Below are 90070 nucleotides of genomic sequence, written 5' to 3'. Positions count from 1 at the left end.
TGGCGGTGGTTGACGATGGAAAAGAGGTTGCTGATGCTGCTGACGTCAGTGAAATGAGTCTGGATGCTGGGGATGAAGCTGGGAATGAAAGCGCAAGCTTTAGTCCAATGTCGTTCATGATGATGCGCGCGAGCTTGAATGCCAGTGCGGCCAGTGTTGAGGATCAATTAGGAGCATTGCAGGTGCAATACGATACCGTGATAGGAGACTTGTCGTGGTCGCTCAATGAACAGTTCCGTTTGCAATCACTGCACACGGCAGAAGGCGATGCACAGGCAGTGACATTGCAGACCCGTATCAATGATCTACGAGCCCAGTTATCTGCAATATGGCAGAAAATGGAAAATCTGCGTAACCAGGGAACTGATCCAGGCGGCTCCAGCAATCCAGGCGGCAGCACTGTTCCAGGCTTGCCACCCACATTGCCCGATCCCGTTGTTTCAACGGTAATGGGCACGTTGCAAGATGCATTGGCGTTCCGTTCTGGTACGCTTATGGGGGCAACAGTGCAGATACAGCAAATTACAGCAGCTAATCCACCCAATGCAAATGCATTGTTGAATGCTTGGCACACTTATGTTAATGGCTTACAAGCACAAATCGCTAGCATACAAGCGCAGATACAGGTCTTGTTGGGGAATACACCGCCGGTCACCCCCACAGATCCGGGTAATCCATCGAATCCGACAACACCCACGACACCAACCACACCAACGACGCCGACCACGCCTACCTTACCGCAGCCACCGGCTTTGCCTCCGGCAGTCGATTCTAACGATCTGGGCATGCTGCAGGCAGAGTTGAATTACCGTGTTGATTTGTTGGCCAAAGCGACTACCAAGTTGCAGGAGCTGACGGCATCCAATCCAACGGCGACTTCGACGCTGACTGCGTGGCAGACTTATATCACGAGCTTGCAAGCGCAGATCAGTAGTACCAATGCGAAGATTGCGGCTTTGCAGCCTACCACACCATCAGGACCGACTTCGCCTACATCAGTCGAAGTTCAGCAAAATAATGATTTTAAGACAGCGACTGCTGCGATCAACGCAACGAACACGCAGACAACTGGAAGTTATATCAGTAATTTGAATTTGGGGAGTGTGAATACGGCGCAGGCTAGGACGGGAGCGCTTAATTATCCTGCGCCAGCTCCTCAGGCTGCGCCTTCTCAGCATGGATCAAGTTTTAGCATGGAAGAGCCGACCCCTGAGGAAACTTTGATATTTCTTAGAGAAACTAAGAAATATATCCTTGATACTGAGGCTGCGGATGACACATCTTCTGACGGGAATGAAGTTAAGGATGCACTCATTGATGCAGGATACCAATATTCAGGTAACCTGACTAATATTGTAGCAGGTGGCCGTGATGCAAGTAAGGTGGATCAAGAAACGAAAGACCTAATACCAGGCGGTGCTGTCTACACCGGATACATTGATGGCGTCAAAACGGAAGCTTGGGGAATTCCTGGCACGGGATTTATTTCTCTTTCTGGAAGCGGTAATGGAAATGGCTCAGGTAGCTCTGGCTCGCAATCAAATAACGTAGATGGTGGTAATAAAGGTGGAAACATTGATGGTAGTAAGGGCGGAAATACGGGAGGGGATATTGATGGTGGTAGTAAGGGCGGAAACACAGGCGGAAACACAGGTGGAAACACAGGCGGAAACACAGGTGGAAACACAGGCGGAAACACAGGTGGAAACACAGGTGGAAACACAGGTGGAAACACAGGTGGAAACACAGGTGGAAACACAGGTGGAAACACAGGTGGAAACACAGGCGGAAACACAGGCGGAAACACAGGTGGAAACACAGGTGTTGGTAGTAAGAGCGGAAGTACGGGGGGAAATACAGGATCAAACACAGGAGGGACGCATCCTACGATGGGGGGCGTTCTCGGTGATATCGCCACGAATGCACCTATTGGCGTTCTCAAAGGAGTCGTTAATGTTGTTCCTGAAACCGCAGTGGACGTACTCAAAGGGATTACCTTCTTAACAGCGGGTGTAGTAGCCCATTTTGATCAGGCACGATCGGATGAAATGTTTGCAGCAGTTGATAACATGGATGGTCGGGTATGGCAATATAACGGTGTCGCACAAGAGATAGGGGGAGCCTTCGGTAGTTTTATTGGGCCTGGAATAATTACTGCAGCTGCTAATTCAATACTGACCATCCTCGGCAAAGTTTTGAGAACAGGTCAAGAAGTTAGAACAGTAGAAACAGTAAGCGGCCGTCAAACAACAGAAACTGGCGGCGGTTGTTTTATAAAAGGAACTTTGGTTCATACACAGGACGGACTGAGGCCAATTGAAGACATTCGCATTGGTGACTGGGTATTATCTCAACCAGAAGATACTGGAGAACTCAGCTATAGATTTGTTGCAAACACATTTGTGTTTCAGGACAAAGAAATTTACAGAGTTGACTATATCAATGGACTCGGTATTGCTGAAACACTCTTTACCACGCCAAATCATCCTTTCTGGGTAAGAAATGTAGGTTGGGTTCGTGCTGACCATTTGCATGTCAATCAAATTCTAGAATTAAATGACAAATCACATGCTGTAGTAACCCGGGTGGAGGATACTGGTGCAATACAGGAAGTGTTTAACTTTGAGGTTGATGGATTCCATACTTACTATGTTGGTGATATGGGGATATGGGTGCATAATTCTCAGGTTTGTACAGTCTCTGGAGATGGCTTGTCCTTTCGCAAGGATCTATCTCAACACTTGACTGGACCAGATGGATTTTCTGGCGGAAAATTAAGCGGTACGCACAATGTTGATAATGCTATCGCAGAGTTACAAACAAAAAATGCTACGACCAATTTGACGCCGACAAACACGAATGGGATTTCTATTCTTGACTATAGTTACGTTAAGCCGAATGGTAATCTTGTTACAGGTACTAAAACTGTTTATGATCCCAAAATTTTTAGCGATGCAGTAATGGTCGAATATGCTCAAACTGCGGGGCAGCAAGCTTGGACCAAATATTTGGTGGATACATCAAAGACTTCGTTTGAAGAAATAGTTGGGGGTGTGAATTTTAAAGTTTATGTAAATTACGACAGTGCCGGTACCGCTTATATCGGCAACGTTCACCCTATACAGTAAGAGGTTCAAATATGGATTATTATCAATCTGCTTTTGGCAAATTTAACCCACAAGGCGATCCACATGTTGCAGTTAAATTTATTCTAAACATTCTTGTTAGTGAAGAACGTTTTTCGGATCTGTTATGTTTGCTAACAGATGGAAATCAAATTGGGGCGTTGGAAGGTGTCCCTGGCTGGATAATAGAGAGGCGGAGAATAAATGCTTCTGGCGCTATTGATTATTTTTCTGAATGGCCAAAAGATGCAAAGTTTCATGCTTATGTAGATCCAAGTGAATTTGAGTTGGCTAGTCCTAGCATGTTCATGAACGAAGATACTTTTCATGGATTTGTTAGGCTTGCAATAAATGCGTATTCTGAAAAAAACACTTCAAAATCAGATTATGTCGAAAAAGTGAGCAATTTGTTACATTAGGGCAAAAATCGAGGTTACGAGAGCCGGGGCCACGGTTTTTTTCCATACATTTCTAGTGGAACGCAAGCAACAGCGAGTTTATGTATGACTATTTTTGATTTTTTTAATACATCTTAGATTCGACTTCGCCATACTATGATTTGTAGCAATGTATTATTAAATAATTAACGATCCAGAATGCGGTAAGCTCTACGGCAAAATAGAATGCCGCGAAAGCCGGGGTCAGGTCTTACATTCATACATTTTCTAAGAATAGAATTGTCGCAATATAAGACCTGATAATCATCTAGCCGCCTCCCTCCTTTGGCTCACGCCAGCGGAGGGAGGCGGCTAGATGATTATCAGGTCTTTCGTTCATACATTTTTGAAGTAAACATCTTGCATGGAGGCGACGGTAGGGGGCATGGTACCCATCACTTATCGCGCCTCCAACGTCACACGCCGAGGCTACGACGCCCGTGGCCAACTGCTACAAGAAACCCATACTGATGGCGGCATCGTCAAACATGCCTACGACTACTTCGGCAACCAGGTACAGGGTAAGCGTACAGCCGCTCTGGGGAAGCCTGAAAAATGAACTGATACATCATCAGCGCTATGCAACACGTGCTGATGCACAAGCGGCTATCCAAGAATACATTGAAAGCTTTTATAACCGCCAGCGACGTCACTCGCGTCTTGGCAATATATCGCCAGCCTTATTTGCTGAAAATTTTAATCGGCAGTCACAGGCAGCTTAGAACATGAGTGTCCGCTATTGACAGTACACATCAGTATGGTTCAACTAATTATTTTTTTCGAATGCATAAAATTCATATTGAATCTTCTATTTATATAAACTTCTTAACGCTAACTTCATAATTGCCCGTAAAGTTATAAATAATGTTAGATATTTTGGAAATTATATAAATGTTGCCAAAAGGCCTCTTTTATTTAACAAATCAATTTATTTTTATTTCGTTCTAAATTCAGAAAAAAAGAAAGGCATGCAAGTAATTCTCATCAAAAACAAATGCTATTTAACGCATTTCGAAAGAAAAAAAATATTAAAAAATACGATTGAAATATTTGTCTAAGTATTTGTTTTTGTTAAGTATTTACATCTTGCAAGAAAGCCTGCAATTGTATAAAGTGGCAAGCCTATTTGCAGATTAGAGAATGGAATGCAAGAGACTCCACTTGGAAATTTTCTACGGCAACATCGAGTAAAAATGAACTATTCGCAAAAGGCTTTTGCAAGTCTTGTCGGCGTTAGTGAGTCTTATCTTTCGCGTATTGAAAATGGCACTTCGAGCCCGCGCAGTGGAGCACTACTAAAGAAATTATCTGAGGCCCTTAAAATTTACGCCGGATGTCACTGCGTCGCTATTTTTCGCAGCTCAAACTTCACAGCGCATTCTTCAGTTGCCAGATGGACTATGCTCAGTAGGGTATTCGACTGCCCATTTATTTGTACAATCAATTTTAGCTTTGCAAGAAGAAGATTTTTTACAAATTGAGCCCATCTGCAACAAATATCAAAACAAGGAAATGAAATGAATATGAAACGATAATAAAAAGGGAAAAAGCAAACGGCTCACCGAAGTGAGCCGCGAAGTACTAATTCATCAACTGGGGAGCTGATGATCGTACTCTACGACTACAATCGCCGCTTGTCAAGCAGCGATTGTAGTCGCTCGCTTTCTTCCCATAAAAATCAAATAAAAAGATTCTTTTAGGATCGTTGTTTATGCTCGCCCAGAATAAAGTAGAGGCAAGAAATGCGACAAAAAAGAGAGATGCTGCGGCTGAATTTAGTGCAATGTATGTCGAACCGGACGATCGGAAAAATCTTTGGGGTTTCACACAACACTGTGGGGAACCTTGTTCGGGCAGCAAAACGAGCAGAGTTAGATTGGGCACAAATAGAAACGCTTGACGACACTCAATTGGAACAGAAGCTCTTCTCAGAGCGGCGTATTAAAAATCGGAACACTGCTCGTCCGTTACCAGACATGTTAGCGATTCATACAGAAATGCAGCGCGATAATATGACCTTATATCTTCTGTGGGAGGAATATAGGTTGCGTGAAAATAATGGGTATAGATATAGTCAATTTTGCCATCATTATCGTCAATTCCGAAACACTCTTCGGATTTCGATGCGCCAAGTTCACAAAGCGGGCGAAAAAATGTTTGTCGATTTTTCTGGGAAACGACCCAAAATAGTAAATCCCGACACAGGAGAAACTACGTACGTCGAACTTTTCGTTGCAGTTCTTGGCGCATCAAATTTTACTTACTGCGAAGCTATTCCTAGCCAGACAATTCCATATTGGATCAAGGCAAATGTGAACGCTTTAAAATATTTTGCAGGTGTGCCTAAGATAATCGTGCCCGACAATCTGAAATCAGCGGTAAGCAAACCAGACCTTTATGAACCGAAGATTCAAATCAACTATCAGCAATTTGCTCAGCATTTTGGAGTGGCAATAGTCCCCGCCCGGGTTCGTCGGCCAAAAGACAAACCAAAAGTGGAAGGAGCAGTACTCCTTGTACAGCGTTGGATTTTACTGCGATTGAGAAATCAAACTTTTTTCTCAATCGCAGACTTGAATATTGAAATTAGAAAATTGCTGGAAGATCTAAATAATCGACCATTTAAAAAAATTCCTGGATGTCGCCGGACTAGATATGACGAAATCGACAGACCTGCTTTAAGTCCTCTGCCGGCCCAAGAATTCGAGTATTCACAAATACGTAGAGTTCTTGTTGGCCCTGATTATCATGTCGAGCATCTTGGGCATTACTACAGTGTTCCCTATACTCTTATAAGAGAGAAAATTGAGTTACGAATTCTCTCCGATGTAATTGAAATTTTATTCAGTGGGAAGCGTGTAGCGATTCAAAAAATATGTAATATCGTCGGAGAAAAAACTACGCTTACTGAACATATGCCAGCGCAGCATGTGCATTTCCAAATGTGGACGCCGGACACGATCAGGGAGTGGGGAAAAAAGGTCGGGCCATTTTCCACCCAATTTATACATTACCATCTTGTCGAACGTGGCGAACCATATGCTGGGCAAAAAACTTGCGTTGGATTAATTAATCTGAAAAATAAATTTGAATTGAACAGGATCGAAATGGCCTGTCGAAGGGCTTGTGCAATAAAAGTTTTAACTCTCAAATCTGTAAAGTCGATTTTACAAAGTGGCACTGAATCGCTGCCATTGCCACACGTGGAATCTTCAGAAGAAAAAATTGTACAGCAACCACACAAAAACATCCGCGGCGCTAACTATTACCAATAATAATTTTAGGCAAAGGAATAACTATGATGATGCAACACACGCTTGAGCGATTGAATTCATTACGTCTCCATGGAATGGCTGCGGCACTTGAACAGCAAATGACGTCAATGCATGCGAATGACTTATCCTTCGAAGAACGCATTTCTTTTATAGTTGATAATGAATTTACGTCAAGGGAAAGTAAAAAAATTACACGCTTACTTCAAAGTGCAAAGTTAAAAGAAAACGCAATGCTGGAAGATGTGATCTATAAGAATAGATCAGGTCTGGATAAGCAATATGTGGCTTCTCTTTCATTATGTGCTTGGATAAAAAACCACCACAATTTGATAATCACAGGCGCAACTGGAAATGGAAAAACCTGGCTTGCATGTGCGTTTGCCCAGCAAGCTTGTCGTAATCTTTTGTCGGCCAGCTATAACTGGACCCCCACACTGCTTAAGGAATTAGAAGTTGCTCACCTTGATGGCAGCTTCAGGAAGCGAATGAATCAATTGGCAAAAATGGAATTGGTCATCATTGATGATTTTGGAATAAAACCAATTCCTGCTTCTGCTGCGCACGACCTTCTTGAAATTATTGATGCGCGAGTAAACAAAAAATCGTTAATAATTACAAGTCAGTATCCAATAGAAAATTGGCATAGTTTAATAGGTGACGATACTATCGCTGATGCAATTCTAGACCGGGTAGTCCATAACTCACACCGTATCAAATTGGTAGGTGAATCTTTAAGGAAACGGAAAAAGCCTTTGGAGATATAACCTAGAAGACTAACTCGAAAATAAAGCCAAACAAATCTTAAGTAAAGGGACAGCAATGTTCCTTTTTTTATTTAAAATTTTCAAACATGTAAAACGGCTATATCAACACTATGTGGTCAAAGCATATCATATTAGGTGGTTGCCCTTTACCGGAATAGATGGTCAAACTAAATGGAATATGCAATAGCATATCGCAGCTCTGTGCGTGGTCTTATGGATATGCAGGTCAATCTCGATTATGGTGGAAAGATGATTTACTGGAATGAGTCTGATGGAAGCCTATAGGAGATGCTGATGGTAAGTTATGCGCGACAGACGAATTAAGGTTTTTGAATAAAAGAGAAGCGGTAATTTTCAAAGAAACGGAAGGCGATGTCGCTAACTTCGGAAAGATTGACCTCTATGTCATCAATCTGTGCTGCTTCCCCGTGTCCGTGCGCCCAGGCGTCAACACAATCTACGCTTGCACCTTGTTGTATCAATGCGCGGATGCAGGCTGCAATTTGACGACTTGCTTCGATCGCATTATTTTCTTCATGAAACCATGCTTCAGGTTCACCAAAGCCGAGTTCTATGCTGCCGCCTGACAAATGTCTGAAGTGGCAGCTGCACCCGACATCAGAGGCAAGAAACCATTTATTCTTGAACTGCAAATATTTTTCTTCGGGGATGTCTGGATTTCTGATGAACTGAACAAGATCACTATTTGTGAGTGACAAATCATCATCTGATGAGGTGCTTAGTATGGTCATGAAACACATAGCGTGGTCGCTTTTATCGCTGATCAAGGTATATTGTGTCACGGCCCCGTGCTTTATTGTTAATTGAGTTGCAATTAATGCTTACACGGTAGGTGTTTTTAAGTGGGGTTGCTCAGATTTTCTCGTGCAGACTTTCTTAATGCGTGTTAATCTCGCGCTATTGCAGTTGCATGCAAAAAAGTGCTATTAGAAAGCTTGTGGTTGGCTTTTTGGATTGAGTGTAGAAGTAGTGTGAAGGCAAATATTGCCCTCTACTTGTTCTGCGCAGACAGAATTGATGGAAAAAGCCACGTCTTAGCGTGGCTTTTTTATTGTTTGTTGACGATATTTTTGATTGTCTGCGAATTTCTGGACTACAATCCAGTGTCTACTAATTTTAGGGATTGTGCGCTGCTAAGTTCTTTGCGCGCTCCATGCAGTCCCAGCCGCCCGCATAAAGGGCGTTGCTGCCAGGTTGGTGGCAACAAATTTAATACAAAACTGGTGTGAGTAATGGCAACTGATGGCGTAAGGTATCAGCTGCCGTGCTGCATGACATCAACTAAATAAACCCGTGTACTTAAGATTTGCATGAATACTGCTGAGGCAAAACGAGTCCTCGAAACAGCCTTGTTATGCGCACCCGAGCCGCTGACCGTCAATACGATGAAAAAGCTGTTTCAGGATGCGGATGATCAAGGTGATGTAGTTGGCGCTGATACCATCAAATTGATGCTGGAAGGCTTGCGTACTGACTGGTCTGACAAGGGTATAGAACTGGTAGCCTTATCAACAGGCTGGCGCTTCCAGAGTAAGCCAGAAATGCGCGCCTACATAGACAGGTTGAATCCTGAGAAGCCACCAAAATATTCCAGGGCCACCCTGGAAACCCTGGCGATTATCGCCTATCGGCAGCCCGTGACACGTGGGGATATAGAAGAAATTCGCGGCGTGACTGTGGCATCGCAGATGATCAAGACCCTGGAAGATCGTGGCTGGATAGAAAGTATAGGCCACAGGGATGTGCCAGGACGGCCGTCGCTATTCGCCACGACCAAGCAGTTTTTGGATGATCTGGGCTTGTCCTCGCTGGACCAGTTGCCTCCTTTGCAGCAGGTGAAGAGGGATGTCGAGGATGAGGTCGTGCCAGAGTTGGCAGCCCTGGATGGTGGCATGTTTGCTGCTGTCGAGGCGGATGCTCTGGTAGTGGAGTCTGTAACTGGTGCTGATTCTGTTCCCGAGCAAACAAGGGATATGGATTTGTCTGAGCTTGGCACATCTGGTGTGAAATCGGCAATTCAAGATGCACAACAGCAAGCGAATATCTCGCAAGATGCCGAAGTTGAATCTGGGCAAGAGTCGGTAGAGCAAGCTGATGTTGAGTCTCAATTTGATATGTCTGGCGGTGTTGTAATCGACGGCGGACTAGGGGTGCAGGCAGTTGATGGAATGATTGAGGCTGCAAGTGAAGTAAAAACTGAAGAAGCACCAGGGCAGGTAGTAAAAGAAATTACAGAAGAAATAAGTGAGGTTGGGGGAGATTCTCAACATATCACGCAATTGAGTGATCAGGCGGCTGATAGCGCAGCGCCGGATAGTGTACCGGGCGCTGCAGCGAGTCAGTTGCCTCCAATAGAACTGAAGAATGAATCCAATGAATCCTGAAGATGTGAATGCTGACCAAGCAGATGGTGGTGCGGGCGCAAATGATAATGGCCCTGCTGGTGGTGATGCGAAGCCGGCAAAGCGTGCTGTGCGTAGCCCGCGCAGTAGCGTAAGCCGATCCAAGTCCAAGCAAGAGAATGCGGAGCAGTCAGCAGGGGCTGCAGAGGTGGCGGTGATAGCATCAACGACTGATGCGGTAGACGCGCCGGTAAAAAAAGCACGCGCGCCGCGCGCTCCTAAAGAACCAGGAGCGGCACCACGCGCCAGTCGCAGTAAGGCCAAGGCTGCAGATGTTGCCGTGGATCAAGTGGTTGTTGTGCAAGAGATGGTTGTAGTAGCTGAGCCAGTTGTACAGATGGAAAAAATTGAGCGTACCGATCGTAGCGAACGCCCACCCCGCACAGAGCGTGCGCCTAGGGCTGATCGCGCAGAACGTGGCGAAAAATCTGAACGTCCGGTCCGTGCTGATCGTGGTGAGCGTACCGATAGGGTGGAGCGTTCAGATCGTGGTGAACGCGGCGAGCGTAGTGACCGCAATGATCGTGGTCCGCGCCAAAACGCTGGTCAGGCAGGCGCCAATAAATCCAAGCGACCACAGCAACAAACTCGCGGTGGTCGCCCTGGTGCTGCCAGCAATGCGGATGATGTGTTCTCCTTCGTTACTTCCGAGGCATTTGATTCGGGTGCTGCTGATGATGTCAAGGGTAAAGGTCGCGGCAAGCCTGTGCGTCGCGATCTGACTGCGGATGATGATGCGCCTAAATTGCATAAGGTATTGGCTGAAGCTGGCCTGGGTTCACGCCGTGACATGGAGGAGCTGATCGTCGCTGGCCGTGTATCTGTCAATGGTGAGCCGGCCCATATAGGTCAAAGAATTCTGCCGACTGACCAGGTGCGCATCAATGGCAAGCCCATCATGCGTAAAGTCAGTAAAAAACCACCGCGCGTGCTGATTTATCATAAGCCTGCTGGTGAAATCGTCAGTACCAATGATCCTGAAGGTCGCGCATCTGTATTTGAAAGCCTGCCAACGATGAAAGTTGGTAAATGGCTGGCGGTGGGGCGTCTCGATTACAACACTGAAGGTTTGTTACTGTTTACTACCTCTGGTGACTTGGCAAACCGTCTGATGCATCCGCGTTATGGTATTGAACGTGAATACGCCGTTCGTACCCTGGGTGAGCTGGAAGAGGGTATGCGTCAGCGTCTGCTGGCAGGTGTTGAGTTGGAAGATGGTTTGGCTCAATTTTCTAAAATTACTGACGGTGGTGGCGAAGGTGTCAATAAATGGTATCGCGTCATCATTGGCGAGGGTCGTAACCGTGAGGTGCGCCGTATGTTCGAGGCTGTCGGTTTGACAGTTTCACGCCTGATACGTACCCGTTATGGTGCCATGACCTTGCCTGCCAATCTTAAGCGTGGTCGCTGGGAAGAGTTGGAAGAAGATGCGGTTCGCGCTTTGCTGAAATTGAGTGGACTGGAAAAAGCTGGTGGCGATAAACCCACTGCGCCAACCAAGGGTGGCAAGCCATTTGGCAATAAGGCACCTGGTTTTGGTACTGGTCCATTTAGCCAGAAGCAAGTTGGTTTTCCTATGTCCAGTGGACGTAGTGAGCGCGCCGAATATGGTGCGGGTCGTAGTGGTAATGCCAATGGTAATAGTGCATACGGCAACAAAACAGGTGGCAATGCAGGTAATCCGCGTAATGGAGCAGGCAGTGGTGCTGGTAATAATGCCAATAACGCTAATGGCAAAAAACGCAGCCGCCAGCCCGATCCGCTGCAAACTGCATTAGGTTTCCCGGATGCCGGGCAACAACGTCGCGGCCCTACATCACGTGGCAGTGGTCAGGCCATAGGCCAGGGAATTGCTGCGCGCAGACGCTCTCGCGGTGCCTGATGTTTTTTGCTTGTTTTAAGCGTTTTGCAGTAGCGGGACGTGTTGAAATTGCCTCGTTTTCCATTGCGACGAGGTAATTTATCGTTTATAATCTTGTAGTTAGCAGATTTAGCCTTTATTTGAAATTAAATCAGGGCGCTACAAAAAAGATGGGCAGTTGCCCATTTTTTTTTGGTTTTAGCGATTGGTATCGTATTGGGATAGCTGCGGCGCAGTGCTCAATAGTCAGAATCCTAAGGCATGTGGCGGGTTTTGCCCAGTTTGCAAATTGTCAGTGTGTTTTTCGGAGAATAAGTTTGGCTTTGTTGGATTTGATAGAAAAGACCGTCAACGGTACCGGATATGATCTGGTGGACTTCGAGCAAGCCGAACGCGGCTTGTTCAGGGTTTATATTGATTATTTGCCTGAAGATCTGGAGCGCGGCAATATTACGGTGGAAGACTGCGAAAAAGTCAGTCACCAGTTATCGCATGTGCTGACGGTTGAGAACGTCAATTACAGTCGCCTTGAAACTTCTTCCCCTGGTCTCGACAGGCCGCTCAAAAAAATCGCTGACTATGTGCGTTTCGCTGGTGAGAAAGCCAATGTGAAATTGCGTATGCCCATGCCGGGCACGCCAAATCGCAAAACTTTCGAAGGCGTCTTGCATGAGCCTGAAGGTGAAAATCTGAAGCTGGAATTTGAAGTAAAAGATGGGTCGGCCATGCTGGAGTTTACGCTGGCCGATGTGGATAAGGCACGCCTCGTGCCGCAAGTGGATTTTAGGAGTCGCAAAGCATGAGTCGTGATTTGTTGTTATTGGTGGATGTGCTGGCGCGTGAAAAGAACGTCGATGAAGAGGTTGTTTTCGGATCGCTGGAACATGCTTTGGCGCAAGCGACAAAAAAACGTTTTCCCGGTGAAGTTGATATTCGCGTAGAAATCGACCGTGATACTGGTGAATTCAGGTCTTTCCGCCGCTGGCACGTGGTGCCGGATGAGGCGGGTCTGCAATTGCCAGATCAGGAAATCCTGCATTTTGAAGCTGTGGAAGACGATCCTGAAATTCAGGTCAATGATTACATAGAAGAAGAAATCGAATCAGTAGACTTTGGTCGTCGTTTTGCTCAGGATACCAAGCAGGTTGTCTTGCAGCGTATCCGTGATGCGGAGCGTGAACAAATTCTGGCAGATTTCCTGGAGCGTGGCGATTCTCTGGTAACAGGCACCATCAAGCGCATGGAGCGTGGCGAAGCCGTGGTTGAGTCCGGCAAGATAGAAGCCCGTTTGCCACGTGACCAGATGATCCCTAAAGAAAATCTGCGTGTTGGTGATCGTGTCCGTGCCTACATCCTGCGCATAGACCGCAATGCCCGTGGCCCGCAAGTTATCTTGTCACGTACTGCACCAGAATTCATCATGAAACTGTTCGAGCTGGAAGTGCCAGAAATCGAGCAAGGTTCATTGGTTATCAAGTCCGCTGCGCGTGACCCTGGCGTACGTGCAAAAATCGCTGTGTTTACTGCCGATAAACGTATTGATCCTATCGGCACTTGCGTCGGTATGCGTGGTTCACGCGTACAGGCTGTAACTGGCGAGCTGGGTGGTGAGCGTGTCGATATCGTGCTGTGGTCTGAAGATCCAGCGCAATTCGTCATTGGCGCACTGGCACCGGCCAATGTTTCATCCATCATGGTGGATGAAGAAAAACACGGCATGGACGTGGTTGTTGATGAGGAAAATCTGGCAATTGCTATCGGCCGCAGTGGACAAAACGTTCGCCTGGCAGCTGAATTGACAGGCTGGCAAATCAATATCATGACTGCGGAAGAGTCTGCGAATAAAGCCGAGCAAGAAACTGCTGGCATCCGCAGCCTGTTCATGGAAAAACTCGACGTTGACCAGGAAGTCGCTGACATTCTGGTGGATGAAGGTTTCTCCAGTCTGGAAGAAATCGCTTATGTACCTATCAGCGAAATGCTGGAAATCGAAGCTTTCGATGAAGATACCGTCAATGAGTTGCGTAACCGCGCTCGTGATGCTTTGTTGACAGAGGCAATTGCTTCTGAAGAAGGCCTCGAAGGTATGGAAGATGAATTAGTCAATCTCGAAGGTATGACCCGCGTTACGGCAGGCAAGCTGGGTTTGGCTGGTATCAAGACCCTGGCGACTTTCGCTGGATTGGCTTATGACGAGTTTGGCGCGATTTTGGCATTGTCTGCCGACCGCGCACGTCAATTAATTAAAGATGCATTTGAAGATGTGACCGATGATGAGATGAAACTCATCGACGCTAAATATGATGATCAGGCCAAGGCGCTGTTAGCCAAAGCCTGGAAACTCGTAGAAGCTAAGTAATTCACGGGTTTCAATCTCATAACGCGCACATAGAAAAAGAGGACTGAATGGCGAGTAACAATGTAGCCCAATTTGCCACCGAGCTAACGATGTCAGCAGATTTGCTGCTCACGCAATTGCGTGCGGCGGGCGTCAGTAAGAGCTCAACGTCAGATTTGCTGACGAAGGAAGACAAAGATAAGTTGTTGGAACATCTGCGTCGTTCCCACGGCGTTTCTGCGGACACCGAAAAGAAGAAAATTACCTTGACTCGTAAGGAAACGACCGAGATCAAGCAAGCCGATGCGACTGGGAAGTCTCGTACCATTCAGGTAGAAGTTCGTAAAAAACGCACTTTCGTCAAACGTGATGATGCTCCTGCAGATGAAGCGCAGGCAGCAGTGCCAGTAGTGGATGCTGCTGAGCAGGCACGTCTTGATGAAGAAGCGCATCGCGAAGCTGAGTTGATCGCTCGTCAGGAAGCTGAATTGCTTGAGAAGCAAGAGCGCTTGGCCAAGTTGGAAGCTGAAAAAGAAGCGCAGGCGCAAGCCATGCGTGAAGCTGAATTGGCAGAAGCTGCCAAGGCAGAAGCTGAGCGCGTCAAGGCTGAGCAAGCTGCAGCCGCCGCCAAAGTGGCAAGCGCTGCCAACGCCAAATCTCCTGATGTAAAACCTGCAGAGGTCAAACCTGTGCAAGTTGCTGCTGACGAAGATAAAAAGCGTATCGATGCAGAAGATGCAAAGAAAAAAGCTGCAACGGATGCAAAAGAAGCTGCTGACCGTGCTGCTGCTACTGAAAAAGCCAGAAAAGCCGTGGCTGATGAAGTTGCGCAAATCAAAGAAATGATGAACGCGGCACGTCGCCCGGCCAAAGCACCTGAACCTGCTCCTGTAGTAGCGCCTAAGGTTGCTGAAGGTACTTTGCACAAGCCTGCTGATAAAAAAGCGGCCGAGAAAAAACCTGGTGCAGCGGTAGAGAAAAAAGACGAGAAAAAACCAGCTGTTGGCGACAAGAAGGCGATCAAATCTGCTAATGTGTCCTCAACATGGCAAGAAGACGCAGCCAAGAAACGTGGCGGCGGTCTGAAAACCCGTGGCGATACTTCTGGCGGTCGCGATGGCTGGAAGGGCGGTCCTAAAGGTCGTCGCAATAGTCACCATGATGACCGCGAAAGCAATTTCCAGGCACCGGTTGAAGCCATCGTCAAAGATGTATTCGTACCAGAGACCCTGACTGTTGCTGAGCTGGCGCATAAAATGTCCGTCAAGGCATCCGAAGTCATCAAGCATTTGATGAAACTGGGCCAGATGTGCACGATCAATCAGGTACTTGATCAGGAAACAGCAATGATCCTGGTTGAAGAGATGGGTCATAAAGCCTTTGCTGCAAAACTGGACGATCCTGAAGCCATGCTGACGGATACCACAGAGCACGGTGAATATGAATCCTTCCCACGCGCACCTGTGGTCACTGTCATGGGTCACGTTGACCATGGTAAAACATCTCTGCTGGATTACATCCGTCGCGCCAAAGTCGCGTCTGGTGAAGCTGGTGGCATTACGCAGCATATCGGTGCTTATCACGTAGAAACACCGCGTGGCATGATCACCTTCCTTGATACGCCAGGCCATGAAGCGTTTACCGCGATGCGTGCCCGTGGTGCCAAGGCGACCGATATTGTTATTCTGGTCGTGGCTGCGGATGACGGTGTCATGCCGCAAACCAAAGAAGCGATTGCCCATGCGAAAGCAGCTGGCGTGCCTTTGGTAGTTGCTATCAATAAAATTGATAAACCAGGTGCCAATGCAGATCGCGTGACACAAGAGTTGATCGCTGAAAGTGTCGTGCCTGAAGAATACGGTGGTGATTCACCATTCGTACAGGTATCTGCAAAAACTGGTCTGGGTATAGATTCCCTGCTGGAAAACGTGCTGTTGCAAGCCGAAGTGCTGGAATTGAAGGCACCAATAGAAGCGCCTGCTAAGGGTCTGGTCGTGGAAGCGCGTCTGGATAAAGGCCGCGGTACTGTTGCTACTATCCTGGTGCAGTCTGGCACCTTGAAACGTGGTGACGTGGTATTGGCTGGCTCAGCCTATGGTCGTGTTCGTGCGATGCTGGATGAAAATGGCGTGAATATCTCCGAGGCTGGCCCGTCCATCCCGGTAGAGATTCAAGGTCTGACAGAAGTGCCGTCCGCTGGTGAAGAAGTCATGGTCATGGCTGATGAACGCAAAGCGCGTGAAATCGCCCTGTTCCGTCAAGGTAAGTTCCGTGACGTCAAATTGGCGAAGCAGCAAGCGGCCAAGCTGGAAAACATGTTCGAAAACATGGGCGAAGGCGAAGTCAAGAACCTGCCTATCATCGTCAAGACCGACGTACAAGGTTCGCAAGAAGCGCTGGTGCAATCCCTGGTCAAATTGTCGACCAGCGAAGTGCGTGTGCAAGTTGTACATGCAGCAGTGGGTGGCATTTCCGAATCCGACGTCAATCTGGCGGTCGCTTCCAAAGCCGTCATCATCGGCTTTAACACCCGTGCTGATGCATCTGCCCGTAAATTGGCAGAATCTAACGGCGTTGACATCCGCTACTACAACATCATTTACGATGCGGTAGATGAAGTCAAAGCAGCTTTGTCTGGCATGTTGGCGCCAGAGAAGCGCGAACAGATTATTGGTATGGTTGAGATTCGCCAGGTCTTCGTGGTCAGCAAAGTTGGCGCAATTGCCGGCTGCCTGGTTACCGACGGTGTGGTCAAGCGTACTTCTTCTGTCCGTTTGCTGCGCAACAATGTGGTGACCTGGACAGGCGAGCTGGATTCGCTCAAGCGTTACAAAGACGATGCCAAAGAAGTCAAAGCCGGTTTGGAATGCGGTCTTTCACTGAAAGGCTACAACGAGATTCAGGTTGGCGATCAGCTTGAAATATTTGAAGTACAAGAGATAGCACGTACTCTGTAACTCAAGATAACCCCGGACTAGTTCCGGGGTTGTGGTTTATGGAGATGTAAGAAAATTATGGCAAAACATAGCAAAAATATCCCCGGTCGTGGCCTGCGTGTAGCAGACCAGATTCAAAAAGACCTGGCAGAAATCATCTGGTCTGAATTAAAAGACCCGCGCGTCGGCATGATCACCTTGACTGAAGTACAGTTGACCCCTGATTATGCCCATGCAAAAGTGTATTTCACTACTTTGGTGGATGACCCGGTCGGCGTCAAAAATACCATAGAAGCTTTAGTCAAAGCGTCTGGCTTCCTGCGCAATCAACTGGGTTTGCGTCTGCATATCCATACTCTGCCGCAATTGCATTTCGTGCATGACACATCTACCATCCGTGGAATCGCCATGTCGAAACTGATAGACGAAGCCAATGCCACCCGCGCCAAAGACGACGGCGAAGAGTAATTCCCGAACGATACATTGCGCAGCCTGGCAACAGGCTGCTGACAACATGACGACTCCGCAGATAAAAAGAAAGCGCGTGCCTGTGCACGGTGTATTGCTATTGGATAAGCCAGTTGGTTTTTCCAGTAATGACGCCCTTATCAAGGCCAAGCGCTTTTTGAATGCCGCCAAGGCCGGGCATACTGGCACGCTGGATCCATTTGCGACTGGCTTGCTGCCGCTGTGCTTTGGCGAAGCCACCAAGTTTTCTCAGGATTTGCTGGAAGCTGATAAAACCTACACCACGGTGGTGCACCTTGGCGTTACCACGACAACAGGAGACACCGAAGGTGATGTGCTGGAAGAAAAGCCGGTAGCGGTCAGTATTGAGCAAATCCAGCATGCTTTACAGCAATTTACTGGCCCCATACAGCAAGTGCCACCCATGTATTCGGCACTCAAGCGCGATGGCAAGCCTCTGTATGAATATGCACGTGCCGGTATCACGCTGGAGCGCGAGGCGCGTAGCGTCATTATTCATGAGCTGGAATTGCTGGCTTATGAAGCACCTTTTTTGAGTCTGAGAGTCAAATGCAGTAAAGGCACCTACGTGCGTGTACTGGGTGAAGATATAGGTGCAATGCTGGGCTGTGGTGCGCATTTGAAAGAATTGCGCCGTATCGGTGTGGGGCATCTTGTGCTGGAGAAATCCATTACCCTGGAGTATCTCGAAAGCTTGCCAGAGGCAGAGCGTCTGACATTGCTGGATCCGGTTGATGCCTTATTGTCCAGCTTTGACCCGGTTTACCTCACAGATGAGCTGTCGCGCCGCTTCCTGCATGGTCAGCGTCTGCCATTAAATAAAGAAGAAGTCGTTTTACCCATTGAAACTGGCCGCGTTCGCGTCTATCGTGAATCGGACGGACAGTTGCTGGGTTCGGCCCAGTTACAGGAATACGGCATACTCGCGCCTGAGCGCCTGATTGCCACTGAACATTAATTGTGTCATCGCGCCGTAGCAACTCCTTGAAATAATAGGAGTTTTTCTACTTTTGCGCTGCAACATGTTATAATCGCTGGTTATCCGATTTACCTCATAGATTTACCCAATAAGAACGCTATCATGTCTACTTCAAAACGCGCTATTCGTAACATCGCCATTATCGCTCACGTCGATCACGGCAAAACCACTCTGGTTGACCAGTTATTGCGTCAGTCCGGTACTTTCCGCGATAACCAGCAGGTTGATGCCCGTGTTATGGATTCGAATGATATCGAAAAAGAGCGCGGTATTACCATTTTGTCCAAGAACTGTGCTGTTGAGTACAAGGGCACACACATCAACATCGTTGATACCCCAGGCCATGCTGACTTTGGCGGTGAAGTAGAACGTGTTTTGTCCATGGTGGACAGTGTTTTGTTGCTGGTTGATGCACAAGAAGGCCCAATGCCACAAACGCGTTTTGTAACGCGTAAAGCACTGGCGCTGGGTTTGAAGCCTATCGTTGTCGTCAACAAGATTGACCGTGAAAACGCCGATCCACAAAAAGCCGTTAACGCGACTTTTGAATTGTTCGACAAACTCGGCGCAACTGATGAGCAACTCGATTTCCCTATCGTCTACGCATCCGGTTTCAAAGGCTATGCAGGTCTGGAAGACTCTGTGCGCGATGGCAATATGGAGCCATTGTTTGACGCTATTCTGGAACACGTTCCTGCGCGTGAAGATGATCCAGATGGTCCTTTGCAATTGCAAATCACATCCCTGGAATACTCTTCCTACGTTGGTAAAATCGGTGTTGGCCGTATCCTGCGTGGTCGCGTCAAGGCATTGCAAGATGTAGTCTGGATGAATGGCCCTGAAGACAAGCCAACCAAGGCACGTATTAATCAAGTATTGACTTTCAAAGGCCTGGACCGCGTTCTGGTTGATGAAGCACTAGCTGGTGACATCGTCCTGATCAACGGTATTGAAGAAATCGGTATTGGCTCTACTATCTGCGCACCGGATACGCCTGAAGGCTTGCCGATGTTGAAGATTGATGAACCAACTTTGACCATGAACTTCATGGTTAACAGCTCTCCACTGGCTGGCCGCGAAGGTAAATTCGTCACAACACGTCAAATCCGTGACCGTCTGGAGCGTGAATTGAAATCCAACATGGCTTTGCGCGTAGTGCAAGCTGAGGGTGATGATTCTACATATGAAGTTTCTGGCCGTGGTGAGTTGCATCTGACTATCCTGATCGAAAACATGCGTCGTGAAGGCTTTGAGCTGGCAGTATCCCGTCCACGTGTTGTTTTCAAAATGGTAGGCGACGTACGTCACGAACCATATGAAAACCTGACAGTTGACGTAGAAGAAGCCAACCAGGGTGGTGTCATGGAAGAGTTGGGTCGTCGTCGTGGTGACCTGCAAAACATGGAACCGGACGGCAAAGGTCGTGTACGTCTGGAATATCGTATTCCAGCACGTGGTCTGATCGGCTTCCAGGGCGAATTCATGACATTGACACGCGGTACAGGCTTGATGAGCCACGTGTTTGATGAATACGCACCAGTCGACAATTCCAAAGGCGAACTCGGTGGTCGTCGCAATGGCGTGCTGATCTCGCAAGATGATGGCGCAGCAGTTGCCTACGCTATCTGGAAATTGCAAGACCGTGGCCGTATGTTCGTCAGCCACAATGACCCAGTCTATGAAGGCATGATCATCGGTATCCACTCCCGTGACAATGACCTGGTTGTGAACCCGATCAAGGGCAAGCAATTGACCAACGTGCGTTCTTCCGGTACAGATGAAGCGGTACGCCTGGTACCACCTATCCAGTTGAACCTGGAATACGCGGTTGAGTTTATTGATGATGATGAACTTGTTGAAGTTACTCCTAAGAGTATCCGTTTGCGCAAGCGTTTCTTGAAAGAACACGAGCGTAAAAAGGCATCACGCGAATAAACTGAATGCTTCTGTCTAATGCGGCTGCCAGTCATGCCGCATGAAGATCAACCCGTTTTGCTCTCGCACTATAGTGAGGGTCAAACGGGTTTTTTATTTGGATGAATATGCAACATAAAATGACTCGCCGTATGGCGGTAATGCTGATGATATGTGCGGCGATCTTGTGGAGTATCGCTGGCGTATTTACCCGTCATCTTGAAGTGGCCCGTAATTTTGAAGTCACTTTCTGGCGCAGTTTTTTTGCTGCGGTATTTATTGCAGGTGTCATGCTCAGGCAATATAAATGGGCTTTTATTCCACGCTTGAAATTGTTGGGCAAGATTGGTTTCATGTCCGGCTGCATGTGGGCCACCATGTATAGCTGTTTCATGATCGCCCTGACCATGACTACGGTCGCTAATACCTCCATTATGGAAAGCCTGACGCCTTTGTTCACGGCTTTTCTAGCTTGGATGGTATTGCGCCAGCACATTCCTGCGCGTACCTGGTGGGCAATTGCTGCGGCTGGCGTGGGCATGTGCTGGATGTTTGCTGGTAGCTTGACGGAAGTGGATAGTCGCGGCCTGGCAGGCATGTTGATTGCGCTGGGTATACCATTTGCATCATCAGCGAACGTTATCATCCTCAAAAAAGGCGGGCATGCCGTTGATCTGGTGCCTGCGGTGTTTGTTGGTGGTAGTCTATCTGCATTGATTATGCTGCCATTGGCATGGCCATTTCAAACTTCATTGCATGATATTGCCATTCTGGCGATTTTGGGATTTTTTCAGTTGGGCTTGCCTTGCATGCTGATGGTCAGGGCATCCAATAGCCTGTCTGCGCCTGAGATAGCCTTGTTGTCACTACTTGAAGTTTTATTGGCGCCGATCTGGGCATGGTTGGGCGCGGGTGAGGTGCCTGCGCAGTCCAGCATGGTGGGTGGGGTGATTGTACTGACAGCATTGGTCTACAATGAATTGACCGATATGCGGCGTGATTGATCCGCATCAAATCTTGTAAAGGTAAATTTTGAAATGGCAGGGCAGGGATTTATGATCGCGAACATTTTTCTTTTCGGACTATCCTGCCATGACTGTCTCCTCAGCAAAAAACGCAATAAAATCCCCGGAACTTCTCTTGCCTGCCGGTTCGCTGGAAAAAATGCATGCCGCTTTCGACTTTGGTGCCGATGCAGTGTATGCAGGCCAGCCACGCTATAGCCTGCGTGCCCGCAATAATGAATTCTCTACTCTTGATGTATTGCAGCAGGGCATAGACGGTGCTCATGCGCGCGGCAAATTGTTTTTCGTCGCCAGCAATATCTTCCCGCACAATAGCAAACTCAAAACCTATCTGCGCGATATGGAACCGGTCATCAATATGAAGCCGGATGCACTCATCATGGCCGACCCCGGCCTCATCATGATGGTGCGTGAAAAGTGGCCAGAAGTGCCCGTGCATTTGTCCGTGCAAGCCAATGCCGTCAATTGGGCGGATGTCAGATTTTGGAAGAAAATGGGCCTGACACGCGTTATCCTGTCGCGTGAATTATCGCTCGATGAAATAGAAGAAATCCGCCAGCAATGCCCGGATATGGAGCTGGAAGTATTCGTGCACGGTGCCCTGTGTATCGCCTATTCTGGCCGTTGCCTGCTGTCTGGTTATTTCAATCATCGCGATCCCAATCAAGGCACATGCACCAATTCCTGTCGCTGGGATTACAAGGTTGAAAACGCCACCGAGAATGAAACCGGTGACCTGGCACGCATCCCGGTCGAGCGTATCCAGTTCAATTATCAGCAGGCTCTGGAAGAGGCCAATCAATCTTTTTCTGCCATGGGCGACATGCCGCGTCATCCCCTGGCTGATCGCCCCTATCTGATAGAGGAAGGTAGCAAGCCCGGTCAGTTCATGCCCATACTCGAAGATGAGCACGGTACCTACATCATGAATTCCAAGGACTTGCGCGCTGTTGAGCATGTAGAGCGCCTGGCAAAAATTGGCATCGATTCATTGAAGGTCGAAGGGCGCACCAAGTCCTTGTACTATGTCGCTCGTACCGCGCAAACCTACAGGCGTGCGATAGATGATGCAGTGGCAGGTCGTCCATTTGATACCAACTTGCTGGGGCAGTTGAATGGCCTCGCCAATCGCGGCTATACCGATGGTTTTTATCAGCGCCACCATACGCAAGAACATCAAAATTACATGGAAGGTGTATCAAAGGCGCACCGCAGCCAGTATGTGGGGCAAGTCTTGCAAGTGACAGATGGCTGGGCAGAGGTCGAAGTCAAAAACCGTTTTGCTGTTGGCGATGAGATAGAAATCATTTCACCGAATGGCAATGAAATGATCAGACTGGCCGAGATGCGCAATGCCGATAATCAACCTCTGAACATCATAGGTGGGGCAGGGCATAAGGTGCGCATTCCGCTGGATGCCAGGCATGAAAAAGCCCTGATAGCCAGGATGTTGTAATCAGGGAGTTGACGCTTTCTTCATGGCGTGTATTTTTGATTCAAAGGGATATCAAATTTGGCGCTGGAGCATGGCTATGAAAAGACAGCTACAGAGTTTCTTATTGACCTGCTCCCTGGTCATGATGTCTGCTATTGCATCAGCAGCAGAACCTTTGCCCATATCCGATGCCCACATGCATTACAACATCGAAACGCGCAGCACTTGGTCGCCGCAGCGTGTTATTGCCTTGTGGCGTTAGCTCGGCATACGCGCGTCGCATGCTGAGTAATTTACCAATGGATGTGGCAGAGTGCATTGCCTATAAGAATGGACTGGCGATGTTTGGTCTGTAATAATCCGGCTTCTTCCAATCAAATCAGCCTGGTATGGATTTTTTTTATCAAATTGTGGGGATTTTTCCCATGGTGCGCGCCGATTTGACGCTGCAATTGATAGTCATTGCTGTCGTTTATGTTGCCATGAGCATCATTACACTAACTATGTATGGCCTGGATAAGGCGGCGGCACGCAAGCGTGAATCCAGAATTTCCGAGCGTAGTCTGTTATTGTGTGGCTTGGCTTGCGGGTGGCCGGGTGCCATGTTGGCACAGAAATTATTTCGCCATAAGACTATCAAATCCTCTTTTCAACGGGTATTTGCGTGCACAGTTAGCCTTAATTGTCTGGCACTCTGTTTGTTTTTCTTTTTATAATTAATTTCAATAAACTTATTGATAAGGCATTATTCAATTGGTAAGATGATTTCTCTTGCTATAGAGAAGATCATGGTTACTGTTGCAGAAGAATCGCATTCTTAAGGAGCTTACGCATGAAAATAGAGCCCCAAAAAACCTATGTTGCGCTGGCTGCTGATGGTAGGGCGACTGTCATGGCCGGTGGGCCTGCATTCTGGCGCTTGCCTGAGTCGGATATTGAGGCTTTTGGCAAACACTGGCTGATTAGTGAGTTCAGTTGTGAAGCAGACTGGCCTAGCTGGGAAATGCATCCCCATGCAGATGAATTCGTCTATTTGCTGGCCGGGCTGGCTGATTTTCTCATTGAGCTTGATGACGCAGTTCAGCATATACATATGAAGGCCGGGGAGGCGGTGCTAGTGCCCAGAGGGCGTTGGCATACGGCAAAAATCTTTGCACCCAGCCGTATGCTGTTCATGACGCGCGGCGAAGGGACGCAGCACAAACCTGTATTCACGGCTTAATTCCTGAATGAGGCAGGGTATTCGCAGAGTCCAGGATTGTGATTCCTGTTGTCGTGGATTTGTCTTTGCATGTGCCACTCAATGGCGATTTCCCAATGACAAGGTACAATACGGTATTGTAAATTGCCGTCTTGTTTTATTGTGAATACAAAAGCACTACCCCCACGCCGCGTTTCTGTAGCCCCTATGCTCGATTGGACTGACAGGCATTGCCGCCAGTTCCACCGTTATATCACCCGCAACACCTGGTTGTACACCGAGATGGTGACAACTGGTTCACTCTTGCATGGTGATGTGCAACGTCATCTTGAGTTTAATCCTGGTGAACATCCGGTTGCTCTGCAACTGGGTGGCAGCGAGCTGGCTGATCTGGCGCATGCTGCCAGGCTGGGTGAGCAATGGGGTTATGATGAAATCAACCTGAATTGCGGCTGTCCGTCTGAACGCGTACAAAAAGGTGCATTTGGTGCCTGCCTGATGGCGGAGCCAAAACTGGTTGCCGATAGTGTCAAGGCGATGAAAGATGTGGTGTCTATTGACGTCACAGTCAAGCATCGCATAGGCATCAATGATGTGGATTCTTATGAATTCATGCGCGATTTTGTAGGTACTGTTGCTGATGCAGGTTGCAAAACCTTTATCGTCCATGCCCGTAATGCGATACTCAAGGGCTTGTCGCCAAGAGAAAACCGTGAAATCCCACCGCTTAAATATGGCTATGCCTATCGCCTGAAAAAAGAATTTCCTGATCTGGAAATCATACTCAACGGTGGCATCAAAACCCTGGAAGACATGGACTTGCACCTGCAACATGTCGACGGCGTCATGATAGGGCGTGAGGCTTATCATAACCCCTATTTCATGGCCAGCTTTGACGAGCGCTATTATGGCGACTCTACCCCGGTCAAGAGCAGGGAAGAGATTCTGCAGCACATGATCCCTTATATTCATCAGCAGTTGGCCTTGTATGGTAATGGTGGCAAGGGCTTGCGCCTCAATACTGTTGTGCGTCATATGTTGGGTCTCATGATGGGCCTGGTTGGTGCGCGGGTTTTTCGCCAGATATTGTCAGACAGTAAAAAACTTGCCTCTGGCAATCCAGAGTTATTGCTGGAAGCGGCGCAAGCCATGCAGAGTGTGATGGCATACGATAGAAGTCAGGAATCCCAGATGGATGCTGCAGCGTAGTCATAAGGGGTTTGCTCATGCGGGCAAAATTCAAGTCTGATACATGAGGAAATTTGTAAATGAAATCCGAGTATTCGTAAGAATTTGTAATACATGATGGAGTTGTATCTGTGCAGGAATATATTGCTTATGTTTCATTGCACGCTCCTTCAACTCACTACCTCAGTGAGATTTCGCCTACGCCTTTAAAGCGTAGGCTTTTTTATGTCCGCTCAATCGGCAGGAGTTTTTATGTGTACTTCCACCTTATGCAAAATCATCTTTTCCAGTTGCTTCGCCCTGCTATCTTCTGTAGCACAGGCCACGCCTGTCATGGAACTGCCCCTTGATACCATCCTGGCAAAAGCAGGGGAGTTGAAAAAAGACTTGAATTTAAATGCTAATCAGCAATTGCTATGGCAGCAGACTGAAAATAAATTAATCGCTATCCAGCACCAGCGCGAAAAACGCAGAGAGCGTCTGCAGGCCGAACTGGAGTTGCGTCTGAAGCAAAACAATATTGAATTGCGTGATCTGAGTCCGCAGATCGAGCAGGAAGAGCAAAGCACAGTGCAAGAAAACAAGCAAATGCGAGAGTTTGTGCTCATTCTCAATGATGCGCTGGATGACAAACAGCGCCAGTCCATGCAAATGTTGATTGCAAGTTACTTGCGCGCCACGGCAGAGGTGGGTAAGGCCAGGCACCAGGACAATACCGATGCGCCGCAGCGTAAAGCTGGCTTGGGGCGGCAGCGGGGTGGTATGGGGAATGGCGAAAATAAATTCTAATGAACCGTGCAATGAGTTTGGTGGTAATACCTTGTGCAATTGCAGCCAGTGTTCCAGTAGGAAACCCAGTGAATGCCTTGCCTTTGCAGAAGCCTATTGCCAGCAAGCCAAATTCCTCGTATAATGCGTAGCTCTCTTGCACTGCAATATCCGTGAGAGAAAAGCAGTGGTGGCCGTAGCTCAGTTGGTAGAGTCCAGGATTGTGATTCCTGTTGTCGTGGGTTCGAACCCCATCGGTCACCCCAGAAATTCAAACAAAAAGCCCGCTTCTAGCGGGCTTTTTGTTTTTTTGTGATTTCGTCTTTGCCTGTGACTTAGCGTCGCTGTGATATGAGGTTGTCCGCTGTCCTGGAGAATGGCGGCTGTCCAAGGGGTCTGTTTGAATTGCTCATCCGTCCTATATTGGTGCTCTATTCTGTGGTCGGCCCAATGGGCAATGCCGAGCCGGAATTTATTTCTTGAAAACACCTATGTGGCAGCTCTTGTGTGCGCAAGAGCGCATAGAATTTTTAGTTGACGTGATAGGCTATGCTCCGCTCCCCAATTTTGTTTATGTAATGCAAAGTTGGAAGTGAAATTTTAAGGCCAAAAACGTTAATGTACACTTCCCCCAGTCCCATGCAAAATCATCTGCTTGCCGCTTTGCCAGCTGCTGAATTTGTATCCCTGTCCAGCGGGCTAGAACTCATCACGATGACAGTTGGCGATGTGCTGTATGAGTCGGGGGTGCGTCAGCAATATGTGTATTTTCCTACCTCGGCTATCGTTTCTTTGCTGTATGTGCTGGAGGATGGTGTTTCGGCTGAAATTGCGGCTGTCGGGCATGAAGGTGTGGTTGGTATTTCGTTATTTATGGGCGGGGATACCACACCTAACCGTGCTGTCGTGCAAAGTGCTGGTTTTGCTTATCGCCTTAAAGGGCAATTGCTGAAAATAGAGTTTGACCGCGCTGGCCCGTTATTGCGTGTGTTATTGCGCTACACCCAGGCACTGATCACACAAATGACGCAAACGGCCATTTGTAATCTGCATCATACGGTAGAGCAGCAGTTGTGTCGCTGGTTGCTGCTGAGCCTGGATAGATTGTCTTCTGGTGCAGTGAATATTACTCAGCAGCGAATAGCCAACGCACTAGGGGTGCGCCGTGAACGAGTCACTGAGGCTGCAGGTAATTTGCAGCGTGCTGGTTTGATTTGCTATAGCCGTGGAGCGATTATCGTGCTGGACCGACCAGGCCTGGAAAAACTGGTCTGTGAGTGTTATTTCGTCATACAAAAAGAATTCACCAGACTGCTATCCTCCGTTCCCTTCCAGTGAAGTTTGTTGAAGTAGGTTAATACTGCAAGCCGCAACGCATTATTCATGTTTGATAAATAACTTGAGCTAAATCAGCTTTATATGAGCGATGGCGCACATACGCCAGTCTTATACCTGCTACTCTGTGGATAGATAATCCGGTCTATACAATCCAAGTCGCTCCAGGTGGAGTCGGCAGTTCAGAGCCCTACCTATGACCATTTCGCATAACCCCCTGCAAAATCATTTGCTCGCTGCTTTGCCGCAAGCTGAGTTTGCTCGCTTGGCCCTGCATCTTGAATTAGTCGAGCTACCTTTGGGGCTGGCATTGTATGAGGCTGGTGGCACCTTGAATTATGTTTACTTCCCGACTACCTCCATCGTTTCCTTGCTGTATGTGCTAGAAAACGGTGCTTCTGCTGAAATAGCCATCGTCGGCAATGAAGGCATACTCGGTATTTCTTTGTTCATGGGCGGTGAAACGACACCTAGCCGTGCGGTAGTACAGTGTGCTGGCTATGGCTATCGCCTCCAGGCACAATTTCTGAAAGATGAATTTAATCGCGCTGGTCCATTTTTACGATTGTTATTGCGTTATACCCAAGCGCTGATTACGCAAATGACGCAAACCGCTGTTTGCAATAGGCATCACTCCATAGAGCAGCAACTTTGTCGCTGGTTATTATTGAGTCTTGATCGCCTGCCTTCTGATTCTGTATCCATGACTCAGGAGTTGATCGCCAATATGTTAGGTGTCAGACGCGAAGGAGTGACAGCGGCAGCCGGTAATATACAAAGACTGGGTTTGATACGCTACAGCCGTGGGCGCATTGATGTAGTAGATCGTCCCGGCCTGGAGAAGGTTGTATGCGAATGCTATGCCGTGGTTAAGCTGGAATTCGATCGTCTGTTAGCAGACATCCCTCAGGGAGACCCTCAGCATGTATTGGGGCAATCAGATCGCCGTGCAGTTGCGATTCGCGCTCTGCCTTTGCAAATTGATATAGGTCTAAAAGACACTTAAATTCAATTGTGGAATGAGTTATGGCTTGGTGTTTTCTTTTTGAAGCTGTTGCAGAATTAAAATGGATAGACGCCCCCGTAGGCCGTATTTCCATCTGACAAGGGGGCAACAACGCCAAGTTAATTTGGCAACAGCCTTTTATCAAGTATTTATAGAGCTATTGCCAAAACTAAGACCAGATTCTTGATTGTATGTACGCTAGCGTACCTAATTATTTTTATGCAGCTGTCATAGTGCAGTGTGCAGTGTGCAATGCGGAGTGGGGACAATTGCAGATGTTGGTTACCTAAACTGAGCAGTTAAAGAACTGCTGAGTTTTCTTTGTATTATTTTCTCCATATGTGTGATATCGAACAGACACTATATTCATCAGTGTAATAGAGTCGGGGCGCAAGGCGCGCTGAATTTTACTTTTGTACATTTCCTGCCTTGTCTTTCACCCTAAATTACGCAGGAATTCGATATGGACAGTCTGATAGACCCGAATCAAAATCATCTGCTTGCTGCCTTGCTGGATACAGAATTTGATCGCCTGGCCCCGTATCTGGAGCTGGTCCCCATGCTGCTTGGTGATGTTTTGTATGAGTCTGGTGGCAAGTTGCAATACGTGTATTTTCCGGTGACGGCGATAGTTTCGCTGCACTATTTACTTGAAAACGGCGGTTCTTCAGAAATTGCCGGTGTCGGCAATGAAGGCCTGGTGGGTATTTCCCTGTTCATGGGCGGTGATACCACGCCAAGCAGGGCGATAGTACAAACTGGCGGCTATGGTTATCGTCTGAAGGCGCATATTTTGCTGGAAGAATTTAATCGCGCCGGCCCGGTGTTGCGCTTATTGCTGCGTTATACCCAGGCATTGATTACCCAAATGTCGCAAACAGCAGTCTGTAACAGGCATCACTCTGTAGAGCAGCAACTGTGTCGCTGGCTCTTATTAACCATGGACAGAATGGCAGGCAACGATTTGACCATCACACAAGAACTGATTGCCAATATGTTGGGTGTGCGGCGTGAAGGTGTGACGGAGGCTGCGGGTAAATTGCAAAATTATGGCTTTATCAGTTATCGCCGTGGTCATATTACCGTGACTAACAGGGCTGGACTTGAGGAGCACGTCTGTGAGTGTTATGACGTGGTAAAAAAAGAATTTGCCCGCTTGCTGTCTGATGTCTTGCAACGCCAGGGTAAGGGCAATCCCGTGCTGCCTGTCACCATTGTTCGTAAAACAGGGTTTGCGCAAGGCCATATAGGTATATGAGCGCGTCTTGCGATTTCAATATTTTTTGAAGGTTTGCTGTGAATGAAAATATATGAAGGCAGTATCGGTAGAGCGTTTGACCTTAATTGGTTTTGGCATCACCTTGCTTGCCTTGTTGATGATAGGCGGCATTGCCTGGAATATTGCCGTACCTTTTGATGCGGTTAAATCGATAGAGCATACGCGTAAAATAATAGATGATCTCAGCGAACTGAGTGTCAAATTGTCTGAGGCGGAGAATGCACAAAAAGCCTATTTCCTGACAAAGGAAGAAAATTTCATCAAGCAGCGCAATAGTCGATTCGACGACGTGACTATTGTTATTCAGCACTTGCATGATTTGACCTTGGACAATGTGCCGCAGCAAGCACGTATGCAGCAATTGCAAATGGCCATTGATGAGCGAGTGGCCATCATGCATGCGAGCCAAAAGCAATTTGATGCTTTGGGTTTCAATGCAGCCCGGGCCTTGTTCAATGCGGGCTTGCTGGCTTCGGCCAAGGTGCAAAGTATTTTGACTGAAGCCATCGTCGATGAGCAAGTCTTGCTCGATGAACGTAAGCTAAAAGCGGCATTTCGCATCAAACTCGTCGTCGGCAGCGTGGGTTTTTTGTTGGTATTTTTATCGCTGTGGGCTTTGCAGATACGCCGTGCCACGCTGGGTCGCATGGCGGGTGAGCAAACCTCGCTCAAAGTGCGTGAAGTTTTGCTCAAGATGGGCGCCTTGCAGGACGCTATTTTTAATAGCCCGAATTTTTCCATTATTGCCACAGATGCCCAGGGTCTGATACAGATTTTCAATGTAGGAGCAGAACATATGCTGGGCTATGATGCTGTTGATGTCGTCAACCGGATCAGCCCTGCCGATATTTCTGATGCTGACGAACTTGCTGCCAGGGCAGTTGCGCTCAGTGCAGAATTTAATACTCCGGTTGCCCTGGGTTTTGATGCCTTGATCTTTAAGGCCATGCGCAGTCTGGAAGATATACACGAGCTCACTTATATTTGTCGTGATGGTAGCCGTCTACAGGCCATTGTTTCGGTTACTGCTTTACGGGATGCTCAGGGGGCGGTTATCGGTAGCCTTTTGATAGGCACAGATAATACTGCGCGCAAGCAGGTTGAAGCAGAGCAAGCCTTGCTGGACCAGCGTTTGCGAGACCAGCAATTTTATACGCGCTCTTTAATTGAAGCCAATATTGATGCACTGATTACCACTGACTTGAATGGTGTTATCAGCGATGTCAATCATCAGATGGAAGCGATAACCGGGTGTACGCGTGAAGAATTGATCGGTGCACCATTCAAAAAATATTTTACCGAACCCGCAGCGGCAGAACTGGCAATGAAGCGCGCGTTGCAAACTGGCAAGGTCAGCAATTGTGAACTGACAGCGATAGCAAAAGACGGTAAGGAAACTGAAATTTCCTACAATGCCAGCACTATTTATGACCGTGAGCGCAGATTGCAGGGTGTATTTGCATCTGCCCGTGACGTCACTGAATATAAACTCTTTGAACAAAAACTTCAGAATAGCAATATAGAGCTGGAATTGGCAAAAGCTGTCGCCGAAAAAGCGAATCTGGCCAAGTCAGAATTTTTATCCAGTATGAGCCATGAACTGCGTACGCCATTGAATGCGGTCCTGGGTTTTGCTCAATTGATGGCATCTGACCATCCTCCACCCTCGGAAAACCAGAAATTGTCGATAGACCAGATCTTGCAAGCTGGTTGGTATTTACTGCGCTTGATCAATGAAATCCTCGATCTGGCGATGATAGAGTCGGGCAAGGTCAGTATTTCGAAAGAATCCATCTTGCTTGCCGATGTTTTGCTGGATTGTCAATCCATGATAGAGCCACAGGCACAGACCCGTGGCATTGATATGATCTTCCCAGTCATAGACGTGCCCTTGTATGTGTTCGCTGACCGTACCAGACTCAAGCAAGTCATGGTGAATTTGTTGTCAAACGCGATTAAATACAATCAGGATGAAGGGTCTGTGACGGTTGAATATGTCATCCGTGGCGATTGCCGCATACGTATCAGTGTCAAGGACGCTGGCAAGGGCTTGTCACCTGAACAGGTGGGACAATTGTTTCAGCCTTTCAATCGACTGGGGCAAGATGCCGGTAATGAAGAGGGTACTGGCATAGGCCTGGTGGTTACCAAGCAATTGGTTGAGCTCATGGGTGGCGTGATTGGTGTCGAAAGTCATGTGGGTGTTGGCAGCGTGTTTTGGATAGAGCTTGCCTTGGCCTCTGCGCCAGCTTTACATGCTGAGACGGGCGATGAGTTTGAGGGTGAGTCATCTGCTGGGGAGCAAGCAGTTCACGGATCATCGCAACGCAGCTTGTTATATGTTGAAGATAACCCTGCCAACCTGGCTCTGGTCGAGCAATTGATTGCCCGCCGTAGTGACCTCAAGCTCCTGACTGCTGTAGATGCGCATCTGGGTATTGCCACAGCGCAGGTGTGCAAGCCGGATGTGATTTTGATGGATATTAACTTGCCGGGCCTCAGCGGTTTTGGGGCGCTCAAGATTTTGGCGAACGACCCGTTGACGGCGCATATCCCCGTCATGGCTTTGTCTGCAAATGCCATGCCGCGCGATATAGCAAAAGGTTTGGATGCAGGCTTTTTCCGTTATCTCACCAAACCCATCAAGGTCAATGAATTTATGGATGCACTGGACCTGGCTTTGCATCACGCCAAAGAACATGGCCTGGGTGGCAGGAAGGGCGACATGGACCGTCATCGTCAAAAAAACGAAGTTGAGTTGAGCTGAAGTGTTGTGTTGAGGTTGGATCAATTTTGAAAGAACGAAATGCTTGAAGCAGTCGAAATTCTCAAGGCCAGCATCCTGATCGTTGACGATCAAAAAGCGAATGTAATGTTGTTGGCGCAAATGCTGCGTAATATTGGCTATACCTCCATCACTACGACCATGGATGCGCGTGCAGTTTGTGCCTTGCACATGGAGCATAACTACGACCTGATATTGCTGGATCTGCAAATGCCAGGCATGGATGGTTTTGAAGTGATGGAGGAGTTGAAGAACATCACGGCAGATGCTTATTTGCCGGTACTGGTGATTACTGCCCAGCCAGGGCACAAGCTGCGTGCCTTGCAAGCGGGAGCCAAGGATTTTGTCAGTAAGCCATTTGATTTGCAGGAGGTGCAGACGCGCATACATAATATGCTCGAAGTGCGCTTGCTATATCAGCAACTGGATGCTTACAATAAACGCCTGGAGCAGACCGTACAGGAACGTACTGCAGAGTTGCTGATTAGTGAAGCGCGCTTTAAAAGCTTTACCCAACTCTCGTCTGACTGGTATTGGGAACAAGATCAGTTTGGTAATTTCACCAGCATATCCGGGCCTGTATTTGAAATGCTGGGTATACAGGCGGAAGACATGTTGGGTAATGCACCCAAGGGCGGCATGGACGGTTGGGATGTCGATGAGCGCGAACAGCTAGACGACAATATTGCGAATCGCCGGCCATTTTTGGATTTCATTTACCGGCGTGTCAAACAAGATGGCGCGATACAATATCTGCAAGTCAGTGGTGAACCTTTCTTTGACTCTGCCAGCCGGTTTGCCGGATACCGCGGAGTGGGCATGGATATCACCCATAGGCGGCCATGAAATCAAGAGTCATCAACTGTACTTGAAATTATCAATATTGAGATATGAATAAACCGATTTCAGACGAGCAAGCCGTATTCGAAGAACCTGGTCTGTTGCAAAAGCTGGGGCCGGGCCTGATTACCGGGGCAGCCGACGATGATCCCAGTGGCATTGCCACCTATTCACAAGCGGGTGCGCAATTTGGTTTTAACATGTTGTGGACGGTATTGTTTACCTATCCCTTAATGGTGGGCATACAAATTGTCAGTGCCCGCATAGGCCGGGTCAGTGGTCACGGGCTCGCCACCAACATCCGCCGTCATTATCCCGTCTGGTTGTTATATGCGGTGGTCGGCCTTTTGTTGGTCGCCAATACCATTAATATTGCTGCCGATATTTCAGCCATGGGTGAGGCATTGAAGTTGCTGATAGGCGGCAAGGCGCATCTGTATGCCATAGGTTTTGGAGTATTGTCTCTGCTATTGCAGGTCTTCATTCCTTACCAGCGTTATGTGCGGTTTTTAAAGTGGTTGACGCTGGCATTGCTGGCCTATGTTGCCACCGTTTTTGTGGTGCATACACCCTGGTCTGAAGTCTTGATGAGCGCAGTCATGCCGCAATTGTCCTGGAAAAAAGAATATATCACTACCGTGGTGGCAGTGTTTGGTACCACCATCAGCCCTTACCTGTTCTTCTGGCAAGCTTCGCAAGAGGTTGAGGAGATGCGTGGTGACCCACAGGCGCGACCACTGATCCATGCACCAGAGCAGGCTCCAGCTAACTTAAAACGCATAAAACTTGATACTTATATAGGAATGGCATTTTCCAATCTGGTGGCTTTTTTCATTATCCTGACAACAGCCGTCACCTTGAATTTGCATGGCCTTACTGATATCCAGACTTCAGCGCAGGCGGCACTAGCCTTGCGCCCGATTGCTGGTGATTTTGCTTTCATGCTGTTTAGTGCCGGCATCATAGGTACTGGTTTGCTGGCGATTCCTGTGCTGGCCGGTTCGTCGGCATATGCAATGTCAGGCGCTTTCAAATGGAAAAATAGCCTGGAAAATACGCCCATGCAAGCCAGGCAGTTCTACGCCATCATCGCACTGTCGACTCTCATAGGGATAGGTCTGGGATTTACCTCCATTGATCCCATCAAGGCACTGTATTGGAGTGCCGTCATCAATGGCGTGATTTCTGTACCTATCATGGTGGTTATGATGTTGATGGCCAGTCGTGCAGATGTCATGGGGAAATTTGTGGTCACTGCGAGGTTGAAAGTGCTGGGCTGGCTGGCTACCTGCATGATGGCACTGGCGGTAGCGGCGATGCTGGTAACGACGTTTTAAACTGGTATGTTCAGGCACTCGATTTGTCAGGATAAACTAAAGTTACCGCGGTGATTTGTATATTTCACTCGTGTTGCAGTACTAGTAAGCAGGCAAAACTTGTTAGCAATTAAGTAGAGGCAATGCTAAGATCGCGGCATTTCTTCCTACTTGCAGATGGTGTACTGTAATCATGTTGCCAATGTTGATTTATCTGCTGTTGCAACTAGCCTTAAATTGCTGGGTACACTATTTAATCATCAAAAAACTGCCCGCCAGTTTTCACCGCATGCTCACTTGCATCAGCATCTGGGTGTTTCCCCTATTTGGTGCGCCGTTTGCATTACTGGAGTTGCCACGCCGTCCGCGCACGCCCTTGTGGCAAACGCCGGAAAAACTGCCGTCAGGTTTTATTAGTGAAAAGCGCTTGTCAGCAGACGCCTATACGCAAATCGTGCTTGCTGATATCAAGCCGTATTCGATCATAGATAATTTCAAATACTGTAATGGCTTACCCATTTTAGACTGGTGGCATTTCCAGCTCTGGCTGGGAGGTATTCATGATACGCAGGCCAGGCAAGAGGCTATTTTGTTTGCGCAACGTGCCTGGTTGTTTGCGCTCAAGCAAACAATCGGCCCGCATTGTTATTTGTATGAAAGCGAGCAAGCATTTGTGCTTGCCACGCTGGAGCCGAATGTGATTGTCGCCAGCGCGCAATTTATTGTCAAAACACGCAAAAATATTGCGCGCATCTTGCCTGATGTGGCCTGCTTTCCCGACAAATTTAAAAGTATTTTGTTGATCTTTGACGATGAGGCAAGCTATCAACGCTATTCCAGCATTTTTTACCAGGCCAAAGAGGGGCGAGCGCAAAGTGGCGGTATGTTCATTGCCCAAGACTGCTGCCCGCACTTCATCACCAAACAGGATGATTTGTTACTGGTAGAACCCATCATCACCCACGAATTAACCCATAGCGCCTTAGCATGGCTGGATATTCCCTTGTGGCTCAACGAAGGTTTGGCGGTCACGTTGGAGCGGCGCTTGCACAGCCGATATCTGACCCGCAAACTCAATGCTGAAGAATTGCTCGACGATTTGCGCAATTTTTGGGATGAATGGCGGATACAGGAATTTTGGAGTGGCACGTCCTTTCATCGCAGCGATGAAGGTACAAAATTATCGTATGAACTGGCGCATATTCTGGTGGAAAATCTGGCACATCAACCGAAAGAATTTCTACGTTTCATCCAGGCAGCAAACAAGCAAGATGCAGGTGTAAAAGCGGCCAGGGAAATTATGTTGCTCGATCTTGGTGCAATGATTTGCCAATTAATTGATGTGAACGTAACAAGTGAATGGTCGCCCCAGGTCGCCGTGTTCAATTAGCATGCTGACATTTTTTATGTAAATCCGGCTATTGATACCGGTTCCAGCGCATCAAACGTTCATCTGATGCTTCCTTGATCAAATGCCTGGCCTTTTGTGGATCTTTTTCTACATGCTTGCTGCCGCTTTCCAGCTCCATGGCTAGCGCCTGTATGGCAACCGGGTATTCCAGTTCGGCAGATTCTTCCAGCCACTTTCTGGCCAGCGCCTGATCTTGTTGTACACCTTCGCCTGCGGCATAGGCATTCGATAGCAGGAACATCGCCTGCGGATTACCTTGCTGACTGGATTTTTCCAGCCATTTGATAGAGATGCTCAGGTTTTGCGGTGTGCCCTGGCCGTATTTGGCCATGCGTGCCAGCATGAAGCTGGCTTTGGCATGGTTATTAATGGCAGCAGCTTCATACCACTTCCAGGCGAGTTGTTCATTCTTTGCTAACCCCAGGCGCGCCTTGTAATGGGCTTCCGCCAGTTGAAACTGGGCCTCAGCGTCACCGCCTTGATTGCTGGCGGCTTTTTCCAGCCAGTGCAGGGCCAGGCTTGCCTGTTCAGGTTTGATGGCATAGGCTAAGCCCAATTCGCGCTGGGCTATGGCGTTACCTGCATCTGCCCATTTTTGTAATGTGGCGATGGCGGATGGCAATTGTGCATGCAAAGCCTGTATGCCTGCAGACTCAATCTCTGCAGTGGTTGGAGCAGGGGCGCAAGCGCTGATACTGCATGCAAATAAAATACCTGTACTGATTTTGAATTTGTTCAACATGTCGTCATCAAGAAAGATGCCGTGCGTTGCAGCTCGCAACGCACGGGCTATCATTACTACTTATTGCCAGCGATATTATTTACTCAAATCTATCGCATATTTGGCAAAGCCACTGGCGTCGAGTGCACCTTCGGCTTTGACGCGGCTCAGTCCCAGTGCTTGTGCGACGGCTATTTTGCCAGGGGCAGAGCGCAAAATGACTGGTCCTTTAGTCGCCACTTTGACAAAGCTCCAGCTTTGGCCTGCGCCGTTGGCTGCGCTGGTGATTTTGCCTTGTTTTTTGACGAAATTGCTGACGACAGCCTGGTTTGCATCTGGTGATTTGATGATGGTTTTGCTGCCATCAATGCCTGGGAAGTTACCGCCACCACCTGCACGATAGTCATTGGTAGCAACGATAAAATCATCATTATCACCGACTGCCTTGCCAGCAAAAGTCAGGTTGCTGATGCGTTTGCCTGCTGGCTGGGTAACATCGATCTGATATTGCAGCGCATTATTCTCTGCATAAAACACATCATAGTTATAAATGGTTGAATAGGATGGCACCAGGTCTTGTTCTGTCGTCAGAGTCGGATCTATCTGGCCAAACTGCTTGGCGGCAGTTTCCAGCCAGTTCTTCAAATCAGAGCCTTTGATCTTGACCGCTTGCAGATTGTTATTACCATACAAGTAAAGGTCGCCGGGATTGCGGACTTGCAAACCAAATGGAGAGCTTGGGCTGGCACCAGGCGCAACATCGGTGAAGTCAGTAGGACCATTGCGGCCAGCCTTGAAGGGCGCACTGCAAGAAATTACAGGAATGGATTTGTAGCTGGCTATCGTTGTATCGTTGGAATTGGCGATAAAGCTTTTTACATAATCGATTTGCGCTTGATTGACGATTTGTATGGCCGAGACATCACCCGCCAAAGCGAAGTAAGCTGACATTTCAAAGTCTGTTGTCGTGCCCAAAGCCTGGGTTGCATAGCTAACAGTGGCTTTGTGCTCAGTATCCACCAGAGGAGCAATGGAAGCGTCTGCATCAACGATGGTGGTGCCATCTTTGTATTTGAAGCCGCGTGCTTCTACATTGGTCAGGTCTTTTTGGACTGCCCATTTGCCACTTTGGTATTTCAAGGTCATCTGTATGATGCCCAGGCGACGGCCCCAGCTTTGCGCCATGACGGCAGGCACGCCATTCACCAGACCTTTTTTGGTATCGACAATTGCTGCGGGCAGGGCGGCCAAGGATGCGTCAATGGGAGGTGCGCCAGTTTCTTTAGGTGCAGGGAAAATCAAGTGAGCATGACCCAGCATCAGCGCGTCTATGCCAGTCGTGCTCAGGTGCAAACTGCCGTTTTCCATTTTTGGGCTATAGGGCGATGCATCCAGACCGCCATGAGATAGGGCAACGACCAGGTCAGCACCTTTGGAGCGCAGCTCAGGTACATATTTATTCGCTGACTCTTGTACGCCATTGACTACTACTTTGCCTGCCAGGGATTTTTGATCCCAGTCCATGATTTGTGGCGGCACAAAACCCATGACACCTACATTCAGTTTGACATTCATACTCGTGCCATCTGGTTTGGTGGCCGTGAATTGCTTGCTGATGAGGGAAGTAGGATTGAAAATCGGTTTTTGGCTGCTGGCACCGACTACATTTGACAAGACCAGAGGGAAGTTGGGGGCACCACAAGTGCCAGACTTGCTGACATCAGGCAGGCCAAAATCGGTATTGGTGATTTGGCTCAGGAAACCCAGGCCATAGTTGAATTCATGGTTGCCCAGGCCAGCCGCGTCGTATTTCAAGGCGTTCATGACTTTATAGACGGCCAATGTACCGCTACAGGTGACTGGGGCGGCCAGTGCCTGGTAATCGCCGAGCAGCGTACCCTGGATGACGTCGCCATCATCAAGCAGGATATTGTTAGGGTTTTCTGCTCGGGCGTCTTTGATCAGAGTGGCTGTTCTTTCCAGGCCCAGGCTGGTATCGGCTTTCAATCCATAGTAGTCATAGCTGAGTATGTTTTGATGTATGTCTGTAGTTTCAAGCAGGGCAATTTTCAAAGTTGTACCCTCTGGAACTGCATTAACGTCAACCGCCGGCGTGACAATCGCAGGTGTGCTAATCACCGGGTCGCTAGTGCCGCAACCAGCTAGCGCAATTGCTGCAACGGATGGCAACCAAAAAATCTTTTTCATAAACTCTCTCTAAGGAATCATCAATGACAAATTGTAGATTTGCTGAGCGTTAGCTCTACGCATTTAGGCAAAATCCTGTCGGTAACAGATCGACAAGTGCGCGATTATCAGTATGAATTATTTCCTTGGCATGACATATGTGTATTGAAATGTCGAACATCATCAATTGATGATGTTCCTTGTTTGCTTTGCTAATGTTGCTTAGTCAATAAATTTAGCCTTGAGAATCAACATCGAAAATTTGTCAGAAATTAATTTCCTGGTATGTTTTCAGCGCTCTACAGGCTTTTGGAAATATAATCTCGCACCTGATGCGCAATGTGGCTCTTCTTTTTGCCCTTGCTTTGCAACACTGCTTAAACTCACTCATAAAACATATGCCGCAACCCCATTTTCCTGTTTCCAGTTTTATCAATAAACCCAGGCGCGGCGCGCTTCGATTGTTGGCCTCAGCATGCTTGCTGGTTGCCGTCGGAGGATGTAATACCGCACCTCAGCAAGTTGCTACGACTGCAACGACGGCCATGCCAGTGGCTAAAACTTTGAAGCCAATTCGTATTGGCCTGGCATTAGGTGGCGGCGCAGCGCGTGGTTTTGCCCATATAGGTGTGATCAAGGCGCTTGAGTCGCAAGGGATATCGCCGGATATCGTGGTCGGTACCAGCGCGGGCAGTGTGGTCGGTGCCATGTATGCCGCTGGTAATAATGGTTTTGCCTTGCAAAAAATGGCTCTGGATATGGATGAAGCGACAATTTCAGATTGGTCCCTGCCTTTGTTTTCCAAATCCAGTGGGGTATTGAAGGGAGATGCCTTGCAAGCATATGTGAACCGTCTGGTGGCGCAGGCCCCTATAGAAAAGCTGCGTAAGCCTTTCGGTGCCGTTGCAACTGACCTGGCTACGGGGCATGCTGTCTTGTTCCAGCGCGGTAATACTGGTGCTGCAGTGCGAGCCTCATCTGCTGTACCTGGAGTATTCCAGCCAGTGAAAATCAATGAGCGCCTGTATGTCGATGGTGGTCTGGTGTCGCCAGTGCCGGTTCGCTTTGCTCGAGAAATGGGAGCGGATGTGGTGATTGCCGTCAATATTTCTTCGCCACCAGAGCCGATGGTTTCAAATGCAACCCTGGATATTTTGCTGCAAACCGTAGCCATCATGGGGCAAAGCATTAATCAGTTTGAATTGAAACAGGCGGAAATTGTCATTCGCCCAGAATTGCCGGGTATGAAGGGTAATGATTTTGCGGGGAGGAATCTGGCTATTTTGGCGGGTGAAAAGGCGGCAATGGCGATGATGCCAGAAATCAAGCAAAAGATTAAGGCCATGCAAGAGCGTTAATCTTTGATTAAGGCTGAAGTGAATTGAAGGCAGAGCGAATTGCTCTGCCTTTATTTTTTCGTGGTTTACTGAAGTTTTTTTGATATCAGGGCTAAATAATTTAGTTTTTTTTGCGAGCGCTTGGAATTTTTTTATTTCACTTCATCATCATTGATGCGGCGTGCGCCATTGAAGCGTTTTTTCCAGTAAGAAATGTCCATGCTCTCTACGCGAACCTGACCGCCTGCAGAAGGGGAGTGTATGAATTTATTGTCGCCCAGATAAATGCCGACATGGGAAAAACCGCGTTTGAGGGTGTTATAAAACACCAGATCACCGGGTTGTAAGTCTTTTTGTTCTACGTGTTCGCCAACTTTGCTGATTTCTGCTGAGGTGCGCGGCAAATTGGCACCGACCACATCCTTGAATACATAACGTACAAAACCACTGCAATCAAGACCATTCTCCGGGGTATTGCCGCCGCGTTTATATCGTATGCCCATTAAATCCATGGCTTTGACGGTGAGATCAGATGCGCGCTGCTTGATTTCCTGCAGTTTGGTATAGGCGGTCGATGATTCAGGGAAGGGGTTGTCTGCGCTCCAGGCTGGGTTGGCAGCTGCGGCGAGCAGCATAGTCGAAATAAGCACTAACTTGGCTTTCCTTGATAGTCTGGAAACGGTTATTAGCATCTTTGCACCTGGTTGGAAAAACCGGTCCACTGTAAGCGAACTCTGAAAAAATGTAAACCATTCGGGAATATTTCTAAGTAACAATAAGTTTCAGCGAGAGCTTGAGAGAGTTATTGTTATTGTAAGTGCAGTTTTGTATAAATCATAATTTCTACATGCTGCTTAAATACTTAAATTGGTTAAAACTGTTTGTATACCTAAGCGCAATTGCTTGGCGTACAATCCGCTGACTTTTATAGAGAGGCATTTATGCAAACAAAACCTGTATTGACATTGGATGATGTCAAAAAAATCGCTGCTGCCGCCGAGGTAGAAGCCAAATCCAATAACTGGCCTGTTGTGATTGCTGTCGTCGATGATGGCGGTCATTTGCTGTGGTTGCAACGCCTTGATGGTGTTGCACCTATTTCTGCACATATCGCGCCAGCCAAGGCAACTACTGCGGCTCTGGGCAAGCGCGAATCCAAGATCTATGAAGATATTATTAATAATGGTCGTTATTCCTTCCTGAGCGCACCTTTCATCGAAGGTATGCTTGAAGGTGGCGTGCCGATCATGGTTGATGGTCACTGTGTTGGTGCTGTAGGTGTCTCTGGCGTGAAGTCGGCAGAAGATGCGCAAATCGCAAAAGCGGGTATAGCAGCATTGGGCCTGTAATTGCTGGTAGGGGAGTATTAAGACGTGTGTTTTTGAAGATGGAATTGAAAACATGATTGGCGAACGCTCGTACTACTTTTGAATTTGCTGGAAATGACGGCCCATCAGGCATTTCGTATTTGCCTGATGGGCCGTTTCGCGCTATAATTCGAGGGTTTAACTAATCCGAAATCTCGCCGTAGCGCCTACCCAAATTCACATCGCTCCATCATCTTTCCAGGCCACGCGGCAATTCTTGCGCGGTCAGGGAAACGACAGCTTGGTGCGTCGCAGCGGCGGTAACAATACAGGAGTTGCCCTTGCTGCCCATTCCGCAGTCCCTTCTTCGTTCCGGCCAGGACACCGCTATACTTGCTCTCGCCGATGGAAGCATTTTCACTGGATATTCGATCGGCGCTGCCGGTCAGACCATAGGTGAAGTTGTCTTCAATACCTCAATGACCGGTTATCAGGAAATTTTGACTGACCCCAGTTATAGTTCCCAAATCGTTACCCTGACGTATCCGCATATTGGTAATACGGGCGTCAATGCCGAAGACGTAGAGTCTGATAAAATCCATGCAGCCGGTTTGATCATTAAAGACCTGCCTTTGCTGGTATCGAATTTCCGCTCTGAACAAACCCTCTCTGATTACCTCAAATCCCAAAACATCGTTGCTATTGCCGGTATTGATACCCGCAAGCTGACACGTATCTTGCGTGAAAAAGGTGCGCAGGGCGGTGCTATCCTGGTGGGTGCTGATGCTGAAAAAGCCATTGCACTGGCCAAGTCTTTCCCTGGCCTGTCTGGCATGGATCTGGCAAAGGTCGTGTCCGTCAAACAGGCATACAACTGGACTGAGGCTGAATGGGTATTGGGGCAGGGTTATGGTCAGTTGCAAAATCCAAAATTCCACGTTGTCGCTTTCGACTTCGGCGTCAAACGCAATATCCTGCGTATGCTGGCAGAGCGCGGCTGCAAGGTCACGGTATTGCCTGCGCAATCCAGTGCGGCCGATGTGCTGGCGCTGAATCCTGATGGCGTGTTTTTGTCGAATGGTCCTGGCGACCCTGAGCCTTGCGATTACGCAATTGCCGCTGCCAAAGAATTGATAGAGAAGGGCATTCCTACCTTTGGTATCTGCCTGGGTCATCAAATCATGGCGCTGGCATCCGGTGCAAAAACCCTCAAGATGAAATTTGGTCACCACGGTGCCAACCATCCTGTGCAGGATCTGGACACCAAGCAGGTATTGATCACTTCCCAAAACCACGGTTTTGCAGTGGATGCGGCAACTTTGCCAGCCAACTGCCGCGTCACGCATGTATCTTTGTTTGATGGCTCGCTGCAAGGTTTTGCCCGTACTGATAAACCAGCTTTCTGCTTCCAGGGTCACCCTGAAGCCTCACCAGGTCCGCATGATATTGCCTACCTGTTTGACCGCTTCACCGCGATGATGGTCAAGGCAAAGACAGGAGAATAAGAGAATGCCAAAACGTAACGACATAAAAAGTATTTTGATTATCGGCGCTGGCCCCATCATTATTGGTCAGGCTTGCGAATTCGATTATTCCGGCGCACAGGCTTGCAAGGCTTTGCGTGAAGAAGGTTATCGCGTGATTCTGGTCAACAGCAATCCGGCAACCATCATGACAGACCCGGAAATGGCCGATGTGACTTACATCGAACCTATCACCTGGCAAGTCGTTGAACGCATCATCGATAAAGAAAAACCGGATGCGATCCTGCCTACCATGGGTGGTCAGACTGCATTGAACTGCGCACTGGATTTGCATCGCCACGGTGTATTGACCAAATACAATTGCGAACTGATCGGTGCTTCACCAGAAGCAATCGACAAGGCGGAAGACCGTTTGAAATTCAAGAACGCCATGACCAAGATCGGCCTGGGTTCTGCACGTTCCGGCGTTGCCCATTCCATGGACGAAGCCTGGGTAGTGCAAAAGGATGTCGGCTTCCCTGTCATCATCCGCCCATCGTTCACCATGGGTGGTACAGGTGGTGGTATCGCCTACAACCCGGAAGAATTCGAAACAATTTGCAAGCGCGGCCTGGAAGCATCGCCTACCAATGAATTGCTGATCGAAGAATCGCTGATAGGCTGGAAAGAGTACGAGATGGAAGTCGTGCGCGACAAGGCCGACAACTGCATCATCGTCTGCTCCATCGAAAACCTGGACCCTATGGGCGTGCATACCGGTGACTCCATTACTGTGGCGCCGGCACAGACCTTGACCGATAAAGAATACCAGATCATGCGTAACGCCTCTTTGGCCGTGCTGCGTGAAATTGGTGTGGATACCGGTGGTTCCAACGTACAGTTTTCCATCAACCCTGCTGATGGCCGCATGATCGTCATCGAGATGAATCCGCGCGTGTCGCGTTCATCTGCGCTGGCATCTAAGGCAACTGGTTTCCCTATCGCCAAGATAGCTGCCAAGCTGGCAGTTGGTTTCACGCTCGATGAATTGCGCAATGAAATTACTGGTGGTGCTACGCCAGCTTCTTTCGAGCCTTCGATTGATTACGTCGTCACCAAAATACCGCGTTTTGCATTTGAAAAATTCCCGCAGGCAGATAACCGCCTGACGACGCAGATGAAATCTGTTGGTGAAGTGATGGCTATTGGCCGCACCTTCCAGGAGTCTTTTCAGAAAGCCCTGCGTGGCCTGGAAGTTGGTGTCGATGGCATGAATGAAAAAACCCAGGATAGAGAGACCCTGGAAAAAGAGCTCGGTGAACCTGGCCCTGACCGTATCTGGTATGTCGGCGATGCTTTCGCTCAAGGCTTCACGCTGGAAGAAGTGCATCAACTGACGCATATCGACCCATGGTTTCTGGTGCAAATCAAGGATATCGTCGATATCGAATTGTGGCTCGATGAACAGTCACTCGACAGCGTCGATAAAGCCCTGATGCTGCAACTGAAGCAAAAAGGTTTCTCTGACCGTCGCCTGGCAAAATTGTTGAAGACTACCGACACAGCTATCCGCGAAAAGCGTAAAGCTTTGAACGTGCGCCCAGTCTACAAGCGCGTCGATACTTGCGCCGGCGAATTCGCCACGAATACAGCTTACATGTATTCGACCTATGAAGAAGAGTGCGAATCGAACCCGACCGACAAGAAAAAAATCATGGTATTGGGCGGTGGCCCTAACCGTATCGGCCAGGGTATTGAGTTTGATTATTGCTGCGTGCACGCGGCATTTGCGATGCGCGAAGATGGTTATGAAACCATCATGGTCAACTGCAATCCTGAAACCGTTTCTACCGACTACGATACCTCCGACCGTCTGTACTTTGAACCACTGACGCTGGAAGATGTGCTGGAAATCGTCGATAAAGAAAAACCAGTTGGCGTGATCGTGCAATACGGTGGACAGACACCTTTGAAACTAGCGCTGGATCTGGAAGCCAATGGCGTGCCTATCGTCGGTACTTCACCAGACATGATCGATGCTGCAGAAGATCGCGAGCGCTTCCAGAAAATGCTGCAAGACCTGGGCTTGCGTCAGCCGCCTAATCGCACTGCACGTACTGAAACTGATGCTTTGGCATTGGCACAAGAGATCGGTTATCCGCTGGTAGTGCGTCCGTCCTATGTACTTGGTGGTCGTGCGATGGAAATCGTGCATGAGCAGCGTGATCTGGAGCGTTATATGCGTGAAGCCGTCAAGGTCTCGCATGATTCTCCAGTCTTGCTTGATCGCTTCCTCAATGATGCGATTGAAGTCGACGTCGATTGCCTGTCTGACGGCGAGCGCACTTTCATCGGTGGCGTCATGGAACATATCGAGCAGGCTGGTGTTCACTCCGGTGACTCTGCATGTTCCCTGCCACCATATTCCCTGTCGCAAGAAACCATTGCTGAACTCAAGCGCCAGACTGCGTTGATGGCCAAGGGTTTGAATGTCGTCGGCCTGATGAACGTGCAGTTTGCGATTCAGCAGCAAGAGGGCAAAGACGTCGTGTTCGTGCTGGAAGTGAATCCGCGTGCATCACGTACCGTACCTTATGTGTCTAAGGCCACTGGTTTGCAACTGGCCAAGATTGCTGCTCGTTGCATGGTTGGTCAGTCTCTCGATTCACAAGGCATAGGTGCAGAAGTTGTTCCACCTTACTTCAGCGTTAAGGAAGCCGTATTCCCATTCGTGAAGTTCCCAGGCGTCGATACCATCCTCGGCCCAGAGATGAAATCGACCGGTGAAGTCATGGGTGTAGGTAAAACCTTTGGTGAAGCTTTCGTGAAATCCCAATTGGGTGCTGGCGTGAAATTGCCTACGTCTGGCAAGGTATTCCTGAGCATCAAAAACAGCGATAAACCACGTGGTGTCAAAGTGGCGAAAGACCTGGTTGCTTTGGGCTTTTCGGTTGTGGCGACACGCGGCACGGCAGCGGCGATTGCGGCTGAAGGCATCCCGGTTTCTGTCGTCAATAAAGTGGTTGAAGGTAGGCCACACGTTGTCGATATGATCAAAAACAATGAAATTGCCATGGTCATCAATACCGTTGAAGAAAAGCGCAATGCCATTACCGATTCGCGCGCCATTCGTACCTCGGCTTTGATTGCCCGTGCAACAACGTTCACTACCATCGCCGGTGCGGAAGCAGCGGTTGAAGGTATGCATCATTTGAATGAATTGCATGTTTATGATTTACAAGGGCTGCATAAGACCTTAAACTGAGAGAAATAACAGTGCCTTTGGCTGCAAAGTCAGGGGTACTTGAACTTCGATACAGAGTTCACAAATGGCATCGGTAATGCTGGTGTCTGTTGTGGCCTCTGTATTTTTACTTTTATGAGTGTGAATGATATGAGTACAGTACCTGTCACCAAATTTGGCGCAGAATTGCTTAAAAAAGAATTGCATCTTTTAAAGACCAAAGAACGCCCGGACGTCATCAATGCAATCGCAGAAGCGCGTGCGCAAGGCGACTTGTCTGAAAATGCCGAGTATGATGCTGCCAAAGAGCGTCAGGCATTTATCGAGGGTCGCATTGCTGATCTGGAAGGCAAGCTGGGTTCTGCGCAAATCATTGACCCTAGTGAACTGGATGCAGAGGGTCGTGTCGTGTTTGGTTCTACCGTGCATCTGGAAGACCTGGAAACTTCACAAAAAGTCAGCTATCAGATCGTTGGCGAAGATGAGGCGGACTTGAAATTAAGTAAAGTCTCCATCACTTCTCCTATCGCACGCGCCTTGATCGGCAAGTATGCTGGCGACGTGGTGGGTGTGCAGGCACCGGCAGGTGTGCGTGAGTATGAAGTGCTGGATGTATTGTACGTTTGATCAGGTATACCCAGTCAATGGATATAAATAGATCACTGATGAGAAGTAACTCGATGTAGAGTGAAGTGACTGAGAAGATGTATTCTCAGATAGAAATAATTACCCGGCCTGGTTTGGCCGGGTTGAGTACTGATCAGATATCAGAGGTATTCAGGCTTAGCTATTGGCAAGTGATGATTTTTTTGCACTGCTTTGACGTGGTTTGGCGCGTTTGATGTTGCCGCCTTGGGTAACACGTTCATTACCTTTAACCATGACTTTGGATACAGTCGGTTTTTTCGTGCCACTAGGGCTAGGCTTGACGATAGTGACTTCGCGCATGCCTTTACCTTTTTTAACCAGTTTGGTTTCTTTCGTGCCTTCCAGTTTTGGACGGTAGACCACCAAAAGTTTTCCAATATGTTGCACTGGGGCGGCATTTAGCTCGGCGCAGATGGTATCGTACATGCCTATACGTGCTTCTCTATCATCGCCAAATACGCGTACCTTGATCAAGCCATGGGCATTCAGGCCAGCATCAATTTCTTTGATAACGGCTGGAGTCAAGCCAGCTTCACCGATTAATACGATAGGTTTCAGTGCATGTGCTTCGGAGCGGAGTTCGCTTCTTTCAGCGGGCGTAAGTTTTAACATAGTAATTCCTTTAAAAGCAGTATTTTACGCGAATGGCAAAGAATAAATTCAATCAAAATTGGGTTCACGACCATATTAATGATCCTTATGTGAAACTTGCACAAAAGGAAGGCTATCGTGCGCGCGCCGTTTACAAGCTAAAAGAAATAGATGAATCAGAAAAATTGATACGCCCAGGGCAAATTATTGTTGATTTGGGTGCAACGCCAGGCAGTTGGTCGCAGTATGTAAGGAATAAGCTGGCAGGTAAAGAGGGTGGGGGCATCATGGGCGAGATTTTCGCTCTTGATCTTTTGCCTATGGAGCCTATCGCCGATGTGCAATTCATACAGGGTGATTTCCGTGAAGATGAAGTGCTGGATCAACTGGAATCTAAATTGTTGGGGCGCAAAGTTGACTTGGTTTTATCTGATATGGCCCCAAATCTGTCAGGTAACTCGACCGTTGACTCTGCCCGTGTCGAATATATTATCGAATTGGCAGTCACTTTTTCCAAGGCACATCTCAAGCCAGGTGGCGCTTTATTGGTGAAATGCTTCCACGGCCCCAGTTATAACAACATCTTTACACTATTTAAAGATGAGTTTAAAACTGTGCTCAACAAGAAGCCAAAAGCCAGTAAAGACAAGTCCTCTGAGATATTTTTGCTTGGCAGAGGCTTGAAAAACCTCGAATAATTGCATTTACCTCTTGATAATCATCAATATCGCCAACATATGCTGGCTAGCAAGCTCTACCCAATGGGGGTAGAATGAACGTTTACAGTATCAAATGGCGCATCCTGCGTTCAAGGAGTTCTCGTGAATAATATGTTTTCAAAAGCTGCTATATGGGTGGTGGTTGCCCTGGTGCTTTTTACACTTTTTAAGCAGTTTGATGGAAAAAGCGTGGGCGCTGGTGTCAAGTCCATCCCTTATTCCGAATTCTTGGATGAGGTTAAATCCAAGCACATCAAGGATGCTACCATTGATGAGGCTAACCGCACCATCTTGGCGACTAATTCTGAAGGTATCAAAGTCAAATCCCAAATTACAGTGCTCGACAAGGGCCTGATTCGCGATCTGGTGGACAGTGGCGTCAAGTTTGATGTCAAACAACCTGAAGAACAATCCTTCCTGTCGCAAGTTTTCATTTCCTGGTTCCCTATGTTGTTGCTGATAGGTGTCTGGGTATTCTTCATGCGCCAGATGCAGGGCGGGGGCAAGGGTGGGGCATTCTCTTTTGGTAAATCCAAAGCCAGGATGCTGGATGACACCAATAACAATGTCAGCTTTGCTGATGTCGCCGGTTGTGATGAGGCCAAAGAAGAAGTCAGTGAAATCGTTGATTTCCTGCGTGACCCTACCAAATTCCAGAAACTTGGTGGTCGTATTCCGCGCGGCGTCTTGATGGTTGGTCCTCCAGGTACTGGCAAAACTTTGCTGGCACGCGCTATTGCTGGTGAGGCAAAAGTACCATTCTTCACGATTTCGGGTTCTGATTTCGTTGAAATGTTCGTCGGCGTCGGTGCTTCCCGTGTCCGCGACATGTTTGAGAATGCTAAAAAACACTCTCCCTGCATTATCTTTATCGATGAGATTGATGCTGTTGGCCGTCATCGCGGTGCTGGTATGGGCGGAGGTAATGATGAGCGCGAACAGACCCTGAACCAGATGTTGGTTGAAATGGATGGTTTTGAAGCCAATTCCGGTGTCATCGTCATTGCTGCGACTAACCGTGCAGACGTACTCGATAAAGCCTTGTTGCGCCCAGGTCGTTTTGATCGCCAAGTTTCCGTGAGTTTGCCGGATGTTCGTGGCCGTGAGCAAATTCTTAACGTCCATATGCGCAAGGTACCTATTTCTGCTGACGTAAAAGCTGACATTCTGGCACGTGGTACACCAGGCTTCTCTGGTGCTGATCTGGCCAATCTGGTTAATGAGTCAGCCTTGTTTGCAGCCAGACGCAATAAGCGTTTGGTGGAAATGATAGATTTTGAAGATGCTAAAGACAAAATCTACATGGGCCCTGAACGTCGCTCCATGGTCATGCGTGAAGAAGAGCGCAGAGCTACGGCTTACCATGAGTCTGGTCATGCTGTAGTGGCAAAATTGTTGCCTACGTCTGACCCAGTTCATAAAGTTACGATCATGCCACGCGGTTCTGCTTTGGGTGTTACCCTGTCGTTGCCTGAGCATGATGCTGTGAGCCTATACAAAGATAAAATGCTCGATAAGATTTCGATGTTGTTTGGTGGTCGGATTGCTGAAGAGATTTTTGTTGGCCAGATGTCATCAGGTGCAGAAAGTGACTTTTCTCATGCAACCAAGCTCGCCAGAGCAATGGTCACTCGTTGGGGTATGTCTGACAGCATGGGTGTGATGGTGTACGAAGATAATCAGAATGACGGTTATTTTGGCGGCTCTTCCAAAACCATTTCAGAAGTGACGCAACAAAAAGTGGATGCTGAAATTCGCAACATCCTGGATACACAATATGCTTTAGCACGCAAACTTCTGGAAGAAAATCGTGACAAGGTTGAAGTCATGACCAAGGCATTGCTGGATTGGGAAACCATCGATGCAGACCAGGTCAATGACATCATGAATGGTGTAGACCCACGTCCACCAAAGCAAAGTCAGGCAACGATTCGTCCTTCGTCTGATAATTCTTCTGGCGGTGTCTCACCTAGTGCGACTGCACCAGCCTGATTCGCTGTACAAAAAACACACAATTAATTCTTGAATTTCTTGTACAAGGGTGAGGGTCATTCCTCACCCTTCGTCTTTTTAAAAAATGAAATATTTCCAATGTGGCCGCTATCGCTTTCCTTTAAGCGGAGCGCAATCCAGAACCCTGGTCATGGGTGTCTTGAACATCACACCTGATTCTTTTTCTGATGGTGGCAAATACCTGCATCTTGAAAGTGCCATTGCCCGCGCTGAACAGATGATAGAAGATGGTGCCGACATCATCGATATTGGTGGTGAATCCAGTCGCCCTGGCTCTGCACCTTTGCCGCTGGACGAAGAGTTGGGTCGCGTCATGCCCGTCATCTATGCATTACGTGATTGCGGCATACCTTTATCCATCGATACCTACAAGCCGCAAGTCATGCGTGAAGCCTTGCTGGCAGGCGTCGACATGATCAATGATATTCAGGGATTTCGCTCTCCAGAGGCGATCGCTGCAGTACAAAATGCCGACGCTGCCCTATGCGCTATGCATATGCAAAATACGCCAGTGGACATGCAAGTCAGCCCGGAGTATGCCGACGTCAATCAAGAGGTAACAGCATTTTTACGTGAACGTCTTGTCGCCTTTGCACAGGCAGGTATAGAAGCTGAGCGTATTTGTCTGGACCCAGGTTTTGGTTTTGGTAAAACTCAGGCGCATAATGTCGCCATGTTCAGGCATTTACCAGAATTGCAGCAAGAGCTGGGCTTGCCCGTGCTGGTAGGTGTCTCACGCAAATCCATGATAGGCGCCATCACTGGCAAAGCCGCGCCACAACGTATGGCAGGCAGCATCGCGGCAGCCCTGCTGGCCAAGCAAATGGGCGCAAATATAATTCGTGTGCACGACGTTGCAGAAACTGTCGATGCATACAAAGTCTGGGATACATTGTCCCGTTGATACGCAGGAAGAATATGAGCAGAAAATATTTTGGTACAGATGGTATACGTGGCAAAGTTGGTGTCGCACCGATCACGCCTGATTTTGTCATGCGCCTGGGCTTTGCCGCTGGCAAAGTGCTGGCACAAGCCAATGTCGTTGGCGACGCACGACCTACCGTGTTGATAGGTAAAGACACTCGCATTTCCGGCTATATGCTGGAAGCTTCACTGGAGGCAGGTTTTGCTGCCGCCGGTGTTGATGTCATGTTGTCCGGCCCAGCACCAACACCAGCCGTGGCTTACCTGACACGCGCTTTGCGCCTGTCCGCTGGTGTCGTGATCTCTGCCTCGCATAATCCCTATGATGACAATGGCATCAAATTTTTCTCAGCAAATGGCAATAAGCTGCCTGATGAAGTCGAGCTGGCCATAGAGGCAGAACTTGAGCGCCCCATGCAATGCGTCAGCTCAGAGCGCTTGGGCAAAGCACGACGCCTCAGTGACGCCAATGGCCGCTATATAGAATTTTGCAAAAGCACCTTCCCGGCAGAGCTGGATTTGCGTGGCCTCAAAATCGTCGTCGATTGCGCCCATGGTGCCGCTTACGATATCGCCCCTCATGTCTTCCATGAACTTGGTGCAGATGTCATCTCCATAGGCAATCAGCCCAATGGTTTGAATATCAATGACAAGGTTGGTGCCACAGCGCCAGACGCACTGGCCCTGGCAGTACGTGCCAATCATGCTGACCTGGGCATAGCCCTGGATGGCGATGCAGACCGCCTGCTCATGGTAGACAAACATGGCAAGGTCTATAACGGCGATCAACTGCTATACCTGATGGTGCTTGACCGCATGGCCATAGGCAAGGTCGACGGCGTGGTAGGCACACTCATGACCAATATGGCAGTCGAGCTGGCATTCAAAAAACTCGGCGTAGGCTTTGCCCGTGCCAAAGTGGGTGACCGTTACGTGCTGGAACAAATGTATGAGCGCGGCTGGCTGCTCGGTGGCGAAGGCTCAGGCCACCTGCTGTGCCTGGACAAGCATACAACAGGCGATGGCATAGTCTCAGCCCTGCAAGTCTTGTCTGCCTTGAGGCGCAACGGCAAGAGCCTGGATGCCTGCTTCGACCAATTGCATTTGTTCCCGCAAACTTTGCTGAACGTCAAAGTGCCTGCAGGTTTTGACTGGCAAAAAAATGAAAAACTGGTCGCCGAAAAACAAAAGGTAGAAGCAGAACTCATCGACAAGGGCAGGGTACTGATACGTGCCTCCGGCACCGAGCCACTGGTACGTGTCATGGTCGAAGCAGAAGACGCAGAACTCGCCTCCACCAGCGCACGCCGCCTGGCAGATTGCATTCCGGTGGCAATCTAAGTAAATTCGCTGCCAGATGCTTTTCATTCTTGAATCTGGCGGCGATACCATGTACTATTCAGCCTTCAGTTTTTGGGCTGCCAAACATCAGTTTTGCCAGCCATGAACAAGACTGTCCATAGCTCAGTTGGATAGAGCACGAGCCTTCTAAGCTCGGGGTCGCACGTTCGATTCGTGCTGGACAGGCCAATAGATACCAAGACTTAGCCCAGATTAAAAATCTGGGCTTTTTCTTTTTTGACGTCATGTGACCACTGGTAACCCGATTTGTCCTATCCGTAGATAGTATTTGCTTGGATGGCAATATCTAGAATTTCCTTGATGCTGCCTTACTGCACGCCCTTGCGCTAAAACAAGTTTCACGGCTTCTTCCTGCAATTCCGATGCGTATGTCTTTTTTTTGTGTTTCGTCATTTCTCCTGATCGTTTATTTTAACCAACAAGAGTGTCCGAAAAAGTCTGGATGCCTCAAAAATACGGTAACTGGATTGTTACTCCAGTGCTTGAAGAACCGAATTGATAATTGTATCGACGTCAGCATTTGGATTGGATGCAACGTTACGTAACCATCTCTGGCCTCCGATGGTCGTTTGAGACGTGGAACCTACAGGCAATCGATCGTAGAGCCGGTTAATCGATTCTATGTCGTACGGACGCCAAACTACGATGCCAGTTTGCGGTGGGCAGAGAAGCTCAATTCGAGAGTCGTTAGCCACAAAATCCGCGAATCGATTAGCCAGCTCCATGCAGTGTTCGATGCGTGAGGCGAGACCATCTCGTCCCCACGCAAGGAGAGTCGCAAGCAGTGGGATGGCTGTTGCCCCGTGCGAACCGAGAACGCCAACATTTGGTGTCGCTAGATACGCGCCACCAAAGCTGACAGCAGCATGAGCTTTCGCAGCATCGCGGAACAGCACCAGCGCCGATTCCTTTGGTTGGAACAGCAATTTATGTGCCGAAATTGAGATCGAATCTGCTCGTTCAATGCCAGCAAGCCGGCTGCAATAGTGTTCACTGAACATCAGGGGGGCAGCCCATGCGGCGTCCACGTGGGTCCACGCAGCACGACCTACATGGTCCAGGGAATCGAGTGCACCAGTACTGGTTGTGCCTGCGGTCAGCACCAGAGCGGACTGACTCAGGTCTGCGGGTAGCGCTTCGAATTGAATGGCACCAACCGAGTCAACGGGTATCTCGTGATAACGCATCCCAAGCAAATGAGCAGATTTCGCTATCGACAAATGAGAGGACTGTGATGCCACGACCTCCTTCACGCCCGTGCACTCGCGAGCTGCCCAAAGGGCGGTAAGATTTGACACGGTCGAACCAGGTGTCATATGCCCACCATTCATGCCAAAACACGCCGACAGCCACGCCACGACACGCGCCTCAACCTCCCGCGCTATTGGTGCAGTTGCGGGATGGAGCAAGTTTTGATTGAGCGAGGCGTTCCACAAAGTCACGGCCCAAGTGATCCAGGGGGTTGGGGGATCCATATGAGCAAACGCCGTAGGGGCACCCAAGTGCGAAGCACCGTTGAGTACTACGGAGGCAAGTAATTCGAGCGTAGCTTCTGAACCGAGTCCTGTTTGTGGCCAAGCGTCAGGCCAATTAGCCTGATTGGGAGCCAACCGTTCACTTTCAATTAACAGCTTGAGTGCTCTTTGAAGTCCAGCATGATCTGCGTTGAAGTCCTTGTCCATACAGGCATAAATCCTTTTAATGATTATATTCAATTTGTTAGCAGTAGCTAATTGCCAGTCTGCGCTACATCCTATCCTAATGTCCGATTCCCTGTTTAAATTGCATCAGGATAGAGTGCGCCAGTCTTCTTTGCGTACTTTGCATACCCGTAGTTGCAAAATTAAAGACCCATGTATTCAACACTCCGCTTGATATCGTTGCCCAAAGGGCTGTCTCAAGATAAAGCCGCTTTTTTTTTACTATTTTGTGTATTTTTTGATTTTCTTCGTTTTTATTATGCAGTGTGCTGCTTTGCTCCATTTCCCAAAAAAATACCAGCCAGTCGCTCAGCGATTTGATTTCGACCGTGAGCCGATTACTACGCTTACATTCATACATTTTCTAGGAGTAGAATTGTCGTAGTGCAAAACCTGGCCCCTTCTTTGACCTCTTCTTTTGGGGGGATTGATGCACTTTGGCAGTAATACTGTAACGGCTTGCGCTGGATCCTCGCTAAAAACCGCTGGAATGACGGTTGTGAGGGTATCGCCGTGAGTATTGACATGCGTTTTTGACCCTCGCCATTAAGCTCGCTATCGTCTGCAATGTGCAAAGATAGTCGCAGACCCACCCAGGTCTCCCCCGACAATACCGCAAGTTCAACAAAGCTATACCTCCCATCCATCCATGGTTTATTTGAAAAGAAATAGGGATACTGCGTGCGCCGCAGGCTGCTTATTAATTGAGCGGTGGTGGAATACAACAACCGGCTTGCTGCGCAGAGTTGCCGAGCGTGGCATTAACTATATGCAAACATGGATGAAAAAATGACTATGCATTTTAAGACCCTGATCACCCTGGCCAGCGCTGCGATGTTGCTGGCTGCTTGCGGTGGTGGCAGTAGTAATAATTCCAGTAGTGCTACTACTACCACGCCTGCGGTAGTGGTGCAGACACCGCTGATATTGACCGGGGCGGCCCTGCAGGCAGAAGTCGATAGATTTCGTAAAGACAGTGGTTACCCTGGCCTGTCGGTGACGATAGTCAATCAGGACAAAATAGAAACCGTCGTCAGTGGCGTGCGTGAAATCAATACCAGCAAGACTGTGCTGGCCACTGATTATTTCCAGATGGGTTCGCTGACCAAGGCAGCCACATCGACCATGATCGCCCGTCTGGTCGAGCAAAAAAAGATACGCTGGGATAGTACCGTAGCAGAAATTTTTCCAGAATGGCGCACACAGATGCGACCTGAATTTTTAACTGTCACCCTGGAACAGATACTGCACCACCGCTCAGGCTTGCCGCGTGAAATCAATGACGCCACCGCTGCCAAGGCGATACCTTTATTGACTGGTAATTCAGTGGCCGACCGGCGCGCACTAGTGGGACTGATGCTACAGGATGCGCCCGAATTTACGCCCAACAGCAAGATGCAATATTCCAATATCGGCTATACCCTGGCGGGCCTGATGGCAGAAACGGTGGGTGGCGACAGCTATGAAAGCCTGATGCAAAAAGAATTGTTCGGGCCGCTCGCCATGAAGGCTTATTTGGGCTTCCCTGAAGATAAGGGCCCCAATAATAATGTCGGCCATACCCTGGTGTCAGGCAGCTGGAAAGTTACCGCACCGGTATACGACCCACGTTATGCCTATTTCATCAATGCCGCAGGCGGCATGACCCTGACCCTGGCCGATTATGGTATTTTCTTGCGTGAAAATCTGCGCGGCCTGCAAGGACAAAGCAGCTATCTCAGCAAAGCCAGCTTCATTGCGCTGCACACGCCGATTGATGAATACGGCCTGGGCTGGGGCGTGGTCAATTTACCGCAACTCGGTAACATCAGTACTCACAATGGCACCGAGCTAACCTATTACTCCGCTACCTACCTCATTCCGAGCAAAAATGTGGCGATTGCGGTGACCTGCAATTGCTATGATACGAGCATCATCCCGACTGTAGACAGCTTTATTGCCTCTTTGATGAGTCCTCTCAATACCAAATAATTTTTCAGACCCAGGGATACGCAGATATCCCTGGGCTGCCCTGGCAAGATCATCTCGCCCAGTCCGGCACCAGATCCTTGCCACTGATTTTCTTGTACAGTCCACTGGCGGCATCGTAGCGGTATTCCTGTTTGCCATGAAGCTGCTGGGCGGACAGTTCAAAGCTGGTGAAGGTGTCACCATCGTTATCGCTATTGGGGTCGCCATCCTTGCCAATTTCTTTATGGCTATAGATTTTTGCGCTGCCGTCGATGAGCAAATTGCCTGGCCCATTCTTGCCCTTGGCGATGCTCCATTTGCTTTTGAGTTCAAAGCATTGTCGTGGCGGATTCTCTGTATCCATGTCATTGAGGCGTACGCGCTGTTTTTTCCCTATGGGCTGGCGCATGCGTTCTTCGCAGCCATTGCTGTTGGCGGTGCTCATGTCAAGCAACACGTCATTGTCTTTGAGCATGGGGCTGATACCTTGCGCGTCGAGCTTGAACAAGGCCATGGCCAGCATCTCTTGCCCCATGCCGGAATTGCTCCAGTCCACTGCCAGCACTTGCTGTCCTGGTGATACTTCTTGCAGGTGATGCGCGCCAAAATGACCAAACGCGCCTAGCCAGGCAACTTGATCATCGCGTTTTTCCAACTGCCATACGTCAGCTTTGCGTTTGAACCAGTAGGCACCGAGTATGCCTGGCGTTGGGTGGCCAGCTTCTATCGGTTCGGCGGCGACCAGCAACACGGCACTGTCATCAGACAGGCGCACGACCTGCATGGGCCGCAGTGAGACTGGCATAGGCTGATCTGCTTTGTCCTTCTTATCTATCTTGATCTGCGGATGGTCTATGCTGCCCTGCTCAGTCCAAAGCGGGAAGACAAATTTGGTCATGGCATTGGCGTCCAGGCTCGCGACGCCTTGCGGTTTGCTGCAAGCGACCAGACAGGCAGCCAGGACAGCTACTGCCATCCTTCGTTGATAGGGTCTGTTAAGTATTTTCATAAACAAGATATTAATTGAAATGATTGGCTGCGATTTCGTTAAAAGCGTTTGGCGGGTCGTTAGATATAGTATCGTACGACGGTGTGGCATTCATATAAGTCTTCAAAAAATTTGCTTGCCATCAGCGTATCGACGGCAAACATAAATAATGAGGTTTTAAAATATTTGTCTCCTCTTCATAATCAAGGTAAATTAATTTACGAATCGGTAACTCGTGACGTTTTGAGTTTGCATTAGTACTTCCTCGTTTATCAGGGAAGGATCACCTGGAAGTTGCAGCGTGATATCGTCAGTAAGGCCGTCGTATATTTTACGCAGGGGTTGCAGCCAATACCGGTAAGCAAAAATTCAAGCTAGATTTGCGATTACTTACCTATTCTGAAATTGATGAAAATTCTTGAAAACTTCCCTTGGCATGAATGAAAAATTTTTTATGAAAAAAATTGACTTAAAGCTTTTGGATGAAATTTTTCATCGTGCTGAAGTAGCGTCTGAAATTTCTGGACATGAAGCTCATGTTGTGGAATTGCTGGAAATATATCTCGCGTGTAAAGCAGAGCATGCCAGAGCCTGGGGGCTTTATGGCGTTGCCTTACGAGAGCTTGGCAGGCATAAGGATGGTCTGGCCGCCTTGACGCGGGCTTACGAGCTTGCACCAGAAAATTATAAAGGCTACATTGCCATGCAAATTGCGGTGCTGATCAAAGAGTATCGATCTCCTGGAGAGGCGTTGGCTTGGTTTGAAATGGGCTGTACATATTTAGGTGCTGAATCTGGTTGGCCCTGGGTCTTGAGAGGTGAAAATTTAGTTTGCCTGGGTGAATTTGATGAGGCAATCACCTGCTTTGAAACTGCGCAGCTTGGTGAACATAATCATAAAGATGAGGCGCTATACAATCTAGGTCTGGCTTATCGGGCTAAGGGGGATTATAGAAAAGCGAGTATTTGCTTTGAAGAGGCGATACAAATTACGCCCAACTATGAATTGGCTATAAATGCTTTGAATGGTATGAAAAAATTAGATGAAGCGCTGAAGTTGGCATTAGCAATGCGAAAAATCATTCACAAGGTTCATTAATAAAAAAAGCTGCGAGAGTTTTAAATGACTGTTTCAAAGATCCATCTGTTGATACCTGACAAGAATAGTCAGGACTTTCAATCTCTATCTACTGACCTTTATTTAATCAATCAAGATAGTTGGACTCTTACCAGGAATGTGGAGCTTGGCGGCGTTTTTGTTGACTATATTCGGGATGCATGCGGCGTCATTTTGGGAGTGCGCTATTGGTTGATGGATGAAGTGAGTTTTGATCGTCATCGGGTGTTTACATTTTTCTTGCATGATTCCCGGTTTTTTTTTAATCAAACAGATTTTTTTGTGGATATACTTTTTGATGAAAAAAGTATTGCTGATTTTAAGAAAAATTTATTGTTTGTGGATAGTGCGCAAGATTTTGGTCGTGATAGTGTCATTACAAATGGCAAGAAATATGGCATTGCCTTTGAAATTGATGCGAGGGCTGCTTCGGGTTGATAAAGGTAGTTTTCGACGGAATTGGCAATTTTGCGTAAAAAATTTTTAGCAGCCTGCTATAGGCCAGAATGCCGTGATGAATGGTGTTTGTCCAAGAAAATAGGCCATGCTATAGAGGTGACGCTTAGTGTCATGCATTTTTAGTTGGTAGATATCCTGGGGCCAGTACAGCATTTTTTACCTTGTCTAGCACGCTGATGTTCGCCAGTTTTAATCTGTAGCTGGCTTTATCCAATTGAGCTTCTGGCGAGCAATCGACTTGCCATTGACGCAGCACATAGCCAGCCACTGCCGCCCGCAGTTTAACTTCCAGTTTACCGTTTTTCATGCCGTAGTCGCGCATGATGGAGCTGGGGTGAGGGTGGGCAGGGTGGGGGTGCAGTTCTATGTTCACCATGAGCTGCCATTGTTCGTCGGCTATCAGTTGTTCATGTTCTTGCACGGCGTGGCGTGCATCTTCATTTTTGATGGGGCTGATATTTTCCATGCGTGTCAGAACCAGGTCGCGGAATTCTTGTTTGTTTCTGTCGTAGGCGCGCACATGCCAGCGCAGGCCGGAATCTACCAGGGCCAGGGGGACGATTTCCCTTGGTGACAGGCCGGTCTTCATGGAGTGGTAGCTCAGGGTCAGTGTATATTGCCCGTGGATGGCGCGGGTCACTGTTGCCAGGTCTGCCAGCTTGGGCTGGTTTAACCGGGCTGGCACATCGTGAGCCAGCAAATTCTGACCTATGCTGGCTTCACCATCGCCAAAGCCTGAGCACAGTGCTGACATGACTCTCTCAGCCTGGTGCTGGAACAAGGGCAGGAAACTGTCGCGATAGTGATACATCTTGCCTTCATAGGTGGCATTGTTTGGTGCCAGTTCTTTGTAGAGCACCAGGTCGCGGGTACCAGCGGCCGAGGCGATGCCAAATCGTTCCATCACATCCTTGCGCGTCACTTTACCTAAAAACCAAAGGCGAAATTCGATGAAGGCCAGGCGTTCGCGCTGGGCGGCGGGTAATTCAGTGAGTTGGCTGTTTTGCATGGTTTTGAGAAAATGCTTTAATAAAAAACATTTTATCATCGAATCATTTTGATGCTATCATTTATATGAGATCAAATTGATTCGATTGTGTTTGATGCGCAAATTGTTGGGCATCTAGAGAAAGCAAAGGATAGTCATGAGTCTGATACAGCAACTGCCGTCGGGGCCGCTCGACATTATTGGTGATGTGCATGGTGAATATGAAGCGCTTGGCCATCTCTTGAAACATCTGGGCTATGAGGATGATGGTAGCCACAGGGAGGGGCGCAAGCTGGTCTTCGTTGGGGATTTTTGTGACAGGGGGCCCGATAGCCCGGCTGTGCTGGCCCTGGTTGAGCGTTTGGTCAAGGGCGGCAAGGCGATGGCGGTATTGGGCAACCATGAAATGAATCTCTTGCGTGGCAGCGCCAAGGATGGTTCGGGCTGGTTTTTTAATGAGCGGCAAGCCAAGGATGAACCCAAGTATGCGCCATTCCAGCGCCTGGCTGAGGAGAAGAAGGCCGCTACCATTGCATTTTTACTGTCCTTGCCCATTGCTCTGGAGCGCGAAGACGTTCGTGTCGTACATGCAGCCTGGCAAGATGAGCATATACAAGCAATACGTGATTTACCTTTAGGCAGCGTAATTGAGCATGATGAACGCTGGAATGCTGAAACAGATTTGCTGGCTGGAGAATTGAATGCAGCAATGCAGAAGGAGTTGGCGAGTTATCCCCCGGGCTTGGAAGATCCCAGGCAGGAACCGCCCTTCATGCCTGCTCATGCGCAGCATGATGTGATGATACAGATGCGTAATTCTCTGCGGGTGCTGACTTCAGGTGTCGAGCGCGAATGGCATTCCACTTTTTATTCTGGTGGTAAATGGCGCTTTGTCGGTCGCGTGCCATGGTGGAATGAATATGAGTCGCAAGTGCCTGTCATCGTCGGGCATTACTGGCGCCGGTTTTCCTCATTTGACCGTGCGCAAGTCGGCAAAGGAGATGCCGATTTGTTTGAGGATACCAAACCCAGTTCATGGCATGGCAAGTATGGCAATGTATTTTGCGTGGATTTCTCTGTGGGTGGACGATGGTCGGCGAGAAAGAAGAATCCGCTCTCAGTCTCAACACACTACAAGTTGGCAGCCTTGCGCTGGCCTGAGCGTAGTTTGCAATTTGATGATGGTCATGTGCAGTCTACAGATTCGTTTCAGCTTGCCGGGAGCACGGTTGAGTGAATTGATTCACTGATTCACAGCGCTGTGCCGGGTTTCAAGCTTGATGGAATGCCCCCCTTGAATCGGGCCATGATGTCAAGTTGCTGTTGCTTTTCGTCATCAAGGCTTCATTTGCGCTACCCCTGTTTCAGGCTATACTTTGGACAAGCATTACCTCTTATTGCGCTGGGAATTTCATCATAATTCCTGATAAGCAAAACCGGGGTGCCATTATTCATGGCATTTTGCAGCAGGGTCTTTCTGAGGTTTCTCATATTAAAAACATAAAAATCAGTATGCATAGAGTTATGAGGATGAGGCCTTATCTTCTTCATCCTCCTGCCTTGAACTGATTCCAACTTTTGTCTTTTTCGGATACCCAGGAAAATGTATGAATCAATTATCACGTTTGAAGATTAGCAGTCGCCTGGCTGTGGGCTTTGGTTTGGTGATTTTGTTTTCTTGCGGCTTGCTCATCCTGGGTTTGTTCAGGTTAAGCCAGCTACAGGCATCGACTGACTATATCTTCAATACCAAGGTCGCCAGCCTGGATGCCGCTACCGATATGCGTGAGCAAGGGCGTGCGCTGGCTCTGGTATTGCGCAAAATGACTGCGCCCAGCGACATGGCTGAGGCTGAGCGCGAAACCAAAAAACTGGCAAAAATCCTTGAAGGATATGATGCTTCTGAGGCATCTGCCAAAAAACTGATTGATGATAAAGAGGGAAAAGATACCCTGCAAAACTCGGTAGACCAAAAGCGCCAGGTCCTTGCTATTGCCAACAAGATCAAGGGGCTGGTTGCTGAAGGCAATTATTTTGATGCGGCCTCAGTATTGCAGACAGAATTTAATGCCCCCAATGAGAAATGGATGTTGTCCCTGGGTGAACTGGCACAGCAACAGCATAAAGCCATGAAAGCCGCCTATGATGAATCGCTGACTAATTATAAAAGCGCAAGATTGGGTATGCTGCTGATAGGTGTTTTGACGATAGTCATAGGCTCACTTGCCGCCTGGCTGATTGCCAGGACCATCGCCGGGCCGATCAAGCGCTCGGCCATCATTGCAGACCAGATTGCCAATGGCGATTTGAGCAAACCAGTTGAAGCTAGCGGCACAGATGAAATTGGTGACTTGCTGCATTCACTGAAGATGATGCAGGAAAATCTTTTGAACACGATTTCCCAGATCAAGACAGGCACAGAAACCATCACCGTCGCCTCGCAAGAAATCGCCAGCGGCAATGCAGACTTGTCGAGCCGGACAGAATCGCAAGCCAGTTCACTGGAAGAAACTGCCAGCTCCATGGAAGAGTTGACCAGCACAGTCAGGCAAAATGCCGACAATGCCAGGCAAGCCAATCAACTGGTGGTTTCTGCTTCTGGTGTAGCGGTCAAGGGTGGGGCAGTGGTTGGCCAGGTAGTCAGTACCATGGGTTCGATCAAGGAAAGTTCACGCAAAATTGTCGACATTATAGGCGTCATTGATGGCATCGCCTTCCAGACCAATATCCTGGCCTTGAATGCGGCGGTGGAAGCGGCCAGGGCAGGTGAGCAGGGGCGTGGTTTTGCTGTCGTGGCAGCAGAAGTGCGCAACCTGGCACAGCGCAGTGCCAGTGCAGCCAAAGAAATCAAATCCCTCATCAGTGACTCGGTAGATAAGGTTGACCAGGGGAGCAAGCTCGTCGATGAAGCAGGCAAGACCATGGATGAGATTGTCACCAGTGTCCAGCATGTAGCCGACATCATGAGCGAGATCACGGCCGCCAGCCAGGAACAAAGTTCAGGCATAGAACAAGTGAACCTGGCGATTACACAAATGGATGAAATGACGCAGCAGAATGCGGCCTTGGTAGAGCAGGCAGCCGCAGCGGCAGAAAGCATGGAAGAGCAAGCGGTGGCGCTGGCAAAGGCGGTCAGCGTATTTCAGTTGCCATCGACCATGCAGGCTGCAGATGCTGGCCCGCAAGCGCGTCGTTTCACGCCCAGGCAGTTGGGTAATAGAGGGTCATAAGACCTTGCCAGGGTTCATCAGGTTTTGCGGGTCCAGTGCAGTCTTGATGGCTCGCATCATCGCCATTTCCAATTCGGATTTATAGAGTTTGATTTCATCCCGCTTCAACATGCCTAAACCGTGTTCAGCAGAAATCGATCCTTTGAACTGGTGCACCTGGTCATGGACGATGCGGTTGATGGCAGGCTGTTGCAAGATGAAATCAGCATCGCTGCTACCCGCTGGGGCTGAGACGTTGTAATGCAAATTGCCATCCCCCATGTGACCAAAGCAGACGATCTGGCAGCCCGGAAATGCGGCTGCTAATTCTGCATCAGTGACGTGGATGAATTGGGGGATTTTCGACACCGGGATGGAGATATCATGCTTGATATTCTTGCCTTCCCTGGCCTGTGCTTCGGAAATAGATTCGCGCAGCTTCCATAAAGACTGGGATTGACTGATGGATGTGGCGCAGACAGCATTTGCTGCTTGGCCATCATTGATCGCCTGTTCCAGTACTTGCTCCATCAATGCGATGGCATGGGTTTCTGATTCATGATCCGACATTTCCAGCAAGGCATAATACGGAGGGGAGGGATGAGAGGGATGATTGCCTTCAAACGGGTGTTGCAATTGCGGAAAATGTTTTAACACCAGTTGCAGGCTGAAGTCAGAGATCAATTCAAATGCTGTCAACGTCGGTCCCAGCGCGTGCTGGCATAGCCTGAGTAAGTCCAGGGCAGCATCGGCATTATCGAGTGCTGCGAATGCGGTAATTTGTGCGCGCGGCTGTGGAAATAATTTCAGCACGGCTGCAGTGATGATGCCCAGCGTGCCTTCTGCGCCTATGAACAGGTCACGTAAATCATAGCCAGTATTATCCTTGCGCAAACTACGCAAGCCATTCCAGACTTCGCCCTGGGCAGTGACGACTTCCAGCCCCAGGCATAATTCCCTGGTATTGCCATAACGTAGTACTGCCGTGCCGCCAGCATTGGTCGACAGGTTGCCACCTATGGTGCAACTGCCTTCAGAGGCCAGCGACAAGGGAAATAATCTATCCTGTGCAGCGGCTGCCGTCTGTACGTCGGCCAGCAGGCAACCTGCTTCTACTGTCATGGTGTTATTGCTGACATCCACGGCCAGCACACGATTCATGCGCTTGAGAGAAATGACGACGGCGGTGCCAGACTGGTCAGGTATGCTGCCCAACACCAGGCCAGTATTGCCTCCCTGGGGCACGCCGGCGATTTGATGCAAGGCGCAGAGTTGTACCAGTCGTGCCACTTCTTCTGTCGATTGTGGTAACAGCACCGCAATCGCCTTTCCCAGATAACGCTGACGCCAGTCCGTCAGATAGGGATATTGCTCTGATTCTTTGGTCAGGACAAAGTCACTGCCTACGACAGCGCTACAGGCAGCAAGAAAATCGGATGTCATGATGTCGCCTACAATCTCATTCCGCGGCCGCTTTTGCTTTTGCCAATGCCTTCGCAGCTTTTTTCAAGGGACGCAGATACAGTATAATGCTCAAAAAGAAAAGCATGGACAACGCAACTTCTACATATGCCAGGGCCATGGACAAAGCTGTGCGGTCACTATAAGCCCTGACTATGCCTTCTGTAAAATATAGCCAGATCAGCATGGACGACCATTGCATGGTGTAGTTGTCACGCTTGAGTACACCGCGCAAGGGGATCAGCAAGGGCAGGGCCTTGAGTACCATCCAGGAGCCGCCCAGGCGCAGCGGTGCCAGCAACCATTCCCAGGCTATGCACAGCACAAGCAAGGCGATCAAGCTGGCAGAGGCCAGCAGATAGTATTTTTTTTCTGGTGTCGCGCTACTCATGCCATAGCCTGCAATTTTTTGCTGGTTTCTGCCAGGCGTTTGCCCAGGGCGATTGCCAGTTTGCGGCTGTCTTCAGAGATAGCTTGCGCCCCATCCTGGCCTGCCCAATGGGTTGCGCCATAAGGGCTGCCACCGGTTTTGGTGGTCATCAGTTCAGGCTGGCTATAGGGCAAGCCCAGCATCAACATGCCGTGATGCATGAGGGGCAGCATCATGCTCAGTAGAGTCGATTCCTGGCCACCATGCATGCTGCCGGTGGAGGTGAAGACACAGGCTGGTTTGCCCGTCAGGGTGCCGGATAGCCAGTCGGCTGCCGTACCATCCAGAAAATACTTCAGGGCAGCAGCCATATTGCCAAAACGGGTAGGGGAGCCCATCGCCAGTCCGGCACAGTCCTTGAGGTCAGACAGTTCCACATAGGGCGCACCTTCGGACGGGACCTCAGATGCGGTTGCTTCTGCCACGGTGGAAACGGCAGGCACGGTGCGCAGGCGGGCATTGCAACCAGGTACGCTTTCTATACCCTGGGCAATAAATTCTGCCATTTTTCTGGTATTGCCATGTCGTGAGTAAAATAAAACTAAAATCGTGAGTTCTTGTGTAGTCATGCTTGTATTATAGAAGTCTTTTTTCCTGGTCTCTGGTTAAAATCGAGGCATTTATCTCTCTAGCTGCAAAAACTATGCGTGGTCTGTCGTGGAAACAAATACTCAATCTCTTCAAATTTGCCCTGCAGCGCTTGCAGGAAGGCCGCCTGCCACAGGTTGCAGGTAGCCTGACTTTTACCACGGTACTGGCCCTGGTACCGATTTTGACCGTGGCTTTTGCCATTTTTACGGCTTTTCCGCTATTTAATACCTTTCGTACTTCGCTGGAGGCGTATTTTATTCAAAGTCTGATGCCTAAGGGGATTTCCAATACCATTTTGGGTTATTTGACGCAATTTGCCACCAAGGCAACCCGTGTTTCGGCCATCAGCGGCGTGGCCTTGATGGTAACTGCCATTACCACCATGGCAATGATAGACAAATCATTCAACCAGATCTGGCAAGTGAAACGCTCGCGCCCGGCCTTGCAAAGGTTGCTGGTGTATTGGGCCATCGTCACCCTTGGGCCTTTACTGGTGGGTGTTTCCATATCGAGTACATCTTATCTGTTCACTGCTACCAGCGGTGTGGTGGGGGCGGTACCGTTTCTGGGGGCGGTATTTTATACTCTGACTTCGATCGTTTTTACCACAGGCGCATTCACCTTGCTGTACCTGTTGGTGCCAAATCGAGCTGTCGAGTGGCGTGATGCCGTCTGGGGTGGTTTGTTTGCGGCGCTGGCATTTGAAATTGCCAAGCGCATATTTGCCAGCTTTGTTATCCAGTTCCCTACCTATACCATCGTGTATGGTGCGTTGGCCGCTGTGCCCATCTTCCTGGTCTGGATCTATGTTTCCTGGCTCATTATCCTGATAGGTGCGGTGATTGCAGCAGCCTTGCCTGTGGTTAAATTTGAACGCTGGTGGCATGTGCCTACGCCTGGCAGTGCGTTTGAGGACGCAGTCAGTATCCTGGAGGTCCTGGTGGATGCGCGCCTGGCAGATGCCAATGCCGCTGTCAGCGTTAACACCATACGCTCAGAGACCAGACTGGGCATGGATGAAATTGAGGGCTTGCTGGAACGCATGTCAGAAACTGCCTGGGTAGCCAGGGTCAATGTCAATACCACGGCTTCACGCAGTCGTTTTTGGTTGCGTAAAAATGAAGCTGGTGCCGAGTTGTGGATTATGCTGATGAATCCTGCCAGTTTGCGCTTGTCCGATATTTATCGTCTGTTTGTGTTTGACGCTACCAAGCAAAGTCAGCTTTCCAAACTGGTGGATGAGAGTATAGAAAATGGTTTGCAGCATAGCTTGCAGACTTACTTTTATCCGGTGGGGCCAGGCTAAATGAAGTTCAGTTTGATTAAGGCTAATGAACTGGATGCGTCTTTGACGACGCAATGGGCAGCCTTGCGTAAACATGATCTTGTCTACGAAAGCCCTTATTATGCGCCTGTCTTTAGCACCATCGTTGCGCAGGCCAGAGCGGATGCTCGTATCTTGCTATGTGAAGATGCTGGCGAGATTGCTGCTATCCTGCCTTTTCATGCATTAGGCAAATTTCGCGCCATATCCATAGGTGATTTTCTTGCCGACTATCAGGGACCCATAAGCAGGCCGGGCCTGGATATGCCATTTGGCGAAATGCTGGCGGCCATGCAGTGCCGTCACTTTGGCTTTAATCATATGCCTGTGGGATTGGGTAAGTTCCAGCAATATGCCTGGGTGCACAGTCAGTCCCATATCCTGGATCTGGCTGCTGGTTTCGATGCCTATGCCCAGCGTTTGGCTGAGCAGCGTGACGCTTCCCTGCTCAAGAAGGTTGCCACAAATGAGCGCAAGCTCAGTAAAAAACATGGCGAATTGCGCTTTGAATTGCAAAGTGGCAGTCATGCCGATTACCTGGCCTTGCTGGCTGGCAAGAGTGAGCAATTCCAGCGCACCGTGGGTGCTGAGCATGACATCTTCAAGAGGGATTGGGTCAGGCAGGTCGTTGATGAAATCAGGCTAAGCAATAGCCCTGATTTTGCGGGCATGCTGTCGACCCTGCATGCTGGTGATGCCCTCATTGCTGCGCATTTTGGCATGCGCTCTGACAAGGTCTTGCATTACTGGTTCCCCTGGTATGACACAGCGTTTGCTGAATTTTCCCCCGGTCTGATATTGCTGGCCCAAAGCGCCAGGCATGCGGCGCAAATCGGTATCCAGTCCATAGACCTGGGTAGGGGAGATCAAGCTTATAAATTGCGTTTTGCCACTGGTGCACATCAGTTATGCGAGGGTGCGATCAGTTCCCCCTCCATCTTGGGTAAGATGCAGGCTGGTGTTTATCAGGCTAAACAGGTATTGAAGGCATCCAGCCTGGGGCAATATTTACGCAAATTGCGCCAGACTGGAAAATGAAGCACTATCAATAAGCGTTTTTGTCACCCAGAACAACTTTCACGGTGCGCCAGATGATGACGATATCCAGCCAGATAGACCAGTGCTGGATATAGTAAAGATCGTATTCTATGCGTTCTTCCATTTTTTCCAGGGTCTCGGTTTCACCGCGCAAACCATTCACCTGTGCCCAGCCAGTGATGCCAGGTTTGATCTTGTGGCGGAACATATAACCACTGACCAGCTTTCTGTACAACTCATTGTGCTCGACCGCATGCGGGCGTGGACCAACCAAGCTCATTTCACCCTTGAGTACATTGAATAACTGCGGCAATTCATCCAGGGAAGAGCGACGCAAAAAGCGACCAAACTTGGTAACGCGCGGATCGCCAACGGTAGCCTGCACCACACGCTCATTTGGATTGCTCTGGCGCATACTGCGGAATTTATAGACATTGATAGGCCTGCCGGCGATGCCATACCTGACCTGTTTAAAAAACACAGATCCTGGTGAACTTAGCTTCACCCCTATCGCCAGCAATAATAAAATCGGGGATAAGGCAATCAGGCCAAAGAAAGAACCAAATAAGTCCAGCATGCGCTTGGGCAAGGCGGCCAGTCCTATGAAAGGGGTTTCTGTCGATGCCAGTACTGGGCGGCCTGCCAATTCGCGCAGTTGTATGCCAGGCATACCAAAAATCAGGGATTCCGGCACAAAGTAAGTGGATGCCGTACTGTCCTCCAGGATGGCAATGATCTCTGCCAGTTCAGGTGGCTCTTTGGTATTGAGACCTATGAATACCACATCGACATTGACATGACCTGTCTCGGTATCGACTATCCAGTTGGCGGCATCACTCAAGTCACCCAGTCTTTCCAGGTTGCTGGGTGGGCGCGACTCATTCCTGTTGTCGAAAAAACCGACAAAATCTATTGCCGCCAAGGGGGTATTGCGTAGCGACTCTACCAGGTCGGCACAGGCTGAGTTCGACCAGATCAGCACGGCCTTACGTCTTCTGGCAGGGTTGGAGTAATACAGTACAGCCAGTTGGCGCATGATCAGCGCAGTCAGCAAGAGTGTGAATGGCGTTGTGAACAGCCAGATCAGCATGATGGCGCGGGATAGCCGCTCGGCAGATTTGTCTACATAAGCACTGAGCAGCACCACCATGAACACCACGAACCAGCGTGCCGTAATGCTGGGGAAGGCTGCCAGCACATGCTTTTCCTGCAGTGTTCCCAGTAATTGCTGGCTGGAAAAAACAATGATGCTGCTCAGGCAGGCAATCAGCATGCGCACGCCAAAAATCTCGGTATCCGTGTGATTGGAATACAGGATGATGCCTAGCAGGGTCAGATAGGTTGTGATGCCAAATGCAATGCCTGTCAACGCCGCCAGGAGCTGCGCTGATAAGGATGTATTGGAGGCGGGTGAAGCATTGAGCATGGTTATCGGGTTTTTCGCTTATATTCCAGGTTGATGCAATGTGCTGGTATGAGTGCTTAGTTTTTTTGTCCTGAGAAGAGTTTTTTGATTTGCCCTAGCTGCCAGCGATGCAAATGTTCTCTGAATTCTGGATTGTCATATCTGGGAGCACGTCTGATCGCCGCTCCAAGATAACCAGTAATTATGAGCAAGCCACCAATCACAAAAGGTTTTTCACGCATGCGGAAAACGCCAGAAGCCAGTGCATACAGTGGGTGATAGCCCATGAACCAGATGCCACGTCCCCAGCGCAGACGGCCGCGATAGACATTCTTGTCAGAGGAACCCATCAAACGGTGATGCATGAGTATGGCATCCGGGTGCAGGAAACTCTTGGTCGTCCAGCCTTTCATGCGGGCAGTATGCACATCTATGCCATCCCACAAAACTTCTTCGACAAAGCCGCCGATTTCTTCAAAGGCTGTCCTGCGATAGAGCTTGAATTGGCCGGCAACATGCTCATCGATAATGATTTCTTCTATTTTTTGCCCATTTTCTTCACGAAAAACTTTGCCAGACACAGCCGCCAGCTTGGGTTCTAGGGCAAATTGCTCAAACATGTGCTCCAGGTATTTGGGGCCAAATGACATATCGCCATCCAGCTTGGCAATATATTCGTAGTCTTTGTGTTCGATCTGGGTGATGCCAAATTTAAAAGCAGCGACTACGCCACCGCCAACTTTGCGAAAACCGCGGTCCTGGCGCTGCACCAGTCTGATAAACGGGTATTGGGCTGCATATTCACGCACGATATCGGCTGTGCCATCTTTCGAGCCATCGTCGACAATAATCCATTCAACCGGCTTGACGGTTTGTGCAACCATGGAATCGAGGGTCAGCCTGATCAGGTCAGCTTCGTCACGCACCGGCGCAATGATGACCAGGGGCACCACTTTTGTTTCTGAGGCTGAGGGCGGTGTACTCGGGCTTGGCATAATTCATCTTTCTGACTTTTATTTGAATGTTAACTGAGCTTTGAGTTGTCCACAATTCAATAAAGGTTAATTTTTGTTATTGAATAGCAATGATGTTCAGTCTAGGATCATATTGCTGCAGGGTTTTGTTGTCCTGACAAAAATTTGCATCTATTCTTACTATTGCAATATAAAATGAAGTTCTTTCTATGAAATGTCTGAAGTCAGATGACAATTTGGTCAAAAATTTTTGCTTATAGTGTAAATCCAGCTGAAAACTCAGCCCGTAAACTGCTTATTGCAGTGCTGGCGTTCACTTTGGTCGGCCCACTGCATGGGCAAGAAGTCACGACTATTCCCGCAAATGGCATGAAACTGGAAAGCCATCTTTTACAATTGCCACAGACTCCATCTGCTACACAAACAGAAAAGACACTGATACCGGCAAAAGCAGCCGTTGATGAGCCGGTCAGCGAAGCTGCTGCCGATGTCATAGGCGAAGGTGATCAATTGCTGATCACCGTCTTTGGCCAACCTGACCTGACTGCCGATGTCACCATAGGCGAAAGCGGTGTCATCACCTTGCCTCTGGTGGGTACGGTAGAAGTCAAAGGCAAGACCGCCACCGAGATTGCCGCCACTTTTGCCAAAAAACTCGAACAAGGGCAATACATTAAAAACCCCAGGGTTTCCATCAAGGTCATACAACAGCTTAGCAGGACTTTCTCGGTATTGGGTGAGGTATTACGGCCAGGGCGTTATCCCTTGCAAGGGCAAATCAGCATACTTGAAGCCCTGGGCCTGGCTGGCGGGGTTTCGCAAAAGGCCGAGAAAAGCTTGCGTATACTGCGTCGTGAGCCAGGCAAGCCTGCTTCTGAGCTGCAAGAGTACGCATCCATCAAGCTGGAGCTGGATGCCAGCAAGCTGGCACCCGAATTGGCGCAAAAGATACAGGCCAATGATGTTTTGTTCGTGCCCCAGCTCAAGAATTTTTATGTTTATGGCGAAGTGCGTCGCCCGGGCATTTATCCTATGGAAGAAGATTTGAATGTCATGCGGGTATTGTCCATAGGTGGTGGAATTACGGACAGGGGATCAGTCAGGCGCATCATCATCCATCGCAAGACAGAAAGTGGTGAGTTGCGTGAAATCTCGGCAGGTATCACGGACAAAGTGATGCCAGGTGATGTGGTGTTTATCAACGAAAGAATATTCTGACGCGTATGATGAAAACCTCCCCTAGCGAGTTGGTCTTATCCTTTGCCCAGATCGGTGCAATGCTGCGTGCGCGCCAGGTCTTGATCGCCGTGGTAATGATCGTCGCCGTGGTCGGCGCAGGTATTGCCAGCCTGGTATTACCCAAGACTTATGTGGCAAATGCAGATATTTTTATCGATTACCGCGTGAATGATCCTATTGGTGGCAGGCAGTTTCACCCCATGCAGGATGAAAGCTATTTGCAGACGCAATTTGATGTCATCAAGAGTGTGCAGGTGGCCGAGCGCGTGATACAGGCCCTGGGTTTGCAGACCACGCCTGAGGCCAAGCGCTTTGTACAAAGATATGGTGAGCAGCGTGGCTTGCGGGCCCTGGCTGAAGCCATCGTCAGAAATACCGATGTCTCACCGCACAAAAACAGCCGCGTCATAGAAATCCAGTATTCATCGGGCGACCCCAAGCATGCCAAGGACGTGGCCAATGCCGTGGTCAAGGCCTATATAGATTTGTCGCTGGAAATGATGAATGCGCCAGCCAGAGCAAGGCGCGATCAATACAATGCACAGCTTGAATCCATGAGTCGGCAGATAGATGAGTTGCAAAAAAAACTGACGGCTTATCAGCAGGAATATCAGATCGTCGATGTCGATGAAAGGTCAGACCTGGAGTCCAAGCAAATGAATGCCCTGAGTGTGCGACTCATCGACATACAATTACAGAGGGTAGAGGCCCAGGCCAAGCGTCAGTCCCTGGAGAAACTGGTCAGGGAAGGAAATCCTGAATCCGATATCCCGGAAATTGCGGGCATAGGCCATATCTCAGGTTTGAAAGCAGCCTTGATCTCGCTTGATACGCAACTGGCCAATGCCAAGATCACCCTGGGTCCACGTCATCCCAAATACATGGCCATCAATGACGAGCGCCAGGCATTGATGGATAAGTTGAAACGAGAATCGGCGACGGCTTTTGAAATGCTGGGTGCTGCAGAGGCGCGTCTGAATCAACAAGAAAAAGCCATAGAAACAGAAATCGCCAGCTACCAGAAAAAGACCTTTGAAAACAAGAAGCACAGGGATGTCATCAGTTCTTATCAGCGGCAGTTGGATAGCGTACAAAAAATCTACAATGCTGCAATTCAAAAATTTGATGAGTTGCTGATGACCAGTAATGTGGCAATTTCCAATGCCTCCGTCATGCAATGGGCTGAGTTACCTGAGAAACATGCCAAGCCCTTGCTGAGAAATAACCTGGTATTTGGTTTGTTGGCGGGCATCGTATTTGGATTTGGCCTGGCCTTCTTGCTGGAATTGATGAACAGACGTGTCCGCTGCCTGGAAGACCTGGAGCGTGAATTTGATGAGCCCGTCATGGCAAAAATAGGATTTGATGAAAAATTGATAGATAACGGACAGGGTGGTTTGCATGCAAGCAGCTGAGCCACTGAGCCCGCCAATATCAAAAATAGGACGGCTTGGTGAGTTGTTCCTGCAAAAAGGTTTGCTCACGCCTGATCAAATCGACCAGGTCGCGCAACTGCAAAAAGAGAAGAAACTCAGGTTCGGCGATGCTGCCCTGTCTCTTGGCTACTTGAGCCAGTCACAACTGGACCAGGCCCTGGGTGAGCAATTCGGCTACTCGACCAAGGACTTGATTAATGGTAGTGCCGACAAGTCCCTAAAATTCTTTTATTTTCCCTTTAGTAAAGAGGCAGAAGAAATCCGTCGTTTGCGCAGTGAATTGCTATTGAAATTCAGTGGCGAAGAAAAAATCAAGATTACCCTGGTTAGCCCGACACGGCGTGATGGCAAGTCATATATGGCGGCCAGCCTGGCGATTGCTTTGTCGCAGGTAGGCAAGCGTACTTTACTGATTGATGCCGATTTGCGTAGTGGCAAGCTGCATGAGTATTTCTCCCTGGGTAAGCCGGATGGTTTGTCATCTGTGCTGGCGGGACGTATTACTGCGTCAGATGCATTGATACAACTCATGCCCAACCTGCATTTTTTACCTGCCGGGCCGCAACCACCGAATCCTTTGGAAATTTTGCGCGCGCCACGCATGCGTGAGTTGCTGGATTCCTGTTCCAGCCGGTTTGATGCCTTTGTAATCGACACGCATACAGCTACCCATGCATCTGATGCGCAGATGGTGGCTCATCAGACCGGCAGCGTTTTGCTGGTGGCCAGGAAGGATCACACTTATGTCGATGACTTGCGTAAAGCCAAGGCAGATATGCAGGCTGCAGGCGTTGAGGTATTGGGGACGATATTCAATCAATATGAATCGGCGGGTGCGGTACGCTTTGCGCCGTTTACATGGGTGGTACGTTTGCTATCCGGTTTGTTCCGCAGAAAAAGCTGAATTTATATGTTTGCGCTGAGTATTTGTATCTGCACCTATAAAAGGCCAGCGCTGTTGCGACGCCTTTTACAAGCCATATTGACACAGACCTTGCGCAATGTTGTTGTCGAAGTGGTGGTGGTGGATAACGATCAGGAGCAGTCTGCTGCGACCGTTTTGCATGAAATGCAGGCTATCTTCGGCAATAGATTGAAAGCCTTGAATCTGGCAAATTCGAATATTTCGCTGGCCAGGAATGCTGCCATTGCCGCTGCCAGCAGTCCCTGGATAGTCATGATCGATGATGATGAAGTCCCAGTCGCAGACTGGCTGGCACAACTGCTGAAAGTGCAAGCAAGCGAGCAAGCAGACGTGGTGTTTGCCCCGGTCTTGCCAGAGTATGCTGTATCCACGCCGCAATGGATACGCGAGGGGGGGTATTTTGACCGTCGCCGCTTACCCACCGGAACCAGGATAGATCACAGGGATGCCCGTAGCGGCAATGTGCTGGTCCGCCGCTCACTATTGCAGTCACTCACGGAGGCGCAACAAGATGGCCTGGGCCCATTTGATCCTGCCTTTGGTACCACTGGTGGTGAAGACAGCATGTTGTTTCGCCGCCTTGATCACATGGGGGCGGCCATGGTCTGGTGCGATGAAGCACCTGCAGATGAATATATTCCGGCCGAGCGTGCCAGCGCAAAATGGCTATTGCAAAGATCTTATCGCACTGGCCAATTATTTATGCGTACAGAATTGGCGATGCAGACGGGCATAAAAAAACTCAGCGCTGCACTGATACTTAGTGCGCGTGCTGGTCTGCAGTTTATCCTGGCACTGCTATTTGCCTTGCTGCTGTTGCCATTCAAAGCCCTGCGCAGCTTTAGCTGGCTCAGGGTGGCAGCCTCACAGCTGGGCAAGCTCAGCTATTTCTGGGGCAAGGCCAGTCATGCTTATGGCAATGCTAACCAGGAAGCAAAGAATTAATTCATGACCGCACAGCCATCTCAACGTTTGCAAGCCCTGGATGGTTTGCGCGCCGTTTCTATTGCCCTGGTATTTTTATCGCATATAGGATTTGGTCATCTTTTCCCTGGCGGTTTAGGGGTGACTATTTTCTTTTTCATCAGCGGTTTCATTATCACCAAACTCATGCTGGCTGAATGGGATGCTACGGGCAGCATGAGCATACGAAATTTTTATGTGCGCAGGGTATTTAGGCTGACGCCCGCCTTGCTGATGTTCGTTTTGTCCTGTTTGGGCATGATGACTTTGGTGGGGGATGTCTGGAGCTGGCAAGAAGTCGCTTCGGTATTTTTGTATTTTGCGAATTATTATGGCATTTATTCCAGCTTCAGTGGGGAATTGATCAAGCAGCCCCTGGCGATTACCTGGTCACTCGCGGTAGAGGAGCATTTTTATTTTTTCTTCCCCTTTATCTTCATGGGTTTTGCCAGTGTGCCCAGGCGCTTCCTGGTTTTGATTGCGACCATTCTGGTGGCTATGCTGGCCTGGCGTATCTATCTTGTGCTAGGCATAGCTTTGGATAATCTGCCGCACTACAGGATTTATACCGGGACGGATACACGCGCTGATTCGATTTTGTATGGGGCGGCCTTATCGATAGTGCTGGCACGTTATCCGCAATTTTTTGCCAAATTATCGCGTCTGCAGACTTTCCTCTGTGGTGTCTTCTTGCTGGTGCTGACCCTGGCTATCCGTAACGAAGCGTTTCGTGAATCCTTACGCTATTCCTTGCAGGGGGTGGCTTTGTTTTATATGTTTCCGACACTGGTGTTTGAGAAAAATGCCTTGAACAGTTTCCTGCAATGGCCACCTGTGGTTTACCTGGGGCGCATCAGTTATTCGCTTTATCTGTACCATTGGCTGGTGACGCATAGCGTTGCGCATTTCTTACCTGAAACAGGGGCCTTGCTGAGAATAAGTCTCATCAGCTTGCTCTCATTGCTGCTTGCGCATTTGTCTTATCGTTATATAGAACAGACTTTCCAGCGGCTGGGCCACAAATTAATGATTTGACATTTGTTCCGCCAATCGGTATCTGCGGCTCGATGAGCTGACAGCGATGAGGCTGAAGATAAAGAAGACATTCTGAAATACAAAGCCACGGAACAGGCTGCTTTCGGTGAAGTTGGTAATGACCACCACCACCAGCATGGCGGACCAAAAAGCAGCTTGTTGCCTGTCTTGATGCGACAGTGTGATCAGCATTTTCGCCTGCATCAGCAAGGTCATCACTACCAGGATCAGCCCGACCAGGCCTTGTTCATTCAAGATGTCGAGATAGCCATTGTGTGATTGTAGCGGTATCCAGTGCAGGGCATCAATGACGAATTGTGAAAGGCTATCTGGCCCCAGCCAGAATGCACCATATCCCAGGCCGAACAAATAGTGTTTATTGATCTCCAGTTCCACCAGTTGCCAGACATCGGTGCGGCCAGTCAAGTCTGTGCCCTTGCCAAATAGTCCGGCAATCGGGGAGGCGGCTTCTTGCCAGGTGGGCAGGCGTGACTCGCGCATGAAGAACATATAAACAGCAATGGTGAGCAGGCAAATGATGACCAGGCTGGCACGCGTCAGCGAATAAGAAGAGGAAATATGACGTTTGCGCAGTAAATGAAATACGCCCGAAGTCAATAAGGTGATGATCATGCTGGTCGAGCTTTTGCTCATGACCAGCATAAAGAAAGAAAAAAATATGCCTAGCGCCAGGCTCCTGAACCCCACGGTCTCAGTGCAAGCCTTGATTTGCCATAGCAGGATACTGAGCGCCGCTACCTGGCCCAATTCATTTTTTTGCGACAAAGCACCCCGCCAGGCACCACCCAGGTCGTAGTCTATACCTATGCTGGGAACAGCAACAGCCATGAAAAAAGACAATATCAACATCCCGGTCAGCGTGGCCAAAATATAGTTCACCATGATCTTCAGCGGCTGTTTAGCCAACTGTATGCTGAAACCTATCATTACCAGGCCATATAACTGTATGGCGCGTTTAAAGGTGGTTGCCGGTAAAGGAGACCAGATGCTTGATGCCAGACACCAGATCAGGACGATAGCCAGGAAAGGGTTCATGGCGCGTATATCCTGCAAGGCTTCAGGCAGGTGGCGATACAGGATGAAGGTCGCCAGCACGAACAGGCTGCCCCATTGCAATTTGGTGGTCAGCGAACCCTCCATGGTCAGGGCAGATGAGCCTGTATAGTCCCAGGATATGCCATAGGGCAACAGGGAAAAAACCACGAACAGAACGATCATCAGCTTGACGATTCTGGTTTCCAGCTGGTTCAGGCTGCTTTCTCCGGGCAGTACGGGCAAATTTTGCATTTCTCAATACTGTTGTCATGTGTTTGTGCGATATTCTAATGGCTACCATGTCAGTTGCGACCCAAACCATGAAGTATTTTCGATTGCGCCTTATTTTTGCTCTTAGTGTGGCCATGCTGTGCATGGTTTGCCCGTCTTTTGTGACGGCTGGAGATATTTCCTGGTATCGCTTTGAAGTCAATGAGGATACCTTGTCACCAGTCGTGGATTTTGCAGGCATGAATCACGCCCTTGATGCCAGTGACAGGGTATTCGTCAAACAAGGGCATTTTTACCGCGTGGGCCAGGATGGCAAGCCGGGGACTAAAGATGATGGGCGGGTGCGTTTCTTTGGCATCAGTCTTGCCAGTGCGGCCAATTTTCCTGAAGAAAAAGATGCGCAAAAGATAGCCCGTCGCTTGCGCAAGCTTGGTTTTAATACCGTGCGCCTGCATCATCTCGACACCATACTCAGCGATAGTCAGGAACAGCCGCGTGGTATTTTGACGACAGCTGCCTACCCCAGCTTTAATGAGGCTGCCCTGCGTCGCCTGCGAGTCTTCATTAATGCGCTCAAGGCAGAAGGTTTGTACATCAATCTGAACCTGCATGTGGGTTATCAATTTCGTCCCGCTGTTGACCAGGTCACGCCCTTGATGGCGGGTGAGCAAATGCCTTTTGCCAGCCACCCCCTGCATTTGTTTGAGCCGCGCATGATCAGCTTGCAGGCCGAATATGTGCAGCAATTATTACGCCGCCTGGAGCTTAAGGATGAACCTGCCCTAGCTATGGTGGAGATCAATAATGAATCTTCGTTATTGGGCGCATGGCAGCGTGGCCAGCTCGATGGCTTGACTGGCGAATATGAAAGAGCCTTGCAGCAGCAATGGCAAAAATGGGTATTGCGCCAGCATGGGCATGCCGATCATGCCTGTAAACTCTGGGATAGCTGCTCTTTGACACGCAAAGGTGTCATCAACGTCAAGTCTTCGGAATCAAGCATATTGGAATACGGCGAAGGCTGGCTGGCTGGTGCGCAACGTTTTTCGCGGCGGGCCATCAATAAGCTGGGTTGGGATACGCCAGCTAACTTGCAGCAGCAATACCAGGTTCACCAGCAGGGTAATGGGCGCAGGGTGCTGGACTATGTGCGCTTTTTATCTGAGCTGGATCAGCAATACCTGAGCGTCATGCGCAAAACCATACGCCAGGAAGTAGGGGACTTGTTGCCGTTGACGGGTACGCAAATGTATTTCGGCGGTGTCGCATTGGCCGACGCCCAGCAGCAAATGGATTATGTCGATGAGCATTTCTATGTGGATCATTATGATTTCCCACATAAAGAGTGGGATAGAAATGACTGGCGCATACGCGATAGCTCAGTCTTGCGTGAGGGCTGGTCATCCTTGCTGCAACGGGCTTTTGTACGCGATGCACGCAAGCCCTTTGTCATCAGTGAATTCAACCAGGCTTTCCCGAATCGTCAGTCTGCAGAAATTTTACCTGTCATGAGTGCCATGGCTGCCGCGCAGGATTGGGATGGGCTATTTTTGTTTCATTACATAGATGGCGACCAATGGCGGTCTGTGCCTGACAGTTTTGGCTTTAGTGGACATTCTGGACAATTGGTGACCAGTGGTATTTCAGCCGCTTTGTTCAGGCAGTATCAGTTGCGTCCTTTGTCAGCACAGATGGCTATTCACCTGAGTCCAGATGTGCGGACCATGCTGGGTGCTCTGCGTGATGGTGTTTCAGACGGTGGCTTGCCTGCTTATTTGCAGTCACAATATGGAGTAGACCATAAGCATGTTTTTTATACGCGCCTGGCTATGCTATATGACACGCAGGCCAAGTCAGCAGCGGCCATCCAGCCTGCCGTGAAACCATGGTCTGAGGATGATAGCAGGTGGAGTGCGCCTGGTGCTGAGTTGCGGTACAGCGAGGCCGGCCCCTGGCTGGCGGCTGATACAGCTTATATAAGACTATTTGCGGGGCGCAAAGCGTCAGCTTCAACGCTCATGGAAGCGGATAAATATCTGCCGGCATTTACAGAAAAAGGGCGGCAATATGGCGTTGTCTTGCTGACCAGTCGCGATGCCCTGCCTTTAAAAGACTCCCGTCGCTTGCTATTGGTATTGAGCGGTGCAACTGCAACATCGCAGCCAGGCGCGCAACCTGAGCGACCCAAGCAATTAATCAATTATGAAGGGCAAATGGGGTGGTGGACATTGGAGCCAGATATCAACACAGCCAGAAAGCCTTCAGGTTCTCTTGATGGCAGTGCACCAGTCTGGTTAGAGCGTGTGCCGGTCAGCTTATTTCATGCAAGCAAAAGCAAGAAAATAAGCATCTATCCCTTAGATGGCAGCGGTGTGCGCATGAAGGCTTTGCCAGCTTCAGTGGTTACCCACAAACCGGATGGTTTTGAATTGAATTTTGATTTCCCTTCACCTTGGTATGAAATCGTGCTTGATTAAGGTCGCGTGAGCGAAAAATTTGCAGTTTCTTTTGAGAATTTGAAACTTAATTTTCTTTATGTAATGAATTAAATTGCCGAATTTTATAATGTGAACTTTGTATTTCATAATGTGAAAAATGACTATCTCACTGCACAAATTATTTTTCTCATTCTAAGAAATATGATTTCACATCGCAAAAAATAGATTTCAAGTATTTGATTTTAAACGATTAAATATTTGTCATATGTCTTATATAAGACCTTGTTGCTGCGCAAAAAATACCCTATTATTTCTCTCAACGGATGCACCTTTTTATTTGATTTGCCCACAGGAGAGAAATATGACAACTCGCGCACAACAAGTAGCAGAATTGCAAAAAGACTGGGATACCAATCCACGCTGGAACGGTATCAAGCGTAACTACACAGCAGAAGACGTAGTTCGCCTGCGTGGTTCCATCAAGGTCGAACATACTATTGCAAAAAACGGCGCGATCAAATTGTGGGACCTGGTCAATAACGAGCCTTTCATCAATGCCCTGGGCGCTTTGACTGGTAACCAGGCCATGCAGCAGGTCAAAGCTGGCTTGAAAGCCATCTACCTGTCTGGCTGGCAAGTTGCCGGCGACGCCAACGTTGCCGGTGAAATGTATCCTGATCAATCCCTGTACCCAGCTAACTCCGTACCACTGGTTGTCAAGCGCATCAACAACACACTGACACGCGCTGACCAGATCCAATGGTCTGAAGGCAAAGACGACATCGACTTCTTCGCCCCTATCGTGGCGGATGCTGAAGCCGGTTTCGGCGGTGTACTGAATGCCTTTGAACTCATGAAAGCCATGATAGAAGCGGGCGCATCAGGCGTTCACTTTGAAGATCAACTGGCTTCCGTAAAAAAATGCGGCCACATGGGCGGCAAGGTTCTGGTTCCTACCCGTGAAGCGATTGAAAAACTGAACGCAGCACGTCTGGCTGCTGACATCATGGGTACATCCACTGTGATACTGGCCCGTACTGATGCTGAAGCAGCTGATTTGCTGACATCTGACGTTGACCCTAACGATCAACCTTTCTGCACGGGTGAACGCACAGTTGAAGGTTTCTACAAAACCAAACCAGGTCTGGAGCAAGCGATTTCCCGTGGCCTGGCTTATGCAGAATATGCAGACTTGATCTGGTGTGAAACTGGCAAACCTGACCTGGAATTCGCCAAGGCATTTGCTGACGCTATCCATGCCAAGTTCCCAGGCAAATTGCTGTCCTATAACTGCTCCCCCTCTTTCAACTGGAAGAAAAATCTGGACGATGCAACGATCGCCAAATTCCAGAAAGAACTGGGCGCAATGGGCTACAAATTCCAGTTCATCACGCTGGCAGGTTTCCATGCATTGAACTACGGCATGTTCAACCTGGCACATGGCTACGCACGTCGCCAGATGTCTGCCTTCGTTGAATTGCAGGAAGCTGAATTCGCAGCGGCAGAAAAAGGCTTTACCGCCGTTAAACATCAACGTGAAGTTGGTACTGGGTACTTTGATGCAGTGACACAAACTATCCAGCAAGGTAAATCTTCCACGACAGCTTTGCATGGTTCTACTGAAGATGAACAATTCTTTGATGCAAAAAAAGTGGCATAAGTATTTAAAGTAATCTCCCAAGAAAAAACCGCGCAGATTGTCATCTGTGCGGTTTTTTTATTGTCTGGCGTGCTGCGTTCTTGGTTTGCTTTGATCTGCTGTTTCAGCGTATTTGCTTTTGTATTTTTCTCTCGCGTAGCAAGAGCCCGACAAAACGCCAGGCTTGCGTCGTATAACGCTGCCACAGGCGGCGAGGTTCACTGGCCAGACGCCAGAACCATTCCATACCTATCTTTTGCATCCATAAAGGCGCACGTTTTTTCTGACCCAATGCAAACTCCATGGCAGCACCTACGCACAATATCAATGGCACGTTGTCGCTAGTGAACTGTGTGCGATAGCGAAATGCCAGTCTTTCCTGCTTGGGCATGCCCAGGCAGATGAACAGGATATTCGGTTTTGCAGTCTGTATGCGCTGTATAGCCAAGTCACTTTCGGCTCCCTCAGCAGTGAACTGCATGGATGGACAAAAAATATCAACCTTGATGCCAGGGTAAGTCTTGGCGAAAGATTCCAGTAACAGGCTCTCTTGACCTGGCATACCGCCCAGAACAAAAATCGACATATTCTTTTCTATGCAGCCACGGCATAGTGAAACAAACAGGTCTGCTCCGGTCACGCGCTCAGGCAGGGGCAGGGTGCACATCTTGCTGGCCCAGATAATCGGCATGCCATCGGCAAAAATATAATCAGACGTTGCATACAGGGTCTTGAACTCGGGTTCATATTCGAGCTTGGTCATGTGATCGACATTCGGCGTCACTACCACGCGGCTGGCATGATCACGGTTACTGGCAACTTCCAGCAAATGCTGATTGGCCTCTGCAAAGCGCATATTGCAGATATCCAGTCCAAACAAGTGGGTGATGAGTGGCTTTGTCGCGGGTGAATTCATGGTGTCTATGAATGAAATGGTAATCGATTATCGCATGCTTCAATCAATTGATTGCCTCCGCATATACTCAAGCGCTGGAAAATTGCATGTGTCAATTTTCATTCTCCAGTTTTTTATAAGTGAGCGCTTTCCAGGATATCCTGATATTGTGATAATTGTTGGGTAACATTCTACTTTGTAGTGCCAATCGCTTGCGCTTGGCTTGTTGATGGCACCAAAGGAGACTTATGGAAAATATGCAGGGCAAACAGCGATTAAGTTTGGAAAGAAAGCTAATTATCTGTTTGGGAATTATTGGTTTTGTAATTAGTATCTTGGCTGAGCCTCCGGCTGAAACGCATTTGTCTGTGGTTGCAGCCCAAATCCTGAAGATATTCAGCGCTGCGTTTGGATTTACTACGTATGCAGTTGTAATAAACCAAAAAAATAAGACTAGTCATGTGCTCATATTGTTTTTCGTTACGGTAGTATTATCTTTGTTGTTAATTTTAAGCTAATCTTGAATGATGATTTTGATCATCTAAACTGAATAAGCTGGCTATGTTTGACGATATTAACGCGCTAAATTCCTTCATTGTGTTCTTACTTTTTATTCCCGCAATCTGGATTGCACATCGATCACATCGTGGTGGCAATGCGGGGTGGTATGCCTTATACGTCTTATTAGTTGGCCCCTGTATAAGCGTCTTTGGCTTGGTGTATTTCCTTGCTGCATTAGCGGTGTTTGTGTTAATTGCATTTGTAGGCAGGCAAAAATTAATGTTGTCCCAGTTCTTTGAGGGAAGCTTGGATAAGAAGTAAGCTACTCTCGCTAATTTAATTGTTTTTTGCGTTAATTTTCTCGCGAGAGTGGATGTGATGTTTGATCATATGAAGGTTTATGGCTTGATGCGTAAGGGTCTTGATATCGAGCCTGCATCAAGCTTGGTGGACGTTCCAGATAATATTGAAGTCCTCCATGTGACCAAAAATACTTTGGCGCTAGATCGTTTGCCCAAGCTGGCAAATTTGCGCCACCTGTGCGCGCATGATATTAATGACGCCCAGTTTAATCAGATTTGTGAGGCATCTCAGATTACCCATTTCAGTGCCAACGCATTTGGAATTACAGATGTACAGAAACTAGGTAATCTCGTGAATCTGCAAGGGCTGGAATTAAGCGATAACACGAAAATCACTACTCTGAACGGTCTAGAAAAGTTGACTGCATTGCAGGTTTTTGCGCTTGCAGCTTGTCCTGTCAGTATTGATCTCGCCCCCCTTTCTGCGTGCAAAGAGCTTCGTAATCTGTGGCTGTCGAGTTCTCAAACGAAGCCCATGCGTATTAATTCACTGCTGCCACTTTCTACTTTGACGAAATTGGAGGGATTGAAACTTGCAAATGTCCGTGTTGCTGATCGCAAGCTAGGAGCTCTGCATAATCTCACCATGCTCGCCGAACTTGATCTACCAAATTTCTTTCCAATCCAGGAATTTATTGCTCTAAGACTTGCTCTTCCACATGCGCAGGGGCATTGGTTGAACAGGTATCTTGCTGGGCATTGAGGTGATATGAGCCGGGTAAGGTAGTTGTTGCAGGTAAAATACAGAAACTTCTTCAAAGTTCAAAGGTAGGGGCTCGATGCATACAAGAACCAGAATCAAAATTTGCGGCTTAACCCGCCCCGAAGATGTGCGCTTTGTCGTCGCGGCTGGGGCTGATGCCCTTGGTTTCGTGTTTTATCCACCCAGCCCGCGTTATGTTACACCTGATACTGCTGGTGCTTTGTTGCGCGAAATTCCTCCCTTTGTCGTGTCGGTAGGCTTGTTCGTAAATATTGACGAGGCAGGCTTGCAAGAGGTCATTAGCAAGGCTCACGTGCAATTGTTGCAATTTCATGGCGATGAAACGCCTGCGCAATGCGCGAGCCTGGCAGCTAGCGTGAATCGTCCTTTTATTCGTGCTTATCGCGTCAAAGCTGACACAAGGCCTGAGGATTTGCTAGAATGTGAGCAGTCTTATCGTAAGGCTAGTCCTTTATTCAGTGGTTTATTGCTAGATACTCATGTTGATGGGTATGGCGGTAGTGGAAAGGTTTTTGATTGGTCTCTCATTCCAAAAGAGCTCGCGCCTCGGGTCGTTTTAAGTGGTGGCTTGAGCGTACAGAACGCGACTGGCGCAGCTAGTCAGGTTCGCCCGTTTGCGGTCGACATCAGCAGTGGTGTCGAGGCAGCAAAGGGTATCAAGGATGAGGCCAGCGTGCGCGCGTTTATCACTGCGGTGCGTCTGGCAGACAATCAGGAATAGTGATGTTGCGTGGGGTAACTCCCCAATGCATCGCTTTCAAGCCAGTTTGAAGGAAAGAAAATGAAAGAACTCCAGTCTTTGGACGCTCAGTTCGAGCGCCAGTCTATCGCCGGTCAGGCAATTTATCAGTCGGCTCAATATCACTTACCCGATTCACGTGGTCATTTTGGCCAGTTTGGTGGCACTTTTGTGTCCGAAACCCTGACGCATGCACTGACGGAACTTAAAGAAGCGTATGCCAAGTACCAGCATGATGCTGAATTTCTGGCTGAGTTTCGCAATGAATTGAAGTACTTCGTCGGTCGTCCATCGCCTGTATATCACGCCAAGCGCTGGTCTGATCTGATGGGTGGGGCACAAATCTATTTCAAGCGCGAAGACTTGAATCACACCGGTGCGCACAAGATTAATAATGTCATCGGCCAGGCTTTGCTGGCCAAGCGCATGGGCAAGCCACGTGTCATCGCTGAAACTGGTGCTGGTCAGCATGGCGTTGCCACAGCAACCATCTGCGCCCGTTTTGGACTCGAATGCGTGGTCTATATGGGGTCTGAGGACGTCAAGCGCCAGGCGCAAAACGTTTATCGCATGAAGTTGCTAGGTGCCACCGTTGTGCCAGTAGAGTCTGGTTCCAAGACCCTGAAAGATGCGCTAAATGAAGCCATGCGTGACTGGGTGGCGAATGTCGATAATACTTTTTACATCATAGGTACAGTGGCTGGCCCGCATCCTTATCCCATGATGGTCAGGGATTTTCAGTCCGTTATCGGTGAAGAATGCTTATGGCAGATGCCTGAGCAAACCGGACGTCAGCCAGACCATGTCGTGGCTTGCGTAGGCGGTGGCTCGAATGCCATGGGCATTTTTTATCCCTATATTGATCATCAGCAAGTCAGGCTCATTGGTGTGGAAGCAGCAGGGGAGGGGCTGGACAGCGGCAAGCATTCTGCTTCACTGACGGCGGGATCACCGGGCGTGCTACACGGTAACCGCACTTACTTGCTGCAAGACGACAATGGCCAGGTTATAGAAACCCATTCTGTGTCAGCAGGTCTTGATTACCCGGGCGTAGGTCCTGAACATGCATGGTTGAAAGAAAGTGGCCGTGCGCAATATGTGACCATTACCGATGATGAGGCGCTCAAGGCTTTTCATGATTGCTGCCGCATAGAGGGCATCATTCCTGCGCTGGAATCCAGTCATGCTCTTGCTTATGCGGCCAAGCTGGCCGCGACTTTGCCCAGGGATCAGATCATCCTGGCGAATTTGTCGGGACGTGGTGACAAGGACATGCATACCGTGGCCGAGCGGGCAGGGCTGAAGTTCTGATCAGCCATTGAGTAACCATGCGGGCGCATACATATAGAGATGCGGCCTGCATGTCTTCCCTATCAAGAATTGAGATTGATGCCATCGCAGGAATGATGTCCTGGACAGTGCATAGCGCATCAAATAAGGACCAACAAGATGTCAAGAATTCAAAATACCATGGCTGCTTTGGCGGCCAGCAATAAAAAAGGTTTAATCCCTTTCATCACCGCAGGTGATCCTGCGCCTGAGTTAACTGTGCCTTTGATGCATGCCCTGGTTGAGGGCGGGGCAGATATTGTTGAGCTGGGCGTGCCGTTTTCTGACCCCATGGCAGACGGCCCCGTCATTCAACGCGCTTCCGAAAGAGCGCTGCAATTTGGAGTTGGCCTACGGGATGTATTACAATTCGTCCGCGAATTCCGGCAAAGTAATCAAAAGACACCGGTTGTGCTCATGGGTTATGCCAATCCTATAGAGCGCATGGGGCAGGATGCTTTCATCGCCAAGGCTGCTGAAGTCGGGGTGGATGGTGTGCTGGTGGTGGATTACCCGCCGGAAGAATGTGAAGAATTTGCAAGTAAAATGCAGCAACAGGGGATGGATACCATTTTCTTGCTGGCACCTACATCGACCGATGAGCGCATTGCGCAAGTTGGTAAAATTGCCAGTGGTTATGTGTATTATGTGTCACTGAAAGGTGTCACTGGTTCTGGTGCGCTGGATCTGGATGCGGTTGCTGCCATGATCCCGCGTATCAAAAAGCATGTCAACGTACCGGTAGGCGTGGGCTTTGGCATACGTGACGGGGTGACAGCGAGAGCTATTTCCACAGTGTCGGATGCAGTGGTGATAGGCTCGCGCATCATCCAGGAACTGGAAAATACCCCGCATGAAAACGCAGTTGCTGCAGTGAAAAGCTTTATTTCTGGTGTCAGACAGGCTTTGGACGAGTAAAATACGCGCCTGACTGGTTCTTTTACCAGAATGAACCTGATGCCGGGTTGTTAAAAAGACAGCCTGGCTGCCATAAGGAGAAAACATGAGTTGGTTAGAAAAACTGTTGCCGCCGCGTATACAACGCTCGGAATCTGCAAATCGTAAGTCGATTCCTGAAGGCTTGTGGGTCAAATGCCCCTCTTGCGAAGCAGTGCTGTATCGTTCTGATCTGGAAGCCAATATCCATGTTTGCCCCAAGTGCAGCCATCATTTGCGCATAGGCGCACGTGAGCGTCTGGATGCCTTGCTCGATGCAGGCGGCCGGTATGAAATCGGCCAGGAAATCTTGCCTATCGATACGCTGAAATTCAAAGACAGCAAAAAATACCCTGACCGCTTGAAAGATGCGCTGGAAACTACTGGTGAAACTGATGCCATGGTCGTCATGGGTGGTTCCATCATGGCCGTGCCTGTGGTTGCCGCTTGTTTTGAGTTTGAATTCATGGGTGGTTCCATGGGTTCTGTCGTCGGTGAGCGGTTCGTGCGTGGTGCGCAAGCTGCACTGGAGCAAAAAGTACCTTTCATTTGCTTTACTGCTACCGGTGGTGCACGTATGCAAGAGGGGCTGTTGTCACTGATGCAGATGGCAAAAACCACGTCCATGCTGACCAAGTTGTCTGAAAAGAGATTGCCTTTCATCTCGGTGCTGACTGACCCTACCATGGGTGGCGTGTCTGCTTCTTTCGCCTTCCTCGGTGACGTAGTGATAGCAGAGCCTAAAGCTTTGATCGGCTTTGCTGGTCCGCGTGTGATTGAAAATACCGTGCGTGAAAAATTGCCAGAAGGCTTCCAGCGCTCTGAATTCCTGCTGCAAAAAGGCGCAATCGACATGATCATTGATCGTCGCAAGATGCGTGAAGAAATCGCGCGTTTGCTGGCGCTGTTGCAAAACCAGCCTGCTGAAGCAGTATCCTCCTGATATATATTGAATACCTAAATACCTATCAAGCCCGAAGCATTTTGTTCGGGCTTTTTTTATCTTATGACAAATTTACCTGCCACCCTGGCTGATTGGTTGGCCGTACTCGAAACCCGCCATTCCAAAGAAATTGATATGGGCCTTGACCGCGTTGCTGCGGTCAAGAACAAGCTGGCCATTCATTATGATTGCCCCGTCATCATGGTCGCTGGCACCAATGGCAAGGGCTCGACTTGTGCCATGCTCGAAGCCGTGCTGATGCAAGCTGGTTACCGTGTTGGCCTGTACAGCAAGCCGCATTTCCTCGACTTCAATGAGCGTGCACGTATCAATGGCGAAATGGTCAAGGACGATGTCTTTATCTCTACTTTCAATGCGGTTGAAGAGGCTCGTGGCGATATCTCACTGACTTACTTTGAGTTCACCACCCTGGCAATCTGCAAATTGCTGGCTGATGCCAAGCTTGATGTGGTCATTCTTGAAGTTGGCCTCGGTGGTCGCCTGGATGCTGTGAACGTCATTGATGCCGATGTTTCCATCGTCACCAGCATCGATATCGACCATATTGATTATCTCGGTGATACCCGCGAAAAGATAGGCTTTGAAAAGGCCGGTATCTTCCGCCCGGGCAAGGCAGCGATCTGTGGTGACCCTTTACCGCCTCAGTCCCTGATAGATCATGCACAAGCCACAGGCGCTGACCTGTGGTTGTTTGGCCGTGATTTTAACTATAACGGCGACAAGCAACAGTGGAATTTTGCTGGCCGCAGCCAGCGCCGCAACTCCCTTGGTTACCCCAGCCTGCGTGGTGCCAACCAGCTCTTGAATGCGTCTGCCGTGCTGGCCGCGCTGGAAGCTTTGAAGCTGGAATTGCCAGTCGGCGCGCAAGAAGTGCGTACTGGCCTGGTCATGGTGGATTTGCCGGGCCGTTTCCAGGTCATGCCTGGTCGCCCGACCGTGGTGCTGGATGTGGCGCATAACCCGCATGCAGCAGCTACGCTGGCACAAAATCTCGATAATATGGGTTTTCATGCCTATACCTATGCGGTATTTGGTTCCATGCTGGACAAGGATATCGATGGCGTCATTGCTCAATTGAAAGAAAAAGTTGATCACTGGTGCGTCACGACCTTGCCTTTACCGCGTGCGGCCCCAGTTGAGGTATTGAAAGACAAGCTGATTACTGCTGGCGTGCTGGCCGATACCGAAAAAACCGTCACTGGTTTCGAGTCGCCAGAGCAGGCATATGCGGACGCCATCAGCAAAGCGGGCGAAAATGATAGAATAGTGGTCTTTGGATCTTTCCTGACGGTAGCAGGCGTGATGCGCGCCCGTCGTTCGGCACTCCATTGATGTTTTTTGCGAACTGGTTTGTTGATGACAGACTAGTTGGCTAACCAACCAGAAATTTGCACATGGGTTTGCTCTCGCGTTTTACACAGAAGCAAGAAACTTCCGATACTCAGGATAGTGGCGAATTCCGTTCCCGCGCCGAAGAAGAGAGTATTGAAACTCGCGCCAGGACGAAGAAAGCGGAGCCGAGACGGCGCTCCAAAGTCGATGATCCCATACTGCCAGAAAAAAAACGTGCCCGACGTCGCCTGATAGGTGCGGTTGCCCTGGCACTGGCTGCGATCATAGGTCTGCCGATGATACTGGATTCTGACCCCAAGCCTTTAGCGGATGATATCAATATCCGTATCCCCTCCAAGGACAAAGTTGGTGATGTTGCTGATGCAGTGCCACCAAAGACAAAGAGCCAGCTACCTGTTGAGCCGCCAGAAGAAATCATAGAAGTCCCTTCTTCGCCTAAAAATAAAGTTGCGGCTAACGAGAGCACTGACCGCCAGGTAAAAACAACAACGGCAGCTGCAAATGCTACAACACCTCTGCCGCCTGCAGCTCAAGTTAAGCCTGAAGCAAAAACTGAAATAAAAACGGAAACCAAGCCTGCCGTAAAGCCAGAAGCCAAGCCTGAACCAAAAGTTGAGGTAAAGCCTGTGCAAACTCCTTCCAAACCAGTGGAAAAGGAAGTCGTGACGGCAAAAAATGAGACCAAAGTCGATACCAAGCCTGAAACAAAACCAGCAGAAACCAAGCCTGCCAAAACTGAGACGAAACCTGTAGTTGCCAAACCTGGTAATTCTGAGGATGAAGCTGCGCGTGCCCTGGCCATACTTGAGGGCAAGGCACCACCGGCTGCTAAACCTGTAGTTAGCAAGCCAGAAGCGGCAGAGAAATCATCCTATACCGTACAGGCTGGCGCATTTTCTACCCAGACCAAGGTGGATGAAGTGCAAGCCAAGCTCAATGCCGCCAGCATCCATTCCTATACGCAAAAGATCATCACAACGAATGGTGAAGTGACAAGGATAAGGGTAGGCCCCTTTGCCTCTAAA

Annotated in this window: 76 protein-coding genes, 2 tRNA genes and 1 pseudogene (1 of these 79 running past the window's edge); 63 read left to right on the top strand and 16 right to left on the bottom strand. The window is 48.9% G+C overall.

Going from position 1 to position 90070, the window contains the following annotated elements; translation table 11 throughout:
- The 7 genes and pseudogenes from ACO0LC_RS06435 to istB all read left to right on the top strand — a co-directional run.
- A partial coding sequence (locus ACO0LC_RS06435; protein ID WP_423001783.1) for a polymorphic toxin-type HINT domain-containing protein occupies nt 1-3128 on the top strand: 3128 nt, incomplete at its 5' end.
- An 11-nt stretch (nt 3129-3139) separates the two neighbouring features.
- A complete protein-coding gene (locus tag ACO0LC_RS06430) occupies nt 3140-3544 on the top strand; it encodes a hypothetical protein (RefSeq protein WP_423001781.1) in 405 nt (134 codons plus the stop codon).
- A 403-nt stretch (nt 3545-3947) separates the two neighbouring features.
- Nucleotides 3948-4121: a hypothetical protein gene (locus ACO0LC_RS06425; RefSeq protein ID WP_423001779.1), complete on the top strand. Its 174-nt coding sequence runs from the start codon at nt 3948-3950 to the stop codon at nt 4119-4121.
- Nucleotides 4090-4284 (top strand): annotated as a pseudogene (locus ACO0LC_RS06420) (IS3 family transposase); the annotation flags it as partial. The gene ACO0LC_RS06425 and the pseudogene ACO0LC_RS06420, both read left to right, overlap by 32 nt.
- A gap of 423 nt (nt 4285-4707) precedes the next feature.
- Nucleotides 4708-5043, top strand: a complete 336-nt coding sequence (locus tag ACO0LC_RS06415; RefSeq protein ID WP_423001777.1) for a helix-turn-helix domain-containing protein — start codon at nt 4708-4710, stop codon at nt 5041-5043.
- A gap of 261 nt (nt 5044-5304) precedes the next feature.
- Nucleotides 5305-6837, top strand: coding sequence for an IS21 family transposase (gene istA, locus ACO0LC_RS06410; protein WP_423001775.1), 1533 nt, complete (start codon nt 5305-5307; stop codon nt 6835-6837).
- A 23-nt stretch (nt 6838-6860) separates the two neighbouring features.
- Nucleotides 6861-7601 carry an IS21-like element helper ATPase IstB gene (istB, locus tag ACO0LC_RS06405; protein WP_423001773.1) on the top strand — a complete coding sequence of 247 codons (741 nt, stop codon included), beginning with the start codon at nt 6861-6863 and terminating at the stop codon, nt 7599-7601.
- Between the two features lie 320 nt (nt 7602-7921).
- Here istB and ACO0LC_RS06400 read toward each other — a convergent pair whose 3' ends face one another.
- Entirely contained in the window at nt 7922-8404 is a 483-nt protein-coding gene (locus ACO0LC_RS06400) for a hypothetical protein (RefSeq protein WP_423001771.1), read from the bottom strand.
- A 528-nt stretch (nt 8405-8932) separates the two neighbouring features.
- Here ACO0LC_RS06400 and scpB point away from each other — a divergent pair.
- The 23 genes from scpB (at nt 8933) to ACO0LC_RS06285 (ending at nt 36109) form a co-directional block, all read left to right on the top strand.
- Nucleotides 8933-10006: an SMC-Scp complex subunit ScpB gene (scpB, locus tag ACO0LC_RS06395; protein WP_423001769.1), complete on the top strand. Its 1074-nt coding sequence runs from the start codon at nt 8933-8935 to the stop codon at nt 10004-10006.
- Complete coding sequence (locus ACO0LC_RS06390) at nt 9987-11906, top strand: pseudouridine synthase (RefSeq protein WP_423001767.1); 1920 nt, start codon at nt 9987-9989, stop codon at nt 11904-11906. Before scpB ends, ACO0LC_RS06390 begins: the two co-directional genes overlap by 20 nt.
- A gap of 296 nt (nt 11907-12202) precedes the next feature.
- Nucleotides 12203-12688 carry a ribosome maturation factor RimP gene (rimP, locus tag ACO0LC_RS06385; RefSeq protein WP_422953239.1) on the top strand — a complete coding sequence of 162 codons (486 nt, stop codon included), beginning with the start codon at nt 12203-12205 and terminating at the stop codon, nt 12686-12688.
- Nucleotides 12685-14244 carry a transcription termination factor NusA gene (gene nusA / locus ACO0LC_RS06380; RefSeq protein WP_423001764.1) on the top strand — a complete coding sequence of 520 codons (1560 nt, stop codon included), beginning with the start codon at nt 12685-12687 and terminating at the stop codon, nt 14242-14244. The genes rimP and nusA overlap by 4 nt, the downstream gene beginning before the upstream one ends.
- A gap of 47 nt (nt 14245-14291) precedes the next feature.
- Complete coding sequence (gene infB / locus ACO0LC_RS06375; RefSeq protein ID WP_423001762.1) at nt 14292-17180, top strand: translation initiation factor IF-2; 2889 nt, start codon at nt 14292-14294, stop codon at nt 17178-17180.
- 57 nt (nt 17181-17237) lie between these two features.
- Nucleotides 17238-17627 carry a 30S ribosome-binding factor RbfA gene (gene rbfA / locus ACO0LC_RS06370; RefSeq protein ID WP_423001760.1) on the top strand — a complete coding sequence of 130 codons (390 nt, stop codon included), beginning with the start codon at nt 17238-17240 and terminating at the stop codon, nt 17625-17627.
- Nucleotides 17628-17673: 46 nt separating this feature from the next.
- On the top strand, nt 17674-18606 hold the full coding sequence (gene truB, locus ACO0LC_RS06365; RefSeq protein ID WP_423001758.1) for a tRNA pseudouridine(55) synthase TruB: 933 nt from the start codon (nt 17674-17676) through the stop codon (nt 18604-18606).
- 123 nt (nt 18607-18729) lie between these two features.
- Nucleotides 18730-20562 (top strand): translational GTPase TypA, encoded by a 1833-nt coding sequence (gene typA / locus ACO0LC_RS06360; protein ID WP_423001756.1) that lies wholly within the window; start codon nt 18730-18732, stop codon nt 20560-20562.
- Nucleotides 20563-20669: 107 nt separating this feature from the next.
- Nucleotides 20670-21545: a DMT family transporter gene (locus ACO0LC_RS06355; protein WP_423001754.1), complete on the top strand. Its 876-nt coding sequence runs from the start codon at nt 20670-20672 to the stop codon at nt 21543-21545.
- Between the two features lie 88 nt (nt 21546-21633).
- Nucleotides 21634-23022 (top strand): tRNA 5-hydroxyuridine modification protein YegQ, encoded by a 1389-nt coding sequence (yegQ, locus tag ACO0LC_RS06350; RefSeq protein WP_423001752.1) that lies wholly within the window; start codon nt 21634-21636, stop codon nt 23020-23022.
- Nucleotides 23023-23098: 76 nt separating this feature from the next.
- Nucleotides 23099-23263, top strand: coding sequence for a hypothetical protein (locus tag ACO0LC_RS06345; protein ID WP_423001750.1), 165 nt, complete (start codon nt 23099-23101; stop codon nt 23261-23263).
- Nucleotides 23264-23426: 163 nt separating this feature from the next.
- Nucleotides 23427-23717: a DUF1294 domain-containing protein gene (locus ACO0LC_RS06340; protein ID WP_423001748.1), complete on the top strand. Its 291-nt coding sequence runs from the start codon at nt 23427-23429 to the stop codon at nt 23715-23717.
- A gap of 116 nt (nt 23718-23833) precedes the next feature.
- On the top strand, nt 23834-24223 hold the full coding sequence (locus tag ACO0LC_RS06335) for a cupin domain-containing protein (RefSeq protein ID WP_423001746.1): 390 nt from the start codon (nt 23834-23836) through the stop codon (nt 24221-24223).
- A gap of 186 nt (nt 24224-24409) precedes the next feature.
- The gene (dusA, locus tag ACO0LC_RS06330; RefSeq protein WP_423001744.1) at nt 24410-25411 is read left to right on the top strand and encodes a tRNA dihydrouridine(20/20a) synthase DusA; all 1002 of its coding nucleotides are present in this window, start codon (nt 24410-24412) and stop codon (nt 25409-25411) included.
- A 231-nt stretch (nt 25412-25642) separates the two neighbouring features.
- Complete coding sequence (locus tag ACO0LC_RS06325; protein WP_423001742.1) at nt 25643-26179, top strand: hypothetical protein; 537 nt, start codon at nt 25643-25645, stop codon at nt 26177-26179.
- Nucleotides 26180-26348: 169 nt separating this feature from the next.
- Nucleotides 26349-26424: transfer RNA gene (locus ACO0LC_RS06320), tRNA-His, on the top strand.
- A gap of 373 nt (nt 26425-26797) precedes the next feature.
- Nucleotides 26798-27496: a Crp/Fnr family transcriptional regulator gene (locus ACO0LC_RS06315; RefSeq protein ID WP_423001739.1), complete on the top strand. Its 699-nt coding sequence runs from the start codon at nt 26798-26800 to the stop codon at nt 27494-27496.
- A gap of 193 nt (nt 27497-27689) precedes the next feature.
- Nucleotides 27690-28499 (top strand): Crp/Fnr family transcriptional regulator, encoded by an 810-nt coding sequence (locus tag ACO0LC_RS06310; RefSeq protein WP_423001737.1) that lies wholly within the window; start codon nt 27690-27692, stop codon nt 28497-28499.
- A 463-nt stretch (nt 28500-28962) separates the two neighbouring features.
- Nucleotides 28963-29757, top strand: coding sequence for a Crp/Fnr family transcriptional regulator (locus tag ACO0LC_RS06305; protein ID WP_423001735.1), 795 nt, complete (start codon nt 28963-28965; stop codon nt 29755-29757).
- Nucleotides 29758-29809: 52 nt separating this feature from the next.
- Nucleotides 29810-32545, top strand: coding sequence for a PAS domain S-box protein (locus ACO0LC_RS06300; RefSeq protein ID WP_423001733.1), 2736 nt, complete (start codon nt 29810-29812; stop codon nt 32543-32545).
- Between the two features lie 39 nt (nt 32546-32584).
- Nucleotides 32585-33409, top strand: coding sequence for a response regulator (locus ACO0LC_RS06295; RefSeq protein ID WP_423001731.1), 825 nt, complete (start codon nt 32585-32587; stop codon nt 33407-33409).
- 44 nt (nt 33410-33453) lie between these two features.
- A complete protein-coding gene (locus ACO0LC_RS06290; protein WP_423001729.1) occupies nt 33454-34740 on the top strand; it encodes an NRAMP family divalent metal transporter in 1287 nt (428 codons plus the stop codon).
- A gap of 172 nt (nt 34741-34912) precedes the next feature.
- On the top strand, nt 34913-36109 hold the full coding sequence (locus tag ACO0LC_RS06285) for a hypothetical protein (protein WP_423001727.1): 1197 nt from the start codon (nt 34913-34915) through the stop codon (nt 36107-36109).
- Between the two features lie 28 nt (nt 36110-36137).
- Here ACO0LC_RS06285 and ACO0LC_RS06280 read toward each other — a convergent pair whose 3' ends face one another.
- Together ACO0LC_RS06280 and ACO0LC_RS06275 are read right to left on the bottom strand one after the other, a co-directional pair.
- Entirely contained in the window at nt 36138-36872 is a 735-nt protein-coding gene (locus ACO0LC_RS06280; protein ID WP_423001725.1) for a tetratricopeptide repeat protein, read from the bottom strand.
- Nucleotides 36873-36947: 75 nt separating this feature from the next.
- Nucleotides 36948-39059 carry a bifunctional 2',3'-cyclic-nucleotide 2'-phosphodiesterase/3'-nucleotidase gene (locus ACO0LC_RS06275; RefSeq protein WP_423001723.1) on the bottom strand — a complete coding sequence of 704 codons (2112 nt, stop codon included), beginning with the start codon at nt 39057-39059 and terminating at the stop codon, nt 36948-36950.
- Nucleotides 39060-39583: 524 nt separating this feature from the next.
- Here ACO0LC_RS06275 and ACO0LC_RS06270 point away from each other — a divergent pair.
- Nucleotides 39584-40396: a patatin-like phospholipase family protein gene (locus ACO0LC_RS06270; RefSeq protein ID WP_423001721.1), complete on the top strand. Its 813-nt coding sequence runs from the start codon at nt 39584-39586 to the stop codon at nt 40394-40396.
- A 131-nt stretch (nt 40397-40527) separates the two neighbouring features.
- On the opposite strand, the gene ACO0LC_RS06265 is transcribed toward ACO0LC_RS06270, so the two are convergent.
- On the bottom strand, nt 40528-41010 hold the full coding sequence (locus ACO0LC_RS06265) for a C40 family peptidase (protein ID WP_423001719.1): 483 nt from the start codon (nt 41008-41010) through the stop codon (nt 40528-40530).
- Nucleotides 41011-41316: 306 nt separating this feature from the next.
- Here ACO0LC_RS06265 and ACO0LC_RS06260 point away from each other — a divergent pair, with 306 nt between their 5' ends.
- The 4 genes from ACO0LC_RS06260 to greA all read left to right on the top strand — a co-directional run bounded on the left by ACO0LC_RS06260 (nt 41317) and on the right by greA (nt 47016).
- Nucleotides 41317-41724: a GlcG/HbpS family heme-binding protein gene (locus ACO0LC_RS06260; protein WP_423001717.1), complete on the top strand. Its 408-nt coding sequence runs from the start codon at nt 41317-41319 to the stop codon at nt 41722-41724.
- A gap of 308 nt (nt 41725-42032) precedes the next feature.
- Nucleotides 42033-43187, top strand: a complete 1155-nt coding sequence (gene carA, locus ACO0LC_RS06255; protein WP_423001796.1) for a glutamine-hydrolyzing carbamoyl-phosphate synthase small subunit — start codon at nt 42033-42035, stop codon at nt 43185-43187.
- Between the two features lie 4 nt (nt 43188-43191).
- Nucleotides 43192-46410 (top strand): carbamoyl-phosphate synthase large subunit, encoded by a 3219-nt coding sequence (gene carB / locus ACO0LC_RS06250; protein ID WP_423001715.1) that lies wholly within the window; start codon nt 43192-43194, stop codon nt 46408-46410.
- Nucleotides 46411-46539: 129 nt separating this feature from the next.
- On the top strand, nt 46540-47016 hold the full coding sequence (gene greA, locus ACO0LC_RS06245) for a transcription elongation factor GreA (protein ID WP_423001713.1): 477 nt from the start codon (nt 46540-46542) through the stop codon (nt 47014-47016).
- Nucleotides 47017-47172: 156 nt separating this feature from the next.
- On the opposite strand, the gene ACO0LC_RS06240 is transcribed toward greA, so the two are convergent.
- Nucleotides 47173-47649: a YhbY family RNA-binding protein gene (locus ACO0LC_RS06240; RefSeq protein ID WP_110253841.1), complete on the bottom strand. Its 477-nt coding sequence runs from the start codon at nt 47647-47649 to the stop codon at nt 47173-47175.
- A gap of 32 nt (nt 47650-47681) precedes the next feature.
- Here ACO0LC_RS06240 and ACO0LC_RS06235 point away from each other — a divergent pair, with 32 nt between their 5' ends.
- The 5 genes from ACO0LC_RS06235 to ACO0LC_RS06215 all read left to right on the top strand — a co-directional run bounded on the left by ACO0LC_RS06235 (nt 47682) and on the right by ACO0LC_RS06215 (nt 52814).
- Entirely contained in the window at nt 47682-48326 is a 645-nt protein-coding gene (locus ACO0LC_RS06235; RefSeq protein ID WP_423001711.1) for an RlmE family RNA methyltransferase, read from the top strand.
- A gap of 123 nt (nt 48327-48449) precedes the next feature.
- Complete coding sequence (gene ftsH, locus ACO0LC_RS06230) at nt 48450-50339, top strand: ATP-dependent zinc metalloprotease FtsH (protein WP_423001708.1); 1890 nt, start codon at nt 48450-48452, stop codon at nt 50337-50339.
- A gap of 85 nt (nt 50340-50424) precedes the next feature.
- Nucleotides 50425-51264, top strand: a complete 840-nt coding sequence (folP, locus tag ACO0LC_RS06225; protein ID WP_423001706.1) for a dihydropteroate synthase — start codon at nt 50425-50427, stop codon at nt 51262-51264.
- Between the two features lie 14 nt (nt 51265-51278).
- Nucleotides 51279-52625: a phosphoglucosamine mutase gene (glmM, locus tag ACO0LC_RS06220; RefSeq protein ID WP_423001704.1), complete on the top strand. Its 1347-nt coding sequence runs from the start codon at nt 51279-51281 to the stop codon at nt 52623-52625.
- A 112-nt stretch (nt 52626-52737) separates the two neighbouring features.
- Nucleotides 52738-52814, top strand: a tRNA-Arg gene (locus ACO0LC_RS06215).
- Nucleotides 52815-53116: 302 nt separating this feature from the next.
- Here the strand turns inward: ACO0LC_RS06215 and ACO0LC_RS06210 are convergent.
- Together ACO0LC_RS06210 and ACO0LC_RS06205 are read right to left on the bottom strand one after the other, a co-directional pair.
- The gene (locus ACO0LC_RS06210) at nt 53117-54328 is read right to left on the bottom strand and encodes a pyridoxal phosphate-dependent decarboxylase family protein (RefSeq protein ID WP_423001702.1); all 1212 of its coding nucleotides are present in this window, start codon (nt 54326-54328) and stop codon (nt 53117-53119) included.
- A 76-nt stretch (nt 54329-54404) separates the two neighbouring features.
- Nucleotides 54405-54707, bottom strand: coding sequence for a hypothetical protein (locus tag ACO0LC_RS06205; RefSeq protein WP_423001700.1), 303 nt, complete (start codon nt 54705-54707; stop codon nt 54405-54407).
- A gap of 428 nt (nt 54708-55135) precedes the next feature.
- On the opposite strand from ACO0LC_RS06205, the gene ACO0LC_RS06200 reads away from it, so the two are divergent.
- Nucleotides 55136-56317: a serine hydrolase domain-containing protein gene (locus ACO0LC_RS06200; protein ID WP_423001698.1), complete on the top strand. Its 1182-nt coding sequence runs from the start codon at nt 55136-55138 to the stop codon at nt 56315-56317.
- A gap of 49 nt (nt 56318-56366) precedes the next feature.
- Here the strand turns inward: ACO0LC_RS06200 and ACO0LC_RS06195 are convergent, their stop codons facing one another.
- Entirely contained in the window at nt 56367-57272 is a 906-nt protein-coding gene (locus tag ACO0LC_RS06195; protein WP_423001696.1) for a hypothetical protein, read from the bottom strand.
- 430 nt (nt 57273-57702) lie between these two features.
- Between ACO0LC_RS06195 and ACO0LC_RS06190 the strand changes: the two genes are divergently transcribed.
- Both ACO0LC_RS06190 and ACO0LC_RS06185 read left to right on the top strand, forming a co-directional pair.
- The gene (locus ACO0LC_RS06190; protein WP_423001694.1) at nt 57703-58383 is read left to right on the top strand and encodes a tetratricopeptide repeat protein; all 681 of its coding nucleotides are present in this window, start codon (nt 57703-57705) and stop codon (nt 58381-58383) included.
- A 24-nt stretch (nt 58384-58407) separates the two neighbouring features.
- Nucleotides 58408-58839 (top strand): hypothetical protein, encoded by a 432-nt coding sequence (locus ACO0LC_RS06185; RefSeq protein ID WP_423001692.1) that lies wholly within the window; start codon nt 58408-58410, stop codon nt 58837-58839.
- 130 nt (nt 58840-58969) lie between these two features.
- On the opposite strand, the gene ACO0LC_RS06180 is transcribed toward ACO0LC_RS06185, so the two are convergent.
- A complete protein-coding gene (locus ACO0LC_RS06180; RefSeq protein WP_423001690.1) occupies nt 58970-59869 on the bottom strand; it encodes a WYL domain-containing protein in 900 nt (299 codons plus the stop codon).
- A gap of 136 nt (nt 59870-60005) precedes the next feature.
- On the opposite strand from ACO0LC_RS06180, the gene ACO0LC_RS06175 reads away from it, so the two are divergent.
- Nucleotides 60006-61085 carry a metallophosphoesterase gene (locus ACO0LC_RS06175; protein ID WP_423001688.1) on the top strand — a complete coding sequence of 360 codons (1080 nt, stop codon included), beginning with the start codon at nt 60006-60008 and terminating at the stop codon, nt 61083-61085.
- Between the two features lie 370 nt (nt 61086-61455).
- The gene (locus ACO0LC_RS06170) at nt 61456-63078 is read left to right on the top strand and encodes a methyl-accepting chemotaxis protein (RefSeq protein WP_423001686.1); all 1623 of its coding nucleotides are present in this window, start codon (nt 61456-61458) and stop codon (nt 63076-63078) included.
- On the opposite strand, the gene ACO0LC_RS06165 is transcribed toward ACO0LC_RS06170, so the two are convergent.
- The 3 genes from ACO0LC_RS06165 to wrbA are packed head-to-tail and all read right to left on the bottom strand — an operon-like array spanning nt 63073 to nt 65517.
- Nucleotides 63073-64500 carry an FAD-binding oxidoreductase gene (locus tag ACO0LC_RS06165; protein WP_423001684.1) on the bottom strand — a complete coding sequence of 476 codons (1428 nt, stop codon included), beginning with the start codon at nt 64498-64500 and terminating at the stop codon, nt 63073-63075. The two genes, ACO0LC_RS06170 and ACO0LC_RS06165, sit on opposite strands and share 6 nt — an antisense overlap.
- A 16-nt stretch (nt 64501-64516) precedes the next feature.
- Nucleotides 64517-64909 carry a DUF2069 domain-containing protein gene (locus tag ACO0LC_RS06160; RefSeq protein ID WP_423001682.1) on the bottom strand — a complete coding sequence of 131 codons (393 nt, stop codon included), beginning with the start codon at nt 64907-64909 and terminating at the stop codon, nt 64517-64519.
- A complete protein-coding gene (wrbA, locus tag ACO0LC_RS06155) occupies nt 64906-65517 on the bottom strand; it encodes an NAD(P)H:quinone oxidoreductase (RefSeq protein ID WP_423001680.1) in 612 nt (203 codons plus the stop codon). Before wrbA ends, ACO0LC_RS06160 begins: the two co-directional genes overlap by 4 nt.
- A 74-nt stretch (nt 65518-65591) precedes the next feature.
- On the opposite strand from wrbA, the gene ACO0LC_RS06150 reads away from it, so the two are divergent.
- Nucleotides 65592-66845: a YihY family inner membrane protein gene (locus ACO0LC_RS06150; RefSeq protein WP_423001678.1), complete on the top strand. Its 1254-nt coding sequence runs from the start codon at nt 65592-65594 to the stop codon at nt 66843-66845.
- Entirely contained in the window at nt 66846-67901 is a 1056-nt protein-coding gene (locus ACO0LC_RS06145; protein ID WP_423001676.1) for a GNAT family N-acetyltransferase, read from the top strand.
- 7 nt (nt 67902-67908) lie between these two features.
- Here the strand turns inward: ACO0LC_RS06145 and ACO0LC_RS06140 are convergent, their stop codons facing one another.
- Together ACO0LC_RS06140 and ACO0LC_RS06135 are read right to left on the bottom strand one after the other, a co-directional pair.
- Nucleotides 67909-69327, bottom strand: a complete 1419-nt coding sequence (locus tag ACO0LC_RS06140; protein WP_423001674.1) for an undecaprenyl-phosphate glucose phosphotransferase — start codon at nt 69325-69327, stop codon at nt 67909-67911.
- 56 nt (nt 69328-69383) lie between these two features.
- Nucleotides 69384-70301, bottom strand: coding sequence for a glycosyltransferase (locus ACO0LC_RS06135; protein WP_423001672.1), 918 nt, complete (start codon nt 70299-70301; stop codon nt 69384-69386).
- Between the two features lie 348 nt (nt 70302-70649).
- On the opposite strand from ACO0LC_RS06135, the gene ACO0LC_RS06130 reads away from it, so the two are divergent.
- The 5 genes from ACO0LC_RS06130 to ACO0LC_RS06110 are packed head-to-tail and all read left to right on the top strand — an operon-like array spanning nt 70650 to nt 75878.
- Nucleotides 70650-71498, top strand: coding sequence for a polysaccharide biosynthesis/export family protein (locus ACO0LC_RS06130; RefSeq protein ID WP_423001670.1), 849 nt, complete (start codon nt 70650-70652; stop codon nt 71496-71498).
- Nucleotides 71499-71503: 5 nt separating this feature from the next.
- A complete protein-coding gene (locus ACO0LC_RS06125) occupies nt 71504-72934 on the top strand; it encodes a Wzz/FepE/Etk N-terminal domain-containing protein (RefSeq protein ID WP_423001668.1) in 1431 nt (476 codons plus the stop codon).
- Nucleotides 72921-73859, top strand: coding sequence for a polysaccharide biosynthesis tyrosine autokinase (locus tag ACO0LC_RS06120; protein WP_423001666.1), 939 nt, complete (start codon nt 72921-72923; stop codon nt 73857-73859). Before ACO0LC_RS06125 ends, ACO0LC_RS06120 begins: the two co-directional genes overlap by 14 nt.
- Before the next feature lie 6 nt (nt 73860-73865).
- A complete protein-coding gene (locus ACO0LC_RS06115) occupies nt 73866-74825 on the top strand; it encodes a glycosyltransferase family 2 protein (protein WP_423001664.1) in 960 nt (319 codons plus the stop codon).
- A 3-nt stretch (nt 74826-74828) separates the two neighbouring features.
- Entirely contained in the window at nt 74829-75878 is a 1050-nt protein-coding gene (locus ACO0LC_RS06110) for an acyltransferase family protein (RefSeq protein ID WP_423001662.1), read from the top strand.
- On the opposite strand, the gene ACO0LC_RS06105 is transcribed toward ACO0LC_RS06110, so the two are convergent.
- Nucleotides 75867-77186 carry an O-antigen ligase family protein gene (locus tag ACO0LC_RS06105; RefSeq protein ID WP_423001660.1) on the bottom strand — a complete coding sequence of 440 codons (1320 nt, stop codon included), beginning with the start codon at nt 77184-77186 and terminating at the stop codon, nt 75867-75869. The genes ACO0LC_RS06110 and ACO0LC_RS06105 overlap by 12 nt on opposite strands.
- Before the next feature lie 47 nt (nt 77187-77233).
- Here ACO0LC_RS06105 and ACO0LC_RS06100 point away from each other — a divergent pair, with 47 nt between their 5' ends.
- Both ACO0LC_RS06100 and aceA read left to right on the top strand, forming a co-directional pair.
- Nucleotides 77234-79642, top strand: coding sequence for a hypothetical protein (locus ACO0LC_RS06100; RefSeq protein WP_423001658.1), 2409 nt, complete (start codon nt 77234-77236; stop codon nt 79640-79642).
- A 322-nt stretch (nt 79643-79964) separates the two neighbouring features.
- Nucleotides 79965-81263 (top strand): isocitrate lyase, encoded by a 1299-nt coding sequence (gene aceA, locus ACO0LC_RS06095; RefSeq protein ID WP_423001656.1) that lies wholly within the window; start codon nt 79965-79967, stop codon nt 81261-81263.
- Between the two features lie 103 nt (nt 81264-81366).
- Here the strand turns inward: aceA and ACO0LC_RS06090 are convergent, their stop codons facing one another.
- Nucleotides 81367-82158 carry a WecB/TagA/CpsF family glycosyltransferase gene (locus ACO0LC_RS06090; protein WP_423001654.1) on the bottom strand — a complete coding sequence of 264 codons (792 nt, stop codon included), beginning with the start codon at nt 82156-82158 and terminating at the stop codon, nt 81367-81369.
- A gap of 227 nt (nt 82159-82385) precedes the next feature.
- On the opposite strand from ACO0LC_RS06090, the gene ACO0LC_RS06085 reads away from it, so the two are divergent.
- From ACO0LC_RS06085 to ACO0LC_RS06045, 9 genes are all read left to right on the top strand, one after another.
- Nucleotides 82386-82655 (top strand): hypothetical protein, encoded by a 270-nt coding sequence (locus tag ACO0LC_RS06085; RefSeq protein ID WP_423001652.1) that lies wholly within the window; start codon nt 82386-82388, stop codon nt 82653-82655.
- Nucleotides 82656-82698: 43 nt separating this feature from the next.
- Nucleotides 82699-82959, top strand: coding sequence for a hypothetical protein (locus tag ACO0LC_RS06080; protein WP_423001650.1), 261 nt, complete (start codon nt 82699-82701; stop codon nt 82957-82959).
- Nucleotides 82960-83016: 57 nt separating this feature from the next.
- The gene (locus ACO0LC_RS06075; protein WP_423001648.1) at nt 83017-83703 is read left to right on the top strand and encodes a hypothetical protein; all 687 of its coding nucleotides are present in this window, start codon (nt 83017-83019) and stop codon (nt 83701-83703) included.
- Between the two features lie 76 nt (nt 83704-83779).
- On the top strand, nt 83780-84445 hold the full coding sequence (locus tag ACO0LC_RS06070) for a phosphoribosylanthranilate isomerase (RefSeq protein WP_423001646.1): 666 nt from the start codon (nt 83780-83782) through the stop codon (nt 84443-84445).
- A gap of 60 nt (nt 84446-84505) precedes the next feature.
- On the top strand, nt 84506-85774 hold the full coding sequence (gene trpB, locus ACO0LC_RS06065; protein WP_423001643.1) for a tryptophan synthase subunit beta: 1269 nt from the start codon (nt 84506-84508) through the stop codon (nt 85772-85774).
- Between the two features lie 138 nt (nt 85775-85912).
- Nucleotides 85913-86710 carry a tryptophan synthase subunit alpha gene (gene trpA, locus ACO0LC_RS06060; RefSeq protein WP_423001641.1) on the top strand — a complete coding sequence of 266 codons (798 nt, stop codon included), beginning with the start codon at nt 85913-85915 and terminating at the stop codon, nt 86708-86710.
- An 85-nt stretch (nt 86711-86795) separates the two neighbouring features.
- On the top strand, nt 86796-87671 hold the full coding sequence (gene accD, locus ACO0LC_RS06055; protein WP_423001639.1) for an acetyl-CoA carboxylase, carboxyltransferase subunit beta: 876 nt from the start codon (nt 86796-86798) through the stop codon (nt 87669-87671).
- A gap of 63 nt (nt 87672-87734) precedes the next feature.
- Nucleotides 87735-89024, top strand: a complete 1290-nt coding sequence (folC, locus tag ACO0LC_RS06050) for a bifunctional tetrahydrofolate synthase/dihydrofolate synthase (RefSeq protein WP_423001637.1) — start codon at nt 87735-87737, stop codon at nt 89022-89024.
- Nucleotides 89025-89086: 62 nt separating this feature from the next.
- Nucleotides 89087-90070, top strand: the 5' portion of a protein-coding gene (locus ACO0LC_RS06045; protein WP_423001635.1) for an SPOR domain-containing protein. 69 nt of this gene lie beyond the right edge of the window; 984 of the gene's 1053 nt are visible here — the first part of the coding sequence; the start codon lies at nt 89087-89089; its stop codon lies off the right edge, out of view.

The organism is Undibacterium sp. JH2W (assembly GCF_049340425.1).
GTDB lineage: Bacteria > Pseudomonadota > Gammaproteobacteria > Burkholderiales > Burkholderiaceae_D > Undibacterium.
This window is presented reverse-complemented; position numbering and strand designations above follow the sequence as displayed.

Bases quoted from the DNA above. Each gene is read 5' to 3' on its own strand.
- ACO0LC_RS06430 (WP_423001781.1), top strand. From the start codon at position 3,140: ATGGATTATTATCAATCTGCTTTTGGCAAATTTAACCCACAAGGCGAT.
- ACO0LC_RS06425 (WP_423001779.1), top strand. From the start codon at position 3,948: ATGGTACCCATCACTTATCGCGCCTCCAACGTCACACGCCGAGGCTAC.
- ACO0LC_RS06415 (WP_423001777.1), top strand. From the start codon at position 4,708: ATGCAAGAGACTCCACTTGGAAATTTTCTACGGCAACATCGAGTAAAA.
- istA (WP_423001775.1), top strand. From the start codon at position 5,305: ATGCGACAAAAAAGAGAGATGCTGCGGCTGAATTTAGTGCAATGTATG.
- istB (WP_423001773.1), top strand. From the start codon at position 6,861: ATGATGATGCAACACACGCTTGAGCGATTGAATTCATTACGTCTCCAT.
- scpB (WP_423001769.1), top strand. From the start codon at position 8,933: ATGAATACTGCTGAGGCAAAACGAGTCCTCGAAACAGCCTTGTTATGC.
- ACO0LC_RS06390 (WP_423001767.1), top strand. From the start codon at position 9,987: ATGAATCCAATGAATCCTGAAGATGTGAATGCTGACCAAGCAGATGGT.
- nusA (WP_423001764.1), top strand. From the start codon at position 12,685: ATGAGTCGTGATTTGTTGTTATTGGTGGATGTGCTGGCGCGTGAAAAG.
- infB (WP_423001762.1), top strand. From the start codon at position 14,292: ATGGCGAGTAACAATGTAGCCCAATTTGCCACCGAGCTAACGATGTCA.
- rbfA (WP_423001760.1), top strand. From the start codon at position 17,238: ATGGCAAAACATAGCAAAAATATCCCCGGTCGTGGCCTGCGTGTAGCA.
- truB (WP_423001758.1), top strand. From the start codon at position 17,674: ATGACGACTCCGCAGATAAAAAGAAAGCGCGTGCCTGTGCACGGTGTA.
- typA (WP_423001756.1), top strand. From the start codon at position 18,730: ATGTCTACTTCAAAACGCGCTATTCGTAACATCGCCATTATCGCTCAC.
- ACO0LC_RS06355 (WP_423001754.1), top strand. From the start codon at position 20,670: ATGCAACATAAAATGACTCGCCGTATGGCGGTAATGCTGATGATATGT.
- yegQ (WP_423001752.1), top strand. From the start codon at position 21,634: ATGACTGTCTCCTCAGCAAAAAACGCAATAAAATCCCCGGAACTTCTC.
- ACO0LC_RS06345 (WP_423001750.1), top strand. From the start codon at position 23,099: ATGAAAAGACAGCTACAGAGTTTCTTATTGACCTGCTCCCTGGTCATG.
- ACO0LC_RS06340 (WP_423001748.1), top strand. From the start codon at position 23,427: ATGGTGCGCGCCGATTTGACGCTGCAATTGATAGTCATTGCTGTCGTT.
- ACO0LC_RS06335 (WP_423001746.1), top strand. From the start codon at position 23,834: ATGAAAATAGAGCCCCAAAAAACCTATGTTGCGCTGGCTGCTGATGGT.
- dusA (WP_423001744.1), top strand. From the start codon at position 24,410: ATGCTCGATTGGACTGACAGGCATTGCCGCCAGTTCCACCGTTATATC.
- ACO0LC_RS06325 (WP_423001742.1), top strand. From the start codon at position 25,643: ATGTGTACTTCCACCTTATGCAAAATCATCTTTTCCAGTTGCTTCGCC.
- ACO0LC_RS06315 (WP_423001739.1), top strand. From the start codon at position 26,798: ATGCAAAATCATCTGCTTGCCGCTTTGCCAGCTGCTGAATTTGTATCC.
- ACO0LC_RS06310 (WP_423001737.1), top strand. From the start codon at position 27,690: ATGACCATTTCGCATAACCCCCTGCAAAATCATTTGCTCGCTGCTTTG.
- ACO0LC_RS06305 (WP_423001735.1), top strand. From the start codon at position 28,963: ATGGACAGTCTGATAGACCCGAATCAAAATCATCTGCTTGCTGCCTTG.
- ACO0LC_RS06300 (WP_423001733.1), top strand. From the start codon at position 29,810: ATGAAGGCAGTATCGGTAGAGCGTTTGACCTTAATTGGTTTTGGCATC.
- ACO0LC_RS06295 (WP_423001731.1), top strand. From the start codon at position 32,585: ATGCTTGAAGCAGTCGAAATTCTCAAGGCCAGCATCCTGATCGTTGAC.
- ACO0LC_RS06290 (WP_423001729.1), top strand. From the start codon at position 33,454: ATGAATAAACCGATTTCAGACGAGCAAGCCGTATTCGAAGAACCTGGT.
- ACO0LC_RS06285 (WP_423001727.1), top strand. From the start codon at position 34,913: ATGTTGCCAATGTTGATTTATCTGCTGTTGCAACTAGCCTTAAATTGC.
- ACO0LC_RS06280 (WP_423001725.1), bottom strand. From the start codon at position 36,872: ATGTTGAACAAATTCAAAATCAGTACAGGTATTTTATTTGCATGCAGT.
- ACO0LC_RS06275 (WP_423001723.1), bottom strand. From the start codon at position 39,059: ATGAAAAAGATTTTTTGGTTGCCATCCGTTGCAGCAATTGCGCTAGCT.
- ACO0LC_RS06270 (WP_423001721.1), top strand. From the start codon at position 39,584: ATGCCAGTGGCTAAAACTTTGAAGCCAATTCGTATTGGCCTGGCATTA.
- ACO0LC_RS06265 (WP_423001719.1), bottom strand. From the start codon at position 41,010: ATGCTGCTCGCCGCAGCTGCCAACCCAGCCTGGAGCGCAGACAACCCC.
- ACO0LC_RS06260 (WP_423001717.1), top strand. From the start codon at position 41,317: ATGCAAACAAAACCTGTATTGACATTGGATGATGTCAAAAAAATCGCT.
- carB (WP_423001715.1), top strand. From the start codon at position 43,192: ATGCCAAAACGTAACGACATAAAAAGTATTTTGATTATCGGCGCTGGC.
- greA (WP_423001713.1), top strand. From the start codon at position 46,540: ATGAGTACAGTACCTGTCACCAAATTTGGCGCAGAATTGCTTAAAAAA.
- ACO0LC_RS06240 (WP_110253841.1), bottom strand. From the start codon at position 47,649: ATGTTAAAACTTACGCCCGCTGAAAGAAGCGAACTCCGCTCCGAAGCA.
- ACO0LC_RS06235 (WP_423001711.1), top strand. From the start codon at position 47,682: ATGGCAAAGAATAAATTCAATCAAAATTGGGTTCACGACCATATTAAT.
- folP (WP_423001706.1), top strand. From the start codon at position 50,425: ATGAAATATTTCCAATGTGGCCGCTATCGCTTTCCTTTAAGCGGAGCG.
- glmM (WP_423001704.1), top strand. From the start codon at position 51,279: ATGAGCAGAAAATATTTTGGTACAGATGGTATACGTGGCAAAGTTGGT.
- ACO0LC_RS06210 (WP_423001702.1), bottom strand. From the start codon at position 54,328: ATGGACAAGGACTTCAACGCAGATCATGCTGGACTTCAAAGAGCACTC.
- ACO0LC_RS06205 (WP_423001700.1), bottom strand. From the start codon at position 54,707: ATGTATGAATGTAAGCGTAGTAATCGGCTCACGGTCGAAATCAAATCG.
- ACO0LC_RS06200 (WP_423001698.1), top strand. From the start codon at position 55,136: ATGACTATGCATTTTAAGACCCTGATCACCCTGGCCAGCGCTGCGATG.
- ACO0LC_RS06195 (WP_423001696.1), bottom strand. From the start codon at position 57,272: ATGGCAGTAGCTGTCCTGGCTGCCTGTCTGGTCGCTTGCAGCAAACCG.
- ACO0LC_RS06185 (WP_423001692.1), top strand. From the start codon at position 58,408: ATGACTGTTTCAAAGATCCATCTGTTGATACCTGACAAGAATAGTCAG.
- ACO0LC_RS06180 (WP_423001690.1), bottom strand. From the start codon at position 59,869: ATGCAAAACAGCCAACTCACTGAATTACCCGCCGCCCAGCGCGAACGC.
- ACO0LC_RS06175 (WP_423001688.1), top strand. From the start codon at position 60,006: ATGAGTCTGATACAGCAACTGCCGTCGGGGCCGCTCGACATTATTGGT.
- ACO0LC_RS06170 (WP_423001686.1), top strand. From the start codon at position 61,456: ATGAATCAATTATCACGTTTGAAGATTAGCAGTCGCCTGGCTGTGGGC.
- ACO0LC_RS06165 (WP_423001684.1), bottom strand. From the start codon at position 64,500: ATGACATCCGATTTTCTTGCTGCCTGTAGCGCTGTCGTAGGCAGTGAC.
- ACO0LC_RS06160 (WP_423001682.1), bottom strand. From the start codon at position 64,909: ATGAGTAGCGCGACACCAGAAAAAAAATACTATCTGCTGGCCTCTGCC.
- wrbA (WP_423001680.1), bottom strand. From the start codon at position 65,517: ATGACTACACAAGAACTCACGATTTTAGTTTTATTTTACTCACGACAT.
- ACO0LC_RS06150 (WP_423001678.1), top strand. From the start codon at position 65,592: ATGCGTGGTCTGTCGTGGAAACAAATACTCAATCTCTTCAAATTTGCC.
- ACO0LC_RS06145 (WP_423001676.1), top strand. From the start codon at position 66,846: ATGAAGTTCAGTTTGATTAAGGCTAATGAACTGGATGCGTCTTTGACG.
- ACO0LC_RS06140 (WP_423001674.1), bottom strand. From the start codon at position 69,327: ATGCTCAATGCTTCACCCGCCTCCAATACATCCTTATCAGCGCAGCTC.
- ACO0LC_RS06135 (WP_423001672.1), bottom strand. From the start codon at position 70,301: ATGCCAAGCCCGAGTACACCGCCCTCAGCCTCAGAAACAAAAGTGGTG.
- ACO0LC_RS06130 (WP_423001670.1), top strand. From the start codon at position 70,650: ATGAAACTGGAAAGCCATCTTTTACAATTGCCACAGACTCCATCTGCT.
- ACO0LC_RS06125 (WP_423001668.1), top strand. From the start codon at position 71,504: ATGATGAAAACCTCCCCTAGCGAGTTGGTCTTATCCTTTGCCCAGATC.
- ACO0LC_RS06120 (WP_423001666.1), top strand. From the start codon at position 72,921: ATGCAAGCAGCTGAGCCACTGAGCCCGCCAATATCAAAAATAGGACGG.
- ACO0LC_RS06115 (WP_423001664.1), top strand. From the start codon at position 73,866: ATGTTTGCGCTGAGTATTTGTATCTGCACCTATAAAAGGCCAGCGCTG.
- ACO0LC_RS06110 (WP_423001662.1), top strand. From the start codon at position 74,829: ATGACCGCACAGCCATCTCAACGTTTGCAAGCCCTGGATGGTTTGCGC.
- ACO0LC_RS06105 (WP_423001660.1), bottom strand. From the start codon at position 77,186: ATGCAAAATTTGCCCGTACTGCCCGGAGAAAGCAGCCTGAACCAGCTG.
- ACO0LC_RS06100 (WP_423001658.1), top strand. From the start codon at position 77,234: ATGTCAGTTGCGACCCAAACCATGAAGTATTTTCGATTGCGCCTTATT.
- aceA (WP_423001656.1), top strand. From the start codon at position 79,965: ATGACAACTCGCGCACAACAAGTAGCAGAATTGCAAAAAGACTGGGAT.
- ACO0LC_RS06090 (WP_423001654.1), bottom strand. From the start codon at position 82,158: ATGAATTCACCCGCGACAAAGCCACTCATCACCCACTTGTTTGGACTG.
- ACO0LC_RS06085 (WP_423001652.1), top strand. From the start codon at position 82,386: ATGGAAAATATGCAGGGCAAACAGCGATTAAGTTTGGAAAGAAAGCTA.
- ACO0LC_RS06080 (WP_423001650.1), top strand. From the start codon at position 82,699: ATGTTTGACGATATTAACGCGCTAAATTCCTTCATTGTGTTCTTACTT.
- ACO0LC_RS06075 (WP_423001648.1), top strand. From the start codon at position 83,017: ATGTTTGATCATATGAAGGTTTATGGCTTGATGCGTAAGGGTCTTGAT.
- ACO0LC_RS06070 (WP_423001646.1), top strand. From the start codon at position 83,780: ATGCATACAAGAACCAGAATCAAAATTTGCGGCTTAACCCGCCCCGAA.
- trpB (WP_423001643.1), top strand. From the start codon at position 84,506: ATGAAAGAACTCCAGTCTTTGGACGCTCAGTTCGAGCGCCAGTCTATC.
- trpA (WP_423001641.1), top strand. From the start codon at position 85,913: ATGTCAAGAATTCAAAATACCATGGCTGCTTTGGCGGCCAGCAATAAA.
- accD (WP_423001639.1), top strand. From the start codon at position 86,796: ATGAGTTGGTTAGAAAAACTGTTGCCGCCGCGTATACAACGCTCGGAA.
- folC (WP_423001637.1), top strand. From the start codon at position 87,735: ATGACAAATTTACCTGCCACCCTGGCTGATTGGTTGGCCGTACTCGAA.